We start from the raw sequence: 115343 nt of genomic DNA on the forward strand, positions 1-115343 counted from the left end.
CTATCTATTCACTACCTTACCATAACGGAGTTAAGATGAATCGCAGCAATGCACCTATCGACAGGAAATTACAGGAACAGGACCAGCAACAATGCAATGATCGCAGGCAATCCTTGTTTGATGATGATTGACCGTGAGGAAGTTGCTCCTCCATACAGAGCCGCGATAATCACACACGCCAGGAAGAAAATCTGAATATGCTGTCCAACGGCAGCATCCGGATATACGAGTCCCCAGATCAGACCTGCCGCAAGAAATCCATTGTAAAGGCCTTGATTGGCCGCGAGCGATTTGGTGGATTTGGCGAATTCCGGCGTGAGATTGAAGGTTTTCATTGTGCGTGGTCGAGTCCACATGAACATCTCCATCACCATGATATAGAAGTGTTCGACAGCTACAAGAGCTACAAAAATGATGCTAATCAATGGAAACACCTTGCTTTCTATATGTAATTTATTTACTTGTCCATCCTAGTATAAATGTTTGCAACGAGAACGGAAAGAGTAAAATTAATTTATAACAATTTAATTGTGTATTATTTAAAATGCGTATCATTTTCCAATTGAGTTATAATGTTAAAAATAAAGATTTGTACAAAGGTAAGCATACGCCGATTGTCGGCAATCCATTCACTGGGTAATAATGAACAATAAAGAAGTGATATTTCTGAGGAAAGGGAGGAGATTACTATGGGAACGGTTCAATTTGTCTTGCTGGCTGATGATCCATCCACATTTTTGACCCGAGTTGTCCCCTTTATCGATATTGAGCTTGCGGGAATTCCGGGTGACCGTCATTATGGTCTGCTTCGTCCAGCGGACTCACGTCAGAAAATATACAAGCGCGGTACACCCATTGCGAATCGCCGCCAGATCAGTATTGTGTCCGAAGAAGAATGTGCTCTTATTGCAGAGAAAATGAATATTCCTGAAGTGCGGCCAGAGTGGCTGGGTGCCAACATACTGGTCCGTGGCATTGATCGATTGACGGAACTGCCTGCTGGGACGCGGCTTTTATTTCCGAACGGGACAGGGTTAATATGTGAAGGGGAGAACCTCCCCTGTGTACATCCGGGGAAAATGATTGAACAATTCTATAAACAGGACGGTTTGCGCAAAAAATTCGTGCCTGCGGCTCGCAAAAAACGTGGGATTGTGTGCTCGGTTGAGCGGGAAGGTGTAATCCATACGGGGGACACCATAGAGGTCATTCGCCTGTCCTGATGTTCAGGACAGGTTCTATTTGATCAGCCCCCGGCGCTCACCATTCGGATGTCTAGAGTGGTAGTACTCCTCTGGTGTACTGCCAATAATAGATTTGAAATCTCGGATAAAATGGGATTGGTCATGATATCCAAGGTCCTGGGATAGCTTAATCAGGTCACAGTGAAGACCGCGGTCCATCAATTCCGCAGCATTTTGCAGACGATACAACTTAATTACGGTTTTGGGTCCGATGCCCACATACTGACTGAACAGGCGTTGAAGCTTTCGGGTATGCATATTCCAATAGGAAGAGAGGTCATCTACTCTCAGCATCTCCCGGTTCTGTTCAATCTGTTGCACAATATCGTTAACCATTCTTGCTTGGGCATCTTCAGCAGGAAGGTGTGCACATAATAGCTGGTCAATGTAACTGGTTTTATCCGCATCATCCCCCGCCCCAAGAAGCCGGTCTTCCAAGGATTCCGCTGTGACGTCAAGAATATTGGATACATTCATCGGCTGTCCGTACAAGGATGAGACAGGAACCCGGAGGAAGGGATAAAAGCCTCCTGGCTTGAATTTCACGCCAAATACACGACCTTTCCCACTCACAAGATAGGAGAATTTACGTCCGGATGGACCGAAGAAAAACGTATGGTTCCGTTCCACAACCAGATTGACACAGGGGTTAGGCACGACATGTTGGGGATACGGTTCAAGTCCCGTCAGATCCCAGGATACGATCCAGTAATGTTTAACAAAAGGGCGAAGTGCTTCGGAAGGAGCATGGCGTGTCAGTTGATACTTATGATCACCTTCATTCAGATTCAGCAGGCCCATACTTGGTCTGTCTCCTTGTTCTACCTGTTTCATCCGAATCATTCCTCCTGCTCATCTCACATTATTTAGGTTCTCGGAACAACAATGCCCGCACTGCAAAACGGGGTAAAATGAGTTGCCTGCGCCATCTTGAAGGTTGACTGAGGAGGCGATAGAGCCATTCCAGGTTAAGCTTCTGCCATATCGCAGGGGCACGTTTGGTTTTACCAGCGAGGATATCGAGACTACCTCCAACACCTATGGCTACACGAGCGTTCAATTGATGGCGATACTTGTTAATCCAGTTTTCTGCATGGGGGGCGCCAAGAGCAACGATAAGAAAGTCTGGTTGAGCAGTACGAATCTCTTCCACAATCTGTTGTTCCTCATCTGCCTGGAAAAAACCATGGTGTCTGCCTTTTACGACAACTCCCGGATAACGCTGAGCAATGACTTTCACGGCCTGTTCACTTACGCTTTCCTCTGCTCCTAGCATATAGAATGACCAGCATTTTTGATCACCTTCCTCCAATAAACGAAACAGCAGATCACAACCGGTTACCCGTTCAGTCAATTGTCCGCCCCGCAAACGGGATACCATCACAATGCCAGCATTGTCAGCTGTAACCAACCCGGCTTGATCGACGACTTGGCGAAGATAGGCATTTTTCTGACAGGACATCACAATCTCGGGATTGCCTGTTATTTCATTCCAGTTTAGTATATCTGATCTTCTGGAAAAGGACTATATATGGGCGAAACCCGTTTTAGTAATGATATAAAAATTCCATGAGTGATAAATATCTTTATCGATATGACCTGTTGTCGCGTTTTTACAATACGGCCTTTGGGGTATAACGGTAGGATAGGAGTGCGAGGTGGGTAGATCGCGTGTCCAATACTTAAAGGGAGTGAGTCCATGGAACTGAAATATGAATTCTATATCAATGCAGGACTTGAAGATGTGTGGAATGCTCTAATATCACCAGACGGCACACGGAACAGCTTTTTCGGTAGTGAACTTCGCACTAATTTCCAACCAGGTCAGCCATTTGCTTATGTAGGGCCGGGTAATGATGGTGCGGAGACTGTACATGTGTACGGAGATATCTTGGAATTTGAACCACTGTCCAGACTTAGTTATCAAGAGCATCCTGGACCGTCGTACCATGCCAATCATGCCGAGCTTCAATCCAGGGTGGTCTTCCAGTTGGAGACTGTGGGGGAGTGTACGAAGCTGACACTGATTAATGATCAATTTACAGATAACCATCCTTCCTTTGCGAATGCACAGAGCAGCTGGTGGATGATTCTAAGCAGCATCAAAACATGGGTGGAAACGGGGAAAACATTGAATTTTGGCTGGTAGCTGGTATGAGACATCATGTGAGATTAATTATCATAAAAAAATAAAAGCAATCTAATATAAGAACCGGTGCTGATTCAGCATTGGTTCTTGTTTTTTTATACAAATTTAAGACTATTGCTCTACATTTAATGTCTGATAATGTCGAAATATATATCATATGACCTAAGAGGAGAAATGAACATGTTTCGTAAACGTACTGAATCTACCAAACCAATTCGTATAGATGCACATCAAAAGTTACTGGAGTATAGTCGTAAACTCGTAGCAAATGCAGAAAAGGGCGATTATAACGCATGGATTGAAGATGGCATTGAATTTCCGGAAAATGATGAAATAGCTAGTAACATCAAAAAAGCAGTACATATGATGAAAGCACAAAACGATGCCGTGGAAATGCGTCTTAGAATGCTGAATCAGGCAATGAATGTAGGATTATGGGAATCTGACATTGTTGCAGGTGATCCGCTGGATAACAATAATGTCGTGGCATTTTCGAATGAATTCCGCCAAATGTTAGGATTCAATAATTCCAAGGATTTCCCTGATGCATTTGCAAGCTGGGCCAAATCGATATATCCGGATGACAGAACCCAACTGGTGCAGGAGATTATGGAGCATGTAAATGACACAAGAGCAACAACTGCCTATAATGTCATCAGCCGTATGATTACAAAAAGTGGAGAAGTTCGCTGGTTCCGATGCCTTGGACAAGTCATCCGAAATCAGGCTGGGGTTCCAGTCAAACTTCTGGGCATTATGTTTGACATTCATGAGGAGAAGAGCAAGTCTGATGAGCTGGAAGCACTCGTCACCCGATATGATCTTGTTAACCGCGCCTTGGTGGAGGCACCGTGGGATATGACCGTTGTGGCTGGAGATGTGGTGAATCCGAATAATGAATTTTGGTGGTCACCCCAGTTCCGTAGAGAATTAGGGTTTAAAGACGAGCAGGATTTCCCGAATGTGTTCAGCAGCTGGAGCAGCAGACTTCATCCGGAAGACCATGATCGGACGATCAACGAATTCGCCAGACATATGAACGATTATAGTGGTCGTACACCGTACGATCTGGATTATCGTTTGCAGCGCAAGGACGGGGAGTACCGATGGTATCACGCAGGTGGGGAGACCATTAGGGATCAGGATGGAGTACCGCTCCGTGTAGCTGGAACCATTCGAGATGTAACCCATGAGAAGAATAAGGAACAGATCGTGGAAGCCATGAATCTGAAAACCAAACAATTATCCGAATCCATTGGCGAGATGGTACGTGGAATCAACTCAATCACCGATCAGGCACAGGATCTGGTTACTGCACAGGAGTTATCTGCCGATGCAGCCATTCAAGTGAAAAGCAGTGCAGATGATACGAAGAATATCACGGTGTTTATACGAGAGATTGCCAGTCAGACCAATCTCCTGGGATTGAATGCAGCGATTGAAGCTGCACGTGCGGGAGAGCTGGGACTGGGATTTGGCGTCGTTGCGGGGGAAGTCCGGAAACTGGCTGATCACAGTTCTGAGGCCACAGTCAATATCGAAGACAGCATGCAGAAGATGAAAACACTGATTGATCAGATTCTTGAGCATATCGGTAATATGTCTACGTTAACGCAAAATCAGGCTGCCCTGACACAGCAGGTGAATGCTTCAATGGATGAGATCAACACCATGTCACAGGATCTGGTTGATTACTCGCGGAATCTATAATTTCGAAGCCGTTTGTTGTAACATCACGATCATTGGCACACATCATCAACAAAAAATCCACCGGGATGCATTTCTGCCCTGGTGGATTTTTTGCATATCTATATATAGCTAAGATGTATAGCTTCAGTTTCAGTTAGTGAATTAGACTTGTTGAACTTTGATCAGGTTTGTATTACCGGATTGACCGATTGGAACACCAGCGGACAATACAATGATGTCGCCTTTTTCGATGTAACCTGTTTTGATTGCGTTACGTGTAGCGGACTCGAACATTTCATCCGTAGTGGTTACTTTGTCGCCCATAACCGGAATGACACCGGAGAGCAGGCAGATTTTCGCCAGTACTTCTTCATGTTGTGTAACTGCGATGATTGGCGCTTTTGGACGATATTTGGAGATCATACGTGCTGTGAATCCACTCTCAGTCGAAGTGATGATTGCTTTTGCATTCAGTACGAGGGAAGAACTTACTGCGCCCTGACTGATAACTTCAGTAATATCAGCGATCTGTTGAGCCGATTTTTGTGCGAATTGCTCTTTGTAATCGATCATTGTTTCAGCACGGCGTGCAACTGCAGCCATCGTGCGCACGGATTGTACCGGATATTTACCAGCAGCCGATTCACCGGACAACATCACAACGTCAGCACCTTGAAGTACAGCGTTAGCTACGTCACTTACCTCGGAACGAGTAGGGCGTGGGTTCACTTGCATGGACTCCAGCATGTGAGTAGCTACGATAACTGGTTTACCCGCACGGTTACATTTGTCGATCATTTCTTTTTGCATCATTGGCACATCTTCGATCGGTACTTCAACCCCGAGGTCTCCACGAGCAACCATGATACCGTCAGATGCTTCAATAATATCGTCCAGGTTCGTCATACCTTCCTGGTTTTCGATTTTGGAGATGATCTGTACGTGCTCTACACCGCGTTCTTTCAAAATGCTGCGGATTTCACGGATGTCGTCGCCTTTACGAACAAAGGATGCTGCGATAATTTCGATATCGTTTTCAATCCCAAATCCGATGTGCATAATGTCACGCTCGGTTACACCTGGCAATGTCGTTTTGATTCCTGGCAAGTTAACTCCTTTGCGTGGTTTGAGAATGCCGCCACTGATGATTTTACAATGGATGTCGGATCCTTCCACAGACAGTACAGTAAGATCTACGAGACCATCATCGATGAGGATACGATCGCCAGGTTTCACAACGAGGTTCAGTTCTGGATAGTTTACCGAGATACGCTCAGCGTCACCGAGGATTTCTTCGGTAGTCAGGATCAGCTCTTTACCTGCTTGCAGATGGCAAGATGCTTCTTTCAGTTTGCCAATACGAACTTCAGGCCCTTTGATGTCCATCATGATCGGTACATAGGTGTTCAGTTCGGAAGCTGCTTTGCGGATATTGTTAATCCGTGTAACGTGATCTTCCAGTTCGCCATGAGCCATGTTCAGACGAGCAACAGTCATACCTTCCTGAATCATTACTTTCAGCAATTCGATTGAGTCACAAGCAGGTCCCATGGTACAAATAATTTTTGTTTTTAACATGCTAATTTCCTCCTCATATTTAAGCTTATATGTGTATTGTAGCGTTTTCTGTCGAATCAGGGTATGAACTATAGTACAATGATTAGAGTATAGTCCGATAATGAGGTGTGTTATGTTCACTCCACTTGAAGTACGACATATTAACGGTGTTGGTTGGTACGAAGAAGCTGTGCAATCTCAACAAACCTGGCGACTTAGCTTGGTTACTTATGGAAAATGTGTATATTGGGTGAACGGTGATAAACAGATCATGGAAAAGGGGGAATTGCTCCTCATTCCAGGTGGTGTCCCATATTACGGCAAGAGTATTCCAACAGTAACGCACACACAGATTGTAATTCAATTGCAACGAAATCATACAGAAACTCTGCCTGCGCTCGAACGGTATGAGGCTTTGCGCCATAAACCTGGATGTTACGAATTGATCCATCAACGCATGAGCGCTATTCATCAACAATGGCAGGAGCGTCCGTCTTATTATGTCATGATGAGCCAAGCCTTATTGATGGAAGTGTTGATTTATATTAACAGGGAGTTAGATCGGGGAGTCATTCCGCCGGAGAGACATAATCATGTTGAACGGATGAAGCGGTATATTGAGCGGCATTATCGGGAGAAAGTGACAAAGGAAGAACTCGGGGACGAGATCAACAAGACTCCCAATTATGCTGCTGCATTATTCAAAAGCATGACGAATCAGACCATCAGTCAGTATGTCCATGATCAACGGATGAAACGAGCCATATACCTGCTCACGGAGTCACAACTCTCCATCCAGGAAATTGCCGAATTTCTAGGCTACCGGGACCTGTCTTATTTTTACCGCATATTTAAGCGTATAACGGGAAGTCCACCATCCGATCTGCTCCATGAACGCCCGCCTATAATATGAAACGTGTAGCCCAACCCTAATAAGTTCTTCTATATAAGTAGGTTAATTAAATGAGTACAAAAAAAGAGGGCTCAGGCCCTCTTTTGCTGTATAACAGGATTATCATCCCACCTGCTACATATATAGATGCTGTTAAACATGACTGCTTGAATTAGATGCTGTGATTGCTTGCTTGCCCTTTTTTCGTGCCTGCCCAAGACGAAGAGCAAAGACATGTACAGTCCAATACGCGGCCTCCGCAAACAAAATGCCTCCGGCAATGTCCAGCAAGGAATGCTGTTTGACAAACACCGTTGAAGCAATAATCAACCATAGCCACACTGACCAAGAGATGCGTGCCAAAGGTTTGAAGTTCAAGTGTCTGTTAATCATAATAAACAGCAAGTAGCTGGTCAGAACGTGAACACTTGGGAAACAATTGAAAGGCGCATCGTTGGTATAGATAAACTGTACTAACACGCTGCTTAGATCGGTTCCGCCGATCACCGGGCGTGGCACATGAGTGGGGAACACCGCAAAACAGACATTGGCAGCCATCACCCCAATATTATAGGTAATTAACGTGCGCCAGAATAGCGACTTGTTTGTCAGACCCAGATAGAGAAATCCGAGATACAGAATGGGCATCCAGCTAATGTATGGATAAATAAATTCTTTGATAAAAGGAATCTGTGTGTCAATCCAAGCATAATTGTAGAATACATCACTACCCGTGTTGCTACCTAAAAAAACGTAAATTGAGCCTTGGAGCGGTATGCACAGAATAGCCAGTAAATGCCCCCAACGCTGAAAGAATGCTCTCATAGTATCCCCCTGATTTCATTATGCATTGTGAAACTATCGGTTAATGGATGCTTCATAGATATATGACGTTGAAGAGTCGCCGCACCCCTGCAGCTTTAAACTCTTGTAATACTATAATGGACAGATGAAGGTATAAGCCATACCTGATTTTAGGGGAAATGCAGTCAGGATAAGTCTCTTTTTTGTTACTTTTATATTTTTATCCATGATAGGAATATTCATTGTGCTCGTGATATGTTACAACTACATTGGCATATATGTTCATATAAAGACGAAAAAAAGCAAATGAAATGAGGTAGGCAAATGTATGGTTAACCCGCAATCCGAGCCAAAACATTCCTTTTCTGAGCGAAAACCTGTGCTCACCGTCGTGATTATTGAGCTACTTCTCCTGTTAGCCGTATTTGCTGCAGGGGCCATTGCCACGATAAAACAACTCGACTACACTTCTCCCGTGCTCATTTCCTTTACACCTATCGCAATTGTGCTGATCATCTATCTGACGTTAAGACGCAAGTGGGGAGAGACCGGATTTCGATCTTTGAGAATTATCCCAGCTGGGCACGCAAAGTATTATATTCCACTACTCCTTGTACTGGGTACAATTTCTCTGAAAGGATTTGGAGAGCTTAGCTTGTCACGGGTGGTCTTTTTTATCTATTTTACCTTGCTCGTGGCCTTTGTTGAAGAAACGATCTATCGGGGGCTTATTTTCAAAACATTGCTTCAAAAAAGTGCAGTGGCCGCAGTCGTCACCTCCAGCATCTTGTTTTCAATTACGCATTTGCTGAATGCATTGTCTGGTCAAAATATGACGGATACGATCATGCAATTGGTCTATGCGCTGCTTCTGGGAGCTGCACTGGCATTATTAATGCTGAAGAACGGAAATATCGTACCGCTTATTTTGTTTCATTTCATACATAATCTGATTCAATTCCTCGGGAATGATCTGGAGGACACAGGAACACTTCCCTATGATCTGTTTATACTTGCAGTACTGATTGCATATTGTGCCTGGTTAGTATGGAGCAATCGAACCCATTCGACGATTCCTTCCAATACAAGTGAGCAGGACAATACGGTTGTTCACTAAAGGTATTGCTTGGAAGTAGTATCTTAACGTTTCCCGTCAGCAGTGAGATCATGGTATACTTCAGTCTGGCGGGAAGACAGTTATGTTCGTGATACGAGGTCTGCCTATCCGTACATTAGATTCAAACAGTAGGTGATATAGTGGAGAAGACAGCACAAGGCGTAGCAGAATGGATGGTACAGGAGATTAAATTCACAGGAACACTTCATCAGGAAGCTGCCATAGAATATGTGAAGACCCATTTTGGCGAAGAGTTTGTTTTTGTGAACGAGAACGGCAATGCATCCTTGTCCAAGGAAGTGAAGAAGGCCTTCCGTAAGCTTCATCGTGGGCAGATCGCCTGGGATCGGGATGCATTTATGTGGGCATGGACCTAATGTGTTAAACTGTAATGATATGAATCATTGAATGTGTTGGATATGCATGTCAGAATATTATATAAAAAATGTATAAGATGGATTAGATCTGCATATCCTTTCATAAGACCGTACACAAGTGACCAGTCACATAAACGTGATAAACCCTGTTGCCACGCGAGTTAATAACATGTATTTCCAAAGCTGTTTGAAAAGAAAATACAAAGATTTGCTTTTTGGCTGAAATGGAGTTATAATAAAAACAAGTTGTAGAGAGTGGAAAACCTAATTCATATATTGTAAAGGGCGATCACTTATAGGTTTATGACTGGTACCTTTTTCAATGTGTGAATTTTTATTTGCTTGCTGCAAAGAACAAAGGAACATGTTAATCTTTATTTGGAGGTGTAATTCACATGCAAAACGGAACAGTAAAATGGTTCAACGCTGATAAAGGCTTCGGTTTCATCGAAGTTGAAGGCGGAGAAGATGTATTCGTACACTTCAGCGCTATTACAGGCGAAGGCTTCAAAACGCTGGACGAAGGTCAACGCGTGCAATTTAAAATTGTACAAGGAAACCGTGGTCCTCAAGCAGAAGAAGTTGTAAAACTGTAATTAAAGCATAGCTGCCTTTAACATGTTATAATGGTAAAGGCAGCTTCTTTTTTTTGATTAGTTATATAAAAGTCGACCCAATAGTTGTCGAGGCAGAAGTTCGGTGGTACGTAAAACTTCCGCTAAGTGTACGCTTCTGTGAAATAACGTCGGTTAGATGTTTTTCCATAACAAAGGGGGTAGAAGTCATGTATAATCGCAAAAAACCGTTGGAAGAGATTCCACAAGCTGATGCGGCAATCTGGGAATGTACGAGTGATACGTGCAAAGGATGGATGCGGGACAATTTTGCGTTTGATAACGTACCTACTTGTCCGATATGTGCTTCTGAGATGGTCAGCACGACTAGGATGCTACCATTGCTTGAGAATTCGAATAGTAATCTAAAAACGATGCCTAAAGGAAATCGGATTTAACATAGCTTACCCGCCTCTAACGAGGTGTTTTTTTTTAAGATCAAATAGACACCCTCTGCGAAGGTAAGGGTATTAAATATGAAGTTCCCGGCATTCGTTTTAGCGAATGCCTTTTTTTGTCTCTTCATTTACAGAAAGTATACTGTAATTGACGTGTATCGTATGAAAAAGATAAAGACCCTTTTCGCTATAAGCAAAAAGGGTCTTTGTTATGCTACAAATTTACCATGATCAGATTTGAGTTTAGATGAATAGGAATGGCAGCAGGAACAGTGTTGCTACCAGAGCCAGTTCGATCCCTGCTCCATAGCCATAACCCCGACCGTATCCATATGGACCGTATGCCGAGGATTTAACATTCTTTGATGCAACAGCGTTTTTCTTGCTACCTTTTACCAACTGCTGTTTGGACTTGACTGAACATAGCCGTGGTCCCTCGAAACATCCGTTCAAATAAACTTTGCCATCACGACATTGGCTGAGTGTACCATACATATGCTTACCGTCTTTCATAACAAGACAAACGGAACGTCCAACGTGCGGAGAAACCGTTTCTTCACATACCCGATTAATTCTGTACATGCAAATCCTCCTCATTAGATGCGGTTGCCGCTTGAATTCAACGGTTTTTATATCATAGTAGAGCGAAGAGGAATTGGTATGGACGAGTACCCGGAAAATCGAATAGGGAGGAGCCGTTTTTAAGTCTGTTCCATACACTGGGAGAAGTGAGGAGGGGATGTTGCGTGGATTATCATGACATGCTGGCTCGTTTAGGGGAAGGGAGTGCCCATCCTGGAGGATTTTTGGCAACACTGAAGTTGCTTGATAGCTTATCTCTGCCATTGGGTAGTCATATTCTTGAGATAGGATGTGGCACTGGGAGGACTGCGTGTTACCTGGCTAAAAGTGGATATCAAGTAACAGCCATTGATCTTCATCGCAATATGTTGGATAAGGCAGTTCGGCGAGCAAGACGAGAGCGAGTGGATGTTCGATTTATTCAGGCTGATGTAACATCGTTGCCTTTCCCGGAAAACCATTTTGATATGGTATTTGTGGAGTCGGTTACGATCTTTACCCCATGGCGGAGTGCACTTAATGAGTATAGAAGAGTGTTGAAGCCCGTTGGACTTTTGGTAGATCGGGAGATGGTTCTATCCGGCCAGAAGACCGAATTGATGTTTCGCAGACTAAAGCAATTTTACGGTATACGAACCTTGGTAACGGCGACAACATGGAGAAAACGCCTAAAACAGTGTGGCTTCACTAAGGTAGAGGTCAAAGAACATTCACGTTCTATGGGAAAATGGGGCGTAGATCATGATCCACATCGTGAGATCGATATGAATTGGTTCGAGGATGAACAAATGCAGCGAATGAGCCAGACCAATGATCGGTTGCTCGCGAAATACGGCAAAAAGTTGGGGTATGCCGTTTTTCAGGCCAGAGCACCGTTGGAGATCGAAAAGGAAAAATAGGAAAAAGGCAACTCCACAATAGTTGTGGGTTGCCTTTGGTTTGTTACAGACAGAACGTACTACAGCATATCATTATCGATAATGCGCCAGTGGTGTTTGAGCAGGGCTTCCAGTTGGTTCTTATCTTTGGCTCGAAAAGCACTTAAAATTTGTCGGTGCTCTTCATTAACTTCGAGCAGTACCTCAGATAGCTTTGGTTTATTATCACTAACATACGACTGCCGGATGAAGCTGTTCTTCAATGTGTTTAACATCTCGATGACTGTGGCGTTACCACATCGCTGAATGTACAGGTTATGAAACTGATATTGGTTCTTGTTGTAGGCAGCAAGATCGAGCTGGCTGATATCTTCATCCATTCGGACAACGAGAGTTTCCATTTCCAAAAGTTCAGAGGGTCTGAGATGGTCTGCTGCAAGTGTGGCAGCAAGTGCCTCCAGCACACCAATCGCTTGGGAAAACTCCAGTTTTTTGCCTGCATCAAAAGGAGTGACAATAAATCCCCTGCGTGGGATGTATTGCAGCAGATTGTCTGAAGCCAGCTGGAAGAGGGCCTCCCGAGTAGGTGTCCGACTGATGTCCAGCTTTTTGCATATTTCAGCCTCGTTGATCTTCTGGTTGGGAAGCAGCGTTCCGTCCTGAATCTTCTGGGCAATGTAATCGTATACGTGATCTTTCAAGGACCGGTATTTGGGTACCTCCATACCGAATCCTCCTTTCTATGTAAAGTTAATAATTAGATGGGTGTAAGGCCGTGCTGGGTGCGCCGTTCAGGAGTTTCAAGTTTTAATCATCTTAACACCGAGGGGGAAGTTGGGCAAGCAAACTTCATATTTCAGGGGATGTAAGTGCCGTGTTATATATAGCACATTTTATGGAATTAGAGCGTATAAATGTTTAAATAATGATTGTGATAACTTAGAATGTTTGTTAGTATTACTTACATATAAGTCCATATATTGTCTTATGTATATTGTATACAAATTGATCTTTATGCTACTAATTCCAAAAAATGAATAGGGGTATGACTTGTGAAAAAAGTACTATTGCCATTGATGCTGCTGTTACTGGTTGTAATCATGTCCGCATGTGGTCAGGAAAAAACGACAGGGAACGGATCAGATGCTACATCGTCTTCTGGAAGTAGTTCTGCGGAAAAAAAAGTAATTGTACTTGGGACCAGTGCGGACTATGCACCCTATGAGTTTCATAAGAACATTGATGGTAAAGATACTATCGTAGGTTTTGACATCGAGATTGCCAAGGCAATTGCGGCTGATCTCGGGGCTGAGCTGAAGATTGAGGATATGGACTTTGATGGCCTTCTTATGGCCCTGGGTACAGATAAGGTTGATTTTGTAATATCGGGCTTAACCCCTACCGAAGAACGAAAGAAAAATGTTGATTTTACGGATATCTACTATTACGCAGAGCAGGCTGTACTTGTTAGAGAAGGAGACGATGCGGCATTAAAGTCAGTGGATGATCTATCGGGTAAACAGGTTGGTGTACAGAAGAGTTCCATTCAGGAAGGGATTGCTCAGGAAATAGAAGGAGCAAAGCTAACATCTCTGGCCAAAATACCTGAACTGATCTTGGAGCTGCAGACGGGGCGCGTAGATGCGCTCATTTTGGAGAAACCGGTAGCTGAACAGTATGTGAAGAACCAGGAGGGGCTTGTTGTTGCGGGTGTGGAGATTGAACAGGCAGAAGATGAGGGTGGTTCGGCCATCGCAGTGAAGAAGGGTAACCAGAAGCTGCTGGATCAGATCAACACTACATTGGAAAAGCTCAAAACGAATGGAGATATTGAACGTTTCGTCGTCGAAGCTAATGAGATGCTGGGTGAATAAACCGGACGAGTGAGGGATATGCCGTGAATTTAGATTTTTCCTTTCTATTAGATCATTGGCAGGATTATGCACGAAGCGCGTGGGTTACGCTTGAGCTTTCCTTCTTCGGTGTTCTGTTTGGGACGTTGCTTGGTGTGATCATGGCTTTAATGCGATTATCCCGAATATGGCCAATTAAATTGGTGGCTTCGGCGTATATTGAACTCATCCGAGGCACGCCGATGCTGGTACAGATTCTTATTATCCATTATGGGCTGACAGTTGTAGGTGTGAACTTGCCGGCATTTATGTCGGGGGTGGTAGCTCTAACGATGAATAGTTCGGCTTATATGGCGGAGGTATTCAGGGCCGGGATTCAAGCGATTGATAAAGGGCAGACAGAGGCTTCGCGCTCCCTTGGCATGACTCATGGTATGACACTTCGCTATATTATACTTCCACAGGCCTTTCGTAACATGCTTCCAGCTATCGGTAATGAATTCATTATTATCATTAAAGATTCTTCGCTTGTCTCCATGATCGGCATAGCTGAAATTATATACACATCCAGAACGATTCAGGGTGTTACGTTCCAGCCGCTTGCTCCGCTGCTTGTTGCCGCTGGCCTCTACTTTATAATCACATTTACACTGGCCAACTTGCTCTCTTGGTTGGAACGTAGACTGTCTGCTTCCCGATAACTATTGATGGAGGATTCGGTTCGAAGAAATGCTGGGAGTAGGCTACTGTGGAAATAGTGGGATATAGTCGTAAATGGTGGTGGTATCGCATACATTGATATTGTATTTTGTATACAATATTTTGGAAAGGTGTTGGGTATGTATGTCAGATTCCAAAATGTTAATAGATTGGTCGGAGCGTTATGCTGCACCTAATTATCATCCACTCCCTATTGTGATTGAACAGGCGGAAGGGGTATGGGTGGAAGACCCAGAAGGCCGCCGTTATATGGATATGTTAAGTGCATACTCTGCATTAAATCATGGTCACAGACACCCTGTAATCATACAGGCGCTCAAGGATCAGGCGGATCGGGTTACGCTGACATCACGGGCATTCCACAGCAGCTCAGCTTCTCTATTTTATCAGAAACTCTCACAATTCACGGGAAAATCCAAGATTCTCGCCATGAATACAGGAGCGGAAGCGGTGGAGACTGCGGTAAAGGCGGTACGTAGATGGGCTTATCGTTGCAAAGGTGTACCGGAGAATCAAGCCGAAATTATCGTATGCTCTGGTAACTTTCATGGAAGAACTCTGACGGTTACGTCATTTTCTTCTTCAGTGGAGTATAAAAAAGATTTTGGACCGTTCACACCTGGATTCCGGATTATTCCCTATGGAGATATTGAGGCGCTGAATAAGGCCTTTATGCCAAATACGGCTGGTTTTCTTGTAGAGCCTATTCAGGGCGAAGCTGGAATCGTTATCCCGCCTGATGGATATTTGGCTGAAGCCTTTGCTCTGTGTAAGAACCAGAAGGTGTTGACTGTGGCTGATGAGATCCAGACCGGATTTGGAAGAACGGGTCGCCGTTTTGCTTCCGACTGGGAAGGGGTTGAGCCGGACATCTGGATTATGGGCAAAGCGCTGGGGGGAGGGGTCATGCCAATCTCGGCTATCGCTGCTGATGCGAAGATACTGGATTTGTTTGAGCCGGGCTCTCATGGCTCTACGTTTGGAGGGAACCCACTCGCCTGCGCCGTGGCTATTGCGGCTCTGAATGTTCTTGAAGATGAGAAGCTTGCGGAGCGATCGGAACGTCTGGGGAACTATTTTATGAAAAAGCTTCGTGATATTCGCAGTTCGGCCATCCGGGACATCCGGGGTAAGGGTTTATTTATTGGTGTTGAACTGCATGAATCAGCACGACCTTATTGTGAGCGATTGATGTCTGCGGGTCTACTGTGTAAAGAAACCCATGAAACAACCATTCGTTTTGCTCCACCGCTGACAATTGAAGAGTCCGAGATTAATTGGGCGCTGGAGAGAATTGAGCAGGTTCTGATCGATAATGAAGGAGCTGACCTACATGAAAAATGATGATGATGTCTATGGTGGAATAAAAGATACTTCTATTGTTGCGGATACTACGGATCAGAGAACTTCGCGGCGTAATGTAACAATCATTAAGGTTCCTTTTGGACTCGGGGGAGCAAGAGGCGGCGCGGAGTTGGGGCCGGATGAATTGATTACAGCTGGACTGAAGAGGGAGATCACGAGTCTTGGGCTAGTTCTTTCCAAAGAAGTACGAGTAGATTGTCCTTCCGAACCGGCTGCCCCTACTGAGCGGAATCGTGTAAAACACTTGAATGAGGTACGTCAGGTTAGTGAGAAGGTGTGTCATGAAGTATCGACTGCGGTAGAAGAGGGGGTCTTTCCCCTTATACTTGGAGGAGATCATAGTGTGGCGATTGGCACTTTGGCCGGATTAACAGCCCACTATTCCAATTTGGGTGTGATCTGGTTTGATGCACATGCAGACTTGAATACGGAAGAACGCAGCTTGTCCGGTAATATGCATGGGATGAGTGTGGCTGCTTCCTTAGGGCATACTGCATACAATCTGTCGCACATTGTTGGAGCAGGCGCGTTTATTGATCCGTCCAACTTGGTCTATATTGGTCTACGTGATCTGGATGAGTATGAGAAAGAGCAGATTAAAGGATTGGGAATCCAAGCATTTACGATGCATGATATTGACCGTATGGGAATACAACAGGTTATTGAACAAGCGATAGCTACAGTGGGGAAAGGGACAGATGGTATTCATGTCAGCTTTGACATGGATTGTCTGGACCCGCGGGAAGCTCCAGGTGTAGGCACCCCAGTACCGGGTGGCTTGAATTACCGAGAGGCACATTACGCATTGGAGATACTTGCTTCCACCAATCAAGTTACGTCAATGGAGCTGGTTGAAGTGAATCCGTTGTTTGACCACAATAGACATACGGCAAGACTTGGTGTGGAACTAATCGCTTCTCTGCTGGGTAAGCGCATATTATAGGTACTAAGAAGCGAAGCGGAGTGTGTAAGCAGTGCCTAAGAAATGAGTTTCTTATTTATATAGAAGGAAAAGAAAGCTGGGATCTCCGAAAACCAGGGCTATCCACAATCAATTGTTCACTGCATCGCAGTGGAAGTGGCTTCCCTGGTTATGTTTAATGGGTGATTATATAAGAAGCTGCTTAATGAGGAGGCTTAGAATCATTTCTATAGTTCGGGAGCGCTTCAGATTACACATTGTGTCGATAGGGTAGGTGATTATCAATTTTCAAAAAAAGCTTGCAATGTAAAACTGTACATGATATATTCTAATTCCGGCCAAGAAAACACGAGATACACGGTGCGGCAAGCGAATGAAATAAGCTTCGAAAGAAACTTAAAAAAAGAGCTTGCAAAGTTGGTTCGGACATGATATTATATAAGAGTTGCTGAAGAGAACGACATTCGGTAACGAAACAAGTTTGATCTTTGAAAACTGAACAACGAGTGAGTAAACATTCTGCTTGCAGAATGAACGCGAAAGTTTGAGACAAGCCTTGGCTTGGATCGACTGGAGCACAAATGAGATGTTTAATCTCGTCAGATTCAAAATGAGCTTATCGCTCTTTTCAATACTTTATTGGAGAGTTTGATCCTGGCTCAGGACGAACGCTGGCGGCATGCCTAATACATGCAAGTCGAGCGGAGTTGATAAGAAGCTTGCTTCTTTGAGACTTAGCGGCGGACGGGTGAGTAACACGTAGGCAACCTGCCCTCAAGTTTGGGACAACTACCGGAAACGGTAGCTAATACCGAATAGTTGTTTTCTTCGCCTGAAGGAAACTGGAAAGACGGAGCAATCTGTCACTTGGGGATGGGCCTGCGGCGCATTAGCTAGTTGGTGGGGTAACGGCTCACCAAGGCGACGATGCGTAGCCGACCTGAGAGGGTGATCGGCCACACTGGGACTGAGACACGGCCCAGACTCCTACGGGAGGCAGCAGTAGGGAATCTTCCGCAATGGGCGAAAGCCTGACGGAGCAATGCCGCGTGAGTGATGAAGGTTTTCGGATCGTAAAGCTCTGTTGCCAGGGAAGAACGCTTGGGAGAGTAACTGCTCTCAAGGTGACGGTACCTGAGAAGAAAGCCCCGGCTAACTACGTGCCAGCAGCCGCGGTAATACGTAGGGGGCAAGCGTTGTCCGGAATTATTGGGCGTAAAGCGCGCGCAGGCGGTCATTTAAGTCTGGTGTTTAATCCCGGGGCTCAACCCCGGATCGCACTGGAAACTGGGTGACTTGAGTGCAGAAGAGGAGAGTGGAATTCCACGTGTAGCGGTGAAATGCGTAGATATGTGGAGGAACACCAGTGGCGAAGGCGACTCTCTGGGCTGTAACTGACGCTGAGGCGCGAAAGCGTGGGGAGCAAACAGGATTAGATACCCTGGTAGTCCACGCCGTAAACGATGAGTGCTAGGTGTTAGGGGTTTCGATACCCTTGGTGCCGAAGTTAACACATTAAGCACTCCGCCTGGGGAGTACGGTCGCAAGACTGAAACTCAAAGGAATTGACGGGGACCCGCACAAGCAGTGGAGTATGTGGTTTAATTCGAAGCAACGCGAAGAACCTTACCAGGTCTTGACATCAGCATGACCGGGCTAGAGATAGTCCTTTCCTTCGGGACATGCTAGACAGGTGGTGCATGGTTGTCGTCAGCTCGTGTCGTGAGATGTTGGGTTAAGTCCCGCAACGAGCGCAACCCTTGATCTTAGTTGCCAGCATTTCGGATGGGCACTCTAAGGTGACTGCCGGTGACAAACCGGAGGAAGGTGGGGATGACGTCAAATCATCATGCCCCTTATGACCTGGGCTACACACGTACTACAATGGCCGGTACAACGGGCTGTGAAGCCGCGAGGTGGAACGAATCCTAAAAAGCCGGTCTCAGTTCGGATTGCAGGCTGCAACTCGCCTGCATGAAGTCGGAATTGCTAGTAATCGCGGATCAGCATGCCGCGGTGAATACGTTCCCGGGTCTTGTACACACCGCCCGTCACACCACGAGAGTTTATAACACCCGAAGTCGGTGGGGTAACCGCAAGGAGCCAGCCGCCGAAGGTGGGATAGATGATTGGGGTGAAGTCGTAACAAGGTAGCCGTATCGGAAGGTGCGGCTGGATCACCTCCTTTCTATGGAGAATCGTTTCCTGTAACGGAAACATTCAAATAGCAGACTAGATCTGCACAAACTAGCCAGGTCGGCTAGTTACTCACTCGTTGCTCAGTTTTGAGAGCTCAAACTCTCAAACAGCTTGCTTTTGCATGGAGCTTGTTCTTTGAAAACTAGATATCGAAACGAAAGTAAATGCGAATTAGAACATTCCTTTTTAGCTGAACTTGTGTAAACAAGTTTCAATAAAAACGGTAGATTGCACGTACGATGGTTTTGGGTGGGAGCGACTTTTGGCTTTGCGTAAGCAAAACAAGGGAAGCGAGCAGCCAATACCGGAGCACGAGGTTAAGCTACTAAGAGCACACGGAGGATGCCTAGGCGCTAGGAGCCGATGAAGGACGTGGCGAACAACGAAACTGCCTCGGGGAGCTGTAAGCAAGCTTTGATCCGGGGGTGTCCGAATGGGGAAACCCAGCTGGGGTAATTTCCAGTTACTCACAACTGAATACATAGGTTGTGTAGAGGCATACCAGGGGAACTGAAACATCTAAGTACCCTGAGGAAGAGAAAACAATAGTGATTCCGTCAGTAGCGGCGAGCGAACGCGGAGAAGCCCAAACCAGAGAGCTTGCTCTTTGGGGTTGTGGGACGTCTCACATGGAGTTACAAAGGAACCGGTTAAGCGAAGAGGTCTGGAAAGGCCCGCCAAAGAAGGTAAAAGCCCTGTAATTGAAAGTCTGTTCCCTCCGAGACGGATCCCGAGTAGTGCGGGGCACGTGAAACCCCGTATGAATCCGGCAGGACCATCTGCCAAGGCTAAATACTTCCTAGCGACCGATAGTGAAGCAGTACCGTGAGGGAAAGGTGAAAAGCACCCCGGAAGGGGAGTGAAATAGAACCTGAAACCGTGTGCTTACAAAAAGTCAGAGCCCGTTTTAGGGGTGATGGCGTGCCTTTTGTAGAATGAACCGGCGAGTTACGTTCCCGTGCAAGGTTAAGGTGAAGAGCCGGAGCCGCAGCGAAAGCGAGTCTGAATAGGGCGACATAGTACGTGGACGTAGACCCGAAACCGGGTGATCTACCCCTGTCCAGGGTGAAGGTGCGGTAACACGCACTGGAGGCCCGAACCCACGCACGTTGAAAAGTGCGGGGATGAGGTGGGGGTAGCGGAGAAATTCCAATCGAACTCGGAGATAGCTGGTTCTCCCCGAAATAGCTTTAGGGCTAGCCTCGGAAAACAGAGTCGTGGAGGTAGAGCACTGATTGGGTGCGGGGCCCGCAAGGGTTACCAAGCTCAGTCAAACTCCGAATGCCATAGACTTACTTCCGGGAGTCAGACAGTGAGTGCTAAGATCCATTGTCAAAAGGGAAACAGCCCAGACCATCAGCTAAGGTCCCCAAGTGTGTGTTAAGTGGGAAAGGATGTGGAGTTGCACAGACAACCAGGATGTTGGCTTAGAAGCAGCCACCATTGAAAGAGTGCGTAATAGCTCACTGGTCGAGTGACTCTGCGCCGAAAATGTAACGGGGCTAAACACACCACCGAAGCTATGGCTTGATGCTTGCATCAGGGGTAGGGGAGCGTTGTATAAGGGTTGAAGGTGTACCGTAAGGAGCGCTGGACATTATACAAGTGAGAATGCCGGTATGAGTAACGAAAAGATCAGTGAGAATCTGATCCGCCGAAAGCCTAAGGGTTCCTGAGGAAGGCTCGTCCGCTCAGGGTAAGTCGGGACCTAAGGCGAGGCCGAAAGGCGTAGTCGAAGGACAACAGGTCGAAATTCCTGTACCACCGTAAGCCGTTATGAGCAATGGGGGGACGCAGTAGGGTAGTGACGCGGACTGATGGATGTCCGTCTAAGCAGTAAGGCTGATGTGTAGGCAAATCCGCACATCATAAGGCTGAGCTGTGATGGGGAGCGAAAATTGTAGTAGCGAAGGTCATGATCTCACACTGCCAAGAAAAGCCTCTAGCCAGGTGAAGGTGCCCGTACCGCAAACCGACACAGGTAGGCGAGAAGAGTATTCTAAGGCGCGCGGAAGAACTCTCGTTAAGGAACTCGGCAAAATGACCCCGTAACTTCGGGAGAAGGGGTGCCCCGGTAGTGTGAATAGCACGAGGGGGCCGCAGTGAAAAGGCCCAAGCGACTGTTTAGCAAAAACACAGGTCTGTGCGAAGCCGTAAGGCGAAGTATACGGGCTGACGCCTGCCCGGTGCTGGAAGGTTAAGGGGAGTGGTTAGGAGCAATCCGAAGCTGTGAACCGAAGCCCCAGTAAACGGCGGCCGTAACTATAACGGTCCTAAGGTAGCGAAATTCCTTGTCAGGTAAATTCTGACCCGCACGAATGGCGTAACGACTTGGGCGCTGTCTCAACGAGAGATCCGGTGAAATTTTAATACCTGTGAAGATGCAGGTTACCCGCGACAAGACGGAAAGACCCCATGGAGCTTTACTGCAGCTTGATATTGAATTTGGGTACGATCTGTACAGGATAGGTGGGAGCCTTTGAAGTGGGAGCGCAAGCTTCCATGGAGGCAACGTTGGGATACCACCCTGATCGTATCTAGGTTCTAACCTGGTACCGTAATCCGGTGCGGGGACAGTGTCAGGTGGGCAGTTTGACTGGGGCGGTCGCCTCCTAAAGAGTAACGGAGGCGCCCAAAGGTTCCCTCAGAATGGTTGGAAATCATTCGAAGAGTGCAAAGGCATAAGGGAGCTTGACTGCGAGACCTACAAGTCGAGCAGGGACGAAAGTCGGGCTTAGTGATCCGGTGGTACCGCATGGAAGGGCCATCGCTCAACGGATAAAAGCTACCCTGGGGATAACAGGCTTATCTCCCCCAAGAGTCCACATCGACGGGGAGGTTTGGCACCTCGATGTCGGCTCATCGCATCCTGGGGCTGAAGTAGGTCCCAAGGGTTGGGCTGTTCGCCCATTAAAGCGGTACGCGAGCTGGGTTCAGAACGTCGTGAGACAGTTCGGTCCCTATCTGTCGTGGGCGTAGGAAATTTGAGAGGAGCTGTCCTTAGTACGAGAGGACCGGGATGGACGTACCGCTGGTGTACCAGTTGTTCCGCCAGGAGCACCGCTGGGTAGCTATGTACGGACGGGATAAACGCTGAAAGCATCTAAGCGTGAAGCCCCCCTCAAGATGAGATTTCCCAGTATGTAAGACCCCTTGAAGACGACGAGGTAGATAGGCTGGGGGTGGAAGTGCAGCAATGCATGGAGCTGACCAGTACTAATCGGTCGAGGGCTTATCCAATAGCAAGTTGTAGTTCGCATGTTTCGTTTCGAATCTAGTTTTCAGAGAACGATCTCTGAAATGTAAGCTATGCGTTTGGTGGCGATGGCGGAGGGGTTCCACACGTACCCATCCCGAACACGACCGTTAAGCCCTCTAGCGCCGATGGTACTTGGACCGCAGGGTCCTGGGAGAGTAGGACGCCGCCAAGCGATTTCCCTTTGGGGTATTTTTTTTGCCCCCCTTGTCAAGGAATAAGGGATATATATTAGGGCCCTTAGCTCAGTTGGTTAGAGCGCACCTCTGATAAGGGTGAGGCCGGTGGTTCGAGTCCACCAGGGCCCATAGCAAGACCACAACAAAAAAAACCAGAGTATGGGGCCATAGCTCAGCTGGGAGAGCGCCTGCCTTGCAAGCAGGAGGTCAGCGGTTCGATCCCGCTTGGCTCCACCATTCCCTGATAGCTCAGTTGGTAGAGCACTCGACTGTTAATCGAGTTGTCACAGGTTCGAGCCCTGTTCGGGGAGCCATATGGAGAGGTGTCCGAGCTGGCCGAAGGAGCACGATTGGAAATCGTGTAGGCGTCACAAGCGTCTCGAGGGTTCGAATCCCTCTCTCTCCGCCAGATAATTTTTTAGCAAGGCCCGTTGGTCAAGGGGTTAAGACACCTCCCTTTCACGGAGGTAACAGGGGTTCGAATCCCCTACGGGTCATAGCAATACCTATTGCTTTAACAAGGGATGAGAATCCCAAAGGTTCGTCGGAGGATATACCTCGTGAGCAGCTGCTTCGCAGTCTCGAACGAAGTGAGAGTATCCCCTACGGGTCATATTACGGAGGCTTAGCTCAGCTGGGAGAGCATCTGCCTTACAAGCAGAGGGTCGGGGGTTCGATCCCCTCAGCCTCCACCATATTATCTTTTAACGACGCGGGGTGGAGCAGCCCGGTAGCTCGTCGGGCTCATAACCCGAAGGCCGCAGGTTCAAATCCTGCCCCCGCAATTAACTTTCCTTGAGAAAGTATTATGGAACCGTGGTGTAGTTGGCCTAACATGCCTGCCTGTCACGCAGGAGATCGCGGGTTCGAATCCCGTCGGTTCCGCCATTTTTAATTAAATATACACCATGCCGGTGTAGCTCAACTGGTAGAGCAACTGACTTGTAATCAGTAGGTTGGGGGTTCAAGTCCTCTCGCCGGCACCATTTTTAGTATTTACATCTGAATTTGTAATTGAATGTATATTATAGATGCAGTTGTTAATACTAAGATACTCTTAGTGGATGAATGGCTTACTCTATGGCGATCGTGGCGAAGTGGTTAACGCACCGGTTTGTGGATCCGGCATTCGGGGGTTCAATTCCCCTCGATCGCCCCATGATTTTTTTAATGGGGATTAGCCAAGCGGTAAGGCAACGGACTTTGACTCCGTCATGCATAGGTTCAAATCCTATATCCCCAGCCATTTCATTATTTTGAGTCATTAGCTCAGTTGGTAGAGCACCTGACTTTTAATCAGGGTGTCGAAGGTTCGAGCCCTTCATGACTCACCATTATATTTTGCGGTCGTGGCGGAATTGGCAGACGCGCACGGTTCAGGTCCGTGTGGGCTAACCCCCCGTGGAGGTTCGAGTCCTCTCGACCGCACCATATGTTTTGCGGAAGTGGCTCAGCGGTAGAGCATCGCCTTGCCAAGGCGAGGGTCGCGGGTTCGATTCCCGTCTTCCGCTCCATATTTGCGCCCTTAGCTCAGCTGGATAGAGCGTTTGACTACGAATCAAAAGGCCGGGAGTTCGAATCTCTCAGGGCGCGCCATTATTTTCATAAGTATCGGGATGTAGCTCAGCTTGGTAGAGCACCTGGTTTGGGACCAGGGGGTCGCATGTTCAAATCGTGTCATCCCGATTTTTTTTATTATGCGGGTGTAGTTCAATGGTAGAACTTTAGCCTTCCAAGCTAATAGCGTGGGTTCGATTCCCATCACCCGCTTCCTAGATATATTGAAAGAGCTCTTGCTTATTGCAGGGGCTCTTTTTGTATTAGTCATTTAAACTCTTAATTAGTGAACTCTAAATTAGCTTACTGTATAAGTATCTTAATTCACTTAATTCAAGGAACGACAAAAGCTCCGCTTTCTACGATGCACGCAGGAAGAGGAGCTTGCGATGTTTCATTAGTACGATGACGAATAATTAGTATCTTTCAAGAATCGTCTGTGTCTTCAAGCCATCGGCAGGAATTAGCCAGTTGTTGTTCTCCAGCAATTGCAGCAGTTGGGTACGCAGGCCCGATACGGCTACAGCATCATCGGTTTTGAAAGAGACCTCTACGATATTTTCAGTACCTGTACCTGCTGCATTACGGATCGGCCATACTTCGAGTGTAAGTTCTTGACCATTCCATGTACCTTCATAACGTTGGAATGTGATCGGGCCATATGCACGGGATTGCGTCAGCTGCTGCTTGCCCCAGTTGGAGGCAGACCAGTTTTTCAATTTGCCAGGGAGCTTGTCCAGTAACATGTTCAAGGCTTCTTGCTCTGTAGGAAGATGAACACCTGTTGCATTGGTATCGACCTTTTTCGTGTTGGAGAAGCTTAGTGTTTGTTTGCCATATCCCCAATCGATCTCAGCCTCGTAATTATCATCCGATTTATCGAACCCTTCTTGGTTAGCCAGTGTCAGCGCTGCGTTGATATCCCCATTGATGACAGGGTACCGTTTTTTATAGGTTAGCTCATAGTTGTTTTTATCATCCTTCTTGCGAAAACGAACATTCCATCCTTGCTCATCCAGTCCGAGCGCATTGGTGTCAAAGTACTCTACGTTAATGTTTCTTGGCGTGGAACTCAGGTCGAGGGTCTGAATGACTTCACTGCGTGGTGTCCCATCTGTATTCAATACGAGTTCCGGCTTGGCCAGAAACTTCACTTCATAAGCAGGAACAGCATTGGCAGCAGCTGAAGCCTGGGGCGCTCCCAGAAACGTCAGTCCACTTCCCAATGTGACGATGCTCAGCATAAATGAGGCGGTTACCTTTTTCCACTTTTTCAAAACCAATCACTCTCCTAATCTGGATTAACGTACAGATCCCACTTTATCGTCCGAGTATCTGAACGCGATTAACGGGGAGCGCACATTGCGTTAACCCTGCATAGATTTGATGAATGGTAAACGATAGTTTATAGAGGATCAGGGGAATTCGCTATGGAAACAGGGAAGCCGTAGCTCACCTCTCGCAGCACTTCTTTGAAGCGATTTACTTGAACTGAAGGATGGCGGTCCTTGTTATGTACGGTATATATCTGGCGCGGTGCCTGCTCTCCCGGAATGGGAAGAACCTGAATGAGCCCGTGCTGCTCCTCCCACTGTACTGCCATTCGTGACATGAACGAGACATGCCCCCCAATTAACACAAGCTGTTTGATGGCTTCCAGGGAATCCATCTCCACCGTACTCCTCAAACGAATGTCATGTTGCGCGAGCCATTGGTTGGTTAGTCGCCGAGTACTGGATTCGCTGCCATGTAGGGCAAATGGGATCTGAGCAATATGCTCAGGCGTCAATGGTTCCTTCTGAGCCAACCCATGCTGTGGAGAGCAGATTAATACCAAGTCATCCTCACATAACGTCTCAGCTTGCAGCGCGGGTCCGACAAACGGCTCCGAAGAGATCACCCCCAGATCAATCTGATGCCGAATTAACATCTCGCGAATAACGGGTGATGGTTTGACGGATAAGACGATACGAATGCCAGGGAATTCTTGAGAAAAGGTATTGAGTATAGCGGGCAGCAGATATGTAGCTGGTACATAGCTTGCCCCAATGTGCAGAGTGCCCCGATATAGACTGTCATATTCTTTTACTATCCGCCTTGCCTCTTGGGTCAGGGCATTGATTTTGACGGAATAGTGGAGCAGGGCCTGTCCGGCCTCCGTTAGAAAGGTCTTCCCACTGCGCGATTCGAATAATCGCACGCCCATCTCTTCCTCCAATGATTTCATATGAAATGTAACGGTTGGTTGTTTGATCCCCAGTAACTCTGCCACGCTTGTCATATGATGATGCTTATCGATCAGCTCAACAATTTGCAGTTTGATCAGATTCAATGTCCCAACACTCCTCTCACTTCTACTAACCCCAATATATAAGATGATCTAATGTTTTTCATAAAGACGGAGAGTACAGAACCAATCTGAAGAAGCGAAGCCAAAAGCTTTCTGGAAGAAAGCTACTTCGGAAGCATATGCTTCGCCTTTATCCCCGGATTTCTCCCTTTAAAAAGGGAGTATAAGAAATCTGGGGATAACAGCGATCGGAAGATGGTGCTGTAATCGAAGCGAAAACATGAAAATTAATTTAGTTCACCTACTATAGATTTAATCTATGAACATCAACAGAATTCATCTAAAAAGTTAATTCCAATTTTACATACAAGACATACAACTCGCGAAAGCGGACGTTAGACTGAGAACAGTGCAAGAGAGGAAGTAACAAAAGAGATCAAGTAACAGAAGACAGGCAGGGATGCTTATGAAATTAGAGATAACGGGAATTCAAAAATCATTTAATCAAACACCCGCACTGCTGCCGACAGATCTAACGCTTGAACATGGCAAGTTCACGACACTGCTTGGCCCATCAGGCTGTGGCAAAACAACACTACTCCGCATGTTGGCCGGGCTGGAACAGCCGGATGCGGGGGAGATTCGTGCAGATGGTGAGTATATCTACTCTGCGGCGAAGCGGATTGATATACCGACACACAAGCGTAATCTGGGCATGGTGTTTCAGGATTTTGCATTATGGCCACATATGACCGTCTATGAAAACGTAGCGTTTGGCCTAAAGGCCGGAAAACAGAAATCCGATCTGCGGCAAAAGGTGAACGAAGCCCTTGGTATGGTTCGCCTGCAAGGCATGGAAGATCGATATCCTCATCAGCTGTCTGGTGGACAGCAGCAACGGGTTGCTTTTGCCAGAGCCGTAGCCGTCAGACCTGGTGTGATCCTGTTCGATGAGCCACTAAGTGCACTGGATGCTGTACTTCGGGAAGAGATGCGGATTGAGATGATGTCCCTGGTACGGGATATGGGACTGACTGCGCTGTACGTCACACATGATCAGATTGAAGCGATGTCGATGTCGGATGAGATTGTGGTGATGCAGAAGGGGCGGATATTGCAAAAAGGAAGCCCGGAAACGATCTACTCGGCGCCAAGTGATCCGTATGTCGCTTCGTTTATCGGAAAGTCTAACTGGCTCACGCCTAATCAATCGATGGTGCGTCCAGAGCATGTCACCTGGAACAAAACAGATCATGACGATCTGTGTTATCCGGGAACTGTACTCAGCGTCAGCTATGTAGGTGAACGCTATGAAGTGCGGGTGCAGATGGAAGGGCTCGGCGTATGGACAGCCTATATGAACCAGAGAGTACGCGTAGGCGAGAAGGCTCAGCTCTATGTTGCTCCCGAGTGGATATGCCGCATGGATGGACAGGATGTCGAAACAGTGAATCACCGTGAAGTGATCGCAGCAGCTAATTAGGGATGAATTGATGTGTGAATGCAAACAAAAGCACTACAGGTTGAACAACTTAATCAGGAAACCAGGGGAGATGGATGAATATGTTGGGGATGAAAACACGGAAAAAGAGTGCAATGCTGTTATTAACTGCGGTAATGAGTATCAGTTTGTTCGGATGTAGTACGGGTAACACAACCACAGGCAATGCGGCACAACCCGCGGGTGAAGGAAACACAGCAGCGGCGGCGGAAACAACGAAACCGGCTGGCGGCAAGTTGGTATTGTACAGTGCTGGCCCACAGAAACTGGCCGATAACATCGTGAGTGGATTTACAGACAAAACAGGGATCGAAGTTGAAATGTTCCAGGGAACAACAGGCAAAATTCTGGCTCGTATGGAAGCTGAGAAATCCAATCCGGTAGCAGACGTTGTAATCCTGGCCTCCTTGCCTTCAGCACAGGCTTTGAAAGCCGATGGTTTGACGATGCCTTACCCCGAAGCAGCCAATGCGGACAAGCTGAACAAGGACTGGTCGGATGCAGAAGGCAACTATTTTAGCAGCAGTGCTTCCGCACTGGGTATTGTGTATAACACCAAACTGGTATCTACCCCGCCAACAAGTTGGGCAGATCTTGCTACGCCTGCGTGGAAAGATGCCGTGAACATTCCCGACCCTACATTATCAGGCTCAGCACTCGACTTCATCACAGGATACCTGAGTGCGAATGGTGAAAAAGGATGGGACCTGCTCAGTGCCTATAAAGCCAATGGTGTAGCGATGGCGGGAGCCAATCAGGAGGCACTTGATCCCGTTATTACAGGTGCCAAAAGCATCGTAGCCGCAGGTGTGGACTACATGGCGTATTCCTCCAAGGCAAAAGGTGAACCACTGGATATCGTATATCCGGAAGAAGGCACGGTAATCAGCCCAAGACCGGCAGCAATTCTAAAATCCAGTCCGAATGTAGAGAATGCCAAAGCGTTCATTGACTACTTGTTGTCTGACGAAGCACAGAAGCTTGTTACAGATGCTTATCTAATCCCGGGCCGCGAAGATATTGAAGCGACTAACCGTGCCAATGTGAAGGATATCCCACAACTTAAAGTGGATTGGAACTGGATGAGCGAACATGGCGAAGAGACAGCAGCACGTTTTTCCGAGACGTTTAAATAAGAGTACTTTTGCATAAATCCAAAGAACGTCTTTCAATAAGTAAGGTATAGATCGAAATACTTCATTCTATTCGTCTAAATCATACCTGCTGTCTGTGGAAAGTCATGTGAGGTGAACATAGTGAAACTTGTTGGAATGGACAACAACCGTATTTTTCGGAGAGTGGGCGTGATTCTGGCCCTCTTTCTGCTGACCATAAGTATTGGCGTGCCGCTCTTGCTGATTTTCTGGCAAAGTGTCTATGTGGACGGACAATGGGACTGGATGGCACCGATTCGCACGATTACGGGACATCATCTGTCGGGTGTACTGCTGAATTCCGTCTGGCTTGGCATCTGCGTGGTGGCGGTAACTACATTGTTGGCACTGCCGCTCGCCTGGATGATGGCAAAGACCCGGATGGGAGAACATCGCTGGGTCGATGTCATCCTGATGATTCCATTCATGACTCCGCCGTATATCGGTTCCATGGGATGGATTCTGTTTATGCAAAAAGGGGGATACCTCCAGCAATGGATACCTTCATCTGCGAGTTGGAGTGAAATGTTCTTCAGCTTCTGGGGCATGGTGCTCATCATGAGCTTGCACCTGTTCCCATTCCTGTATCTGCTGCTTCGTGATGCACTGATCCGCATCGGCGGCAATCTGGAAGAAGCGGGGGCTGTGCACGGTGGACGTGCAGGTTACCGTTTCAGACGCATTATTTTACCCTTATTGTTGTCGTCCTACGGCATGGGGATCATGCTGGTCTTTGTCAAAACGATTGCGGAATTCGGTACACCAGCAACCTTCGGGCGCAAGATTGGCTATTATGTCATGACCTCTGAAATTCATAAGTACATCTCCAGTTGGCCGATTGATTTCGGCAAGGCGACTTCGCTGGCATCGGTGCTGCTGTCCGTCTGTCTGGTGATGTGGTATATGCAGTCTGCCATGAGCCGGAAGTTCACGTATCGTCTGGTGGGTGGCAAAGGGCAACGTTCGAAGCGATATTCTCTACGCGGCGGAGCCGGATGGATGTGCGGGGTGTATCTTGCGATCCTGTTGATCCTGTCGGTAGGTATTCCGTATTTCTCCATCATTGCCGCTTCGACCATGAAGCTGCGGGGATCGGGAATTGCTTTTGATAATCTCACCTTGGATCATTACAAAGAGCTCTTATCTTGGGGATCGGTGAGTATGAAGGCCATCGGGAACAGTCTCGGTCTATCCCTCGCGGCTTCAACCGTTGCTGTTGTTATTGGTACGGGTTTTGCGCTCGCGATCGGCAGATCATCTTCATTCATGCAGCGTGTGATTGACTTGTTCAGTCTGTTGCCTAATACGGTGCCGGGTATCGTGATGGTAGTGGGTCTGATTCTCTTCTGGAACTCACCCTGGATGCCTGTCACGTTGTATAACACCTATGGCATGGTTGTTCTCACGTACGTCGTTCTCTTCTTGCCTTACACCGTGCAGTATGTAAAATCGAGCTTTACCCAGATTGACGGAACATTGTTCCAGGCTGGGCAAGTGTTTGGCGGGAAGCCGCTGTATATTCTGCGGCGAATCCTGATCCCATTGATTCTGCCCGGCATGCTGGCGGGCTGGATGATGACCTTTACGATTGCTACCCGAGAGCTGGTAGGTTCGTTGTTGATTCTTCCGCCGTCCATGCAGACGTCGGCGACCTATATTTTTGCCCAGTTTGAACAAGGTCAGGTATCACTCGGAATGGCGATGGCCGTTGTGACTGTAGGCATGACGGTGCTCATGCTGCTTGGAATCGAAATGCTGAATTCAAAGAGAAAGTGGAATGCATCATGATCAAACTGAACGTATGGGGCGGTGCAGGCGAACATGGACGTTCCGCCTATCTCCTGAGCGGGAGCCGGTTCCACATTTTGCTGGATTGTGGTGTCAAAAAAGAAGGCACGGGCCAGTATCCGCTGATTGATCCGGAGATTGTACCACAACTGGACGCGGTCCTCTTGTCTCACGCCCATGAGGATCATTCCGTCGCTATCCCACTGCTGTATAAGATGGGCTACCAGGGTGAAGTGTGGACGACAAGGGAGACGATGGAGCAGCTGGGTACGTATTTTCGGGCATGGCGCAGCAACATGGAACGAGCAGGATATGTAATACCATATGATAAAACGGACGAGCAGCGTATTCGATACAGATTCTTGGAGAACGAAGCCGAGCGAGGTCATTGGTTTGAAATCATACCTGGGATGGCGGCAGTCTGGGGGCGCAGCGGGCATCTGGCTGGTTCGGTCTGGTTCGGTCTTGAGATGGAGGGCAAGCGGGTCCTGTACTCTGGTGATTATACGTCGGAGTCCATGCTTCTACAGGATGATGATGTGGCTGACGGATTCCGGTGGGCAGACCTGAATCGCCATAGCCGCGTAGGAGTTGTCCCTGCTCCAGTTCAAAGCCTTCAGGATATGTCCAACTTCAACGCGCCCAATGTAAAAACGGATGCGAACAGCGAACAGGTCAGCGAAATGGTACTTGGTCAAGCTATGGGACAGATACTGGTTGATCAATCAGCATATGCTCAGACCCTTGCTGCTACAGGATCTACCGGATCAGAGACAGCACTAGGCTCATCTGCATTGTTACACAGCAACATCCTTACCGAACAAATGCACAGGAGAGAAAGTATAGAAGCCATGGCATCCATGCCTGATTCATCCCAAATTAAGCTTGATCTGGCGATCGTGGATGCTGCCTATGGTACGGACCAGGATACGCAGGTCGATAAACTGCAACAACTGGAGAGCGCGATCAGCAGTACGCTTGCTCGGGGTGGCAAGGTTTTATTGCCTATGCCTGCGGTGGGCCGCGGCCAGGAGATTATTTTGTGGGCGCAGCAATGTTTTCAGGACATCCCCATGATTGTGGAACAGAAACTGGTGGATGGGATGACACAGTTACATCGTGTTCCCTATTGGCTCAGGACGGAAGAGCGGATTGGGGAAGTTTCGCCTGCGGACAGCATCGATCATTTTCTGAGCGGAGAAGGTTGGGCAAAGACATCTACCGAGGAAGAGCGTCTGCAGTTGCTGGAACAACATCATGTTTCCCTATGGTTTGTGCCGGACGGCATGATGCAGTCCTCGCTTGCACGTTGGTACTATGAGAAATGGGCATCGGATGAGAAAAATCTGATTCTGCTCACCGGGCATGTTGCCGCCGGAACTTTTGCCGATGAGTTATTGAGAAATCCAGAAGAGTATGGCAAATGTGAAGTTAGGAAATTGCGTTACAAAGTTCATCAGGGTTGGAGGGATGTGGAGCAGATGTTGGGCCGGATATCGGCACGGCATACCGTGCTTGTGCATACTGACCTTGCGGAGACGGAACGGTTGAGACAAGGTTTGCTTGATGAATATTCATCTGCGCAAGCTGATATCCATGCGTTGTCTCCAGGAGATGAGTTATCCTTTTAATAGTTGCACATCTGATTTTAGTACATCCGAGGCGCCTTTGTGCGCCTCTTTTTGTCTTTTCAATTGAAATGTATTGCAAGATAGACATGTCTTATTGAATCGATATATTACCTGATTTGGTGAGGATATGGACTTGATATTTTCCTTGCCCTGTAGTGCCTTTGGAGGTGTGTTTGTTATCACTAATCTGCTGCAAGTCGAGGGAGTGAGAACGTCTTCCACTTCGAGATTCCATGGTCCAGTTCACATTCGGATTTTCTTCCATTACGTTCAGTGTTATATTACCGCTCGTTGAAACAAGGTGAATGTTGGAGAGAATACGGTCCGCATTTATGTCAATCGAGCCACTAGTCCCGTCAACCCATATGTTGGATTGGATATGGTTGATCTGGACTTTTCCGGATGAACTGTTAATACGCAGATCACCTTCATAATGAAGTGGGACTCTAACCGTGATTACAGGTGTGTTCGCCAGATTAAAGATCCGAACCATATGTTTACTTGCAGAGATCCTTACGTCTCTGTGTCCGCGGACCATATTAAAAACGGGTTTATGATCATATGCGTTACTTGATACTTCCAGAGAGGTAATATCGGGTACAGTCTCCACGGTTATTGGAGTACTCCCATTATCTATTGAGATGAGGTCAATGGAATTCAGGGATGCCTTTTGTGTGTCGGTAATGGCGCTACTGGATAAGCTACAGGATGTTAAAACAAAGAGCAGACAGAAGCATAAGGAAATAACTTTTGTCATCAGATCACCTCCGGTATGAATTTGAATTTTGTATGACTTCATGTTATATGATGACGTAACGTCAGGATCAAGGTGTTTTCCGAAAAAATAGGGGTTGAAGTTGACGTAACGTCATTATGTATAATGGTCACGAATTCAGTTATATAGGGCAAAGGAGGGTAATAATCATGAAAACGGAAGATATTCTCATATATAGTTGCGTTATTATCGGGGCAGGTATAGGACTAATCATGAATCATGTATTTCCAGGTGTGTTAATTGGGCTGGGGGTAGGCTATCTGTTGAAATATACGATGATAGACGGGAAAAAGAAAAATGATATATGAGCTGTAGGAGGTGTATAACGCATTGTATATTCATATTCATGAACTCGCGCACAGAACGGGAATGACAGTGAGAACATTACGATATTACGACTCGATCGACCTCTTAAGTCCTTCCTCCAAAACGGAAGGGGGGCACAGATTATATGTAGAAGACGATTTAAAGAAGCTACAGCAGATTCAATTTTTCAAAAATATGGGCTACTCGCTAAAAGAAATTCGGGAGATGCTCACCGATGAGTCATGGAATTGGGAACAGTCTCTAAGGAATCAACTTTCCTATATTATAGAAGAACAACAGCGGTTGAATTCTATGGCCTCATCTCTGAGAGAAATGTTAAACAGCCTTATAATGGAGCAAGGTAATAAGCAAGACACGCTTGAGAAGCTGATTCAGCTCTCCAAGCCAAATATGGAGAGGCTACGATCATATAAAGAAAACAGCTTTAGCCATGATGAGCTGGAATTATGGGAGAAACTGCCCCGTATGCAAGGTAATGATCCCGATTCTCTGGAATGGATTGCACTGATTGGCCAGTTGAAAAGTCAGATGAATAATGCCCCTAATGACGATAAAGTCCAGAATGTAATTCGTCGTATGCTGGAGAAGCAGCAGGAACAATTTGGGGGAGAAGACGCTTTTTTGGATAAACTGTGGGATGCCAGAAAATCTACTCAAGCATCCAATGAGCTTGGATTTTATCCGTTGGAGCCAGAACTGCTCAATTATATGGAAGCGGCTTATGATATTTTTATGGAGAACAAGAGTGGACCTACTCATGAAGGCTGAATTACTGTTTTATATTGGGGGACTTGCACTACTGGATACATTAAGTCCTGCGCTGATCGGTGTAACGTTATATTTAATGATTCAAGAGAACCGGCGTTTTGGCTCACGGCTCATGATCTACGTAGTGACCGTCATGTTTTTATACTTGGTCCTGGGCTGTTTACTGATGGTAGGATTGGAGCTGTTACAAGCAATCTTAACGTCATTTTTTCAACATAAAGTTGTGAGCTGGGCCCTTTTGATCGTAGGAGGAATACTCTTTACAGGGAGTTTCTGGGTCAAACCGAAGGCAGGTGGAAGAAAGAAATATCAAGTTCCCCGTTCCACGGGGTTCAAGGGATTACTTGTCATGGGTATCTCTACATTTTTGTTGGAAGCAGGAACCGCTCTTCCCTATTATACTGCGGTAAGTCTGATGATCACGGAGGGACTTCCAATAACGGGATGGATACTCATTCTTATTGGATATAATCTAATCATGATTACGCCACCCCTTGTGATCTATGTGTTGCATACATGGCTGGGTTCCAGGATACAGGGGATCGTGGAAAAGCTGCAAAGAAAACTGGAGGAACAGTCCGGGTCAGTTCTCTCCTGGATGATGTGCATTGCAGGGCTGGTTCTGATCTTTAGTGTGCTCGATTATATATAGTGTCTACTGACGAATGAACAGGTTTTCGCTGAGGGCGAGAGCCTGTTTTGGCGTGCCGATCTGTCTACAAATCGGAAAACGTAGGAAAAGATACATAGAGAGTGGTTAACCTTTATCGTATGTAATTTAATTTCACATATAGTTTGACTTGTGAAATTTTATATCATATACTGGGTAAAATGTTGGCAGATGACGTGATCATCGGGTCTTGCAGGAGGTTGGAAATGGATGGATACAGGCAGCTATCCGATGTGGGAGAAGTATCGTTTGAAGCAGGAGCATCTGGTCATCGGACTAATGTCAGGGACATCTCTGGACGGAACGGATGCAGCGCTGGTGCGTATTCAAACCGATATGAGCGGTGCATTACAGGAGATCGAGCTGGTTGATTTCGTCTGTGTGCCGTATTCGAATGAATTAAGAGACGTACTGATCCGGTTATGTTCACCGGGGACTGCTCGTGTCGACGAGCTGACAGCCGCGCATTTTGGTGTATCGGAGTGGTATGCGCATAGTGTTACGGAATTGATGCAGTCCGCCGGTATCTCAACGCAGCAGGTGGATGTGATTAGCATGCATGGACAGACGGTATGGCATGCTCCTGTAGCATCTGCGTTTCCAGGTCCATCGGGAGCAAGTATTGATGTGGTATCGACATTGCAGATCGGTGAATGTGCGGTCGTTCGAGAACGGACAGGACTGCCAGTGATTGGCAATCTGCGAGCAAGGGATATGGCGGCTGGTGGGGAGGGTGCTCCGCTTACGCCTTATGCGGATGCTCTGATGTTCCGCAGTCCGACGGAAGGGCGGCTGGTGCAGAATATCGGCGGCATTGGAAATGTAACGGTGCTTCCATGCGAGTCATCTACCGAAGGTATTTCGGCTTTTGATACGGGACCGGGCAATATGGTGATGGATGCCATTGTGCGGCAGGCAACGGACGGGCGGCAGCATTATGATCCGAGTGGAAGCATTGCCGCCCAGGGGAAGGTCGATCAGGGTCTGGTAGACCTGTGTTTGGAGGATGAGTATTTCAAACGACTCCCGCCGAAAAGTACCGGGCGGGAAGTATATGGCGCCGCGTATGCAGTGAGACTGATGGAGATGGCCGCAGCACGTTCCTTAACGCTGGAAGATACGCTGGCTACTGCCACCTGTCTGACCGCGGAGACCATCGTACGTGCAGTGAAGGATTTTATCCTGCCCAAAGTGCACATATCGGCCATGCTCGCCTGCGGTGGTGGCACTTCAAATGCCACCTTAATGGAGATGATCCGTCATAGACTTCCAAAGGAGATCCGTTTGGAACGAACAGCAGATTACGGCATACCGGATGATGCTCGGGAAGCCATTGGATTTGCTTTACTTGGCCATGAGGCACTTATGGGCAGAACCAATACACTCCCGGCAGTAACTGGTGCGAGACACGCCGTAATCTCGGGCAACCTGACGCTCTAGTGAGACCTGACTTCGAATGGAGTTCAGTTAGGGAAAGACATGCAATTCAATTAGACGCGAGTGAAATTATAAGATAAAATGCTTGTACATGAATGCAGTATGGAAAGGAGGAGCGAATGGAGAGCATGAAAGGTGGACTTGTACGTTTACGCGCATTAATGGATGACCTGACCCCATCGGAGCGGAAGATCGGAGCTTATATTCTCGATCACCCACAAGAAACCGTCCAGTCCTCGGTGGCACAGTTATCCGAACGTAGCGGGGGCAGCCCGGCAGCTATTATTCGTCTCTGCAAATCGCTCGGGGTAGCGGGTTTCCAGGAACTGAAGCTTAAGATTGCTGGAGATTTACAGACGGATGAGCAATATAATTATACGGAGATTCGTCCCCAGGACTCCATGGAGAGCATTATTCAGCATGTGTCCGCAAATAATATTCAGTCAGTGAAGGATACGGTTCATATTCTGGACCCACGTCTGGTGGAAAAGGCTGTGGACGTGCTTCATCGGGCAAACCGGATTTTTTTCTATGGGGTAGGGGCCTCGAACCTGATTGCGCTGGATGCACATTACAAGTTCATGCGAATCAATCGCACAAGCTTTTCGTTTGCCGATCCACATATGCAGATTTCGTCCGCAACGACGCTCCGCGAAGATGACGCGGTGGTATGTATCTCGTATTCAGGAGAGACATCGAATGTAATCTCCTGTCTGAAGCATGCTCACGAAGGCGGTGCAGCGACAATCAGTATTACCAAGTGGGGCAGCAATACACTCAGCAGTATGGCGGATGTGCCTCTGATGATTACGTCCACCGAAAGTGATATTCGGAGTGGAGCAACATCGTCACGGATTGCCCAGTTGAACGTGATCGACATTTTGTATCTGGCGATTGCCAGTCGCGACTATAACCAGTCGGTGGAATATTTGGAGAAGAGCCGGCAGGCTATTCTGGAGCATAAATGAAGTAGAATCATATGAATCCCCTTTCTGTTTATCATACAGGAGGGGATTTTTTTGATGCCAATAATATCTGCTTTTCGTATAAAAAAAGCCCAAAAAGAGCCCAGACTGATGTCAGGCTCTTTCAACTTCAAGGACGATGCGCCCTGCTTGGTTCAGGAAGGACCGGCAATGGCGCTGCGGACAAATCCGTCAGCCAGATCCAGTCTTCGCTGTGCTTCCACCGCATCCACACCAGCCATCAGCATGACGATTGCCGTTTTTACATGACCGTCTGCACCGGCAAAGGCCTGTTCAATATCTGCCTCATTCGCTCCGGTTGCCAGATGGATCATGCGTTTGGCCCGATGGACAAGCTTTTCGTTCGAAGGATTCAGATCGACCATGAAATTACGGTAAACCTTGCCCAGACGAATCATGGCAGTAGTGGTGAGCATATTCAGTATCATTTTCTGGGCGCTGCCTGCCTTCATACGTGTTGATCCCATGACAACCTCTGGGCCGACAACGGCCTCGATGCTCACATCAGCCAAAAGGGTCATCGGCGTACCTGCGTTGTTACTCAGGCTGATCACCGTAGCTCCGATCTCCCTGGCGTGTCTCATCGCACCCAGCACATACGGCGTTCGCCCACTGGCTGCAATGCCAACCACGACATCGTTTTTGTCTAATCCATGTTCATCAAGGTCCGCCGCTCCCAATTCCTCACTATCTTCAGCACCTTCAACGGGGTCCTTCACTGCCCGGAATCCCCCTGCAATAATACCCTGCACCATGGAGGGAGGGGTTCCGTAGGTAGGCGGACATTCCGAAGCATCAAGTATCCCCAATCGTCCACTGGTGCCTGCACCTACATAGAATAGCCTGCCGCCAGACTGAAAGGCCTCCAAGATCCGATCCGCCGCTTGGGCAATGACCGGAATCAGGGGCTGAATAAGCTCTGCAATCCGTTGATCTTCCTTATTGATCAGTTCCATAATTTCTGCCGATGGCATCTCATCTATATGATCCGTTAGTGGATTGGGTTGTTCCGTTACTAATGAGTTCAGCATGTGATTCATCTGTACGGCCTCCTTCTCTCTTTTAGAATGATACATTCAGGGAACGGCATCTTCTTGCCAGTAGTGCTGCACCTACCGATGGAGCAGGGGCATCTTCACGATATACAAATTCCAACTCTCCATAATATCCCGATAACTTCTGGATAAATGTATTTCGGAAAAGGGCTGCATATCGAAACAGCGACCCGGACAGGACAACCTGAGTAGATGCAAATTCGGGATGACGGGCAATCAGCGCTTTGGCGGTATCCGCCAATTGTGCGGCCTCATCGATGATCAGTGCCTGGGCAGCCTCGTCTCCAGATTCAGCTGCCTCTACAGCAAGGCGGGCGATGGATGCTGTCTTGCTTTTGCCCCAATTCGTCTGATAGACCAGCGACTTTAGCTCCGATATATCCCGAAGGTTCAGTTTCTTTAGAAGAAGCGGGGTTAAACGGGTTGGAGGAAGAACACCATCATAGCTCTGCATGACCACTTGGAGTGCACGTTGTCCAATACGATAGCCGCTCCCTTCATCTCCTAGCAGATGACCCCAGCCTCCTGCACGGTATCGTTCTCCTTCTAGCGTGAATCCGTACACGATGGACCCTGTTCCAGAGATGCACAATACACCGTGAGTATGTCCGAGAGAGGCCATCAGGGCAATCTCTCCTTCGGATACAACCCAGACAGGGCAGCTTTCTGATCCCTGTCGGTTACGACTCTTCATATAGTTATTTACTGCGTCGGCTATAAGTTGCCGTTCTTGCACGGTATCTACACCTGACATACCGAGGCATATACCTTCACAATTTGTCGATAGATCACTTTTTAGATTGAATAGCTGTTCCAGCACTCGTTGCAGTTCGGAAAGGGCCTGTTCCAGGGGTACGCTGTGAGGATTCGTGGGACCTCCGCTGAGCCGGGCGAGAATCTCGCCAGATTCAGAAATGATTGCTGCATCAGTATTGGTACCGCCTCCATCTACGCCAACATATACTCGCAAAGTGGCTCACCTCGATTGCTTGAGTTTTCTTTTTACATAGTATAGAGGCATAAAATGAAAAAGTAAAATTAAATTTTATATTAAAAAATAATGTTGAATTTTTATTTCAGAGCTCATATAATGAACTCAATCTACAATTTTGGAAGGAATTAATACTGTTAATGTCAACTAAGTTGACGTTATATTGCATTTAAGAGATTAATCCTGCGTACGTTCAGGTCTAATCCATAAGGGAGGTGCATTTTCCTTACTGCCACGCTCAATAGTCTGTTAAGCCGTTTAAGGATGGATGATTTCAAAAGGGGTAGCACGGTTAGGCAATGCAATTATCGGGAGACGACACGCGAAGGAGATGAAGGGATGAAAAAGAAGGGTCTAGTGTGGGCAATGTTGTTGATGATGGTCATGGTTACTGCCTGCGGGAATAGCGGGGGCGCTGCTTCAGATGATCCCAATGCAGAAGATACGGTGACCGTATGGACGTATCCAGTACATGGAACATATGAAGATGAACTGAAGGATCTAATCGTTGATTTCAATAAGGAACACCCGAACATTACCGTGAAGACGGAAATGCTCTCCTGGGCGGAAGGGCCCAAAAAATTCGATGTCGCTCTGAATGCCGGGAACCCGCCGGATCTTTACTTTCATAGTGTAGACGGCACGTATGTGAATACAGGATTGGCACTTGAGCTGGACAGCTACCTGACACCTGAGATCAAGGACGATTATCTGCCAGGAACGCTTGAGTTAGGCCAGATTCAGGGGAAACAATATGGACTGCCTTTATATCAATTCCAATGGGCTTGGGGTGGTAACAAACGGATCCTGGAGGAAGCGGGCATTGACTGGAAATCGATTCAGCAAAATGGCTGGACCTGGTCCGAATTCAACGATGCCGCAGCCAAATTGACCAAAACGCTCGATGGCGGGGCTAAGCAGTATGCATTGGTTACGGATGGTACTTCGCTCGATTTCATTGAATTGTTATCCAGGAACAACGGCATGATCGATGTTCTTGATAAAGACGGCACGTTCCAGTGGAATGATGGTCGCATTCTGGATACTCTCTCTTTTATCAAAAACCTGATGGATCAAGGGTATATGCCGAAGGAAACGGCAGCTCTCGCTCCAGCGAAACGGACGGATATGTTCTACGCAGGGGAAACAGCGATCATCTCCAAAGCGATTCCTTATTATGATGTGATGATTCAGAACCGCAACAAGGATATCGATGATGGCAAGGTACAGGGGGAAAAGATTGATTTTGTCCTGTTGCCTGTACCGCATAACGATGATCAACCTGCGGCAACAACGATGGGCGGCGAAGGGTATGTAGCCTTCAAACAGAAGAAGGACAAAGGCGAGCAGCATGCCAAAAATACGTTCCTGGTGATGGAAGCGCTCAGTGGCGCCAAAGCAGGGAACTCCGCCAATGAATTGGCTCTCCCATTCGTAAGACAGTCCCAGGTGGATCTGTTTAAAGGAAAAGAACTTGGTCAAGCCGATAATCTGGCTGCTGCGAAAGTCATGGCAGAGGATATTGCGATGCCGGTTGTACTGGAACTGGATATCGACAAAGCATCACAGCAAAAACAATTTAAGGAACAAGTAGTGAAGCCTAACATTCAGGCGCTGTTCTCGGGTGAGAAAACACCTGAGCAGATCGCAGAAGACTTCAAGAACAAAGGCCAGCAGATGTTCGGACAATAACGTGGACAATCAAACATAATGTATAACCACACTGATTAGGAGAGGAGGATTCGCCATGCAGACCGCCCTTGCGCCAAAACCGTCTGCGCCCCGGACTTCCCGGGCTGCCCGGTTTTGGCGAGATTACGGGTGGGCGTATTTGTTCATTTTGGCGCCTGTCCTGCTGTTTCTCATTTTCACACTGTATCCCGTACTAACAGCTCTCGTGATGAGCTTCCAGAAATACAACATTATGAATTCGACGTGGGTTGGATTGGATAACTACGAGCGACTGGTGAAGGATGAGACGTTCTGGAAGTCGATTAAAAATACGGTGATCTTCACTGTAGGTACAGTCCCAGTCAATATTCTCATTACATTTGTACTGTCCTATTTCATCTATCAGATGAAAAGTAAATGGCAGACTTTTTTCAAAGCTACGATGTATCTGCCTGCGGTAGCCTCCGGGGTAACGATCTCCATTGTATGGCTGGCGATCTTTGATCCAACCGATTCGGGACTGCTGAACCGCTTCCTCAGCCTGTTCGGCCTTGACCCGGTGATCTGGCTGGGCCAGTCGGGAACGGCACTCTTTTCCCTCATTCTCATGAACTGGCTCGGATCGCACGGGGCGGGCATTATTCTGTATCTGGCAGCCATGGGCGGTATTCCGAAATCGCTGTACGAAGCGGCGGATATTGATCATGCCAGCGGCTGGACCCAGTTCAGCAAGATTACATGGCCGCTACTCAAACCAACAACGCTGTATCTGCTCGTTACAGGTGTGATCACGTCTTTCCAGGTGTTTATCTCGGTATATCTGATGACACAGGGTGGACCAAACTTTGCGACAACAACGATCGCTTATCTGATCTACGAGACGGCATTCAAATTCTATGAATTTGGATTGGCTTCGGCACAGTCGTTCGTATTGGCGATTATCATCATTGTCATTTCCGTCATACAGTTCAAATATTTCTCCAGCGATATTGAGTATTAGATGTAGTTCAACTGAAAACCGACCTTTTTGAACACGTACGATTAGAGCACGTTGCATTAAGCATCCGGGGGTGAATGAAATCCATGAAATCAACACAGAAAAAGACACTGCTCGTTGTTGCATCCATTCTGCTGGTCGTCTGGGCGCTGGTGACGGTCATTCCGATGTACTGGATGCTCGTCGGTTCGGTGCAGGATAGCGCGATGTCGGCGTCGTTTAAACCACAGATGATCCCGGAGCAGTTGTCGTTATCGCCATATGAGCGCTTTTTTGCCAAAACCGATGCCTGGCGCTGGCTGTACAATTCGCTGCTCATCTCGATCATACTGACCGTAACTAATGTATTCTTCGCCTCCCTGGCGGGATATGCATTTGCCAAACTGAAGTTTCCGGGTAGTCAGGCGGTGTTCTGGACTCTTCTGGGGACCATGATGATTCCAGCACAGGTGACGTTAATTCCTTTGTACATTCTGATGGTCAATGTGTTTGATCTGGGGGATACGTATACAGCTATTATTCTGCCTGCTGCCGTCAGCGTAGGGAACATATTCCTAATGAAACAGTTCATGTCCACGCTGCCCACATCACTGATTCATGCGGCGCGTATTGATGCATGCAGCGAGTTCGGCATCTTCTGGAAAGTGATCCTGCCGATGGCGAAGCCGGGGATCGCGGTGCTGGCGATTTTCACGTTTGTCGCTTCGTGGAACGAATTCTTCTGGCCGTTCCTGATTACCAATTCGAATGAGATGCGTACGATTCAAGTGGGACTGGCCTCGTTCGTGTTTGCCGAATCAACTGATTTCGGTGCGATGATGGCGGGAGCAACAATAGGTGCGCTGCCCATGATCATTCTGTTTTTCTCACTGCAACGTTACTTCCTTCAGGGCATTACGATCGGTGCGGTAAAAGGTTAATTCCTATATATGTTCAACTAGACATTTACACAATAACGGAGAGGACAGAAATAACCTGAAGAAGCGAAGGCGTTCGCCTTAAAGCTTTCTAAAAGAAAGCTACATCGGAAGCATAAGCTATCACCGGATTTCCCCTTTCTATAAAGGAATTAAAGAAATCTGGGGGTAACAGCGATCGGAAGGTTGTTCTGTCATCGGAGTGCCAGTGTAAATAATCGTTAGTTGAACTTATATAGTTCAGGACAAGCGACAACGTAAAGGGGGATCTACCTATGGCACGCGTGGAGTTTCGCCAAGTGCGCAAAGAATTCAAAGACGATCATAAAGGAACGTTCACGGCTGTGGCCGGCTCGGACTTTGTTATAGAAGATAAGGAATTCGTAGTGTTTGTGGGTCCTTCGGGCTGTGGCAAGACAACGTCACTGCGGATGATTGCCGGACTTGAAAAGCAAACAAGCGGTGATATTGTGATTGGTGACCGGCTCGTTAACGATCTGCATCCGAAGGATCGGGATATCGCGATGGTGTTTCAGGACTATGCACTCTATCCGCATATGACCATCCGTGAAAATCTATCCTTTGGCCTGAAAAATCTGAAAAAGCCAAAGTCCTATATTGATGAACAGGTACAGAATGCGGCCTCCATTCTGGGACTGGAAGCGATGCTGGAACGCAAACCACGTGAGCTGTCTGGTGGTCAGCGCCAACGTGTGGCAGTGGGGCGGGCGATTGTCCGTGATCCGCAGGTGTTTTTATTCGACGAGCCCCTGTCCAATCTGGATGCCAAGTTGCGGGTGCAGATGCGAGTGGAATTGGGAGAACTGCATAAACGTCTTGGTGCCACGATTGTGTATGTGACGCATGATCAGGTGGAGGCCATGACACTTGGAGAGCGCATCGTGGTTATGAATCATGGCGATATTCAGCAGGTGGCTTCACCGAAAGAACTGTATGCGAGTCCGCGGAATATGTTCGTTGCCGGATTTATCGGTTCCCCGGCAATGAACTTTATTGATGCACGGATTGACGGTACACAGGTTGTCATCGAGGGGGCCTCATTCACTTTGCCAGCGGATGTACTTGCTCGTCTTGAGAGTTATCAAGGCAAGCCGGTAATTATGGGGCTGCGCCCAGAGCATATTTTTGGTGATGATGTCGCTCCGAATATCCCGACAGACCATATGCTGCAGGCGCGGGTTCAGGTTGTAGAGCATCTGGGCTCCGAGAATTTGGTGTATTTCCATTCCGGTACCCGTACGGTTACGGCCAAGGTACACCCGGAAACACATGCTTATGTAGGAATGGACAAAAATTTTGTGCTGGACTTGCGTAAGGCACACTTTTTCGATCCAGAGACAGAGCTTGCGATTGGACGGGAGTAATAGACCGGGCCGGGTGAAGAGGAACGGTAAGAAAGGGGAGAACAAAGAATGCGTAAGCTGAGTGAAGTGTTGGTCAAGTCGGGCGCAGAAATCTATCGGGACATTATTTCAGTGGCTCTGTACAGTGTCGTTAGCTCCATCGTATTGGTTCCCATTCTGATGTTTGCTCCGCTGCCGATTGCGGTGATGCTTCTGGCCTTGATATATATGCCCCTCCTGTTCGGGGTCTGTTATGCCATGCATCACAGGCTGGAACGCAAGGAACGCCGCAATGGGCTTAAGGATATCTGGCTCGGAACGGTGAAGGGAATAATCCCGGGAGGATCAGTGGGCGTGCTTTTCGCAGTACTTGGTTTCATTCTATGGTCAACCTGGTGGTATTACGGTGGACAGGGTGGGATTACAGGTACAGCGGTAGGCGTATTCCAGACGTTCTTTGTTCTCATGGCTGTGATGTCACAGTTCTATACCTGGCAGCTTGTTTTACAAAAAAACATGGGCATCCTTCAGGCGATGGGGGAAAGTGTAAAGCTGTTCTTCCGTCACCCGGGGTACACGATGAGTGCCTGTTTTCAGGCCATGTGCCTGACTGCTTTGCTGATGCTGACTGTTGTTGGTTTCGGAGCACTGTTTGGAGGTATGTTTGCTATTTATCAGCATAAGGTGGCTCTCAATGTGCTGGAGCCTGAAGAGGAACCTGTCGTAACAGGCGGTAATGATCACCAGCATACAGGGTGGATCAGCCAGGGGAATGTGTAATGAGCCAGATGAATGGAACCGGGCAGATGCCGGCTGTAAAAACGGGAGTTGACCTTCTGTCGAGAGGGTTATCGCATCCATGGTTAACAGGTGCTCGAATCGGTCTAATTACGAATCCGACTGGAATTACAGCGGATTTTGTATCGACCATAGATGTGTGCGCGGGACTGGCTAATGCCGAGCTTACAGCGCTCTATGCCTGTGAGCACGGACTGGATGGAGAGCTTCAGGCGGGTGTCAGATTCGGAGACATGCATCATCCACGTCTGGACATTCCGGTGTTCAGTCTGTATGGGGATCACAAGAGACCGACGCCTGCAATGCTGGAAGGAGTCGATACGGTCCTGTTTGACATTCAGGATGTGGGCGTCCGTTATTACACGTATGCCTCAACCTTGTTCCATATGATGGAAGCCTGCGCTCGATCAGGCAAACGAATGCTGATTCTGGACCGTCCCAATCCATTGGGAGGGGACGTCGTGGAGGGCGGTGTGCTGAACGCTGGGTATGAATCACTCGTGGGTGCCTGGCGTGTACCTATACGTACCGGATTGACGGTAGGTGAACTCGCCCTGATGGTCAACAGCGAGATGGATGTACCTTGTGAATTGGACGTGGTTGCCATGGAAGGATGGCAGCGCGCTATGGAGTTTGCGGATTGTGGGCTTCCCTGGATGCTGCCCTCTCCCAATATGCCCACGTTGGACAGTGTGAGGGTATATGCGGGTACGTGCCTGTTCGAAGGCACGAATGTATCGGAGGGCAGGGGCACGACCCGCCCATTCGAGTGGATTGGGGCACCCTGGGTTGAGGGGGATCGTTTGGCGGAACGATTTCGGGAATACAAGCTGGAAGGTGTGCATGTGCATCCAGTGTACATGTCGCCAACATTCTCCAAACATACAGGTGAACTGTGTGGTGGCGTAAGGATCTTTGTAACGGACAGCAGGAAATTCCGGGCGGTAGAGACGGGGCTAGTGCTTTTGCATGAACTGGTGTCACTCTATCCGGAGCAATTCTGCTGGCTGGAGCCGCCTGAGCCGGGTTCGAGGTACTTTATCGACCTCCTGGCAGGGGGGAAGGTCCTCAGGGAGACCATTCATGACCGTACGGAATTCGTTTGTTTAATGGAAGCGTGGAATGTACAGGCAGCAGAATGGAAGGAGCGGCGAAAGCCGTTTTTGTTATATCCATAAACGGATGTTGGTTATCGGAGGGAGGCATGAAATGATTGGGCAAAAAAAGTTATACCAGTCTCGTCTGAAACAGATGACCTTGCGTGAGAAAGTTGGGCAAATGCTGCTTTGTGGCTTCCATGGCACTGAAGCTACTGGCGATGTGGAATCCTTTCTCAGAAAGTATCCAATCGGTGGCGTGATCTATTTTGCGCGCAACGTAGAGTCGCCAGAGCAGGTAGAACGGTTATCTTCGGGGCTACAACAGATTGTCAAAAGCAGCGGACATGTGCCGCTCTGGATATCCATTGATCAGGAAGGTGGCATGGTAGCTCGAATTACTGAAGGAATCGCTCTGATGCCTGGACAAATGGCCATCGCCGCTGCCGGTTCCATCGACGATGCGTATCAGGCGGCATATATCAGTGGGTTGGAGCTGAAATCCATGGGCATTAATATGAACTTTGCTCCAGTACTGGATGTGAACAATAATGCGGCCAATCCGGTCATTGGTGTACGATCATTTGGTGAATCTCCACAATCCGTTGCAGAATATGGGGCCAGAACCATTGCGGGAATACAGGACGCCGGGATTGCAGCGACAGCCAAGCACTTCCCGGGGCATGGGGATACGGACACCGATTCTCATCTGGACCTGCCGATCATCACTCATGATCGTGATCGGGTAGAGCGCCTGGAGTTGATTCCATTCCGCGCCGCCATCGCCGAAGGTGTCGATGCCATGATGTCAGCGCATATTTATTTCCCTGCATTGGAGCCAGAAGGTCTGCCCGTAACGCTATCCCAAACCGTATTAAGCGGTCTGCTTCGCCAGGAACTGGGTTATGAGGGCATGATCGTGACAGATTGTATGGAGATGGATGCCATTGCGGTGAACTATGGCACGGTCGATGCAGCTGTGATGGCGGTAGAGGCCGGAGCGGATATGGTATTAATTAGCCATACGGCCAAACTTCAGGCAGAGGCATTTGAAGCGTTGCTAGCAGCTGTGGAGAGCGGACGGATTAGCGAAAGTCGTATCGATGAATCAGTGACCCGCTTGCTGATGTACAAGGCGAAACATGGGTTGCTGGAGAATGAATTGCACGGTGCAGGCGATGAGGAAGTGATTAGTACATTCTCAAATATGTCCTCCCCGGATTCATCAAAGGATCTTTCACATTCCGGCGCGTCTGAGCGCAACAGTTCATTACACCAAGAGGTTGCCCGCCGAATTAGTGAGAACAGTATTACGCTGGTACGCGATCAGCTGAATATGCTGCCTTTGAAGCCGGAACGTACGCTGGTCATAACGGTTGCCACGTCCGTGACGACGATTGCAGACGAACAGCTGAGTCAGACGTTCACCTTGGGCTCAGCTTTATCCAAGTATGGTCTGGATGTTGTTGATCGGGTGGTTACGCCCGAGGAAGTTGCCATTCGTTCCGCACGTCTGCTTCAAGCAGCGGAAGAGGATGGGGTTCGACAGATTGTGGTAGGTACCTACAATGCGGGAAGTCCTTCCGGTGATCCACAGTGTCGACTGATCGGCTGGTTGCAGCAACTGGGCAAGCCATTGGCAGTGGTGGCATTGCGAAGTCCCTATGATCTGCTCGCGATTCCGGGTGCACAAGTCTATGTAGCGGCTTACGAGAGCCGGCCACTTGCCATGGATAGCGTTGCTCAGGCGCTGATGGGACACATTCCTTTTGCAGGGAAGCTTCCTGTGACGATAAAGTAGACGGATGTTGAACGAACGAACGGATGGATGGATTCCTGGCAATGATTAGAATACGAGTTGCTCTGCCTTTTGCAGGATGGGAAATAGATTGTTTGAGTGAAGTGGAAGTATGAGTCGTTGAAATGAAAACATATACAGCGCAAAGAGACGATCCTTTATAGGACCGTCTCTTTGTTATGTGTATACAAATAATTATACATTATTGCAATTGCAGTGCTTGGGCTGTCTTGGTTTCAACTTCATCCAAAAGTGAAGTCATGTCCATACCTGCTTGGTTACCAAGCAGGATAATCGTGATATCATCGGACAGATTACGTGAAAAGGCTGTAGCGAACCCGCCGCCACTACCGTTGTGGAAGACGGTACGGTTGTTGCCGTTCTCTTTGAGAATCCAGGCGTAACCATAGTTTTTATCGGAGTATGGCTCATACATCTGTTCAATCGTATCCTGGCTTAGAATCTTGTCCGTATACAGTGCACGGTCCCATTTCAGCATATCGTCTACTGTGGAATAGATGGTGCCCGATCCGGATTGAGAAACATAATAAGGAGCAGTTACCCAGGCGTTATCTTGTTGAACAAAACCACTAATTGTATGCACTTTACGGGAAGCCTCTCCCGAATTTTTCATGCCAAGTGGCTTCAGTATCGTCTGCTGCACATAATCGGCGTAACTCATGCCGGATACCTGTTCTACGACGTATGCAAGCAGAACATACCCGCTGTTGCTGTATAGATATGCACTGCCTGGTTCAAACTTCAGCGTTTTGTGGCGAATCTCTTCTACAGTCTCTTCCATGGAAGTTCCTTCACCCCGACCAAATGCGGATGGCAGACCTGAAGTCTGGGATAGCAGCATATGCAGTGTGATCTGATCTCCCTTAGGAATGCCGGAGATATACTTGGAGATTGGATCTTGCACATTAATCTTACCTTCCTCCACGAGACTCAGAATGGACGCGGCCGTGAAGGATTTGCTCAGCGATGCGATTCGGGTCTTCTGATCCGGACGATTCAGCGTCTGTTCATCGGCAAGGCCGTAGCCTTGTCTTAACAGGACTTCACCATCGCGGGCAATCAGCGCCATACCTGGATAGTTGATCTCGCGCAGATACGTATCTACGCTGGCAACTTCGCTGTTCAGCAGGCTGACTTGATCCGTGACCATATTCACGCTCATCTGACCCGTGGCTGTTCGTTGGACCTTAATGTCTGCCTTGATTGCATTGGCCATGGCCCGAACAGGCACCATCAACGTACCGTTAATGGTACGTGAATTCACACCTGTAGCAAGTTCAACCTGATTTACCCTAATGGAATTACTGCCAGCCTGATGCACCAGCTTGTCTCTGCCAACGGTAATGGTAGCTGTCTTGGTGTGATTATCCCATTTCAAGGTGCCTTTAACGGATGTGACGACATCCCGCAATGGAACAAACGTTGAGCCTTTGATGATAAGTGGTGCGTTCCTCCAGGATTGCTGCTCACCATTCACTTCAATGTGAACTGCTTGCGTTGTCTGGGCTGCGGCTGCCGTGATACCGGCTTGTCCCAGAATCGGGCCTGCGCACAGGATGAACGCTAACAGGATACGAAACATGGATGAATATACTGTGGAAACAGGTTGTTGCATGTGTGACTTACGTAAGATGTGAATCCTCCCCTTCCAATCGTTTCATGAATAGACAACTTATGAGCATTGTAAACGATCTCGCCTGGAGGGTCAAAACGATTAACGGATATAATTCATATCATCTGATCAGATTATTTAGATTAAATTTGTACCAATTTAGTATATATACATAATATTTTTACAGCGATTGTCCGATAAAAGGATGGGTGAAGATTATGATGGGGGATAGTTAAATGAAGAAAAGGATTCGAAACTGGTTTACTTTAACCGTAAAAAAACGTCTGATCGCTGCATTACTCCTGTTCCTGATTGTACCGAGCATTACCGTCGGTTGGTTGTCTTATCAAAAGGCTGCTGACCAGGTTAAGCAGGAAATTATTCGTTCCGCTCAGGCCAAAACGGAAATGCTTAGTCTACAGATAAATCAAATGTTGGAAATGGAGAAGGATAACGCGGCACAGATGGCGGCGGGTATGACTTCAAACGATATTATTAATCAATCCCCTGCGCTGCAAAGGCAGATGGATCGGATGTCTCAGAGTCATAAGGAATTGGGGGTACTCACCGCAGGTGCGGAAGATGGCAGCTGGATGAAATCCCCACAATCCGAGGAACAGAATTATGATCCTCGTGAACGTTCATGGTATAAGATGGGCATGTCTCAGGATGTACCTGTAATCTCGGATACCTTCCAATCGGCTTCTACGGGTGAATGGGTTGTGACCGCAGCGGTCAAGCTGGCTGATGGCAAAGGGGTATTCGGGGCCAATGTCAGTCTCAATCATCTGAAAGAATCCGTTGATCAGATTCGCATCGGTAAAGAAGGAAAGTTGTACATGCTGGATAACGGGGGTAAGTTCCTGTTCCATTACAATATAGAATCCGGTACACAATCAGATGAAAGCTATATTAATGAGATGTATACGAAAGACAGTGGAACCGTGAAGTATACATATGAGGGTCATGAAGTGGAAGCAGTGTATTTCACCAATCCGGTGACAGGCTGGAAAATTGTTGGCGAGATGGTTCCTTCGGAAGCAACGGAAGCCGTCATGCCTATTCTAATTCGTGCAATTACGATTGTGGCATCTGCAATGGTTATTGGGTTGATTCTGCTTGTTTTTATTATCCGCAGCATTCATCGGCCATTACTACAACTAACACAGGCAGCATCGCAAGTAAGTGCAGGAGACCTAACCGTTTGTGTAGGCTTGCAGCGCAAGGATGAGTTCGGACAGCTTGGAGAGAGCTTCGATATGATGACGACTTCACTGCGTAGTGTACTTGGAGAGGTGCATGATACTTCAAGCCAGCTGGCGGCATCTTCTGAAGAGCTGATGGCAAGTTCCGAGCAGACATCCAAAGCTACAGAGCAGGTGGCTGAAATGATGCAGGATGCAGCTGCAGGAACAACTTTGCAGAACAATAGTCTCGCTGCTACAGGCCAACTCGTTGGCGAAATGTCCATTGGAGTCAAAGAGATCTCATCCAGTGCTGAGGACACCGCTCGTATCGCTCTTGATGCTTCCACCAAGTCGGAAGCGGGTATGGTTACCGTGGAAGAAGCGGTTACCCATATTCAGCAGGTGAATGACGAGAGCAAGGCCATGTCTGTGGTCATTGAGGATCTGCGCGCGAAAAATGAAGAGATTCTTGTGATTGTGGCCGAGATTACGGCTATTGCCAAGCAGACGAACATCCTCGCATTGAATGCGTCCATTGAAGCTTCAAGAGCTGGCGAGCAAGGACGAGGATTCGCTGTTGTAGCCAACGAAGTGAAAACATTGGCTCACAGTTCAGGCGCTTCAGCAGAGCGCATTAATGAGCTTATGCACGAGATGCAGGAGAAAACCAATGCAGTGCAATCGACCTTTGCCCGTACGGGAGAAGGTATGGTGAAGAGTTCGCAGATGGTTACCGAAGCGGGCGAAGCATTCCAGAACATTCGTACTGCGGTTCAGTTGGTGGCTGCACAAGCTGGAGAAGTATCCGCCGCTTCCCGTCAGATTGATGGCGGCATGAGTCATATCAACAAGGCGGTAAGTGATACAATGGTTCTGTCGGACAGAATTGCCTCTGGAACGGAAGATGGATCGGCGGCAGCTCAAGAGCAACTGGCCACCATGGAAGAGGTTGCAGCATCTTCGGCAGCATTGTCACGTATGGCTGAAGATCTACAAAGCATGATTGAACGGTTTAAGTTGTAACAGTGATGATACTGGAACAATAAGTGAAGATACATGTTTAGGGAAGGTGCTGAAATGCCCTTTCTGCGATGAGACTGCAGGGTTACGACCCTGCGGTCTTTTTTTGTTAAACAAGGGGTGACCGCGTGATGTCTTTAAACACAGATTCTTTTTCAAAAATGTTGACATATTACAAACGAAATAATAATATGTCTATAAATAAACAAACATAAATATATTAAGTTAAATATTATTCGGTTGAAATGACCATGACAATAAAAGGAGTTTTACCATGAAATCATCAGAAACCTGGTTGCAAACCGCTTCATTGGAAGAGATCAAGCATGGTTATCTGGAGGAAGGTCCCGTCTATGTATGCGTCTGCTGTGGATACAGGACGGAAGCGGGGATTATCTACCCCGAAGAAGGGGTGCTCTATGAGGCAGCCCGTTATATGCGTGTGCATATTGAAAAGGTGCATGGGTCAGTATTTGAGTACTTGCTGGAGCTGGATAAAAGCGTAACCGGATTGTCTGATGTCCAGCGTGGTTTGCTGGCTCAGTTTCATGAAGGCAAGAAGGATGCTGAAGTACAGAAGGCCCTGGGTATTGGGAGTGCCTCCACAATCCGGAATCATCGGTTTGTATTGAAGGAGAAGGAACGGCAGGCCAAGATATTCCTGGCATTAATGGAACTTCTCAAAAGCAAGGATACCCAGGCTCCAGCCGAATGGGTGTCACCGGTGACAAGACATGAGCATACGATCCATCCTGGCTCATTTGATATTACAGAACAGGATCGGCAGAAGGTGCTGAATAAATATTTTCCGGAGGGTACTGGCGGTCCACTGACGACGTTTCATATGCAGCAAAAGCATAAATATATCGTGCTCACCGAGATAGCCAAACGATTCGATCCAGAGCGCCAATATTCCGAAAAACAGGTCAATGAGTTGCTGAAGGAAGTTCATGAGGATTACGTGGAAATACGGAGGTATCTCATCGACTATGGTTTGCTCAAGCGTGAGTCAGACGGCAGTCAGTATTGGTTGGGAAGCCGCACAGATGAACAGAGTGCCGGAGATGGAAAACAGGAACGCAAAGAAAAGGGGGAGCAGGAGAAGATGAATCGTCGCAAAGAATTGCAGGAACAGGCGAAGGAAGTCAAAACGGAAGCAGGTGTCTACCAGATTCGGAATGAACGTAACAACAAAGTCTATATCGACAGCACGCTTAACTTGAAAACCATTAACGGACAACGGTTTATGCTACAGATGGGTAGCCATCTGAATCGGAGGTTGCAGGCTGAATGGAATGAATATGGAGAAAATGCGTTTGTGATCGAAGTCTTGGAGACATTGAAGCCAGATGATAACCCATATTACGATCCCAAAGATGCACTCGCCAAATGTCTGAACCGTTGGTTTGAACAGTTAGAGCCCTATGGAGATCAAGGGTACCACGGAGATAAAAAGCCATCTGCTGAATAAGCGGGACAGGTTCCTCTTTAAAATGCCTGACCTATTGTAACCCAAAGCCCCTTTGCCAATATGATGGCAAAGGGGCTTTGGGTGTTACAGACTACCTATTATATAAGTTGAACTAATCTTTTACACGATAACGATTACAGCTTGAATTGTTCCACCAGCTTCTGCAGCTTGTGAGCCAGATGAGCAAGGGAATCAGCAGAGGAAGATATCTCCTGCATGGAAGCCACTTGCTCCTCCGTAGCAGCGGAGATGTTCTCTGTTCCATCGGCATTGGTTTCAGATATCGCGTGGATCTGATCAATGGATTGCACTACTTCGGCTGTACTTGCAGACATCTGCTGTGAGGCGGCTGCAATGTTCTCAAGCTGATGATTGACGACCCCGACAGCCTGACTAATCTGGGCAAAAGCTTCATCTGCAAACTGAACAGCACGAATGCCATTGCTTACATCCTGTTGCCCGATCTGTACATTGTGATTGGCCAATGAAATCTCCTGTTGAATCGCTCCAACCATCTCTACAATCTTCTGGCCGGACAGGCTGGATTGTTCTGCGAGCTTGCGAACTTCGCTGGCAACAACGGAGAAGCCACGTCCATGCTCACCTGCACGTGCCGCTTCAATAGAAGCATTGAGAGCAAGCAAATTGGTTTGTGCAGCGATATCTGTAATGACAGATACCATCTCACCAATGGATGTGGAATGCTGTCCAAGTCGTCCAGCAGTATCCGCCATACCTTGTACAAAGCGACTAACGGAACTCATCTCGGATACGGCCGTCTGCATGGTTGCATTCCCTTTATCCGCGAGCTCACTTGCTTGCATGGCAGCTTCGGATACTTGCTGTGTGCTGTTCGTTACCTGCCCCACACCTCCAGCAAGCTCATTCATCTGCTGTGCCGTATGCTTCAGGCTGCTGGTTTGTTTCTCAAGTCCAGCTGCAGATTCTTCCGTGATCAGGGCAACTTGCTCTGTGGCTTTGGTTGTCTCGGATGAATTGACTGCCAACTGTGTGGAAGAGGTGGTTAACTCGTCAGCCGTGTGTCGCACGTCCTGAATAACGGTTCGCAAGGATTCACTCATCTTATTGAAACTGGTGCTCAGCTTGCCGAATTCATCCTGTCCCAATACAGCAACCTCGATGGTCAGGTTACCATTACTAATCTCGTCAGATGCCTTCACCAAGCGGTTCAGCGGTTTGGTGATGGATTGCACAATCCAGAAAATAATGATGGAACTTACAGCGATCGCAATTGCAATAACGATAAGTGTGGTGTACAAGATAGGCCGGACAGATGCCGTTACTTCACCACTATCAATGACACCGACCACGGTCCAGCCTGTCGTTTCATTAGTGGAGAAAAAGGCGTGTTCCTGGTTTCCGTTTAGCGTATAAGTCAGACTTCCGTTCTTCTGTGCAAAAATATCTTTATAGGGTTCCATGGTTCCTTCGGTTCCCGGTTTTTCGGTAGGATGTACAATGATTTTGTTGGCATTATCAATGATATAGACATAACCCTTCTCACCGATCTTTGTGGAATTAACCGTCTGGGAGAGGGCCTCAAGCGAAAGACTTACAGAGACGACACCGTGTCCATCTGCCGAGGTCTGAGCTACCGAAGCAACAACATTGCCGGTATTGCTTGATATGTAAGGGGTGATTACGGTAGGGACATCCTTGTTCTGCGTAGCAGCCTGATACCACGGGCGTTCGCGCGGGTCGTATCCTTCTTTGTTCACCGCAGTTACAGGGGAGTTAATATACACGCCTTGATCCGTGCCGATGGAGGCAAGTTCCACGTCATCATGGGTTTCCTTATACGCGTCAAGCAAGGTACGTATGGTATCCGTCTCGTCACCTTGGTTCGGTCCAACATTGCCTGCATCCAGCTGACTTGCCAAGAAATCAACATTCTTACGTGTTGCGCCAATGATCTGATCAATGGTCTGGTTGAGCACAGTAACATTGCTAATTGCGTTCTCATACATTTTCTCTTCGACCTTGGCCTCGGCGGTTTGGAACGAGATAATGCCCAGACTGATTGTGGGAATGAGTAGAACAATGGCAAATGACAGAATCAGTTTCTCTCTCATCTGCAGCGTTCTTCTGGCCCTTTGTTTATTAATCTTCTTCATACACATTCCCCCTCTGTGTAACCCATCCCTATGTCTGGTGGACAAGTCAATCTGGTAAAAGATAGTTCATTCCATCCTTTCCAGATGTTTCTGGTGCTATCGTATGACAAAATTCGAGTTTATTCAACATTATTTATGAGTTTTATGAAAATATTTTTCGATTTTATAGGTATTTAGGATTACATCTGTTCTATAAAAAAGAATCTGTCTCTCCCTTAATGCACATCTTGTGGTATATTTCTAAATTAATGTGAAATGAAATTTTGCAAATTGCGAAATCCACAAGGCATGTAACTGATCATGTTGAATACACAAAGAAGTTGTTTTCATGAAGAATGGACCTAGATGGATCTACATCCATATATATCGGTTGATGGAGACAAAAATTGGAGAGGGGTTGTACCGCAGTTGGACCAAAGTACATTACAGATATCTGGACAGGAGAGCATGAAAGAGGTCCAGGATCATGCTACATTCATGCAGGGGGTCAAAGATTGTATCCCAACCTTGCTTGGTTATTTGAGTATTGGTTTTGCAGCGGGTGTCATTGAAATGACCGCAGGTCTGAGTCTGGCGGAAACGGCGCTGCTCAGCCTGATTCTATATGCAGGATCGGCCCAGTTCATTGCGGCGGGCATGCTCGCATCGAATGGGTCAGCGGTAGCTATCATATTCACCATATTTTTTGTGAATCTTCGTCATTTGCTACTCAGCGCAGCTGTATCACCGTATTTTCGGCATCTGACCCCGCTTAAAAATATGTGGATCGGTTCATTGCTTACGGATGAGTCTTTCGGCGTGGCGATGACACGGGCGATTGGTAGGGAAAGGCTTAGCGAACGGTGGATGCACGGTCTGAATATTACCGCATATCTGAACTGGTTCGTGGCTAATATGGCGGGAGCGTACTTTGGACGCTGGATCACCAATCCGGAACGACTGGGTCTGGATTATGCCCTGCCTGCGATGTTTATTGGACTGGTTGTACTCCAATTGGTGCATCGTAAAAACAAAAAAATACATATCAATGTGGCGATCATCGCTGTGGTCTGTGTAATCTTCGCCAGCATGGCTTCACTAGGCAGCATGAGTGTCATTGTGGCTGCGGTCATTGCGGCAACGTTGGGAGTGTTCATGGAACGATGGAAGTAAGATGGGATGTATTCTGGATTATTATGGGGTCGGCGCTATTAACATTTATCCCGCGTGTACTGCCACTGATGCTGTTCAGCAAGATACAGATTCCCATGTGGTTGTTGCGTTGGCTAGAGTATGTACCCGTAGCGGTCATGGCAGCATTGATTGGTCAGGAACTGTTCATGTCGGACAACCAGTTGGTGCCGATTACGCATAATGCAGCTCTGTGGGCTTCCCTGCCGACGATTGCAGTAGCGATCTGGACACGCAGTCTGCTTGGAACCGTACTGGTCGGTATTGTGGCTATGATGATCTTGCGATACTGGATCGGATAATAGCTTGGTTGTATTATAACATCCGGTAATTCCTTCGCCTGATCGGTTAATACTGTTCTATAAAGGATAGATAGTCTATCTGAGCGAAGGGAGCTGGATTCATGAGTAAACTGAAGCGCAAGCTGTTAATTACGGGAGCTGCCGGAGTCATTGGTCGCAGTCTGTTGGAGGGGCTGAAAGCCAAGGGTACGTATGATATCGTTGCAGCGGATCTGCGTGAGGATGAGGAAGCTGGCATTGTAGCCATGGATGTGACAGATGGAGAACACCTGAAAGAACTGATGAAAGGGGTTCACACGGTTCTGCACATTGCATGGGCTAAGGATGAGGAAGATTTTCTGGGCAAAGTTCTACCGATCAACGTAACCGGGGCCTACCATGTGTATGAAGCAGCACGGTTGAACGGTGTTCAGCGAGTGATCTTTGCAAGTTCCAATCATGCGACAGGATTCTATCCTACAGGTGAGGATATTGAAGTGGATGATCCGTACCGACCGGACAGCTTCTACGGACTTAGCAAATGTTATATTGAACTGCTGGGACGTTATTATGTCGACAAATATGATCTGTCCTCCTTCAATATTCGGATTGGAAACTTCTCTGGTGATACATACCCGCACTCGCAGCGATCGGCTCACATCTGGATCTCGCCAAAGGACATGGTTCAGCTCGCTGAATGTTGTATTGAAGCGGATTCGGATATGAAGTATTTGAATCTGTATGGGACCTCGGCGAATACGGATAACTATTATGATATTGATTATCTGGCGGAGAAGATTGGATACATTCCACAGGATGATGCGGCCGAGCTGTGGGAAGAGGCAAAACTTAGGGGTGTACCCGATAAACAGGATGAGACCGCCTTTCAGGGCGGAGGCCATGTGGAGAAAGAACCGAAGGATTCTTAAGAAGACCACACTTTGTGATGAAAACGCTATTTTCTATTATAGCCGAAAGGGATAAAATGGAGACTGAGGTGTTTAGTGTTTCCATTTTGCACAAGAGGAAGGAACGATTTCAATCATGAGTACAAGTCCATCCGTTATATTGTTTCAGGGAGACTCGATTACAGATGGGGGAAGATCACGCAATGATGATCCGAATCATTTTCTCGGACACGGATATGCGTATCTGATCTCCAGCAAACTGGGTATGGAACTGGCGGGCAAACATAAGATCTTCTATAACAGAGGCATCAGCGGGAATCGGGCATCTGATCTGTACGCACGCTGGAATGAGGATACCATTAGTCTAAAACCGGACCTGATCAGCATCCTGATTGGGGTGAATGATGCTTGGCGCACGATGAATGGTGAACCTAGCGGGGTAACGGATCGTTTCGGACGAGCATATCGCCATTTGCTTGAAGAAACACGGGAAGTGATGCCGGATACGGGGCTGGTTTTGATGGAACCGTTTATCCTGAATACCGGAGCGACTGCTGAGAAATGGGATGCCTGGGAAGCGTATATCGATCAATATCAGAAACTGGCTCAAGGTCTTGCTGAAGAATTCGGAGCGGTGTGGGTGCCATTGCAGCAGACGTTTAATGATGCTCTGAAGCATGCGGATGCAGCGTATTGGTTATGGGATGGCGTCCATCCAACCGCGGCAGGTCATGAGCTGATTGCACGCCAATGGTTGTCTGTTGTACAGAATTCTCCGCTTGCAATTGTGTAACAAACAACGGACAGTTGCGATATGGACAGCAGCATTAAAGGGTTTCAAAATTCTTTGATGATATAAGATAGCTAAGAACATGAGATAGCCATCAAAAGCCTGTGTTGACAGGCAGAATGCAACGGAGAACCTGACGAGGGTTCTCCTTTTTTTGGTTTTGGAAGGAGAAGGGCATAACGCGGTGGAATGGATTCTAATGGATAATTCTTCAAAAGTGCTATCATATCCGGTAAAATGAAATCGATTACATTATAATATATAGGTATGTCAATCCATTAACGAAGAGTGGTGAATCCAGTGGAAGATTCCATTCACGAAGTCGAAAATGAAAATATAAACCAACGTGGAAATGAGAGCAAAGCAGCAGGCTCCCTACGTGCCGACAGACTTCGAGAGCAGTTGCTCCGACCTGAATTGGCTACGTTATACACGGACTTGAAGGCTTATGGTGAACGCGCCTTGTTGGAACCCTTGCCCTCCTTGTCGTTCGGTCTATACCGCCAGTTCGGGGATACGGGTGAGCGGAAAGCCTATGAGCAGGCTTATTTCGATCGAAGGGGCAGGCTGGCTGCTGTGGCAATGCTCGCATTGGATTCGGCTAGGCCGGATGCACTGCAAGGGCTGGAGGAAATGTTGTGGAACGTGTGTGGTGAGTATACGTGGTGCTTGCCCGCACATCTCGGGACGGGAGAGGTCGATCAGGTGAATGGGAACATCGATCTGTTCGCCGCAGAGACGGTACATATGCTGGCAGAGATGGTGACGATTCACGCCGAACGACTGGACCCCCTTGTCATAGAGCGAATCAGGTTCGAAGCAGAACAGCGAATCTTCACTCCGCTTTACCGGGATCAACGGAAGTTCCACTGGCAGACAGCGGATCACAATTGGTCGGCGGTCTGTGGTGGCTGCTGCGGCATGGCCGCATTGTTGCTGCTCGAGGATGAGTCCGCAATACGGGAATCAATCTCCCATACGGTCAGCTGTATGAACGCATTCCTAAGTGGTTATGGCGAGGATGGCGGCTGTGCTGAAGGCATCGGATATTGGGTATATGGATTTGGTTATTTCACCTATTATGCCGAGATGCTTCGTGAGTACAGTGAGGGCGAACTGGATCTGCTGACAGGTTTCAAAATAGCAGCCATCGCAGCCTTCCCGCTGCGAGTTCATCTGTCGGGCGGCATATTCGTGAATTATTCGGACAGTGCCGAGCAGGAAAAGATTCCTTCCGGATTACTCTCGCTGCTCGCGTCCCGGGTGGGGTTGCAGGTAGGTCTGCCGCTTCATATTCCACTGCTTACCGATGATCCCTGTCATCGCTGGGCACATCTAGTGCGGAACGTAATGTGGAGCAATCCGGCAGTATATGGTGATGAAGGAGCCTCTGGACAGGTTGAACGAGGATTTATTTTTCAAAATCTGGGCTGGATGGTTGCGAAGGGTGTGCTTGATTCTCCAGGTAACCAACGTTCCAGCGGCGCGCCCCTTCATGTGGCTGTTTCCGTTAAAGGCGGGCATAATGATGAACCTCACAACCATAATGATCTGGGTCAGTTCATTATCCATTGCGGGGGTGAGAATATCCTGTGTGATCCAGGAGCAGGGTTGTATACCCAAGCGTATTTTGCACCAGGCAGAGAGCACCTGTTCCACATCTCGTCATCCGGGCATAACGTTCCGCTCATTGAAGGCCAGGAGCAAAGCTCGGGCCGGCAAGCGCAAGCCCATGTGTTAGAGGCAAGACTGGCAGCGGATAGCGGTGAGCTGAATACAACATTGGATCTGACATCCGCATACCCTGGAGCTGCTTCATTGGCTCGTTATACACGTCAATTTCATTGGAAGATGGCTTCTGAAGGTAGCGGGAGTGGGGCGGAATTGCGTCTAATTGACCGTTTTCAATGGAAGAGCAGGATGGTGCTTTCGACAGAACGATTCTCTTCGGTGGACGATTCAGATGCAGGATGTTCGAGCGTAGTGGAGCGCTGGATGAGCAGAGTACAACCTGAGGTGGTGAAGAGCGGTAACCTTCGCTGGCAAGGTGTGCATGGAACGGTCCATATGACGTATGATGCGAACCAGTGGCAGGTTTTTTCGGAGGTTATGAACACAGTTGATCATGACAATGATCCCGTCACATTCTATCGGACGTCACTATCATGGATAGGGGCAGTGGGCGACAGCGATCATGGGATCGAAGGTGATGCCCCACTTGAAACGGTATGTGAGGTACGCTTCATCATTGAACCGAAAAAGGGAGAAAACGAGGTGAGCATGCATGAGTGAATATACATCTGTGTCCACGTATCCATGGAAAGATGAACTCAAACGTTACCGGACGTTGGCAGAACAAGCGGGCCCCGCTCCGGCAGACGGCTGGAATCAGGATCGCAAACTGGAACTTGTGGAGAGTATTGTGCGCGCTTACACCCCGTATCAGGACAGCGATGGTGCAATCATCGATCCGTTCTCGGGTGTGGAGAGATATTACTCTACTCCAGCTTATGCGATGGCTGCGGCAGTCCTGGTTAATGCGGGACGTACGGATCTGCTTGATTCTGCCGCGGCGGCCCTGTCACAGAGCATTGATGCCGTGGTCAAACGTAGCGCACCTGACAATCACCCTGATTTTTTCCCGGTACTCATGATGAGAGCTTACATGTTGTTGAAGTCACATCTGCCTGAACAAGCCAAGATCTGGGCAGAGGCGCTCAAGACGATCCATCCTGAACAAGATTATGTATTTACGATGAGCAACATGAATAATCCCAATCGCATGATTAACTGGAACGCCATTATGATCTCTGGCGAATATCTGCGGTGGCATGAACAGCTGGCAAGTGAAGATACAACGTGGATGGATCGTTATCTGGAAGCTTATCATCTGCCCCGATTTACGGCACTTGGTTTGTATCAGGATGGACCGCTGGACCGTCCGAACTGTCCATTTTCCTATGATATTGCCACCCGTTATCATCTGGGCGTGATGCTTGAGGCGGGTTATGAGGGAGCCACTGCCGATAGGTTACGTGAGCAGCTGCACCATGGTGCCTTCAGCTCGCTACTGACGCTCTCGCCATTAGGTGAGATTCCACCGCGTGGTCGCAGCTCTCAGCACCAATGGAATGAAGCGGCCGCCGCTTATGTATGTTCTACACATGCAACTCAGGCTCTGGAGGCGGGAGATCCGGTGATGGCTGGTGCTTTTGCACGTGCGGCTAATCAATGTTTTGCTGCTGTGGAGCGCTGGAAAATGGATGATGGGCGCCTGAAAATCGTGCGCAATGAATACGCACCAGAAGATCGGCACGGGTATGAGATCTATACCAACCACACGTGTTACAACCTGTGGACAGCAGCAGCACTGGCCCACGCCTGTCTCAGTGATCCGGGAGACCAAGTGAGCCAAGTGTACCTTCCTTCCGAGGTGGGCAGCCGAGTGTTGCAGACCGATGGGTGGTTCGAAACCGTGATTGCATCCGTACCTGGTCAGCAACTGGTAGTACACACAGCGATGAATGATCCGTATACGATCCCTGGTTTGGTACGAATTCAGCAGACGGGGTTACCTGGTCTGATTGGTCCGTCCGCTGCCAGCCATGTGCAGGCCGGATTCACGGAATTTGCCGAAGGGGTGGTCCGTCCGCTCAGCTATTGTCCTGCCTGGAAGACACCAGATGGGGTATGGCATAGCCTTGCAGAGGGTATTCCATCGGGTGGTGCGTATGATCGGGATGTTGGATTAGACCCTGCTCAGGGAGGTGGGTCAATCGTGTATGAAAAAGTGGGCCAGGATACGTCGAATCAAGTAGAGGGACATTTGGCGGAAAGAGCTGCGGAAGAGGGGATAAACGCCTCAGAGAATTCTTTTGCTGTGACATGGGTTGGTCCCTTGCCTGGTGTTGAAACCTTGCGCACTCATTATGTGCAGCAGGCAGACTTGCTGACCATAACGTATGAATTCCAAGGTGAGATTGTGGCGGCAGGTGCACTCATCCCGTTGATGTTCCATGATGGTCGTGAACAGGCGGTGATTACCCATACGGATCAAAGTGTGCGCACTACGTATCGGGGGGCATATGTCGAATCTACAGCGCTGGATCAGGAAGCCATTATTCATCTGGAGGATCAGGTCGTGGCTTCCCGTAATGGGTTGCTGAAAGAAGCGCGGATTGAAGTGAACGGAGCACGTAGTCTGACCTTTACGGTCCGATTGGGTGAGGTTACACAGGAAGGCGTTTAGGTCGAGGATCATTAGATCTGAAACATCGCAAAACACTCGAAGCATAGTTAAACGTGTTATTCGTGGATGATTGGTGATATTTAGCTGATCGATATTGTAGTGACGGCATAAGACACTAGAGATAAGTTGAGATCGATCTGGAGCATCGAGCAGAGATGTCCGGTATTGAATCGGGGAGGGATATGTTTATGAACACATCAACGTCGGTAAAATGGCTGGAGGAAGCGTGGCAACAGGGAGCTGCCAAAACGATTCGGAATGCAAAGCGGATCAAGGATACATTTCCGCACATTGCCCCGCAAGGGACGTATGACCAGAATGATCCGGAATGGTGGACAGCAGGTTTCTGGCCTGGCCTGTTAAGGTTGGTCTATGGGGATGCACCGGAAAGTGAAGCGGTCGCTCCGCTGCATCGCATTGCCGAAAGTTGTGAGCGGCAGCTGGAAGGTTGTCTGCGTGATCCCGAATCGGTGGATCACGATCTGGGGTTCATCTGGCTGCTTAGTGGCGTAGCCAACTACCGCCAGACGGGCAGCATGGATGGACGGCGGCGCGGCATGCTCGCCGCCAACCTGCTCGCTGCCCGGTTCCATGTGCGCGGTGAGTTCATCCGCGCCTGGAACTTCAGCTCGTCAGCAATGGATACGCGCGGCGTAGCCATCATTGACAGCATGATGAACCTGCCGCTGCTCTACTGGGCATCCGAGCAGAGCGGCGATCCTCGCTTCCGCTGGCTGGCGGAAGCACATGCGGACACCGTGGCGCGCGAATTCATCCGCGCTGACGGGTCCATCTGCCACGTGGTGGAGTTCGATCCACACACGGGGCAGAAGCTGCGTGAGCATGGCGGACAGGGCCATGCTCCAGGTTCCGCCTGGGCGCGGGGCACCGCCTGGGCGCTGCACGGGTTTGCGCTGTCTTTCCGGTATACGGGCGAAGCCCGATATCTGGAGACAGCGGAGCATGCGGCCGATTTCTTCCTCGCCATGCTTGGCGAAGAGATCGTGCCGGTGTGGGATTTCCGCGCACCTGCGGAGCATCGGGTGGCGTGGGACTCGTCCGCTGCGGCGATTGCCGCAAGCGGGCTTATAGAGCTGGCGAAGCTGTCGCCACGCGGGGAAACCTATGCCGCCGCGGGAGAGCGAATCGTCCGCGGCTTGCATGAGCACTACAGCTCCGGTGACTCGGCAGCGGAAGAAGGGCTGATCATGCAGGGAACGGTGCATTACCCGGAAGGGCGAGGGCTGAATGTGCCGATTATATACGGCGATTATTTCTATATGGAAGCGCTGGCGAAGCTGCGTGGGCGTGAGGGGTTATTTTAAAAAGAGGAATGGAGAACTGAGAATGTTGTAATCCATCATCACCTGTCCGCATAAGGCTGTCTCCAGTACCAGGAACGCTATCCCTTCTATTGGAGACGGAGTATACCCAAGCTTGAGCTTTGAATGGACAATCGAGGTGAGCGGACAGGCGGATGGTGTACATAATTGAAGGAAAACAAATGAATATCTGGCGTATGAATATCTCATTCATACGGGTCCGGTTGGGGTGCAGAATTGCTATGCTCTACTGAAAGAATCACTTTTCACTTCGAAGATGTGCGTCTCAGGATAACAAAGTCGGCAGATGATTGATCCGGATATCGCTGCGGAATAATCTCATGCACCTTGAAATCCGGGTAGTCGTAGAGATAATGGAACAGATTACGATCCTGGATGGTATCGACCCCGGGGGTGTCGTTTTCTTTCAAACGGGTGTAAAGCACCACCCATGCCGTTGAAGAGTGCAGAATATCATACAGGGTATTACGAAAATCGGTTTCATCCGTGATGTGATATAACACATCCAGACAGACCGTGAGATCGGCTTGCAGAAAACCACGGTTAATCCACAGGCCTGGTGTATACAGCATGAAGCTCTTGGACGGATCTTTGGCAAACTGGGAAGCACAGCGTTTTATCGAAGAAGCGGCGACATCAACGCCCAGGTAGTCCTCATAATTCATGTATTGCAACTGGTTGCCATCCCCGCATCCAAACTCAATGACTCGATGAATACCTTCACGTTGAATCAGTCCATTCACGACTTCGGCCTTGAATTCAGCCAATACTCCGTATGAACCTCTCCCGGAAGTTTCACCTGAGCGATATGTTTTCTCCCAATACCCGATGTAATCAAAAGGTTGAGGCATAGGTTTCCTCCAATTCTGTTAAAAGAAGTTCAAGACAGTCGATATACATAGGTTATGCACGTTAATCGCAGGTATGAACGGTTGAAACCGGAATAGAAGAAGAATTAATTTCCATAGAATTTCCTGAAAATTCCCTGAAAGTCTAAACATCTGGAAAGGACTTGCCGACATTATACATAAGGAAAAAAATGATGATAATCGGGGGGAAATGATGTTAAAGCCAAGATTGACCAAGTACATGGTGATGATGCTGGTGTTGATACTGAGTATAACCAACGTAGGCTTGGCCGCTGCGGCAGACAAAGAACTGTCCAAAATTGTGGTTTCCAAGAATGAGATGTCGCTCGAAGTTGGTGATTCCAGTTCCGTTACGGTGACAGGTGTATATTCTGATAATACGTCGGCAAACGTAACGATCAGTTCATCCTGGAGTACCAGTGATACTTCGATAGCAACTGTATATAATGGCGCAATTACAGCCAAAAAAGAAGGTACAGCAACGATTACGGTAGCGTACCAGGGTCAGAGTCAGACCGTTCAAGTGAAAGTGACAAAGAAGGTCAAAGCCCTTTCGAAAAACGTGCAAAGTTTGGATTTGCGCACAGGAGATTCGAAGGATATCGTTTTGACAGCAATCTATAGTGACAATACACCGAACGATAAGGCTTCTGAGATAGCAGAATGGTCTACCAGTGATGAGAAGGTTGCTACCGTTGTGAATGGTAAAGTAACTGGACAAAGCGCGGGTACAGCTGTGATTACAGCCAAAGTTGGCAGCCAAAGCGTGACGGTGGATGTTAACGTTGAAGTGGTTAAGCGTGTAGATGTGGATAAACAGCAGGTTAACCTGTTGTTGAACAAAAGTGAAAGTGTGAAAGTGACGGCTACGTATCCAGATGGTACAACCAAAGATGTAACCGATCTGGCGGAGTGGACATCCAGCAATGAAAAAGTTGCAGATGTTCTCAAAGGCGAAATTACAGGATACTCGGCAGGTTCTGCCAAGATCACAGCCAAATACGGTACGAAATCCGTATCCGTTGACGTGGATGTGGATCTGACCAGCAAACTGAGTGTGGAGAAACAAAGTATTTTCTTCCGTTTGGGTGGGGACAAGAATACAGCCAATATCGTATTAACGGCTTCTTATCCAACTAGCAGTGATGTGAATGTAACGGATCAAGCGACTTGGACATCCAGCAACGAGAAGGTTGCAACGGTGTTTAAGGGACAAATCACAGCCATTAGTGCAGGTTCAACAACGATCAAGGCAACCTATAGTGGCAAAACTGTAGAAATTGCTGTGGATGTAGATACGGCAAGATATTTGGATATCAAAGATGTGAATGACAAGCTCGCCATGAGTGTTACGGGTGATAACAAGTCCAAAACATTGGTAGCCAATGCTGAGTATATTGATGGAAGCACAGAAGTGGTAACGTCCAAAGCAACATGGACTTCAAGCAATGCAGATGTTGTCTATGTATCCAACGGAGATCTGATTGCTTACAAATCCGGTACAGCTACGATCACTGTAACTTATGGCGGTAAAACAGCCAAGTTTACCGTAAATGTTGACGTTCCGGACAAGTATGAAATGGATAAGAAAAAAGCTTCAGTAGCTGTTGGTGGAACGACCAATGCCAAAGTACTGGCGATTTACGGTGAGACATCCAAGGATGTATCCGAAGATGCAACCTGGAGCAGCAGCAGCGACAAAATCGCTGAGGTAGATAGCAAAGGGGTTATCACAGGTGTTGCCACAGGTAAAGTAACGATTACTGCAAAAATTGAGGGCAAAACGCTGACTCTGCCTGTTGAAGTAGGTATGGCTAGTGGTCTGGAAGCCGATGTGAACTTCGTCGTATTGTCTGCCAAAGAAACACAGACCATCCTTCTAACAGGTACGGATGAGGACGGCAACACACTGGATGTTACATCCGAAGCAACCTGGAAATCCAGCAATGCTCGTGTAGCAGATGTGAAAAAAGGCGTGATCACAGGTAACAGCAGTGGTAAAGCCAACATCACAGCAGAATACGGCTCCAAAAAAGTAACGATCCAGGTTGAAGTGGATGTCATCTCACGTATTGAAGCATCAGAGCCAGTTCTTTCCCTGAAATCAGGCGATACAGCTGATCTGACAGTAACTGCTTTCTTGAGCGACGGTAGCGAGCGCGATGTTACGGACAAAGCGGAGTGGAAAACGAATAAGTACACTGTTGCTCAGGTGACTAAAGGTAAAGTCAAAGCTGCAGGTTCAGGTAAAGCTAAAATCACAGCCAAATACGGCAGTAAGTCTGTCACAATTGCCGTAGATGTGGATACACTGAAATATTTGCAGACGGATAAAGTAACGTTGACCATGAAACCTGGTGAAAAGGTAACTGTGGCGGCAACTGCAACGTATGCTGATGGCAGTGAAGCTAATGTGTCCAAACCGGCTCTCTGGAAATCTTCCCGTATTGCAACAGCATCGGTGAAAGATGGTGTCATTCAGGCGAATGGTAAAGGTAAAGCAACGATTACGGTGACATTTGCAGGTGTGAAAACGAAAGTAACCGTAGTGGTTGAAGCGAAGTAATTGTTTTTCCTAATGGGAGTATGAAACGCGCAATATAAAAAACGGTGACCCTGGCTTGATCGCTGGGGTCACCGTTTTTTGTCTATAAACTAGAGAGCTTGTCTTCAACTGGCTGAAAGCCGAAGTATACCTTATCGTGTCCCGAGCGGGCATGTGCCCTGCGTCCTGAATATGCGAGCAAGCGATGAAGACGCCGCAAAAGATGGACATGCCAAAACAGAGTTTTTTCACGTTTCACTAGGATTTTATCGATTCCAACATGATCCAGTGTGTCGTCATATCGCGTACGAATGAAACAGGGGATATCTGCGTTAACGAATCTGAGACATCTTATTCAAGGAGTTGGAGCATTTGCAGAAATCTAAGGAATCTGAGACACGCTATATCGGAAAATGCAGTCTTTTATAGCCCTTTTCTCAAGTGATTTTGGTATATAGCGTGTCTGATGTTCCTTACAATTTAAAAAGAGGATTATAAGAATAAATAAGATGTCCTCGGTTCCTTAGAAAATGAAAATGGAAATAAACATAGTCTTGCTATTCGCCAAAGTTACCCACTATGTTTCTATAAATACATCGTATGGGACAGCACCAGTGCACCATAGGCAAAAGCGATCACGATTAGAATGGCTGGATGCAGCTTGGTCTTGGTCATGACCCAGAGCGAGATGCCGGCAATGATTAATGTCTGCCAGATGCCGATGGAATCAGTGGATAGCTGCCCGAATTCCCATGTGAGCAGAATCATGAGTACAGCGATAACAGGCTGCACGAGTAAAGTCATACCTTTGACTTTCGGTGACGTGCGGTGTTTGTTCAATAGACGAAGTAATAAAATCAATGCGGTTGCGGAAGGCACGATTGTGGCAAACGTTGCGATAAACGCCCCAAACCAGCCCGCCACGTGATACCCGACGAATGCAGCAATTTTGGTTGCGATCGGGCCGGGAAGGGCATTACCGATCGCCAACACATCCCCGAATTGCTCTGTGGTCATCCAATGGTAATGGTTCACAATCTCTTCCTGCATTAGCGGAATGGAAGCCGGGCCGCCCCCATATCCCAATATGTTTGCTACGAAAAATCCCCAAAATAATTCCCACCATGTCTGGAGCATCCTCAGGACACCCCCTTATCGGAATTGCCTTTGGATTTGAAGCGTTGGACCAGATCCAGATGGAAGACACCATATCCAAGGAAAACCGCGATCACAATCCCTGGATGGATGTTCAGCAGCTGTAACGATACAAAGGCAATCACCCCGAATAGGGCGGCAAAAACTTTGCCGAGCCCCTTCCAGGCCTTCATGGCAAATTCATAAGCCATCATGCCCAGCATGACAAAAATAACCGGTCGAACAGCGGCTACCATACCTGCAACCACTTTTGACTCGCGCAGCGCGTACATGGAACCGAGCAGAGCAATAATGGCAATGCTTGTCGGCAAAATATGAGCGAGTACGGACACAATCGCGCCCAGTACACCTTTGGTTTTATAGCCGAGATATGCGGCCATCTTGGTCGCGATGGGACCCGGCAAGGCGTTGGCGATAGCCAAAATCTCGCCGAACTCCTCATCACTGACCCATTTGTAACGTGTAACGGCTTCGTAACGGATCAACGGAATAACCGAAGGACCGCCGCCGTATCCGAGAATTCCGGTTCGTACCATTCCGATGACGAGACCGTTGTAATCTTTCCAACCCATGCTGATTTCCTCCTAGAGTCTCATGCCCATCCGGCTTTTATAGCGTTTCAACAATAACTGTGATTCCACTTTGACGATACCTGGCATCTTATAGAGCTTCTCCAGCAAGAACTGCTCCATCTCTTCCATATCTGCAAAAATACCATGCATATGTAGGGTACTAGGCCCTGTCATATGATAAAGGCTGGTAACGGCAGGCTCTTCGTCCAGTTTCTCCGCGACTTCATCCAGGAAGGGCGGTTCCACATCGACATTGAAAAAGGCGGAGACCTGGAGCCCAACCTTGCCAGGGTTGATCACCACGGTGAAGCGTTCGATGATTCCTTTTTCGGATAACGCATTAATGCGTGCCTGAACAGCTACACGCGACAACCCGATCTGTGTACCCAAGTCCGTATAGGATATCCGGCTATTCTTGTGAAGTGCGGCAATAATTTTGCGATCCATCTCGTCCAGATTGTACATTTGCGGAATTTCTCCCCCTTTGGAGGAGCGTTTCTCTGACATGTTGACCATCCTTTTCTTTCGCTATATGAAATGAACAATGAAATTTTACTGAACATACAATGTGTATGTGGCATTCATAGTTTAATGACGAATCGTAACTGGAGTCAATCTATTTATTATCATTATTGAATTTAACCGATTTTAAGCCTTCATTTTGTCATTTTGACCAATCGGAAAGAAAAAGGCCACTCGCATAATCTAAGGGCGAGCAGCCGGTTAAATAGATAGAGTTGGAATGTAGCGCCAGGCACGATACGAATCAGGTCCGGTTATCGCTGAGCTGTCTTGGGCAGGAAAAGGGTAACAGTTGTGCCCTCACCAGGCTCGGAAGAAACTCTCAACGTTCCACCTGCACCACGGGCACGCTCTTCCATGCTGAACAACCCAACACCATTGCCAGCGGTTGCTTCGCTGAATCCAGCACCCTGGTCCTCAATAATAACCATCGTCATGTCCTCAGCGTCTTCTACAGTAACACGTGCCTCGGCAACATCGGCATACTTCGCGACATTGGTTAAGGCTTCCTGAATAATCCGGTATATGGCGATCTCCCGGTTCATCTCCAGCCGTTTGCGCAGATTACATTCCAGATCAACTTCAATTCCGTAGTGACGGGTGTAATTCTCAATATACGTACGAATTGCCGGAACAACACCCAGGTCATCCAAAACGGATGGTCTCAGTTCCCATGCCATCCCGCGTACATCTTCCATAATACCCGTGACCTGCTTACGCAGTGCTTCAACTCCGGCGTGAGGCTGGTCTGCCAGCAATCGGTCCATCTGAATCACCAGAGAGAAGAGACTCTGTCCAATCCCGTCATGCAGTTCACGCGAGATCCGGCGTCTTTCCTCTTCCTGAATGTTCATGACCTGGGACATCATCTTCTGCAATTCACCTTCGACGGATTTCAGCTTGGTGACCTCGCTACGTACAGCCAGGTATTGATACGGCTCGCCGTCATTATCGAGGAAAGGCACGATGGTGGTGTTGACCCAATAGTAACTGCCATCTCTGGCACGGTTGCGAATCTCCCCGTTCCATACCTTGCCTGAGGATATCGTGTCCCACAGGTTTTTCATAAAGGCTTTGCCATGGTATCCGGAATTAATGATTCGATGATCCTTACCGATGAGTTCTTCGCGCTCATACTGCGAGATCTCACAGAATTTATCATTCACATACTGGATCTTCCCCTTGCGGTCTGTTAAGGCCACAATGGAGGACTCATCCAGAGCAAACTTCAGATCACTCAGTTGATGCAGGGAGCCCTTCAACCTGCTGCGAAATTCATTATCGGTAATGTGATTATCGATTTCGTTCAGCAGAAGGCGTACGGGCTGGTCTGCGAGTCCACTTAGTCTGTTCTTGCGTGCACTACTCAAAGTTCAGCAACCCCTTTTTCATGGCGAACTTCACCAGTTCCGGTCGTGTACGCAGGCCAAGTTTCTCCATCAGATTGCTTTTGTGGGATTCGACCGTTTTGACACTGATGATCAGATGTTCGGCGATTTCCTTGTTGGCGTAACCTTTGGCAATCCAGGACAAAATCTCTTTCTCCCGCTCGGATAACGTGTCATATGGGCCGGCGTTTTCCTGTTTGGCTTTGTCCAGGTATTCACTCATCAGCCGTTTGGTCGCACTGGGGTACAGATAGGCGCTACCCTCTGCTACGGAACGAATCGCGGCAAGCAATTCTTCATGCGGCGCACTTTTGAGTATATATCCCGATGCTCCCGCATGGATGGCTCGGAATAGATATTCTTCATCGTCATGCATGGTCAGTATTAGAATGGAGACATCCGGCATCAATTTCTTCAATTCAGCCGTAGCGGTCAGACCGTCTTTGCCTGGCGGCATGCTGAAATCCATCAAGACCACATCCGGTTTTAACTCTTGAGCTTTGGCAATGGCTTCATCACCATCTGCGGCATCCCCAACGATATGTATATCATTCTTTCCTTCAAGTAAAGCAATCAGCCCGGATCGCACGACAACATGGTCGTCTACAACTAATAGTTGAATCACATGATTTCCCCCTGTCCGCTTCCTCAGTTCTATCTATATCATAACAAAAAAAGAAGCCATTCAGAGCTTTAATCTCCGAATAGCTTCTCTCACTCAACGTGTGGGACAGAAACATGAAACCTTAATGTTCTGTTTGGCCGAAACGTTCCTGAATCATATTGGCAATTTCCTCGACCTGTGCCTCCACGGCAAGAGGATCATATGGCCAGAACCGTTCCCCATCCAGCTTGAACACTCGATTGTTCTTCACGGCGTCTAGGGATGACCAGATCGGTGATGTTTCATCGAGCGAACCACCATTGGATAAATCCAGGAAAATATAATCACCGGCATAATCCGCCAGTTTCTCCTCGGATACAGTTACAGTATCTTTATCCTGATCAATCAGTTCCTTTTGTACAATGTCTGGTGCTTTCAGTCCGAGCTGTTGGTAGATGGCTTGCCCACCGCGGTTGACACCATCTCCGTTAACATACCAATCCTTACCAAAAAGACTGAAGTTGGAGAAAGTTGTACCTTCTTTGACCAGCCCTTGAATGGAGTCCTTGGCTGACTTCACTTTTACTTCGAATTGGGACAACCAGTCTGCGGCTTCCTTTTGTTTGTTTAAGATTTCTCCAAAAGCAGTGATTTCCTCGTGCACATTGTCGTATGTACCATAAGGGATGATGAGGGTCGGTGCAATTTTGCGATATTGCTCATTCAGCTTCTCATCTCCACCTACAGTGACGATCAGGTCGGGCTCAAGTGAAAGAATTTTTTCCACTGAACCACCGTCAATACGACCAATGTCTGCTACGCCTTCAACCAAATCAAGCACATAAGGGCTTTCTAGCTCATAATCAGGTGCGCCTACTGGTTTGACGCCAAGTGCGAGAAAATCAGCGAGGTAGCCCTGCGTCACAATCCGCTGCGGGTTCGCTGGGATTTCAACGTCTCCATTAGCGGTGGATATGACCTGCATTTCTGAGGCGCTGTCTGCCGGTTGCTCTTCTGTAGCTGCAGTCGAGGAAGGTTTGTTTTCTGTCGTTTCTGCGGCTTGGCCTGAGCAGCCAATAATTCCAATCACCAGTACCAGGAACATAAGCCCAGTCCACCATTTTGATTTAACCCCTGTCATTCTGCTTCTCCCCAATCAATAATGATTATCTTTCTCAATAAAACCTCCTTAGTATCGTAGCTTTTGGATACAAGTATCGTCCATCTCAAAATGTGACCTCTTGAGCATGGACAATGGTTACCTATTCTTTTCACCATTCTCCCGAATCAGGATATCTACCATAAGCTGAAGTTGCTTTTCCAGAGCCAGCGCATCATTACACCAGAATTGTTCCAGCTTGAGAGGATATATCCGGCTCTTTCCGTTATTCATAATCTTGTTCCAGTGTGGTCGTTCCCTGAGTTTGACTTCTGCATCATGATAGAGACCGCCTTCATGTGAGGAAAGCACGAGAAACATATGGTTTGCTGCATATTCCGTCAATTGATCTTCCTGAATAAACTGATGATTGTTAGGTACCAGAACGTCATGCAGGATACTGGGAGGAGGTGTAAGATTGAGTCCGTAATATACGTTGTATGCCGCTCTGGCGGTTGCATTCCAGATACAGATTGTGCCATCTTCCCAGAGTTCATATAATCCAAACGTTTCATCAGGCCCGATCACAGCCTCAAGTCGTTCAGCTTCACTGCTGACCAGTGAGGTGTAGTGCTCTATCCAGTCTGCGGTAGCCTGCTCCCGACCTATGATTCGCCCGATGAGTTGAACGGTCTCCAGTCGATTTAACTTGTCCCATGGCAGGACCATAACTGGAGCAATCTGTTCCAGTTGTTCGAGCTTATGGGGCAAATAGTATAGATAATCCGGCGCAATGATCAGATCAGGCGGTTCATTTCGGAGGATTTCTTCCACAACATATTCATCCAAATCCAGTACATCATGCAACTCGTCTTGGATTAACGGTGACATAGCCCAGGGTAGGAATGAAGCGGCAATGGGTTGAACGCCTAAGGCTAACAGATCTCCTGTGTACTGTACGGTAGCTATTCGTCTTGCGCGGGGCTGTAGTCGGTATTCACTTGGACTCATCCCGGTAAACTGCTTAAATTTTCGACTTAAGTATAAACCGTCGGAGTATCCCACAAGCAGCGCAATTTCATTTAAGGTGGCCTGCGTGGACAAGAGGTATTGCTTCGTCTTGTCCATACGAACTCGGGTCAAGTGAGCCTGAAAGCTGCGTCCAACCTGTTTTTGAAAGAACCTGGAGAAGTAGCTCGCATTAAACCCGGTTAATCTGGCGAGTTCTTCACGGGTGAGATGACTGTCATAGTGATGATTCATGTAGCGAAGTGCTTCACGAATTATACTGTCTACCATTTCTGTAGAAGGTTTAATCGCCAGCTTGAATAATTCAAGCAATTCACTCAGTAGGTAATGGGATCTGGCTTCTTCGGTCTGGACACTTCCTGTCCTTTTTTCGGAAAGTTCCTGGATGATTGCCAGCATTCGCAGAACCTGTGGACTTGCTCCGGTCTTCGAACCATGTGAGGGCAAGTTCGCTGATGAAAGCTGATAAACACGCTTGTCAGGACTCTCTTCCGTTAATTCATAATCCTGGAAACCGATATGATACAGGGTGAGGGCAGAAGGCGGGGGATGTATCAGCTCCAGGGAGCACTGGGAATGTAGAAAAAGTAACTGTCCTTTATGTAAAACACCGTGCTCATTACCATATCTATAGTCCACCGTCGCTGTGCAGGTAACCAAGGAAGGCGTTTTTATGGAAATGGTACTGTTGTGCTGTGTGGGTTCCCATGGCATAACACTGGCATTTGTCAGTACAAACATATCTGTGGCCTCCTTAGCTGTATATTCTATCTATGAATATATGGATGTATGGACTCGATTATATCAATCTGTGTAAGTGACGTCGATGTATACAGATGAGCGAAGACAGGTGAACAGACTAAGGCTTGCTCCGCTGTGAATAACTATAATAAAAAAAGCCTTGATACTCCCCTAAGGAAATAACAAGACTTCTTCTATATTAAAGACAGATGTTGTTATCCAAACACCTTCGGCTGAAGACGCAGAGCGACCTGCTCAGTCTGCAGGACCATATTTGGTGAAAAGGTGCAAGGCAGTCTGCTGCCAACGAGCAGCACGGCACCAGGCACGCTTCCTTCCTGGAACACGGGGACTGCTATGGCACTTACCAGTCGCTCAGCAAGCATTAACGGGCAACGACCGGGTGTATGCTCCCCGGGGGACTGTGCATCAGATCGGGCTGTGCGTCCAGTTCGCAGGGCTGTGCCTACCAGATCTTGTCCGGGGCGCATCTCCATGCGTTTCACCCGTTCATTACTGGACCCAGATGTAACCTTCCAGCGTAGCATCGTCCCGTTCAGACAGGCAAGTCCACAGAAGTCACTGGATGTGCTCAGGCGCAGGCCATCGATCATCTCCTGAATACCAGATGGCAGTTCATCATGCATGAGGGGACACTTCCTTTTTTTTCGGAATATAACGTACATAACGGTGTAATTATTATCATTAACCTTCGAACAGGATCATCTTAAATTAAGGGTATTACGATGGTAGTTCTATTGTAGACCCATTCTCGGTCATTGTAATTCAGGGAAAACCCCTATTTCCGTTCCGTAATCTACTGAACTTGGGCAGTGGAGGGCTCCTGATCCAGGTACATCAAGGGATTGGAAGAATGCGAAGGATGAGGCATATCGGTGAAATGTGACTTTTCTCACAGCAAATTCAGGGAGTTTCTTGTCAATGATCAGGTAATCCCCCGATAACCCTGAGGCTACTTTCGCGATATGATGTATACATAAGGAATCACCGAGGGGGACGAAGGTTATGGGTACAGTATTTGTAGAAAGAACAACCCAGAGAACAGCGCAGAAACAAACGGAGGCGGGCAAAATGACACGAGAAACAGGCGGAATCCTTTCGTTCGTTACATCTGAGCAATGGGACCTGATTGAAGCAAAAATGCAACCCAAACGGGTGAAGTCGGGGTATAGTCTCTTTCTCGAAGGCGATGAAGCCGGATATCTGTACTACATTCGTTCGGGACGAGTAAAAATGACCAAGTCGACGGAGGATGGCAAGGAAATTATTTTATCCATTCAGCAAAGCGGCGATCTCATCGGTGAATTTGGCGGTATCGGTGGATTGAATCATAGCTATAGTGCAGAGATGGCGGAAAAAGGGGAACTGGCCATTATCTCGCTTAGCGATCTGGAAAGTATACTCAGCAAACATGGCGACCTTGCCTTGAAATTTTTGCAATGGATGGCATTGTCGCAGCGGATCACCCAGTCGAGATTCCGTGATCTGCTGCTCTACGGCAAGGCGGGGGCGCTCGCTTCGACACTGATCCGTGCCAGCAATTCGTATGGCCGGATTACACCGGACGGTATAGTGCTCGACATGAAGCTGAACCATACCGATCTTGCCGAGATGATTGGAGCAACCCGGGAGAGCGTAACGCGGATGCTTGGGGCATGGAAGGAACAAGGTACGCTAGATATGATGGACGGCAAACTGATGATTCGGGATCTGGCAGCCCTGCGCTGCATGTGCGGATGTCCCACATTTCCAAGCTGCCCTGTAGAGCTGTGCCGATTGTAAGGTAGATCGTTCCGGGGGAATCCGAGGTAAGGAAAGATCATCGGTTGCATCCTAGAGGAACAATTGTGATTTGGTTCAAATGAAGCTTCACCTCCACTGGCGATTGGGGTCGTTACGGAGAAAAAAAAGAAAAGCTGGCGTCCCATATATGGGAGTCAGCTTTTTGTGTTTCCGTGAAATTGTTCATGTGCCATATTCACTGGAGAGTATTGAATAGATCACCGAGTCATGAAAGCAACCTTTGTAGAACCAGTGCTCCCGTAATAGCCCCTCACGCTGCATACCGATTTTCTTCATAACATTCTCCGAAGCCGTGTTGTGTGGGCGACACTTGGCGTAAATCCGGTGGATGCCGAGTTCGTTGAAACCGAAGCCTAGTATAGCGCTGGCTGCTTCGGTCGCATAACCTTTCCCTTGGTAAGTGGGATTAAGGACGTAACCAATCTCTGCATTGGTTTTCTCCATCACGTGAATACCTACTCCGCCAAGAAGAGTCCCATCACTTTTTAAGCAGATCGCCAGCTCATAACCTTCTCGTGGTTGTGTCTGCTGCATGTCCAACACAAACTGCACGTACTCTCGCGTATCTTCTTCCGTATTCGGTCCCCACGCCGTATGCTGAGTGACTTCTGTCATGGATGTGTAGCTATGTATACTTTCCCAGTCTGTCTCCAGAATATCCCTGATGATGAGTCGTTCGGTCTCCAATTGCATCGTTGTCCACTTCCTTCATATTTGAATAACTTACTGTACATTGTACAACAAAAAATAGCCCGTAACAGATTCAACGAATGAATCGGTCATGAGCCATAATGTAGATCTATGATATATGGAATGCTATTGTGGTTGTTTACATTGAACTGCGGGATAAGTATAAGCCAGCTTGCGGATAATTTCCTTTTGCCATCTCGTATCACCCAGATTGGTTGCCAGGTTCAGAAGATCCAAATAATCGTCAAGCTGCAGATCAGCCTTTTGCAGAGTTGTATTCATTCGATGTTCGTTCCCCTTTATCTATAAAATCGTAAAATCATATGCAGTAGAAAGTTACATGGAGACAAGTTCAAGAATGATAATCATTATCACGTTTATATATTCATTATGCAATGAACGCTGGCAAAATGCAATATCAAGTCCGTCACGAATTTAACTTTTTTCTGAAAATAGGCTCCTCCACATCACATAGGGAATGTACACACCGAGATATGCAGACGGATACAGGAACCAGCCATTCATCAGGAATTGATGAATTTCGGTGGTGAACGTGGTCATATGAGCATTCGTTGCATACACATCACCAGCGATGACAGTTGCGGCACTGTAGAAGCATAGCAGCGCAAGGATATGAAATAGCCTCGTAACCATTCGGGAACGAAGAGCAACATAAGCCATAATTAGCGGGATAACTAACAAGAGCACCAAAAATATCAACTTCATCATTGTTTTACTCCTTTGGAAAGTGGAATTCTAATGCTAATCAGTATGGGCAAATGGATGCCATCTCAAAACTTTTTCAATAATTTTACAAAAAGATAGAGGAATTCAGCATATGAACAATTAAATTAAAGGAGGATAACCCATTATCAGGTAATTTGGAGGAGGAGAAAGGGAATATGAAGAAGGCGTTATGGCAGCATTGGATCGGGGCATTCCTGGTCTTTATCATGATGGCAACCGCACTGCTGGGGCCGGGTTCGCAAAGTCCGGTACAAGCTGCAGCACCCCTTACGGTATCTCAGGCCATCGCTGCCCAGAGCGGTGGAGGAACAGCGACGGTTGAAGGAATCATTGTTGGACATGCTACCGGGTCACTTACCGCAAAGTTTACATCTCCGTATGCCAATGATTTTAATGTTCTGATTGCCGATTCAGCGTCAGAGCGAACCAACGCCAGATTATTGGATGTGCAGATTCCCGCTTCTTTCCGTTCGCAATATGGACTGGCTACCAATCCTAATCTTGTAGGCAAAAAGATCATTGTCACCGGAACCCTCGGAGCCTACAACAGCTATGCAGGAGTCAAAAACCCAACGTCCATTGCATTTTCCTCCGGAACAACGAACCCTGATCCAGAACCGAACCCAGGCACAACATTACCGGATGGTACCGGCAAAAAAGTATTGTTCGATAATACCCATGCCCAGACAGCAGGTGCTGCCGACTGGATTATTGACGGGGCATTTTCGGATTTTGCCAATGGTTTGCGCAACGCAGGCTTTGTCGTGAATCAGCTGGAACGCAGCATTCCGTATACATTCGGTGAGCAAGCCATCACCTATAATAAATTGAAAGATTACGACGTCTTTGTCATTGGCGAAGCCAACGTGCCGTTCAAAGCGACAGAGCAGGCTGCGCTGGTGCAGTATGTGCAGAACGGAGGAAGTGTTTTCTTCATCTCCGACCACTATAATGCAGACCGTAACAAAAACCGCTGGGATTCTTCCGAAGTATTCAACGGCTATCGCCGCGGTGCCTTCCTGAATCCGGCCAAAGGCATGTCTTCGGCTGAAGCAGAATCACCAGCGATGCAGAGTGTGACGAGTTCAGACTGGCTGGCGACGAATTTTGGTGTACGTTTCCGCTACAATGCCCTTGGAGATGTAAATGCATCGGATATCGTTGCACCTGCTCAATCCTTCGGTATTACGGCTGGTGTTAATGCTGTAGCCATGCATGCGGGATCCACCGTTGCAATTATCGACCCTAACAAGGCCAAAGGTTTGGTGTATGTACCAAGTGGTGTGTCCAAGTGGGGCAATGCTGTCGATCAGGGCGTATATAATGGTGGTGGACGAGCTGAAGGGGCCTATGCCGCCATTGCCAAGGTTGGTGCGGGCAAAGCTGCATTTATTGGCGACTCTTCACCTGTGGAAGACGCTACGCCGAAATATTTGCGTGAAGAGACCGGTGCGACCAAAAAGACCTATGATGGATTCAAAGAAGTGGACGATGCAACGTTCCTTGTGAATACCGTAAAATGGCTGGCGGTCAAAGAGAGTTATACCAGTCTGGCACAAGTGCCAGGACTGACATTGGATACGGCCACAAGCCTGCTCTCCATGGAAGCTCCGGCTGCATCAACCGAGCCGCAACTTGAGCCATGGGCTGCACCTGCGGCGGGATACAAATGGTATGATCCGACTACATTTAAGACAGGTTCATACGGAAAAGCACAATAAGTCATATAGACTTCAAATCATCATGCCGAATAGGGCCTGACCGTGAAAGTTTGTTCGCGGACAGGCTCTTTTTTGCTTGTTATGCCAGATGCATTCACGACCATGATCAGCCCTTACTGCCCTGTCATTGTATATATACTTGCTCCTGGGGGGAAGGTATGGGTATTCAGGATGTGTGCGAGGCATTAATCGAATTAAAGGAGGAGGCGACGTATGATGAAACGGCAAGCAGACTGTGACAGTTCCTCGATGAGACAGAAGCTCAAAGCGGATCTCCATCGTGTAGCAGAACGGATGAATCTGACGTTATCCCGGTTTGACAATGACAGTGCCTGTCTGCTGGGGCAATTTGCAGAGATTCGAGCGGAAATCAAGCAGATTGAGGTGCTCGCCTCTTCGTTTTATCTGGATTGTTATCTGTCGCCCTTTACCGAGAAGTTTGCCGAATTAACTTCGAGCGTACAACATCTATCTGATCGGAGATATGGGGCGTTGATTGTGATCGAACGTGAGATTCCGTTGGAGTCGATCATTCATTCAGGCGTGGCCGTGGATGCCAGAGTGACACATGCGCTGTTGGAATCCTTGTTCATTCCCGGTGCACCATTGCATGACGGGGCCGTATTGATTCGTGGCAATCAGATTGTATCCGCTGGTAATGTGCTGCCGTTGTCGCAAGCGGAAGTGCATGAACGAAAAATAGGCACTCGACATCGGGCTGCACTGGGACTCAGTGAATTGACGGATGCGGTTGTACTGGTTGTCTCTGAGGAGACGGGACAGGCTTCATTCGCGGTGGATGGAGATCTGCATCCGATAAATGTGGTTGAGACGTTATCCTAAATTTGAACGATCAAGTGGCCTACTTGGGGCGATTAAGATGATGCTGTTGAGGGAAGTGTGCCTTTCTCCTGTAAGAGAGAGAGGTTTTTCTATTAATAGACGATAAAATATAATCTGAAATTCGACAGCTTTGCCCTCGCCATATGAGAAAGATCGATCGATGCTTCTCTAACATTGCGATGTGATTTTGCACAAACTGGGTATTCATGGGTACAATAGAGGATGGTCGATGAATAGAGAACAATGCGAATGAATCGCAAAAATGGTTGGAGGAGACGGTTAGCACATGAGTTGGTTTGAAGCAATGGAGCATCACGATTATGAGGAACTGGTTCTGTGCCAGGATCGAAATTCAGGGTTAAAAGCAATTATCGCCATACACGACACAACACTCGGCCCTGCGTTGGGAGGCACACGGATGTGGACTTACGCTTCGGAAGAAGCAGCCATTGAAGATGCGCTGCGCCTTGCCCGTGGTATGACATACAAGAATGCAGTATCCGGCCTGAATCTGGGCGGCGGCAAAACCGTTATTATCGGAGATCCAAGGCGTGACAAAAACGAAGCGATGTTTCGTGCGTTTGGACGATATATTCAAGGGTTGAACGGACGTTATATCACGGCCGAAGATGTGGGAACAACGGAAGAGGACATGAACCTGATCTATCAGGAAACCGATTATGTGACAGGCATCTCGGCAAGTTATGGTTCATCCGGTAACCCATCACCTGCAACGGCTTGGGGTGTATATCGAGGGATCAAGGCAGCAGCCAAAGAAGCATTTGGCACCGATCTGCTGGAGGGTAAGACGATAGCGGTTCAAGGTGTCGGCAATGTGGCGATGCATCTGTGCAAATATCTGTATGAGGAAGGTGCACATCTGATCGTTACGGATATCCATAAAGACGCGGTGAAACAGGCTGTGGATCGCTTCGGCGCAACAGCTGTTGATCCCGCGGATATCACGAGTGTGGATTGCGATATCTATGCACCATGTGCACTGGGCGGCACGATTAATGACGATACGCTTAAGACGCTCAAGGCGAAGGTTGTAGCGGGATGCGCCAACAATCAGCTTCTGGAGACCCGTCATGGGGATCAGTTGTATGACATGGGCATCGTATACGCGCCTGACTATGTTATCAATGCAGGTGGCGTAATTAACATTGCAGATGAGCTGAATGGTTATAATGCGGATCGGGCGTGGAGCAAGATCGGAGAGATCTATGCCACTCTGGAGAAAATATTCGAAAGCTCACGTACCGAGGGCATCGCTACCTATGTTGCTGCAGATCGTCTGGCTGAGCGACGGATCGAACAGATGAAGAATACACGCAGTACATTTTTGCAGAATGGCCACCACGCGCTGAGTTCCCGGAGATTGCGCAAGTAAACGGTATTGAATCTTTATTAAATCTGTAAACGGTCTGTTAGATAACGGCAACGTCCATTTCTAAGATGGATCGTGTCGTTCTAACAGGCCATTTTTTATGTTGTTATCAGATATAAAAAAATGAAAAACAGTGGCAATATCTCCCTAATAGATCAATTCCACTATGCATTTTTCCGATAATGTATATACATCGTTTAGATGCAGATGGTTCAGGGAAGTGGGGAGAAGTGAAAATGGGGAAAAGACAAGGGGTAGCGCACAGGCTTAGAAATGTGTCGCTTAAAATCAAGCTGCCGATCATGATCAGTGTATTGGTCGTTTTGGTACTGCTCGGTGCAACGACCACAAGTTATATGATTTCATCTGATGTTGTGGTCAGGAAGAGCAAGGATGAGATTAATGTAATGGCTGACCGCCTTGGGGAAGGGCTTTGGACAGCGATGCAGCTTCAGCAACAGATGAGTCATGCGATGTCCGTACATAGTACGTTTAAAGAACTCTTGAAGTTGCGTGATACAAACGAAATGACAGATGAGACCTTTTTTACAGATGAGAATCCATATTTCAACAGAGCGAATACAATTCTCACCGAGAGTATATCTGACACAATAGGCACCAAGCCGGATCTGTTCGTGTTTGACAAGGAAGGAACCATTGTGGCAGGAACCATGCCGGATGTCATTGGACAGCCACGAGGAGACCGTGAATATTTCAAGGAGTCCATACAGGGGAAATCCTTCATCAGTGATGCCATCGTGTCGAAGAATAGCAAGAAGCTGATAATTGCATTCTCGGAGCCTGTCATGGATGAAGAGGGTAATATTCTGGGTGTGTTCGCCATGTCGGTGGACAGCAACTTTTTCCTGGGGCAACTGGGGGACATCCAGATCAATGGTCAAGGCAGAGTTGAAGTATTGAGCCGAAGCGGCATCATTATGTATGATTCACTGGACCCTTCCATTGTGGGACAAACGTTGGAAGAGGACAAGGAAGCCACTGAACTTATGGAGGCCAGAGCCACCGACAAAGTGAAGATCACTTCGATGGATCGAGATGATATCTATTATCGTATCAATCAGATCCCTGGTGCAGATCTCTCCGTTGTCATTATTGATGATTATGATGATATCAAACGCCCATTAGAGGATATGCAGCGCCAGATGATTATCGTGACATTGATCGGAGTTGCACTGGCGATTGGCGTAGGATTGCTAATTTCTCGCAGTATTACGAGACCCATCATTCGTCTGATCGGGCTGTTCAAACAGCTTGCTCAAGGGAATCTCACTGTTAAGGCCAATGGCAGATATAACAGCGAATTCAAGGATCTCGCGGAGAGTTTTAATGGCATGGTGGAGCAGAACAGGAACCTGATTACCGATATGAATAATTCGATTCATGTGCTCCAGGCCAGCACTCAGGAATTGGAGGAGACATCCAAACAGACATCCAGATCCATTGATGAGACATCGGCGACGTCCATGGGCATTGCGAAGGCGATGGAGGCTCAATCGGAAGATACCGAGCAGATTGCAGGCAAATTCAACAGCTTTGGCGATAAAGTGGCTGCCATGAACAGCAGTGCGCAGGATGTGAAGGCAAGAGCGGATGAGATCGAATCGGTTTTCCACAACGGGAATGAAGTCGTCAATGAATTGATGCGTATTAATGAGGTCAACGAGCGGGAAGTGGAGAAAATCTCGGAGATTACGGTCAAACTTCAAACGAGTTCGGGCAGTATTAGTCAGATCACGGAAGCGATCAGCCAGATCGCGAAGCAGACCAATCTGCTTGCATTGAATGCTTCAATTGAAGCATCACGGGCTGGGGAGCATGGCAGAGGATTTGCGGTTGTGGCCGAGGAGATCCGCAATCTGGCAGAGCAGAGTTCCCGCCAGTCCAAGGAAATCTCCAGCATTATCGAGCAGAATCTGGCCGATGTCGCCGAGAACAACCATAGTGTTGCCGAAATCCACACCATCTCGTCCAGACAGGATGAGCTTGTTTTGCAGACTCGTCAGGCGTTTGATGTGATTCTGGAGAAAGTAATGGTCATTAATCAACAGATCGCCACGATGGCAGGACAGATGCAGGAGATGTTGCAGAATAAGGATGACGTACTGGAGTCAGCACATAGCTTGTCGGCTTCAGGAGAGCAGGTATCTGCTTCGGTTGAAGAGGTAACAGCAACCATGATGGAGCAGTCTTCCACGGTGCAGCAGTTGGCAAACATGGTCGATACGATCGATCAATTGACGCAAAAACTGGCCGAATCGGCTGCAAGATTCAAGGTGGAGTAAGCGTTAATTGTAGATGGTATAGAGGGGAAAAGTAACGACGAGGATGTCCCATAAGTCATGAATATGACGAGGGACATCCTCATTTAGTTTGATTTTGTTTTAATGAACCTGACACACGCTATTCGCTCCCATTTGCCCAGATCTGAGAACTAACGAATCACAGAGACGCTATTTCGTCGATTCACTGTTTTTTTTAGGTTTGGAAGCCCTAGTATGACGAAATAGCGTTAGTGAGGTTCGTTAAATCTTGCAATCGTTGATGATTTGCCTTTTAAGGTGCGGTAGGTTCGTTAGCACTTGGAGCGAGACGGTATTCCTTCTGGGACAGCCCCTTTTGCAACCAGTCCCCTGTCTCCTGCCCCCATCTAAGTTATGCATGATAAGGGCATTTTTCCGTGTGATGTGTTGGGGTATAGTCCGCATCTATCAAAACGTAATGCACTTCTGATTGAGTAGCTTCATGAATTGATCCAGCGCACTGCTGACATAACGATCCTCCCCGCGGACAAAGGTTGTTGTGGTATGAGTATAACGATCTGCGAGATCAAATACGGAAAAATCATCCGGTTTCTTGTGAATAACGCTGCACGGCATAATGGTAAAAGCAATGCCAGATTCCACACAGCTGAGCAGGTTTTCCATCGTACTCACTTCGATGATATTGCGTGCGGACAACCCTTCTTCCTGCAGGAATTCTTCGGTCATTTCACGATACGGACAGCCTTCGGGGAAAACGACCCACGATACCTGGCACAGGCTCTCAGGTGGTGCGTCTGTCTTTTTGGAGATGATATGAACCGTGTCCTGCATCTCGTATTCCACCTTCAGACCTTCCTTCACACAAGCCCCGCTGATAAAAGCACCATCAATCTCATAGTCCTGTATTTTCTTGCGCAGTACTTTGGGTGAAGTGGCGTTAACGAGTGAGATGGATACCTCCGGGTAGGTTATCTGATATTCATTCAGAATCTCCATAAAGCGGCTGGATGCCGCAGTTTCCACAATGCCGATTTTTAGCGTGCCAGAAGGTTCTCCGGGATCGGTCATATCCTGCTTCAGATCGTGCAAAAGGTTATGAATGCGTGAGGCGTATTCAACGAACTGTTCTCCTTTGGAGGTCAGTACAACACCTTTGGGAAATCGGTTGAACAACTGGATTTGATATTCCTGCTCCAATTTTTTGATGCGTGTCGTGACATTGGATTGCGCGTAATTCAGTTCTTTGGCGGCCTGTGAGATTTTGCCTGAACGTGCCACCGCGAGAACAATATCGATATCAGAAAGTTCCATGCTGTATCCTCCCGAGTGTGGATTAACTTACATTGCTTCCGTAGATATTCATGTTAGGTATCTCTCTGAGAGATACAACTATATATTACAATCATTTTACGATATATCAGAGCAGCCGTACAATATCCCTAATGACAAAGAGAGTAGGGATATGACATGGATAAGATGAATACACGTACAACACTATTAAGCCCGGTGACAATTCATCAATGGAAGTTAAGAAACCGAATGGTGATGGCACCGTTGACCCGGGGATTTGCGGATGACCATAAGGGGACGGCGACGGATGAGATGGTGGCGTATTATGAGCAGCGTGCACAAGATGGCGTGGGACTGATCATTACCGAGGGCATTAACCCCAACCTGGCAGGCAAAGGCACTTATGGCATCCCCGGCTTATATACAGATGAACAGACGACTTCTTGGAAAAGGGTAACGGATGCTGTTCACAGACATGGCGGCACCATTATTGCTCAGCTGTGGCATGTCGGCAGATTGTCCCATTCTGATCTGATCGGAACCGCTCCACTGGCGCCTTCCAGCCTTGCGGCAGAGGGAAGAGTGCATAAGCTGCATAAGCCGTATCAGATTCCCCAAGCGATGAGTGCACAGGATATAGCGGATACGATTCAGCATTTTCAGACGGCAGCACGCCATGCGGTTCTTGCAGGGTTTGACGGAATCGAGCTGCATGCTGCGCATGGGTATCTGATCGACCAGTTTATCAATGAGAAGACCAACCACAGAACAGACGAATATGGAGGCGACGCTGCGGGCAGATTACGGTTCCTTCGAGATATTATTTTGGCTGTAAAAAAAGAGATCAGTGTGGATCGCATATCGGTTCGATTCTCCGAGAAAAAGGATGATGATGCATCCTATGCATGGGCGGACAAAGCTGGAATGATCGATGCATACCTGAAGTTGTTCCGCGAGACGGGAATTACGATTTTGCATCCCTCAACAGATCATTATGCGAAAGCGTGGGAAGGGGAGAAGTCCTTTCACGAGCGGATTCGAAGTCAGTGGGATGGAATTATTATTGGTGTGGGGAATCTGGATGTTCAGACCGCAGAGCACGCGATTGCTAAGGGAAGCGTAGATTTGGCTGCGTTCGGCAGACTATTTATCTCCAACCCTGATCTGGTGCAGAAATTGAATGCTGGTGAGCCATTGGTGGAGTATGATGCAGCTAAGCATCTGCCCATGTTGGTGTAAAAGGGAAAAACCGATTCAAAGAAAATCAAAAAAAGAATGAACGCTACTGACATACTGTTGGCAAGAACGTCCTTGTATGATCAAGGTATACAAATACTAAGGAGGACATTACATTATGTCAGCAATTGGACCCGATTTCATTTCACTTCAAGTGAGCAATCTTGAGAGCTCTGCCGAATTCTATCAAAACTATCTCGGACTGGTACGCTCACAGGCGGGACCACCTCATGCGGTGGTCTTTGATACCAAGCCTATTACATTTGCTCTTCGTGACCTATTGCCAGGAACCGAACTCCGTTCAGGTACTCAGCCAGGACTTGGTATCGCCCTGTGGCTTCATGCCCCGGATACGCAAGACATTCACGACAAGCTTGCTGCGGCAGGCGTTAAGATTACATCTGCACCCATAGATGGACCATTCGGGCGAACTTTTACATTTGCCGACCCAGACGGGTACCAAGTTACCCTTCACAGTAAAGCCTAATACGCAGATGTATCCATCTTAATCACAGTGATACCTTGCTCTGTCACAGAGAGCCAAGTGTTGATTACCAAATAAAGGGCAGCACTGATCCTTAGGATCAGTCTGCCCTTATTTGGTCGTTCGAATTAAACGATACATTCATTTCTATTCGTTGCTGACGACTACAGCTTTCTTTTCCGTAAAGTAATACACCAAAGCGAGCAGCGGCATGATCAGGCCAATCAGCGTTGTGAGACTCCAGCCTCCGTTAGCATAAGACCAGCTTCCAAGAGATGAACCAATCGCACCGCCAACAAAAAAGATCGACATGAATATGCCATTCACACGCCCTCTCGCTTCACTTCCTAAGGAGTAGATAATGCGTTGACCCAGCACCAGATTTCCCGAGACAGCCATATCCAATGTAATTGCCACGATCACAAGCAGGATCAATGCAAACGTGGAGTGGCTCTGGAATACATAAGCCAGACCAAACGAAGCTGCAGCGATGATCATGGCAGCCCCCGTGAGAATACGCGTTAGTCCGCGATCTGCCAATCTCCCGGCAATGGGAGCGGCAATAGCACCTCCGACACCAGCCAGGGCGAACCAGGCAATGCCTTGCTGTGACATGCCGAAATCGTTCGCGAGTCTGAGTGGAACCGTCGTCCAGAATAAGCTGAAAGCACCAAACAGACTGGCTTGATAGAACGCCCGACGGCGTAACAGAGGCATCGTTCTGAACAGTGTGCCCAACGACACGATTAATTGACCGTATTTCAAGGTGGGTTCAGGTTGGCGAGCAGGAAGAGCACGGGATAGGAGCAACATGAGAAGTGTTATGACAATGGCGGAGAATACAAAGACCGTCTGCCATCCGAAGAGGCTGGTGATAAAGCTTGCGACAGGACGGGCCAGCATGATGCCCAGCAGCAGACCGCTCATGACATTGCCGACAACCCGTCCGCGTTGTTCCTCGGAAGTAAGATATGTCGCATAGGGTACCAGAATCTGAGCGACCACAGAACCTATACCAATGAACAGAGAGGCAGTGAGAAATACAACAGCAGTGGGCGAGAAAGCCGCAGCAATCAGGGCAACAACCAGTACGATGAGGAAAAGCACGACCAGGCGTCGGTTCTCAATAATGTCACTGAGCGGCACGATGAATAACAAACCAATAACATAACCAATCTGAGTCAACGTTACGATCAATCCGGCAGCGGCAGAAGAAAGGCCCGTGGTCATGCTAATCGGTCCGATAACGGTCTGAGCATAATACAGGTTTGCCACGATCAATCCACAAGCGGATGCCAGCAAAAAAATAATCCAGGCAGGTACAGGTGCCTTCTTCACTTGTTGTCTCATATCCATCTTAATCATCCTCCACAGATTTCATATTCGTATTGAAAATTCGATATTCCAGATAGATCAACGGGTGCTGTTTAAAATGTTAATTACTAAACGTTGTGTTCACTAATTAAAACATATAATAAACTAAACGTTTAGTATTGTAAATAGACTAAACATATTTTAATGAAAATTTAAATGAGGATATAAAAATGAGCGAAGAGTGAATTGTGTGTACGCAATGCATTTTAGTATAATGAACGTATCGTATTTATGAATATTACTGATGATAAAATATATTTTTTGCATCCAGGAGGGCTCAAGATGACTGCCAAAAGAGGACGTCCACGTAATATGGAAACCCAGAATGCCATTCTTAACGCATCCTATGAGTTGTTGTTGGAGCACGGATTCGGGGCTGTTACGATTGAGAAGATTGCTGAGCGCGCACAAGTGAGCAAAGCCACGATCTACAAATGGTGGCCGAGCAAAGGCGCTGTCATCATGGACGGATATATGTCTGCCGCAACGGCAAGATTACCCGTACCGGATACAGGCTCGGTATTGGAAGATATACGCATACATGCGAGTAATCTGGTTCGTTTTTTGACCAGTCGGGAAGGAAAAGTGATTACACAGATTATCGGAGAAGGGCAATCGGATGAAGGGCTTGCCGAAGAATACCGCACAAGATACATCCAGCCACGTCGGCGTGAAGCTCGAGGAATCTTGGAGAAGGGCGTGGAGCGCGGCGAATTGAAGAGTGGGATAGACATTGGAATGTATATTGATCTGATCTATGGGCCGGTGTTCTATCGCATGTTAGTGACCGGTGAAGCGATGGATGATGCGTTTGTAGATGTACTGCTCCGTTCATTGTTTGAAGGTATTCAGTCCAATAAGTAGAAGAAGAGCGGTGATACAACTGGGAGGATGAGGGAAGAGGGTGATTCTTAGGAATCACCCTGGAAGGGATCACATGTGGGATATTGTACGTGGGAGAGTATTTAAACTTGGAATATAGGTGAGATGGCTGTGGGCCATGAGTCTGTAGCATTAGAGGATAGGAAGGATGCGTGCTGGGTTAACACCGGGGGTTCATTCCATACTGAACTAGGCAGTTCACGGCGTAATACAGGGGCCACTTCCTTGGCAAAACGCTCCACTTGCTCCAACTGCTCGCTATGCGTCAATCCATCTACGCTGATACTCAGCACCTGATGTCCGTAAGCGGCATGATAGTCCAGAATTTTCTCAATAACCTGTTCTGGACTGCCGATTAACGCAGGGCCACGTGCAATGTTATCCTCCAGATCGGTGAAGGGCGACTGGTTATGCTGTGCGGCGGCGGTGGCATGGAACGCTTCATAGTACGGCTTATAGCGACGAATGGCTTCTTCACCTGTATCGGCAAGGTAGAGACTGCCGGCACCAGAGCCAATCACTGCCTGCTGCGGATCATGACCATAATAATCGAGGCGCTCTCGATAATGATCGATTAACGCTTTGTATTTGGCCTGAGGGTGAAAAGAATTTGACGTGAAGAGCGGCTCGCCATATTTGGCAGCGAGTTCGGTTGAGACTGTGCTCGACGCGCTACCATGCCAGATTGGGATGGACTGCTGAAGCGGCCTAGGCCACGTGGTCACGCCCTCAAGCGGAGGGCGATACGTTCCCTGCCAGGTGACATTCTCTTCAGACCACAGCCGTTTTAGCAAATGATACCGTTCATCGAGTGAGTCCCATTGTTCCTCTTCGCTTATGCCAAACAGCGGATAGTGTCGAGGGTCATTGCCTTTCCCGATGATCATCTCCAGCCGTCCGCCTGATAATTGATCCAGTGTGGCATAATCCTCGGCAACGCGGACTGGATCAAGTATACTGAGAACAGTGACGGTGGTTAGTAACCGAATGCGTGTGGTTGCTGCGGCTATTGCGGTTAATACGACAGGTGGCGAAGAAGATAGAAAAGGTGCACCGTGTCGTTCACCGATTCCATAGGCGTCAAATCCCAGTCGTTCAGCCAGCTTCGCTTGCTCCAATATATTATGGAATTTCTGCTGAGTCGTCAGAGCCTCCCCGGTTACGGCATTAGGCAGATTCATCATGAGACTAAACAAGGCAAATTTCATCTGACCTTCTCCTTGAACTGAATTAATCGTATCTGTGTCGTATAATCCTATTGAAATAGTAGGATATGTAAGTTGCATTAAATGTATCATGTTCTCACGGATTCTTCTAATGGATTTTTTCTATAAGCAAAAATTCAGTTCAGGCCCCCTTGCACAGATGTGAAGGAAATTGCCACGATTTTTATTGACCGCTGTAAAATTTAGGATTAAAATTGTGCTTATCATATAAATTCAAAATTATGGATTTTCATTGTGGAGGTGGGATACATGGAACCTACAACTACGATACGCTCATATATTGAGGACTACATCAGGAAACAGGGGTACACCCTGCAGTATTTTGCCGATATATCAGGAGTTAACGCCGGAACGCTTAGTGCAATTATTAAGGGGACTCGGCCCATTGCTATGGCGCAATTGGATCTGATTACCCAAGGCATGAAGCTGGAAGAGGGGTACTTCTACGAGATCTATGGGGCTGAATGTTTCGTGGAATCGGCACCCCATTGGAGAAGACTGGAACCATTCCTGCAGCGCTGTGCCGAATTGGACAAGCTGGAATGTATTCAGAGGGTTATCCAGGAAGTGACCGATGATCGCTCGTATATCTCGGAGTTGTTTGAGATGGCTGAAGGCATGCTTGAGCGTGGACAGACGAAGGCTGCACGGATGTTGTACGAATGTGTGGCGGAGTGTGAGAAATATCAGCATTCGGAACGTCTCGCTCTCTGTCAGTATCGCATCTTCACGTTATCTCTCGGTCAGGACCAACACGAAAATCTGCGTGCAGCCGTACATTTTGAACCGTATATTAATCGGTTGGATGAGGAGAGGCAGCTGGATGCGATTAAAGACCTGGCGAATACATACTTGGCTCTAAGATACTGGGACAAGGTATTCACTTTGGCTGAAGATCTGGAGCAGAAAACTAACTTTCTTAACTCTTATAAAAAAAGAAAATCAGAAACTCAAAGAATTACCGTTTACCCTACCTTCGTATACTCCGCGTATTCTAATTTGCTGAGGGCAGCAGCATGTGACGGACGAGCAGAATATCCTGAAGCTCTTCAATATACAGAAGCATATTCAAAATTAATTCGTATTGATAATCCTAGTGAAGAGGATATTGTATTTATTAATAGATTCAATGGATGGGCACAGGTCAACAATTATCTATATCGCCTTATGATGGGGGATATAGATGTAATCTATTCGTATGTTCAGTACATTGAGAAAGATGAAGCTGAAATTTTGCCTGCGTTGGTAAAAATAATGGAAGCAGCTAATAATCACAATATGGATGTTGATTTTGTTCTCGATAAATTTGATCCATATATAATGATGTATTTTAATACTTATGGTTATATTGGTAGTTATAATGAACTTATAACCAACGGCAGATACATTGAACTTCTTAAAGAATTAACTATCTATCAACTAGATAAAGGCAGGTATGAACAAGGGTTTCAGCATTTGTTACACTGTATAGCTTCAGCTAAACATATGAAAAGCGAATCTGTGATTATACAATGTGTAGGCTTATTTGAGAGATTTAGAGACAGAGCTTCAACTGAATTGAAGAACAAGTATAGAAACTTAATCGAGGAGGTTTATAGTAATTATGAGAAAAAAAGCAGCTGTAATAGTAGTTTTGTTTAGTGCTGTTTTATTGTTTACACTGTATCCTCAGCCTGGCGCAGGCACGCCAGTGTTATATAGTACACATACACATGGCGGCGGCGGAGTGTAGTCGGTTCAGAGTGAAGTATAAGAGTTTGAAATGGTTTATTTCCTATTGGGAAGTAAGCCTTTTTATATTGATAACGTAGTTGGGAATTCTATCATTCATAACGAAAAGAGGATTTATCATTGCAGATTGATATTCAGAAGCTTTACGACAAATATATAACATTGGACATTCCTAATCCATTCAGTTTGGAGCAGATTCATGATCGACTAACTCAGAAATTTTACGCTGAGAAGGTAGATTTAGAGGCGTTTTCCGACTTGCGCAACGATCCTCATGCGGGATTTGATCAGGCGATTGCAGCTTATGTATTCAAGGATGAGAGGGGAACCAAGCAATTAATTAGCCTGAACAAGGATGAGGATATCCATGAGCCACTGGAGTTTGCATGGATCATCAATTCCACTGTAAGAGGGTTTTCTCTTCTATTAATTCTCGAAATCGAAGTATTTTATGGAATGCAAGAGAGTGAGATGACTCTTGGCAATCCACGTTTTGAGGAATATCTGATCCTACTTTATTTAACAGGTTACATTGAGTTTGAGAATGACTCTTTCATTCATCTGTTGCGTGCTCGTTATCGAGAGGGCTACAGACTTCGTTATTTTGGCATGCAGAATGGTGATGATAATTATCTATACGAATAAATTTGCTGTCGGATAAGGTTATTAACTTCTTTCTGGAGAAAGGTGCAAAAAGTACTAGGGTAAAATGCATAATATGTCCATGAATCAGTTTAACGTTAAGGATTCGAAAATCCTCGAATACGATATGTAGATATGCTCTCCATATATTTGCGCTACATCTTGTATTGATTAGAAGGTTTCATATCTCTATGCAAAATGCTTGATGTTGAAAGTATCTCTATGGAAATAAGCATTTTACCTTGCAAAGGAATATAATGTTAATTTTTTGGCAATGTATCCTAAAATATTTAAAAAAGAGGGGGTGCATGCTGTGAGTGAACCGAAACAGATCAGAGACCAAATCGAACAGAACAGGCATGAATTGAGTCGTTTGGCGGAGAATCATGGCATGCAAGACAACAAAGTCCTCCGACAGTCCATGGTGCTGGACGAGCTTATTAATGAATATAATCGATTCAAATATAAAAGCCATCTCGGCAACAGACAACCGATTGCATAATGCAGTCGGTTTTTTGGTCTAATTCAACCGAATTGTTTTGCTAGATTAACTCAGCGGATGTGTTCTATAGAAATAGCGTAGTCGACTGTAGCGATACAGTCGGCTTTTTTGCGTTCACCCTGATACCAATGCGCATAACTTGAAATTCCGTACCAATTCCAGGGTTGGCAGGATAGCGAATGATCATTAAAACTGGATATGATGACCCCAGTTATATCCAGATTGATCTGTGAAGGGGGCTCATACAATGATCGGGAGAGGGAGGGATGAACGGAAATGATGGACAAGGTACGCACTTTTTTCGGAAAAAACGTAAACCTGCGCACCAAGTTGCTCCTGTTGTTCCTGGCGCTGACGTTGCTGCCGCTAAGCTTGCAGGGAGTGATGAACTACAAGCATTTCTCACAGACGATGGATCGCAAGACCGAGCAGTTCACCATTGAACTGGTTCGCCAGATTAACGCCAATCTGAATCGGCTGCTGAAGGACTTTGAGCGGTTGTCGCTCTTGCCGCTATACGATCAGATGGTGCTTGGCATTCTGGGCAAATACAACGGTTCAATGGGGTCGGGTACATGGGCGAGGTCTGAGGATTATCTGAAAATGAAGCTCTATACCTCTGGTCAAGCTTATGACCGACCCGAGATTCGGGGAATTCATCTGATCAGCAACAGCGGCATCCTGTTCTCCAATCTCGATTCACTGGCAGTCAAGCCGGTGTGGGACAGCAGACAGGATGCCTGGTTTGCAGAGCTTGAACACTCGGAAGGGACGTGGCGCCTGATTCCTCCGCATGACCCCGGCTACTACACGGGCGTTCAGCAAGAATCGTATATATCGGTGGGCAGAGTGCTTCGAGATCCGGGTACGCTCCAGCAATTGGGGTACATTCTGATTGACATCCGTCTGGAGGCCTTCAGTCAACTGTTATCCAATTTGAATGTTGAGCAAGAGGCAAGCCTGATGATTGTAGACAGCAAACAGCGTCTGCTGTTCGAGCGAGCCTCGACCGGAGGAATGTCTGCGTACGACCAGTTGTTAATGCATGGACAGCTTCTAAGCTATGCAGGAAACCAAGAAGTTGTTCTGGATGGGCAGTCCTATCTCTACGTACAACACCATTCCAGCTATTCCGGACTTTCGGTGATCAGCCTTACACCTATTGCCGTGATTCATAAGGAGTCGGGTGAGATACTCACCTTCACCCTATGGTTCGCTGTATTGTGTATGGCGGCTATATCGATTCTGGCGGTGCTGTTATCCTATCGTATCACCCGGCCACTGATTCGACTGAAGCACCACATGATTCGGGTCGAGCAGGGAGATTTCAGCCAGCGGGTAGCACACTTCAGCAATGATGAATTCGGACAGATGAGCCGGGGCTTTAACCGAATGATGGAAGAGATTCATCGACTGTTCAATGAGGTGTTCCTGCTGGGCATTCAAGAGCGGGAGGCAGAGTTGTCGGCGTTGCAGAGCCAGATGAATCCTCATTTTATATACAACACACTGGAGTCCATTAATATGATGGCCATTCGCGAGAAGCATGCTGCGGTGTCGGACATGGTGACGGCGCTTGGCAAGCTGCTGCGCTATACGATTGATAAGGTGGACCGGATGGTTCCACTTGGAGAGGAACTGGCTTTTGTACAGTCCTACGTACGCATTCAGCAGGTACGTTACAACGGTAAGCTGGAGGTTAACTATGACATCGAAGAAGAGATAACGGAATGTGTGATTCCGAAGCTGATCCTGCAACCGCTGGTGGAAAATGCAGTCTACCATGGCATTGAAGGGCAGGAAAATGGAGGAGAACTCTGGATAACTGCCTTGAAATTCGACCATGAGCTGCTGATTAGCGTACGAGACAACGGTAAGGGTATGACTCAGGCGAAGATGGACGAGTTAAACGAATCCATAACAAAACAGCTTTCCAGTCAGGCATTACGTTGCCATGCCGGAGACAGTCTGGGGCTTAACAATATCGCCCAGAGGCTTCGCCTTATCTATGGAGAAGGTGGCAGCCTAAGCATTGATGGAAGTCCCGGGCAGGGCCTGGTGGTCACCATATCCATTCAACTTCTACCGAAAGGGGATTGAAGCGCATGTATAAAGTATTGCTTGTAGAGGATGAGACGGTTATCCGTCAGGGACTGAGGGAGCTGATCGTACAAGCGTCTTCTCAGTTTCAGGTAACGGGCGAAGCATCGAGCGGCACGGAGGCGCTGGATTTTCTGAGATGTGAAGTGCCGGATGTGTTAATCACGGATATCCGCATGCGTGAAATGGATGGATTAACTTTGGCAAGCAAAGCCAGAGACATGTACCCTGAATTGCTCATGCTCATCATTAGCGGTTATGGCGAGTTTGAATATGCGCGCAGAGCGATGGAGTTCGGGGTGTTGAACTATCTGTTGAAGCCAATCGATCGCTATGAACTGGCATTATGCATACAGAAGATTCAATTGTTGCTGGACCGCAGATATGGTATTTCAACCCTTTCGATCCCGGAGCCATCTGGGAAAGCAGAACATGCTAGTGGAGATACGCGCAAAATTATCCGAGATGTGAAGGAGCACATCAAGCAGCATCCTGATGGAGATTTACGGCTTCAGACGATCGCAGATCTCGTTCACTTAAACCCTACTTATTTGAGCCAGTTGTTCAAGAACGAAATAGGCATTAATTATTCCGAATACATCACGGAGGCACGCATGGAGCGGGCCAAGTGGTTGCTGATCAACACGGGTCTCAAAATCTATGATGTGGCACGGTTATCCGGGCATCAAAGCCCCAAACATTTCATGCTGGTGTTCAAGCAGCAGGTGGGATGGACTGCGGGAGAATACCGAGACCGATTCAGTATTTCTTGAAAAACCATACCATTTCTGAAGTTGACGTGATTTATAAGGGAACGAAGCTTTCGTTATACTTTGGTTGCACCTGTATACCACAACGTCCATAAGGGGGATTTCCATGAAAAAAGGAGGACTGATACTGATGCTTGTACTCATGATGGTGGCTTCAATCGCGTGCACAAGCTCCAATTCTGGCAGTGAACCTGGCAGTGCAGGCGGGGAGAATGGAGAGGTGGAGCTGAAGTTCATGATGTGGGGAAATCAGGCGCACATGGATGTATACAACAAGCTGATCAATGGCTTCACCAAGGAAAATCCAGGCATCAAAGTCACGATGGAATCCGTACCTTTCGCAGAATACCAGCAAAAAATTTCGGTGCTTGCTGCTGGAGGCTCTCTTCCCGATCTCGCCTGGGTATCGGAGCGAATGGTACCACAATTCAAATCCAACCACATTCTGGCCGATGTATCCGAGTTCAAGGATGATGCACAGTTTAAGCTGGATGATTACATTCCAAGTACGCTTGATCTATTCCGTGACGGCGACCAGCTGCTGGGGCTACCTTTCTCAACACCTCCGGTGGTCATGTTTTATAATAAAACGTTGTTCGACAAGGCCGGTCTGACGGATCCAAACACACTTGCCACCCAAGGACAATGGACATGGGAACAGTTCGAAGAGTCAGCCAAGGCGATTACAAGCAAGGAGGCGACCAACCGAATCTATGGCGCCAACTTTTTTCGCGACTGGAAGACCTGGGCGGTTCTCTCCTCCTATTCCTGGTCCAATGGAAGCGGTCCATTCGACGAAGGTATGACGAAGTTCACCTGGAACGATGCCTATGGTGTGCAGACTTTTGAATTACTGGAGCGCATGATGTTCACCGATGAATCACATCCGAAGGCAGGTGAGCAGGTCAGCTTCGATGCGGGTAATGTGGGCATGTTCTTCGATAACTACAGCTATGTTTCCAAGGCAAGGGAGATTACGGATTTTGAGTGGAGCATCGCGCCTATGCCTTCCGGTTCACAAGGCAGTGTACCGATGCTGGGGCAGGCAGGATATGCCATGTTCAACGACAGCAAACATCCCGAGGAAACGAAGAAGCTGTTGAAATATTTTGCCAGTGAGCAGGGGATTCAGGCGACAGCCACTTATTTTGTGCCTCCTCGTACTTCTGTTCTGAACTCGGACGCATTCATTCTTCAGCCGAATAACCCGAGCAAAGAGCATATTGTGCAGGCCGTCATTGATGAAATGCCGAAAGCGCGCTTAATTCCCGGCCATATCCGTTGGCAGGATATCGACAATGCGGTATTGCAGGGATTCGACCGATTGTTTGCCAAGACAGCGACAGCTGAGGATAATCTGAAACAAATGCAGGAAGAGATCCAAAGCATGCTGCAACCCTAAGTAAGTCGATCGAAACCGGAGGTGAGAATGATGGGCAAATTCAAAGAATTACTTGAGCGGAAACCGCTGTCCCTGGTGGTCAGTCTGCCTGAAAATGAACTTGCTTTGGCTCGGGCAGCCATGGAAGAGGGGGCTGATGCACTCAAGGTGCACTATAATGTCGGTCATCGCGCCAGCGGGAATCATTTTGGCCCATTGGACAGGTATGCCGAGGTATTTCGGGCGATTCGCAGTGAATTTGATGGTCCGCTTGGGGTCGTACCTTCCGGCAGTATAGATGGAGCACGACGGGAGGATGTGGAGCGCCTTGCTGGACTGGGTTTTGATTTCTATTCCATCTATGCACATCACTTGCCCTCCTTCATGCTGAGTGACTTGGGGCTGGACCCAACGTTTGCGATCAATGAAGAATATGATGCTTCCCTCGTAACATCGGCAGCTCACTTCGGCTTCACTGCTCTGGAGGCATCCATTGTACCTGGCAAAGAGTATGGTACACCGCTCAGCTTCGCGGATGTGCTCAAGTATCGCCGTCTGGTCTTGCAAGCCCAGGTTCCGGTATTGGTTCCTTCCCAGCGAAAGCTGGTACTGGAGGATGTTCGGGTGCTACGCGATACCGGGGTCAAAGCGATTATGCTTGGAGCGGTTGTGACAGGCAACACGAAGGAAGAGCTACGCAGGGCTGTGAACGGGTTCCGCAATGCGGTGGACAGTCTGAACCGTCCAGACTATATAAGTTGAACTAAAGGATTTTTACACTTGTACTCCGATGCCAGAACAACCTTCCGATTGCTGTTATCCCCAGATTTTTTTTGAATCCCTTATATAGAGGGAGAAATCCGGGGATAAGCATATGCTTCCGATGCAGCTTTCTTCCAGAAAGCTTTTAGGCGACCACTTCGCTTCTTCAGGTTTTTTCTGTCCTCTACGTTCTTGTGTAAATGTATAGTTCACCTTATATAGAATAGTCACAGAGTTCAGCTTCGGAGGAAATTTGATTAAAAAGGGGGTGGCTAATTGTGACCCATCCACACAAGCGCAAAAGAAGGGGGCCGCTCGCCAGAGAGGCCCAAATCGCAGGGTGGCTGTTTGTATCGCCGATGGTGCTTGGGTTTACCCTGCTGCTGTTGTTTCCCATGGGTCTAGCGTTATACATGAGCCTGACCGATTGGCCGCTGCTGGGGGACCATCATTTTATTGGACTGGAGAATTACCAGAATATTATGACAGACGCGATGTTCTGGAAAGTGCTCGCCAATACGGTTTATTTCACAGTGGGACTGGTACCGCTTAATATTGTGCTCGCCCTGCTGCTTGCTTTGTTATTATCCAGAAATCTGCGGGGGATCGGATTTTTTCGAACAGCAATCTTTGTTCCGGTCATGACTTCGCTGATCGTATGGGCCATCGTATGGAAGCTGATGTATGCAACAGAATCAGGATTGATTAATCAGCTTCTATTGATGACGGGCATCAAGGGTCCGGCGTGGCTATACAATGAAGATTTGGCAATGCCGGCAGTGATTGTGACCAGTGTGCTGAAAAATGTAGGTCTGAATATGGTGCTGTTCATTGCAGCTATTCAGCAGGTACCGCGTTCACTGTACGAAGCAGCAACATTGGACGGTGCGGGCAGAAGGGGAACTTTCTTTCACGTTACACTGCCTATGATCACACCAACGGTGTTTCTGACTGTGGTCATGACCGTGATTGGTTCACTCAAAGTATTCGGACAGATCTATGTGATGACACAGGGCGGGCCGAGTAACAGCACAAAGGTATTGGTTTATTATATCTGGGAAAAAGCATTCAAACTATTTCAGTTCGGCTATGCTTCTGCTCTCGCATATGTACTGTTCTTCATCGTACTGATCCTGACGCTGCTGCAATGGCAGCTCCGAAAGAGGTGGGTTTTCAATGAAGGCGATGCCTAATTCTTCGGGGGGGAAGATAGGAAGTACCCTTGGGACGTATTTGTTGCTGACACTGATTTCACTAATCATGATTGTGCCATTTATCTGGATGATATCGACATCATTCAAGGAGCCTCAGAGCATATTCACCTATCCGCCACAGTGGATACCGGAATCCTTCCGATTTCAGAACTACATCGATGTGTTCCGATTGATTCCGTTTCACCGTTTCTATTGGAACAGTATCTATATTTCTGCGTTGGTTGTGCTGGGAACCGTTTTTTTTGCTTCTCTCGCCGGTTATGCATTCGCCAAAATTCCGTTTAAAGGACGTAATGTGGTATTTCTCATCCTGCTGAGTGCCATGATGATTCCTCATGAGGTGACGGCGATTCCGATGTTCCTGTTCATGCGGCAGCTGGGGTGGATTGATACCCATCTTCCGCTGATACTACTGCCAATCTTTGGCGCGGGCGGTGTGTTTGGCATCTTTGTGATGAGGCAGTTCTTCATTACGGTGCCAACGGAACTGGAGGAAGCGGCGATGATCGACGGCTGCAACCGATTCCGAATATATGCGCGAATTATGCTGCCTATTGCCAAGCCAGGTATGGCTACGCTGACGATCTTCACGTTTGTGACGATCTGGAATGAGTTCTTCGATCCGTTGATTTTCATTAACTCGCGTGATCTAATGACGCTGCCGCTTGGATTATCTTTGTTTACAGATGAGGTCGGCACAGCCTGGCAATATCTGATGAGCGCCACAGTCATGGCGACCTTGCCACTTTTAATTGTCTTTTTCCTGGCACAACGGCGCTTCATTGAGGGGGTTGCCATGACGGGACTGAAAGAGTAAGCCATGAAATACGTGCAAAGGCGAGCAATACGTGCAATAGAACGGAAGGAGGGAAAACATTTGAGTGAACGGATGAGCATGGAAAAGGAAGAAGCAGATGTCGTTATTGTGGGCGGAGGTCCAGCGGGTATAGCGGCAGCCATTGCGGCTGGAAGACAGGGTGTCCGCACAGTGCTGGTGGAGCGATATGGATTCGTTGGTGGGATGTCCACTGCCGCTATGGTCTATCCCTGGATGACTTTCCATACGGAACGTGGGGAGCAGGTCATTCAAGGTATTGCGCAGGAGATTGTGGATCGTTTGCAGGCGTGTGGCGGCTCCCCCGGGCATTTGCGCGATACGGTTGGATTTGTGCATACTGTCACGCCGTACCATCCAGCGATCTTTCAGGTGGTTGCGGCAGAGATGTTGCAGGAGGCTGGTGTCCGGCTGTTATTGCACAGCTTCGTGGATGAAGTGGTTGTTGGGGATGATCGGGTGGAAGCGGTGCGAGTGACCAACAAGTCTGGACGAAAGGAGTTCCGAGCGAACATATTCGTGGATGCAAGCGGTGATGCGGATCTGGCTTATCTTGCAGGGGCTTCGGTGGCGAAGGGGAGAGATGGCGATAACCAGTCTCAGCCGATGACCATGAAATTCCGCATGCGTGGTGTGGATCTTGGACGCGTGAAGCAATACATTCAGGAGCACCCGGAAGATTTCTATGCCAAGACCCCCTTCTCGGAGCTGGACAGCATTCCGTTAACCGGGGTGAGCGGCTTCTATTCCCAGTGGAAAAAAGCGGGGGTACCGATTAATCGCGACCAGGTGTTGTTTTTTACCGGACCGGCTGACGATGAAGTGCTGATTAATTGTACCCGGGTGCAGGGACTCGATGCGACGGATGCCGAGGATCTGACCTCTGCTGAACAGGAAGGGCGGAAGCAGGTGCTGATGATTGCTGAGTTTTTGCAGCGTGATGTGCCTGGATTCGAACGGGCTTCCATCTCAGCGGTAGCACCTCAGATTGGCATTCGTGAATCCAGACGGATTATCGGTCATTATGCGTTGACCCAAGCGGATGTGGTCGCAGGACGGAAGTTCGAGGATGTGATTGCCAGAAGCGGTTATCCTATCGATATTCATGACCCTTCGGGTCAAGGTGTTGTAGCTGCCTTTATCAAAGGGGATGGGGCATACGATATTCCGTATCGTTGTCTGATCTCTCGCAATATCCGCAATCTGCTGGCGGCAGGACGCTGCATCTCCACCACACATGAGGCGCATGCAACGACAAGGTTGACGCCAAGCTGTATGGCTACCGGGGAGGCGGCAGGGACAGCCGCTGCACTAACCGTGAAGATGAAGCTTGATCCGATGGGACTGCCAATTGAGCTACTACAGGCGGAATTACGTCACAACGGAGCGGCGATCTAACGAATGAGCTGATTGTGGGCAAAACTGGGCGGATTGGACGAAGGATTAGTCGTGGGAGCGGCATGAATCATTAATAGTGGGCGTAACGTGGATGTTTATTTATTTAATTCACTGTGGTGTAAGTTTAACGAACCTGAGACGTCTAATATGGGGCTATAAGCTGAGATGAAAAATGTAACGAATCTCAGTGAAGTTATTTTACTCAAAAACCTGAAATACGGCGTAAAGGCGGGGTGAATCGGAAAAATAGAGCGTCTACGATTCGTTAGGTTAGAAACTTTCCCCAAAATGGCTAAATAAGCTTCCCCCGGTTCGTTAGAACATCGGTGGGAAGCTCATTTCATTTATTCAGTCGTTTAATTCATGCGTGCCTCAAGTCGCCTTGCGACAATGGACAGCGTGTAGTTGATGACAAAATACAATACCGCAGCGAGCAGGAGGGCGGGGATAATATAATCGAAACTTTGGCCGCCGAGGATCTGCACGTTGTGCATCAGTTCCGGCAAAGAGATGATGATTGCCAGTGAAGTATCCTTCAGGAGTGAGATGAACTGGCTGACCATCGGCGGAGACATGCGGCGTAGCGCCTGTGGCATGATGATGCCACCGAGGGTCTGCATGTAGCTCAGGCCGGAAGAACGGGCAGCTTCCACCTGACCGCGCTCAACAGACTTCAGACCGCTACGTACGATCTCGGCGATCATCGCGCCTTCAAATAGACTCAGTCCAACGACCGTGGACCAAAAGACGGACATTTTGATCCCGAGCTGCGGAAGTACGATGTGGATGAAGAAAATGATGAGCAGTAGTGGCAGATTCCGAATCGTATCCACGATGACCGCTACGATCTGTGACAGAATGGGGATGCGAGTAAACCGGACGGTACCCAGCACGGTGCCAAGTATGAAGCTGAATACAATGGATAGCCCTGCGACCTGTAGGGTAATCAAGAATCCTTGAAGCAGAAAACGAAGGTTGGGCCACGCATAGGCCCCGCTAAAGTCCATATTTTATTAGCCTCCTTCTGTATGCAGGAATGGAATATCTAAGATCAATAGATGGGGCATGGACTAGCCAAAATAACGGACCAAAATTATCGAAAGGTCTGAAATAGGCAATATATCTCCCTAAAAATCTGCGCATGTATATGTCAATCTGTTACATGGTAACCTGACCGGCTGGTTTGTTCTTCTTCGGTTTTCCCTTGGTGCTGCGCGCCTCTGCATCGCTCTGTCCGAACCTGCGCTCCATATAATGCACCAGAAAGCTGAGTGGTAGTGTCAGCACCAGATAGAACAGCGCAACAACAGTGTATACACTTAGCGGTTGGAACGTATCCGAGTTAACCAGGTCGGCAAAATACATGAGATCCATACCGGCGACGACGGCCAGAATGGATGAGTTCTTGACCAGATTAATAAACTGGTTGCCGATGGACGGCAAGACAATCTTGATCGCTTGAGGCAGAATGATCAGATTCATGGCCTGTACATAGGACAAGCCGGAGGATCTTGCGGCTTCCAGTTGTCCACGCGGCACCGTCTGAATGCCCGCTCGGATCGCTTCGGCAATGAAAGCGGCGGTATAGATGGTCAGACCCAGAGTACCGGAGACAAATCCGTCGAGCGAAATGCCTAGTGCCGGCAGTCCGAGATAGAAGAAGAACACAACCAACAGCAGGGGAATGTTTCGGATAAACTCCACAAAAGCCGTGCCAATCCAGTTTAGCGGTTTCACAGGGGATATCCGAAAGATCGCCAGAATCGCGCCCAGGATAAAGCTGCCAACGAGAGCTATAATACTCACTTGAATGGTATTCAGGAATCCTTCCAGAAAACGATCCGAGTGTCGCATCAGTACGCTGAAATCCAATGTGCCCATATAGGCAAAGCCTCCGTTCTCCAGATGTAGAAACGGCGATTACGTCTGCTTATGCATCGCATCCAGCAGACGAATTCGCCGCGTGCTCATCATTAATCGGGGTTACTCGGGCTTGGAGCCCAGCCATTTCTCATGTAATGTGTCATATTCCCCGCTGTCTTTCATGCTTTTGAGCAGCTTGTTGACTTCTTCCACGAAGGCGGTGTCGCCTTTGCGAATGGCCATACCATAAGGTTCACTTGTGAAATTGCCACCAACCAATTGGAAGCTGTTATCTGTCTGTTGCATGCCGATAAGGATGATATTATCTGTGGTCAGCGCTTCGCCTTTACCGGCTTTGAGAGCAGTGAATGCATCCTGATAGTTATCGAATTCGAGCACTTCAGCATCAGGAGCTTTCTCGCGAATATTCTGAGCCGATGTGGAGCCTTTCACGGCGAGTACTTTTACCCCGCTGAGGCTTTCTAGGCCGGTAATCGGACTATCATTTTTCACCAGCAGGGATTGGCCTGCCTCGAAATAAACATCACTGAAATCCACCTGTTCCTTACGTTCATCCGTAATCGTCATCGTGGCGATGATGATGTCAATGTCTCCATTCTGCAACATAGGAATACGTGTCTTGGAAGTGACTTCTTTCAGTTCGACCTTTGTCTCATCTCCAAGGATCTGTTTGGCGAGTGCCTTGGCGATATCAATATCGAACCCCTCAACGTTGCCGCTTGCGGGATCTTTCAGTCCGAATAGCTTCGTATCATATTTCACGCCGGCAATAAGTTTGCCGCGCTCTTTAATCTGCTCAATCGTTCCTTTGGCTACGGCATCTCCGCCAGAACCGCTACTACTGCTATTCTCCTCACCTGTACTACAACCGGACAATACCAGCGAGAGAATAAGGACAAGTATAAATGACGGCCACATCAACAATTTTTTCATGAATAAGACCCCTTTCAAAATGGAATATTGGATTATTCTCAATGATGAATCAGACGGCTCAGGAATTGCTGTGCTCGTTCTTCTCTGGGGTTGTCAAAAAATTCAGCGGCGGTGGCCTCTTCTACAATTCGGCCTTCGTCCATGAAGATGACCCGGTCCGCAACTTCGCGGGCGAATCCCATCTCATGGGTAACAACGACCATGGTCATGCCATTATGGGCAAGGGAACGCATCACATCGAGGACTTCCCCGATCATCTCGGGATCGAGTGCAGAGGTCGGTTCGTCAAAAAGCATGATTTTGGGCTCCATGGCGAGTCCTCTGGCGATGGCTACCCGTTGTTGCTGTCCACCGGACAACTGGGAGGGATAACTGTCTGCTTTGTCGGCAATGCCTACCCGGGTCAGATACTTCATGGCCGTTGAGGCAGCTTGTTCTTTGGGTTGTTTGCGCACCTTCATGGGTGCAAGGGTAATGTTATCAATGACTTTTTTGTGAGGATAAAGATTGAAGTGTTGAAATACCATACCGATGTCACGGCGGAAGAGGTTAATATCCACCTTTTTCTGATGTAGAGGGACCCCACTGACAACAAGTTCGCCTTCGGTAATGGTCTCCAGGCGGTTAATACAGCGGAGTAACGTACTTTTGCCGGAGCCGGAAGGTCCGATGATGACGACAACCTCTCCTTCTTCGATGTGAAGATGGATATCCTTGAGGACATGAAAATGACCGAAATGCTTTTGGACACCCCTAAATTCAATCAAGAGTAGACCCCATCCTTTCTGCAACGAATGTTTGTAAAAGGAATAATAAGGAATTAATTGAAACTAGTTATTTAATCATACATACTCATCCTGCTAATGGCAATTGGTTTGTGATAAAACATGACATAAGTAATAGACTTTCTAGGGCTATGGGCAGTAATTGTGTTATATATCTGTTATGTTATCAAATCTCCTGTGACGAATCCTGACAGAAAATTGAATCTATTCTCCTAGTTGTTTACCAACCATTGGAATAGATGTATAGAGTATACTAGAAATGATGTTTCATTTATGACTCTGATCATAAAAACAAATTCCATCAAGTTCTAACTGTACATGGCAAAAAAGCTCAACCTAGTGCATCAGGCCATTGATATGATGGGGCGAGAAAGTATCTGTCTGAAAGTAAACTAAAGAAAGTAGAAACGAAAAGTTGATCTCATAACGGTTCCATTTCCATTACAGGTAGAGAGGATGATTCTGCACGATGAATACATATCACTCCCCAATGTCGACGGGTACAGGTGCCCAGTCTGATGTCCGAGCTTATGAAGCCAATTTGCCTGTCATTCCGGCTCAGGATTTTCGAATTACAGACTATGGAGCTGTTGGAGATGGGGTAACAGATAATACGGAGATGTTCCGCCTTGCAATCGCGTCATGTGCTGAAGCGGGAGGAGGCAGAATCATTATCCCTGCCGGGGTATGGCTCACAGGTCCGATTGTAATGCGCAGCCGGATCGAACTACATGTGGAAGCAGGGGCGCTGGTTACGTTTAGCCGAGATTTCGATCAATATCCATTGATCGCATCAAGCTTCGAAGGCTGGCAGGTGGTACGCTGTCAATCCCCGATCGATGGTGATCAACTGGAGGATATTGCGATTACCGGTGAGGGGATATGGGATGGTGGCGGTGAAGCGTGGCGTCCGGTAAAACGCTCCAAAATGACGACTTCACAATGGAACCAATTGGTCGCTTCGGGTGGTGTTGTAGAGCAATCGGGTGGGGAGGAAGAAATCTGGTGGCCTTCCGCATCTGCACTTGAAGGTGGTATCATTGCAAATCGTTTGCATAAGGAGCAGGTACGTGATGTTGCGGCCTATGAACAAGCCAGAGACTTTTTGCGTCCTAATATGGTCAGCTTGCGCAGATGTACACGGGTACTGCTGGACGGTCCAACGTTCCAGAACTCGCCTGCATGGAGTCTGCACCCCTGGGCATCTGAGCATGTAACCATTCGTAACGTGAGTGTGCGTAATCCGTGGTTTTCACAGAATGGGGATGGGCTGGACATTGAATCCTGCCGTCATGTGGTGGTGGAGAAGAGTGTATTCGATGTGGGTGATGATGCGATCTGTCTGAAATCAGGCAAGGATGAAGAAGGCCGTGAACTGGGTCTTGCTTCGGAGTACATTACCATTCGGGAGTGCACCGTGTATCATGGTCATGGCGGTTTCGTCATTGGTAGCGAAATGTCTGGTGGTGTGCGGCATGTGAGAGTGTCGGATTGTACGTTTATCGGCACGGATATTGGACTTCGCTTCAAAAGCGCACGGGGACGCGGTGGGGTAGTTGAGGATATTCAGATCGAGCGTATATATATGAAAGATATTATTATGGAAGCCATCTCGTTTTCCTTTTTCTATGCGAATCAGGAAGGGTCTGCCCGGGGCAGTGACTTGTCTCAGGAGATTAGCGCGGAGACGCCGGTGTTCCGGGATATTCGAATATCGGATGTGGTCTGTGCCGGTGCGGACACTGCGTTGCTCATAAGTGGGTTGCCGGAATTGCCTTTGGATGGCGTAGTCATTGAACGATACCATGTAGAAGCCCGCACAGGTATTCAATGTGCCCAAGCGAAGCATCTGCGGATTACAGAACTGAACGCCCGGATTACCGAAGGTCCGTTAATTCATTTGCACCAGTGCAAAGGGGCGGAGTTGGAGCGCATTCAGGGCAAGGGGGCGGATGGTCGACTTCTGATGGTGACAGGACACGAATCCGCAGGCATTGTGTGCCGAGAAAGTGATGCCGACACAGACGGTCGCCAGATCTCTGTGGGTCCTGAAGTACGAAGTGGTGTGATCATCCGCAGGTAAAAAGTGTATGTAAAAGGGGCTATACAAGGGGCTCCAATTCAGCCGCAGTGGCGTAGCCATGGATCCAATGATCGTGATGCCTTTCGGGTATAAGTAATATGTGATCTCTGGAGCAAGGCTACCCACTCGGTTTTATATGATGTGATCTGAAGATCTACCGGTGTTCCTTGCGATAGCGTAGCGGTGTTGTACCGGTGACTTGTTTGAATGTTTTGTTAAAATGAGCCGTATGCTCAAACCCTACCTTCTCTGCAATCATCTGGACACGCTCTTGTGTCGACAGCAATCTTCGTTGTGCCTCTCGGACACGAACAACACGCAGATATTCGCTAAACCGAAACCCGGTAAAACGGCTGAACATTCGGCTCAGATAGGATGGACTGATATAAAAACGATTGGCTGCACCCTCCAGCGTAAGTGGTTGGGTGTAGTTGCTGTTCACATATGTAACGATTTCACTGATTTTGTCCTGCATCGGATGCAAAGGACCGGGGCATGACTGCCGAATATCCTCCTCCACCCGATGAATACGGATCAAAAGTTGGGCAAGCAGACTTCTGACCGCAATCTCATAGTGAGGGCGTCGCTCTTTGCATTCTTGCAGCATCTGCCACAATATACGCTCCATCTCGGGCTGTTCCGCTTCAGGCAGGCGAAGAAGTCTTGAACAATTAAAAGGCAGCAAACCACATATGCCAAGCTCCATCCCCGTTGCAAAAGCAGGCGAAAAACCGATTAAAATCCGTTCGAAGCCAGGAATACTTCCTTTGGAGGTGCTATGTACATCGTTTGGGTTAATCAGAATAAAATCACCCTTGCGGGCAGACAGAATCTGACCATTCATGGAGTAAACGCGTTCACCTTCAAGCAGGTAATACAGTTCGTAGAATGGATGAGCGTGAGGCTGAGGCATACCGTTCCCATCATGTCTGCGCATATGTTCAATGGTAAATGAATGTTCACCGATTCGATATTTGGGTCCAATCCGATCTTCTATGAGACTCATGGTACAGCTCCCCTCTGCTTCACGGATTAACAACGATATCCATATCATAACGGAAAATCCATCTTTTTGTAAACGCTATCATTGGAAATGAAATATTTCTTTAATCATATGTAAAATACCGTGAGAACGAATTTGGCATGGACCATGGGAGCTGTCAAGGTGACAAAACTTGAATGATGTTTTAGAGTAGGGGGAGAGAGGCGAAACTCTGGTTAAGGAGTGTCTCCAATATGATGTAGAAGGAAGGAAACAGGTTATGACGACACATGAATTATCGCCATTGGTTGCTGCGCTCAATATGCAGCCTCACGTTGAAGGCGGTTGGTATAAGGAAGAATGGAAGGCCTCTTATCAGATTCCACAGTCGGTTCTGCCGGATACTTATTCCGGCCCAAGATTCTCGGCAAGTTCCACGTATTTCCTGCTGCACGCACATGAAATCTCCGAGTGGCATACCGTTCTGTCCGATGAACTTTGGCTGTGGCATAGTGGCAGTCCGGTTGAACTGAAGCTGGGCGGCAACGGAGAGAACCCGGAGAACGAGGAAGTTCTTGTTCTGGGTATGGATATTGCTGCAGGTCAATCACCACAGGTGCTCGTTCCAGCGGGCGTATGGCAGACAGCACGCCCGTTGGGTGATGAGCCTGTACTGGTCACTTGTGTAGTCGCGCCAGGTTTCCACTTTGATGATTTCAAGCTGGTATCCAAAAGCGAATAGGGTTTGATATGTGAAAATCCCGATTGGAGATGCTCAGAGCATCCGAATCGGGATTTTTTGGGATTGAGCGTATTAAGTATGCTGAGGTCTATGCCTAGTTCAGGGATAGATCATTCCCTTTGGGTTCAGCATCACTTTTAGCGATGACGGATCATTTGGGATTTTCGTTACTCATCCAGCTGTCCACATAAAACTCCTCATGATAATCTGGTTGTCCGGCGAGTTCTTTGAGCTTCTGTTCAGCTTCTTCAGCGGTAGAATATTCTCCAATAACTGCTGTAAACTGCCCAGTGGACGTTTTGAGGAAAGAGATGTCCTCACCCGGATAGGATTCTTTAATTATTCCCATCGATTCTCCAAAAGGCATTGATTCTGTGCGAAGCGAGTATACCTTCCGAGGGGTGACTGGATTGCCGTCGGAAGTCAATTTCACTTCCAGGTAGCCGGGGTTCTTGAATTCCGTTACGGCGTACTGTACCCCTTCTTTTAAAACAACGACGAATCCGACGGAGGAGTCGTCTAAAATCATGGAGCCATATACATCTTTCACCAAAGGTTGGGTCATAAAGTCGGCTTTGACTTTCTCTACATCCATGTAACGTGCACCGCTAAATGTGAAGAGGACACGATTCGGTGCTTCTTTGTGTTCGACATTATAAGAAGGCGCATCATTGGCCTGATCCTGTTCGTCGGTGCTGAAATTAATTTTAAGGGTATTTTCAGTTGCTTCTGAACCCACGGTTATCCCATCCGTAATCTTGCCGCCATCGCCGAATTGAAGCACCTGAACAATCGTTCCGACCACAGGTATTTTGACCATGGCGTTGGCGACAGTAGGAATGTTGATAATGAGCAGTAAAGCGGCACATGCTGCTAGACTTGAAGCGTAGCGAATGATACGGGATGAGTTTTTGCGAGCGGCGGCCTTTTGCTGGGCACGACGAATAACATCTGGAAGTTGAGCTGGAATTTCAATGTTTTCATAACGTTCTTTGCTAGTCATAGATCTCCAACCTCTCCTTCGATTAAATCCATTTTTAATTTGTTGATAATCCGATAGAATTTTGACTTCACGGTATTCTCCGACAGGGAGAGCACTTCTGCGATTTCTCGAAAACGCATATTACCAAAAAATTTTAATATAATATAGGCCCTATCTTCAGGCACGAGTCGATCCAGTGCATCGTACAGATCCATTTTCTCTTCCACGGATGCCCCTCGTTCTGGAGCCACAAATTCCTGTACATGATCCTCCATATAGGTCACTCGTTGATTCCGTCGAATATGATCTATCGCTGTGTTAATCACGATTCGTGACATCCAGGAATCGAAATAAGTCATGGATTCCATTTTTCCATAAGCGATGAACCCTTTATAGACCGCTTCGGATACGATATCCAGCGCTTCTTGTTCATTTTTAACATAGCAGTACGCCAATCGATATAATTTATTCTGAATTGCTGTTATTTTTTCGCTGAACTGTTCTTCCTTTGTCTTTCTATGGTTCAGTCTAATCACTCCTGATCCCCCCATGATAAACCTAAATATTCAAGTCACTGCTCGTTCCAGGCCTGGATTCCATATAAGTGCTTGAGTTCGCTTGACACTCGTTAGACTGATGAGGAGATCAAATAGTTTTAAATGGTCAAAAAACTTTTTTTGGGGCACAAAAACGGCACTGAGTAGGATAGCGGGCCTCGCCTCCATTCTTAACTACGAATAGATTGTCTATAACATCACATGACAAAACACCCGCTCCTCTAAGGTCGAGGGCGGGTGTTATCGAATTAAGATGTTTATATTAAAAATTAAAGTTGTCGGGATCAGAACCAAAGCGTTTGTTCTCGTTCAGTCCGTTAATCTGCTCTACTTCTTCTGAAGTTAACTCAAAATCGTAGAGATCGGCGTTCGCGCGAATACGCTCAGGCGTGACGGATTTGGGTATGGTCACGATGCCGTTCTGCAGATCCCAGCGCAGAATGACTTGTGCAGGGGATTTGCTGTATTTGGCAGCGATGTCCTGAAGCAACGGATGATCCATCAGATGACCTTGTCCGAGCGGAGACCAGGCTTCGATCTGAATCTGATGTTTGTTGCAATATTCCCGAAGCTCCGATTGAATCAGTAGTGGATGAAGCTCGACCTGATTAACCGCTGGTTTGACCGTGGCATCAATCATGAGGTCTTCCAGATGATGAATCTGGAAATTGCTCACACCGATTGCGCGGATGCGTCCTTCCTTGTGGAGTTTCTCCAGCGCTCGCCATGTATCTTTGTACTTGCCTTTGACCGGCCAGTGGATGAGATAGAGATCCAGATACTCCAGTTCGAGTCGTTCCATACTTGATTCGAAGGCGGCCAGTGTGGATTCGTATCCCTGATCGCTATTCCACACTTTCGTAGTAATGAACAGATCTTCACGGGCTACTCCAGATTCACGAATACCCTGAGCGACACCTGTTTCGTTGTTATACGCTTTGGCTGTATCGATGCTGCGATACCCGGCTTGAATGGCCGTTTTGACAGCATGAACGACTTCGTCCCCGTCTTTAACTTTGAATACTCCAAAACCCAGCCATGGCATTTTGACTCCGTTATAGAGCGTGGTTGTGTCCTGCACGTGTTTCATGGTCCGAAATTCCTCCTCTGATTGATTCATTGTTCCACTATGTAATTACCCTGCTGTTCAGCAGCCAATCCATATAGGAGGGCCGTTATGATGAATTATACTAAATTATTCCTGGTATAGGAAAAGGGAGCGAACCGTTTTACGAGGTAAACACCATAAATGTCCTTTTTTGGCCAAGCACAGGTTTGGTTTTGACGCTTGTGGGTGATAAGATGAAGTATACGATATATGGAAGTCAAGACTTTTGCTATTGGAGAGTTTACATAAGAAACGATGGAGTACGGAATCCGGTACAGGCCGGGCCGTGCGATTTAATGATAAAGGAGCAAGAATACAATGGCTAAACCTAAACAAACCAAAAAAGCAGCAGCCTGGTCTCTCGTGGTGATGGGAGCGGGATTTGCAGCATCCTTGCCGTTCCAGGGCGTTCCCGTGGGCAAGTTGCTTGTAGGATCATTTGAAGCGGGACTTGTAGGGGGACTTGCGGACTGGTTCGCAGTGACCGCCCTATTCCGTCACCCGCTCGGCATTCCCATTCCGCATACGGCATTGCTGCCAAAAAATCGGGATAAAATGACCGAAGGTCTGGTCTCCGCAGTAGAGAATAACTTACTTAACAAAGACAGCATTACCGAGAAAATTGCAGATTTCAAAGCAGCAGAGACGGTGCTCGATACGTTGACACGTGAGCTTCACAATGACGGGATCAAGACCATGATTGATACACTCTGCAAACGAATTCTGGCGGGTCTGCCGTTAGAGCAGATTGCTCCACTCGTAGCGTCTGAGATCAAGTCACAGGCGGGCGCTTTTGATCTGGGTCCGATTCTGGAACGGGCTGCTCATCAGATGACAGAGCGGGGTTACGATGCTAAAGCACTGGACTATGGACTGAAGCAAGCCGAAGAGTGGCTGGTTAAACCCGAGAATGTGATGTTTTTGGGTGAAAGCGGAATGAAAGCGATCAGCGGCATTCAAATGAACGGATTGATGCAGTTTGCGATGAATGCGTTCCTTGGTTATATGAACGAGGAGCGTTTGGGTGGCATTTTGCAAGGATATCTCTTCGATCGGGTAGAGGATATGAAACGTGAAGGCAGCGCTCTAAGGTACAAAGTGCTTGATATGGTACGTACCCAGGCGGTGCGATTGGCCATGAGCGAGGCTATGCAAGATGGAATCAACGGCTGGAAGAACAATATGCTGGAGGGCTGGAACGCAGAGGAAACGGTGCTGAACAAACTCATTGAATTGAGAGACAAGGCACTCGCCGCGATGGAAGATGGACAGTATGTAGATACATATGCTCTGCCTGCCATTGAACGGGTATTGGTTGATCTGCGGTCGGATCACGAGTTGATGACAAGCATAAATGCCAAGATCGTAGATGGCGTCACAACACTGCTGGAGAAAAATCATTCCAAAATCGGTAACCTCGTGCGTGAAAATGTAGACAAAATGGATAACGCCTCCTTGATCTCAATGATTGAAGATAAGGTGGGGCAGGATCTGCAGTGGATTCGGATCAACGGAGCCGTTACCGGATTTATTATCGGGATTGCGCTGACCGCTCTGCGGATGGTGCTTGAGTAGGAACGTTAAGTACGGCAAAAAGGAGGGCTGCTCTTACAAAGAGCAGGCTCTTTTTGTCGTGCGTGGGAAAAATCTCATGTATCTGTTGCAAGAATTAGGAAACGGGGTAATGTACACCAAAGTACCCTGAATGAATCATATAGGAAGAAAGTTACATGAAAACGATTCTGTTAGCCGATATGGCTCATGTTGATTTTGTACTATGATGCAGGTAACAGATGAATAGGGTGTGCTTCACATATGGTGGAACACCCTGATTCTACCCAGAGGAGGAATCCGTATTAAACGTGCAGGATGGTTGAAGGGTTTATTCACACTAATGATGGTGTTGACTATATTTCTGGGAGGTTGTCAGAACATGAATGCAAGTGAGAAGGAAGCGCTATACAAGGAAGCTGAAGCAACCGTAATTCAGCACTTCAAGCAGAAGTTCGAGCTGGATGTTGTGATTACAAGCAAAGAGTTGTTGCCGGAGATGGCAGTGTCCCAGATTGGGCTGAAAGGCCATGTGAAAGATCACGAAGATCAGAGTTTTGGCATTTCGTATGACTACAAAAAGAAGGTAACCAAGAACCTGGTCATTAGCCCTGAGATTGAAGAAGTGATGATGGCCAAGGGACATGATCCATACGCTAAATAAAGGGAGGTGTAGTTATTGAGTAACGGGTCCAACATTGATGATGAAACGTATAAAACGATGTCTGATCTGGCCTATCAGGATCAAAAGGCTGGAGACAAATTAACGGAACTTCCCGGATGGGAGGTCCTTGAAGGGACGGAAAGTAACAAACTTTCCGGTTTTGATGCCGTAACATTTTATAATCCCGAGACCAAGGAAGCCGTCATTGCTTATCGTGGTACAGAAGGAAGTGCGTCTCTGGATCGTTCGGTACCAGACTTCGTCATGGATGGTCGTATTGGGGGCGGAGAGTTGATTCGCAAGGGTCAGCAGGAGGCCGGGAATTTTGTTGATAATCTTACACCGGATTGGCTCGACAAAGGGGTGCAAGGCGTCAAGGATTTTACGGGCATATCCAAAGTGGAGAATTGGGCTGGTGACAGGGTAAGAGACGTGGAGAACTGGACCGGTGATCGCGTAAAAGATATTGAAAAAACCGTTTCCCCGACAGGCTGGGCCAATCAGATGTATCAATCAGAAGACTACGCAAGTCACATGCAGAACAAGCATAAGGATCTGAATTTCTCGATGACTGGACATTCCTTGGGTGGGGGAAATGCACAATATGCTTCTGCTTATACCGGAATTCCAGCCGTAACGTTTAGTGCACCATCGGTAATGGGCAATTTGA

At 47.7% G+C, this 115343-nt stretch carries 99 protein-coding genes, 17 tRNA genes and 3 rRNA genes (1 of these 119 cut by a window edge); 82 read left to right on the forward strand and 37 right to left on the reverse strand.

Annotation, left to right across the window (positions count from 1 at the left end; all coding sequences use genetic code 11):
- Positions 1-68 precede the first annotated feature (68 nt).
- The gene (locus MKY85_RS01605; protein WP_036608019.1) at positions 69-425 is read right to left on the reverse strand and encodes a DUF1304 domain-containing protein; all 357 of its coding nucleotides are present in this window, start codon (positions 423-425) and stop codon (positions 69-71) included.
- A 264-nt stretch (positions 426-689) separates the two neighbouring features.
- Here MKY85_RS01605 and MKY85_RS01610 point away from each other — a divergent pair, with 264 nt between their 5' ends.
- Complete coding sequence (locus MKY85_RS01610) at positions 690-1223, forward strand: MOSC domain-containing protein (RefSeq protein WP_339239136.1); 534 nt, start codon at positions 690-692, stop codon at positions 1221-1223.
- Positions 1224-1238: 15 nt separating this feature from the next.
- Here MKY85_RS01610 and MKY85_RS01615 read toward each other — a convergent pair whose 3' ends face one another.
- Together MKY85_RS01615 and MKY85_RS01620 are read right to left on the reverse strand one after the other, a co-directional pair.
- The gene (locus MKY85_RS01615; RefSeq protein WP_342571615.1) at positions 1239-2078 is read right to left on the reverse strand and encodes a helix-turn-helix transcriptional regulator; all 840 of its coding nucleotides are present in this window, start codon (positions 2076-2078) and stop codon (positions 1239-1241) included.
- Between the two features lie 28 nt (positions 2079-2106).
- Positions 2107-2706: a WecB/TagA/CpsF family glycosyltransferase gene (locus MKY85_RS01620; RefSeq protein ID WP_342571616.1), complete on the reverse strand. Its 600-nt coding sequence runs from the start codon at positions 2704-2706 to the stop codon at positions 2107-2109.
- Between the two features lie 237 nt (positions 2707-2943).
- Here MKY85_RS01620 and MKY85_RS01625 point away from each other — a divergent pair, with 237 nt between their 5' ends.
- Complete coding sequence (locus tag MKY85_RS01625; RefSeq protein ID WP_253429235.1) at positions 2944-3393, forward strand: SRPBCC family protein; 450 nt, start codon at positions 2944-2946, stop codon at positions 3391-3393.
- Between the two features lie 180 nt (positions 3394-3573).
- Positions 3574-5103 carry a PAS domain-containing protein gene (locus MKY85_RS01630; protein ID WP_342571617.1) on the forward strand — a complete coding sequence of 510 codons (1530 nt, stop codon included), beginning with the start codon at positions 3574-3576 and terminating at the stop codon, positions 5101-5103.
- Between the two features lie 141 nt (positions 5104-5244).
- On the opposite strand, the gene pyk is transcribed toward MKY85_RS01630, so the two are convergent.
- Positions 5245-6660 carry a pyruvate kinase gene (gene pyk / locus MKY85_RS01635; RefSeq protein WP_342571618.1) on the reverse strand — a complete coding sequence of 472 codons (1416 nt, stop codon included), beginning with the start codon at positions 6658-6660 and terminating at the stop codon, positions 5245-5247.
- Between the two features lie 112 nt (positions 6661-6772).
- Between pyk and MKY85_RS01640 the strand changes: the two genes are divergently transcribed.
- Positions 6773-7552, forward strand: a complete 780-nt coding sequence (locus MKY85_RS01640; protein WP_342571619.1) for an AraC family transcriptional regulator — start codon at positions 6773-6775, stop codon at positions 7550-7552.
- A gap of 132 nt (positions 7553-7684) precedes the next feature.
- Here MKY85_RS01640 and MKY85_RS01645 read toward each other — a convergent pair whose 3' ends face one another.
- Positions 7685-8356 carry a phosphatase PAP2 family protein gene (locus MKY85_RS01645; protein WP_342571620.1) on the reverse strand — a complete coding sequence of 224 codons (672 nt, stop codon included), beginning with the start codon at positions 8354-8356 and terminating at the stop codon, positions 7685-7687.
- A 307-nt stretch (positions 8357-8663) separates the two neighbouring features.
- On the opposite strand from MKY85_RS01645, the gene MKY85_RS01650 reads away from it, so the two are divergent.
- The 4 genes from MKY85_RS01650 to MKY85_RS01665 all read left to right on the forward strand — a co-directional run bounded on the left by MKY85_RS01650 (position 8664) and on the right by MKY85_RS01665 (position 10841).
- Positions 8664-9452: a CPBP family intramembrane glutamic endopeptidase gene (locus tag MKY85_RS01650; protein ID WP_342571621.1), complete on the forward strand. Its 789-nt coding sequence runs from the start codon at positions 8664-8666 to the stop codon at positions 9450-9452.
- A 140-nt stretch (positions 9453-9592) separates the two neighbouring features.
- Positions 9593-9829: a hypothetical protein gene (locus MKY85_RS01655; protein WP_339258395.1), complete on the forward strand. Its 237-nt coding sequence runs from the start codon at positions 9593-9595 to the stop codon at positions 9827-9829.
- A gap of 395 nt (positions 9830-10224) precedes the next feature.
- Positions 10225-10425, forward strand: a complete 201-nt coding sequence (locus tag MKY85_RS01660) for a cold-shock protein (protein ID WP_024633772.1) — start codon at positions 10225-10227, stop codon at positions 10423-10425.
- Between the two features lie 188 nt (positions 10426-10613).
- Positions 10614-10841, forward strand: a complete 228-nt coding sequence (locus tag MKY85_RS01665; protein ID WP_017691121.1) for a cold-shock protein — start codon at positions 10614-10616, stop codon at positions 10839-10841.
- 243 nt (positions 10842-11084) lie between these two features.
- Here the strand turns inward: MKY85_RS01665 and MKY85_RS01670 are convergent, their stop codons facing one another.
- Entirely contained in the window at positions 11085-11423 is a 339-nt protein-coding gene (locus MKY85_RS01670; RefSeq protein ID WP_342571622.1) for a hypothetical protein, read from the reverse strand.
- 164 nt (positions 11424-11587) lie between these two features.
- Between MKY85_RS01670 and MKY85_RS01675 the strand changes: the two genes are divergently transcribed.
- A complete protein-coding gene (locus MKY85_RS01675) occupies positions 11588-12322 on the forward strand; it encodes a methyltransferase domain-containing protein (protein WP_342571623.1) in 735 nt (244 codons plus the stop codon).
- A gap of 59 nt (positions 12323-12381) precedes the next feature.
- Here MKY85_RS01675 and MKY85_RS01680 read toward each other — a convergent pair whose 3' ends face one another.
- Positions 12382-13026 (reverse strand): GntR family transcriptional regulator, encoded by a 645-nt coding sequence (locus MKY85_RS01680; RefSeq protein ID WP_036671927.1) that lies wholly within the window; start codon positions 13024-13026, stop codon positions 12382-12384.
- Between the two features lie 327 nt (positions 13027-13353).
- Between MKY85_RS01680 and MKY85_RS01685 the strand changes: the two genes are divergently transcribed.
- The 24 genes from MKY85_RS01685 to MKY85_RS01800 all read left to right on the forward strand — a co-directional run bounded on the left by MKY85_RS01685 (position 13354) and on the right by MKY85_RS01800 (position 24565).
- Positions 13354-14175, forward strand: coding sequence for a transporter substrate-binding domain-containing protein (locus MKY85_RS01685; protein WP_342571624.1), 822 nt, complete (start codon positions 13354-13356; stop codon positions 14173-14175).
- Positions 14176-14198: 23 nt separating this feature from the next.
- On the forward strand, positions 14199-14855 hold the full coding sequence (locus MKY85_RS01690) for an amino acid ABC transporter permease (protein WP_342571625.1): 657 nt from the start codon (positions 14199-14201) through the stop codon (positions 14853-14855).
- A gap of 142 nt (positions 14856-14997) precedes the next feature.
- Positions 14998-16218, forward strand: coding sequence for an ornithine--oxo-acid transaminase (locus MKY85_RS01695; RefSeq protein ID WP_342571626.1), 1221 nt, complete (start codon positions 14998-15000; stop codon positions 16216-16218).
- Positions 16208-17182, forward strand: coding sequence for an arginase (gene rocF / locus MKY85_RS01700; protein ID WP_342571627.1), 975 nt, complete (start codon positions 16208-16210; stop codon positions 17180-17182). The genes MKY85_RS01695 and rocF overlap by 11 nt, the downstream gene beginning before the upstream one ends.
- Positions 17183-17797: 615 nt before the next feature.
- Positions 17798-19349: ribosomal RNA gene (locus tag MKY85_RS01705) — 16S ribosomal RNA — on the forward strand.
- A 326-nt stretch (positions 19350-19675) separates the two neighbouring features.
- Positions 19676-22600, forward strand: a 23S ribosomal RNA gene (locus MKY85_RS01710).
- 74 nt (positions 22601-22674) lie between these two features.
- Positions 22675-22791: ribosomal RNA gene (gene rrf / locus MKY85_RS01715) — 5S ribosomal RNA — on the forward strand.
- Together the 16S, 23S and 5S rRNA genes with 17 tRNA genes alongside form the textbook arrangement of a ribosomal RNA operon.
- A gap of 59 nt (positions 22792-22850) precedes the next feature.
- Positions 22851-22924: transfer RNA gene (locus MKY85_RS01720), tRNA-Ile, on the forward strand.
- A 32-nt stretch (positions 22925-22956) separates the two neighbouring features.
- Positions 22957-23032, forward strand: a tRNA-Ala gene (locus tag MKY85_RS01725).
- 1 nt (position 23033) lies between these two features.
- A tRNA-Asn gene (locus MKY85_RS01730) sits at positions 23034-23109 on the forward strand.
- Positions 23110-23112: 3 nt separating this feature from the next.
- A tRNA-Ser gene (locus MKY85_RS01735) sits at positions 23113-23204 on the forward strand.
- A 16-nt stretch (positions 23205-23220) separates the two neighbouring features.
- Positions 23221-23292, forward strand: a tRNA-Glu gene (locus MKY85_RS01740).
- 122 nt (positions 23293-23414) lie between these two features.
- Positions 23415-23490, forward strand: a tRNA-Val gene (locus tag MKY85_RS01745).
- Between the two features lie 16 nt (positions 23491-23506).
- A tRNA-Met gene (locus tag MKY85_RS01750) sits at positions 23507-23580 on the forward strand.
- A gap of 25 nt (positions 23581-23605) precedes the next feature.
- Positions 23606-23683 (forward strand) — tRNA-Asp (locus MKY85_RS01755).
- Positions 23684-23705: 22 nt separating this feature from the next.
- Positions 23706-23781 (forward strand) — tRNA-Thr (locus tag MKY85_RS01760).
- Positions 23782-23878: 97 nt separating this feature from the next.
- Positions 23879-23954: transfer RNA gene (locus MKY85_RS01765), tRNA-His, on the forward strand.
- A 12-nt stretch (positions 23955-23966) separates the two neighbouring features.
- Positions 23967-24041: transfer RNA gene (locus MKY85_RS01770), tRNA-Gln, on the forward strand.
- 12 nt (positions 24042-24053) lie between these two features.
- A tRNA-Lys gene (locus MKY85_RS01775) sits at positions 24054-24129 on the forward strand.
- A 9-nt stretch (positions 24130-24138) separates the two neighbouring features.
- Positions 24139-24226: transfer RNA gene (locus MKY85_RS01780), tRNA-Leu, on the forward strand.
- A gap of 8 nt (positions 24227-24234) precedes the next feature.
- A tRNA-Gly gene (locus tag MKY85_RS01785) sits at positions 24235-24309 on the forward strand.
- 5 nt (positions 24310-24314) lie between these two features.
- Positions 24315-24391 (forward strand) — tRNA-Arg (locus MKY85_RS01790).
- A 16-nt stretch (positions 24392-24407) separates the two neighbouring features.
- Positions 24408-24481, forward strand: a tRNA-Pro gene (locus tag MKY85_RS01795).
- Positions 24482-24494: 13 nt separating this feature from the next.
- Positions 24495-24565, forward strand: a tRNA-Gly gene (locus tag MKY85_RS01800).
- Positions 24566-24768: 203 nt separating this feature from the next.
- On the opposite strand, the gene MKY85_RS01805 is transcribed toward MKY85_RS01800, so the two are convergent.
- Both MKY85_RS01805 and MKY85_RS01810 read right to left on the reverse strand, forming a co-directional pair.
- Entirely contained in the window at positions 24769-25629 is an 861-nt protein-coding gene (locus MKY85_RS01805; protein ID WP_342571628.1) for a hypothetical protein, read from the reverse strand.
- Positions 25630-25757: 128 nt separating this feature from the next.
- A complete protein-coding gene (locus MKY85_RS01810) occupies positions 25758-26684 on the reverse strand; it encodes a LysR family transcriptional regulator (RefSeq protein ID WP_342571629.1) in 927 nt (308 codons plus the stop codon).
- Between the two features lie 424 nt (positions 26685-27108).
- Here MKY85_RS01810 and MKY85_RS01815 point away from each other — a divergent pair, with 424 nt between their 5' ends.
- The 4 genes from MKY85_RS01815 (at position 27109) to MKY85_RS01830 (ending at position 32716) form a co-directional block, all read left to right on the forward strand.
- The gene (locus MKY85_RS01815; protein ID WP_342571630.1) at positions 27109-28125 is read left to right on the forward strand and encodes an ABC transporter ATP-binding protein; all 1017 of its coding nucleotides are present in this window, start codon (positions 27109-27111) and stop codon (positions 28123-28125) included.
- A gap of 80 nt (positions 28126-28205) precedes the next feature.
- Complete coding sequence (locus MKY85_RS01820) at positions 28206-29279, forward strand: ABC transporter substrate-binding protein (RefSeq protein WP_339239156.1); 1074 nt, start codon at positions 28206-28208, stop codon at positions 29277-29279.
- 135 nt (positions 29280-29414) lie between these two features.
- Positions 29415-31085 (forward strand): iron ABC transporter permease, encoded by a 1671-nt coding sequence (locus tag MKY85_RS01825; protein WP_342573244.1) that lies wholly within the window; start codon positions 29415-29417, stop codon positions 31083-31085.
- A complete protein-coding gene (locus MKY85_RS01830; RefSeq protein WP_342571631.1) occupies positions 31082-32716 on the forward strand; it encodes an MBL fold metallo-hydrolase in 1635 nt (544 codons plus the stop codon). Before MKY85_RS01825 ends, MKY85_RS01830 begins: the two co-directional genes overlap by 4 nt.
- A 91-nt stretch (positions 32717-32807) precedes the next feature.
- Here MKY85_RS01830 and MKY85_RS01835 read toward each other — a convergent pair whose 3' ends face one another.
- Entirely contained in the window at positions 32808-33473 is a 666-nt protein-coding gene (locus MKY85_RS01835; RefSeq protein ID WP_339239159.1) for a DUF4097 family beta strand repeat-containing protein, read from the reverse strand.
- 167 nt (positions 33474-33640) lie between these two features.
- Between MKY85_RS01835 and MKY85_RS01840 the strand changes: the two genes are divergently transcribed.
- From MKY85_RS01840 to MKY85_RS01860, 5 genes are all read left to right on the forward strand, one after another.
- The gene (locus MKY85_RS01840; RefSeq protein ID WP_339239160.1) at positions 33641-33799 is read left to right on the forward strand and encodes a hypothetical protein; all 159 of its coding nucleotides are present in this window, start codon (positions 33641-33643) and stop codon (positions 33797-33799) included.
- Positions 33800-33821: 22 nt separating this feature from the next.
- Positions 33822-34586, forward strand: a complete 765-nt coding sequence (locus MKY85_RS01845) for a MerR family transcriptional regulator (protein WP_342571632.1) — start codon at positions 33822-33824, stop codon at positions 34584-34586.
- Positions 34576-35238, forward strand: coding sequence for a GAP family protein (locus MKY85_RS01850; protein WP_342571633.1), 663 nt, complete (start codon positions 34576-34578; stop codon positions 35236-35238). The genes MKY85_RS01845 and MKY85_RS01850 overlap by 11 nt, the downstream gene beginning before the upstream one ends.
- A 228-nt stretch (positions 35239-35466) precedes the next feature.
- Positions 35467-36696, forward strand: a complete 1230-nt coding sequence (locus MKY85_RS01855; RefSeq protein ID WP_339258422.1) for an anhydro-N-acetylmuramic acid kinase — start codon at positions 35467-35469, stop codon at positions 36694-36696.
- Positions 36697-36821: 125 nt separating this feature from the next.
- The gene (locus tag MKY85_RS01860) at positions 36822-37661 is read left to right on the forward strand and encodes a MurR/RpiR family transcriptional regulator (protein WP_339242872.1); all 840 of its coding nucleotides are present in this window, start codon (positions 36822-36824) and stop codon (positions 37659-37661) included.
- Between the two features lie 152 nt (positions 37662-37813).
- Here the strand turns inward: MKY85_RS01860 and murQ are convergent, their stop codons facing one another.
- Both murQ and MKY85_RS01870 read right to left on the reverse strand, forming a co-directional pair.
- The gene (murQ, locus tag MKY85_RS01865) at positions 37814-38719 is read right to left on the reverse strand and encodes an N-acetylmuramic acid 6-phosphate etherase (RefSeq protein ID WP_342571634.1); all 906 of its coding nucleotides are present in this window, start codon (positions 38717-38719) and stop codon (positions 37814-37816) included.
- Between the two features lie 22 nt (positions 38720-38741).
- Complete coding sequence (locus MKY85_RS01870; protein ID WP_342571635.1) at positions 38742-39704, reverse strand: BadF/BadG/BcrA/BcrD ATPase family protein; 963 nt, start codon at positions 39702-39704, stop codon at positions 38742-38744.
- Between the two features lie 360 nt (positions 39705-40064).
- Between MKY85_RS01870 and MKY85_RS01875 the strand changes: the two genes are divergently transcribed.
- The 7 genes from MKY85_RS01875 (at position 40065) to nagZ (ending at position 48370) form a co-directional block, all read left to right on the forward strand.
- Positions 40065-41417 carry an extracellular solute-binding protein gene (locus MKY85_RS01875; RefSeq protein WP_339258427.1) on the forward strand — a complete coding sequence of 451 codons (1353 nt, stop codon included), beginning with the start codon at positions 40065-40067 and terminating at the stop codon, positions 41415-41417.
- Positions 41418-41472: 55 nt separating this feature from the next.
- Positions 41473-42396, forward strand: a complete 924-nt coding sequence (locus MKY85_RS01880) for a sugar ABC transporter permease (protein ID WP_339239167.1) — start codon at positions 41473-41475, stop codon at positions 42394-42396.
- Positions 42397-42479: 83 nt separating this feature from the next.
- On the forward strand, positions 42480-43313 hold the full coding sequence (locus MKY85_RS01885; protein WP_105601619.1) for a carbohydrate ABC transporter permease: 834 nt from the start codon (positions 42480-42482) through the stop codon (positions 43311-43313).
- Between the two features lie 272 nt (positions 43314-43585).
- Positions 43586-44695, forward strand: a complete 1110-nt coding sequence (ugpC, locus tag MKY85_RS01890) for a sn-glycerol-3-phosphate ABC transporter ATP-binding protein UgpC (protein WP_339239168.1) — start codon at positions 43586-43588, stop codon at positions 44693-44695.
- A gap of 48 nt (positions 44696-44743) precedes the next feature.
- Positions 44744-45454 carry a hypothetical protein gene (locus tag MKY85_RS01895; RefSeq protein ID WP_342571636.1) on the forward strand — a complete coding sequence of 237 codons (711 nt, stop codon included), beginning with the start codon at positions 44744-44746 and terminating at the stop codon, positions 45452-45454.
- Complete coding sequence (locus MKY85_RS01900; protein WP_342571637.1) at positions 45454-46650, forward strand: DUF1343 domain-containing protein; 1197 nt, start codon at positions 45454-45456, stop codon at positions 46648-46650. Before MKY85_RS01895 ends, MKY85_RS01900 begins: the two co-directional genes overlap by 1 nt.
- A 31-nt stretch (positions 46651-46681) precedes the next feature.
- Positions 46682-48370: a beta-N-acetylhexosaminidase gene (nagZ, locus tag MKY85_RS01905; RefSeq protein WP_342571638.1), complete on the forward strand. Its 1689-nt coding sequence runs from the start codon at positions 46682-46684 to the stop codon at positions 48368-48370.
- A gap of 199 nt (positions 48371-48569) precedes the next feature.
- Here the strand turns inward: nagZ and MKY85_RS01910 are convergent, their stop codons facing one another.
- The gene (locus MKY85_RS01910; RefSeq protein ID WP_342571639.1) at positions 48570-50003 is read right to left on the reverse strand and encodes a serine hydrolase; all 1434 of its coding nucleotides are present in this window, start codon (positions 50001-50003) and stop codon (positions 48570-48572) included.
- Positions 50004-50236: 233 nt separating this feature from the next.
- Here MKY85_RS01910 and MKY85_RS01915 point away from each other — a divergent pair, with 233 nt between their 5' ends.
- The gene (locus tag MKY85_RS01915) at positions 50237-52210 is read left to right on the forward strand and encodes a methyl-accepting chemotaxis protein (protein WP_342571640.1); all 1974 of its coding nucleotides are present in this window, start codon (positions 50237-50239) and stop codon (positions 52208-52210) included.
- Positions 52211-52481: 271 nt separating this feature from the next.
- On the forward strand, positions 52482-53678 hold the full coding sequence (locus MKY85_RS01920) for a DUF2087 domain-containing protein (protein ID WP_342571641.1): 1197 nt from the start codon (positions 52482-52484) through the stop codon (positions 53676-53678).
- A gap of 134 nt (positions 53679-53812) precedes the next feature.
- Here MKY85_RS01920 and MKY85_RS01925 read toward each other — a convergent pair whose 3' ends face one another.
- Positions 53813-55813, reverse strand: a complete 2001-nt coding sequence (locus MKY85_RS01925) for a methyl-accepting chemotaxis protein (RefSeq protein ID WP_342571642.1) — start codon at positions 55811-55813, stop codon at positions 53813-53815.
- A gap of 447 nt (positions 55814-56260) precedes the next feature.
- On the opposite strand from MKY85_RS01925, the gene MKY85_RS01930 reads away from it, so the two are divergent.
- From MKY85_RS01930 to MKY85_RS01960, 7 genes are all read left to right on the forward strand, one after another.
- Entirely contained in the window at positions 56261-56965 is a 705-nt protein-coding gene (locus MKY85_RS01930) for an AzlC family ABC transporter permease (protein ID WP_339242875.1), read from the forward strand.
- Entirely contained in the window at positions 56956-57285 is a 330-nt protein-coding gene (locus MKY85_RS01935; RefSeq protein ID WP_062837141.1) for an AzlD domain-containing protein, read from the forward strand. Before MKY85_RS01930 ends, MKY85_RS01935 begins: the two co-directional genes overlap by 10 nt.
- A gap of 110 nt (positions 57286-57395) precedes the next feature.
- A complete protein-coding gene (locus MKY85_RS01940) occupies positions 57396-58193 on the forward strand; it encodes an NAD(P)-dependent oxidoreductase (RefSeq protein ID WP_342573247.1) in 798 nt (265 codons plus the stop codon).
- A gap of 115 nt (positions 58194-58308) precedes the next feature.
- On the forward strand, positions 58309-58965 hold the full coding sequence (locus MKY85_RS01945; protein WP_342571643.1) for an SGNH/GDSL hydrolase family protein: 657 nt from the start codon (positions 58309-58311) through the stop codon (positions 58963-58965).
- A 297-nt stretch (positions 58966-59262) separates the two neighbouring features.
- Positions 59263-61254 carry a heparinase II/III family protein gene (locus MKY85_RS01950; protein ID WP_342571644.1) on the forward strand — a complete coding sequence of 664 codons (1992 nt, stop codon included), beginning with the start codon at positions 59263-59265 and terminating at the stop codon, positions 61252-61254.
- Positions 61247-63211, forward strand: a complete 1965-nt coding sequence (locus MKY85_RS01955) for a glycosyl hydrolase (RefSeq protein ID WP_342571645.1) — start codon at positions 61247-61249, stop codon at positions 63209-63211. Before MKY85_RS01950 ends, MKY85_RS01955 begins: the two co-directional genes overlap by 8 nt.
- Before the next feature lie 188 nt (positions 63212-63399).
- Entirely contained in the window at positions 63400-64536 is a 1137-nt protein-coding gene (locus MKY85_RS01960; RefSeq protein WP_342571646.1) for a glycosyl hydrolase, read from the forward strand.
- 263 nt (positions 64537-64799) lie between these two features.
- Here the strand turns inward: MKY85_RS01960 and MKY85_RS01965 are convergent, their stop codons facing one another.
- The gene (locus MKY85_RS01965; RefSeq protein ID WP_342571647.1) at positions 64800-65405 is read right to left on the reverse strand and encodes a class I SAM-dependent methyltransferase; all 606 of its coding nucleotides are present in this window, start codon (positions 65403-65405) and stop codon (positions 64800-64802) included.
- A 208-nt stretch (positions 65406-65613) separates the two neighbouring features.
- On the opposite strand from MKY85_RS01965, the gene MKY85_RS01970 reads away from it, so the two are divergent.
- Complete coding sequence (locus MKY85_RS01970; protein WP_342571648.1) at positions 65614-67989, forward strand: Ig-like domain-containing protein; 2376 nt, start codon at positions 65614-65616, stop codon at positions 67987-67989.
- 564 nt (positions 67990-68553) lie between these two features.
- On the opposite strand, the gene MKY85_RS01975 is transcribed toward MKY85_RS01970, so the two are convergent.
- From MKY85_RS01975 to MKY85_RS02010, 8 genes are all read right to left on the reverse strand, one after another.
- Positions 68554-69105: a chromate transporter gene (locus MKY85_RS01975; protein ID WP_342571649.1), complete on the reverse strand. Its 552-nt coding sequence runs from the start codon at positions 69103-69105 to the stop codon at positions 68554-68556.
- Between the two features lie 2 nt (positions 69106-69107).
- A complete protein-coding gene (locus tag MKY85_RS01980) occupies positions 69108-69695 on the reverse strand; it encodes a chromate transporter (RefSeq protein WP_307540492.1) in 588 nt (195 codons plus the stop codon).
- A gap of 12 nt (positions 69696-69707) precedes the next feature.
- Entirely contained in the window at positions 69708-70202 is a 495-nt protein-coding gene (locus MKY85_RS01985; protein WP_062837151.1) for an Lrp/AsnC family transcriptional regulator, read from the reverse strand.
- Between the two features lie 269 nt (positions 70203-70471).
- Positions 70472-71587, reverse strand: a complete 1116-nt coding sequence (locus MKY85_RS01990) for a PAS domain-containing protein (protein WP_339239187.1) — start codon at positions 71585-71587, stop codon at positions 70472-70474.
- Positions 71580-72230 (reverse strand): response regulator transcription factor, encoded by a 651-nt coding sequence (locus MKY85_RS01995; protein ID WP_017691068.1) that lies wholly within the window; start codon positions 72228-72230, stop codon positions 71580-71582. Before MKY85_RS01995 ends, MKY85_RS01990 begins: the two co-directional genes overlap by 8 nt.
- A gap of 121 nt (positions 72231-72351) precedes the next feature.
- Positions 72352-73350 (reverse strand): ABC transporter substrate-binding protein, encoded by a 999-nt coding sequence (locus MKY85_RS02000; protein ID WP_342571650.1) that lies wholly within the window; start codon positions 73348-73350, stop codon positions 72352-72354.
- A gap of 117 nt (positions 73351-73467) precedes the next feature.
- Positions 73468-75078: an AraC family transcriptional regulator gene (locus tag MKY85_RS02005; protein WP_342571651.1), complete on the reverse strand. Its 1611-nt coding sequence runs from the start codon at positions 75076-75078 to the stop codon at positions 73468-73470.
- 215 nt (positions 75079-75293) lie between these two features.
- Complete coding sequence (locus MKY85_RS02010) at positions 75294-75725, reverse strand: GAF domain-containing protein (protein WP_339258454.1); 432 nt, start codon at positions 75723-75725, stop codon at positions 75294-75296.
- 379 nt (positions 75726-76104) lie between these two features.
- Here MKY85_RS02010 and MKY85_RS02015 point away from each other — a divergent pair, with 379 nt between their 5' ends.
- Positions 76105-76881 (forward strand): Crp/Fnr family transcriptional regulator, encoded by a 777-nt coding sequence (locus MKY85_RS02015; RefSeq protein WP_339239189.1) that lies wholly within the window; start codon positions 76105-76107, stop codon positions 76879-76881.
- A 183-nt stretch (positions 76882-77064) separates the two neighbouring features.
- Here MKY85_RS02015 and MKY85_RS02020 read toward each other — a convergent pair whose 3' ends face one another.
- The 3 genes from MKY85_RS02020 to MKY85_RS02030 form a co-directional block, all read right to left on the reverse strand.
- Positions 77065-77595, reverse strand: a complete 531-nt coding sequence (locus MKY85_RS02020; protein WP_339258458.1) for a GNAT family protein — start codon at positions 77593-77595, stop codon at positions 77065-77067.
- 123 nt (positions 77596-77718) lie between these two features.
- A complete protein-coding gene (locus tag MKY85_RS02025; RefSeq protein ID WP_017691064.1) occupies positions 77719-77874 on the reverse strand; it encodes a hypothetical protein in 156 nt (51 codons plus the stop codon).
- Positions 77875-78027: 153 nt separating this feature from the next.
- The gene (locus MKY85_RS02030) at positions 78028-78321 is read right to left on the reverse strand and encodes a hypothetical protein (RefSeq protein ID WP_339239191.1); all 294 of its coding nucleotides are present in this window, start codon (positions 78319-78321) and stop codon (positions 78028-78030) included.
- A 224-nt stretch (positions 78322-78545) separates the two neighbouring features.
- Here MKY85_RS02030 and MKY85_RS02035 point away from each other — a divergent pair, with 224 nt between their 5' ends.
- The 4 genes from MKY85_RS02035 to MKY85_RS02050 all read left to right on the forward strand — a co-directional run bounded on the left by MKY85_RS02035 (position 78546) and on the right by MKY85_RS02050 (position 84596).
- A complete protein-coding gene (locus MKY85_RS02035) occupies positions 78546-80060 on the forward strand; it encodes a DUF6359 domain-containing protein (protein ID WP_339308780.1) in 1515 nt (504 codons plus the stop codon).
- 213 nt (positions 80061-80273) lie between these two features.
- Positions 80274-80903: a sporulation-specific diadenylate cyclase CdaS gene (gene cdaS / locus MKY85_RS02040; RefSeq protein WP_339258459.1), complete on the forward strand. Its 630-nt coding sequence runs from the start codon at positions 80274-80276 to the stop codon at positions 80901-80903.
- A 286-nt stretch (positions 80904-81189) separates the two neighbouring features.
- On the forward strand, positions 81190-82296 hold the full coding sequence (locus tag MKY85_RS02045; protein ID WP_339258462.1) for a Glu/Leu/Phe/Val dehydrogenase: 1107 nt from the start codon (positions 81190-81192) through the stop codon (positions 82294-82296).
- Positions 82297-82529: 233 nt separating this feature from the next.
- On the forward strand, positions 82530-84596 hold the full coding sequence (locus tag MKY85_RS02050; RefSeq protein WP_342571652.1) for a methyl-accepting chemotaxis protein: 2067 nt from the start codon (positions 82530-82532) through the stop codon (positions 84594-84596).
- 426 nt (positions 84597-85022) lie between these two features.
- Here the strand turns inward: MKY85_RS02050 and MKY85_RS02055 are convergent, their stop codons facing one another.
- Positions 85023-85886, reverse strand: a complete 864-nt coding sequence (locus MKY85_RS02055; RefSeq protein ID WP_342571653.1) for a LysR family transcriptional regulator — start codon at positions 85884-85886, stop codon at positions 85023-85025.
- 156 nt (positions 85887-86042) lie between these two features.
- Between MKY85_RS02055 and MKY85_RS02060 the strand changes: the two genes are divergently transcribed.
- Together MKY85_RS02060 and MKY85_RS02065 are read left to right on the forward strand one after the other, a co-directional pair.
- The gene (locus MKY85_RS02060) at positions 86043-87104 is read left to right on the forward strand and encodes an alkene reductase (RefSeq protein WP_342571654.1); all 1062 of its coding nucleotides are present in this window, start codon (positions 86043-86045) and stop codon (positions 87102-87104) included.
- Positions 87105-87219: 115 nt separating this feature from the next.
- Positions 87220-87588 carry a VOC family protein gene (locus MKY85_RS02065; RefSeq protein WP_342571655.1) on the forward strand — a complete coding sequence of 123 codons (369 nt, stop codon included), beginning with the start codon at positions 87220-87222 and terminating at the stop codon, positions 87586-87588.
- 144 nt (positions 87589-87732) lie between these two features.
- Here the strand turns inward: MKY85_RS02065 and MKY85_RS02070 are convergent, their stop codons facing one another.
- Positions 87733-88941 (reverse strand): MFS transporter, encoded by a 1209-nt coding sequence (locus MKY85_RS02070; RefSeq protein WP_339239198.1) that lies wholly within the window; start codon positions 88939-88941, stop codon positions 87733-87735.
- 300 nt (positions 88942-89241) lie between these two features.
- On the opposite strand from MKY85_RS02070, the gene MKY85_RS02075 reads away from it, so the two are divergent.
- Positions 89242-89823, forward strand: coding sequence for a TetR/AcrR family transcriptional regulator (locus tag MKY85_RS02075; RefSeq protein WP_339258468.1), 582 nt, complete (start codon positions 89242-89244; stop codon positions 89821-89823).
- Between the two features lie 101 nt (positions 89824-89924).
- Here MKY85_RS02075 and MKY85_RS02080 read toward each other — a convergent pair whose 3' ends face one another.
- Positions 89925-91049 carry an LLM class flavin-dependent oxidoreductase gene (locus tag MKY85_RS02080; RefSeq protein WP_342571656.1) on the reverse strand — a complete coding sequence of 375 codons (1125 nt, stop codon included), beginning with the start codon at positions 91047-91049 and terminating at the stop codon, positions 89925-89927.
- 267 nt (positions 91050-91316) lie between these two features.
- Here MKY85_RS02080 and MKY85_RS02085 point away from each other — a divergent pair, with 267 nt between their 5' ends.
- The 10 genes from MKY85_RS02085 to MKY85_RS02130 all read left to right on the forward strand — a co-directional run bounded on the left by MKY85_RS02085 (position 91317) and on the right by MKY85_RS02130 (position 102402).
- On the forward strand, positions 91317-92708 hold the full coding sequence (locus tag MKY85_RS02085; protein ID WP_342571657.1) for a helix-turn-helix transcriptional regulator: 1392 nt from the start codon (positions 91317-91319) through the stop codon (positions 92706-92708).
- A 210-nt stretch (positions 92709-92918) separates the two neighbouring features.
- Positions 92919-93443: a pyruvate kinase gene (locus tag MKY85_RS02090; RefSeq protein ID WP_342571658.1), complete on the forward strand. Its 525-nt coding sequence runs from the start codon at positions 92919-92921 to the stop codon at positions 93441-93443.
- A gap of 310 nt (positions 93444-93753) precedes the next feature.
- On the forward strand, positions 93754-93942 hold the full coding sequence (locus MKY85_RS02095; protein ID WP_339239207.1) for an aspartyl-phosphate phosphatase Spo0E family protein: 189 nt from the start codon (positions 93754-93756) through the stop codon (positions 93940-93942).
- A 276-nt stretch (positions 93943-94218) separates the two neighbouring features.
- Entirely contained in the window at positions 94219-96042 is a 1824-nt protein-coding gene (locus tag MKY85_RS02100; protein ID WP_342571659.1) for a sensor histidine kinase, read from the forward strand.
- 5 nt (positions 96043-96047) lie between these two features.
- Entirely contained in the window at positions 96048-96815 is a 768-nt protein-coding gene (locus MKY85_RS02105) for a response regulator (protein ID WP_339258474.1), read from the forward strand.
- A gap of 103 nt (positions 96816-96918) precedes the next feature.
- The gene (locus MKY85_RS02110) at positions 96919-98214 is read left to right on the forward strand and encodes a sugar ABC transporter substrate-binding protein (RefSeq protein WP_342571660.1); all 1296 of its coding nucleotides are present in this window, start codon (positions 96919-96921) and stop codon (positions 98212-98214) included.
- Between the two features lie 27 nt (positions 98215-98241).
- Positions 98242-98955, forward strand: coding sequence for a hypothetical protein (locus MKY85_RS02115; RefSeq protein ID WP_342571661.1), 714 nt, complete (start codon positions 98242-98244; stop codon positions 98953-98955).
- A 278-nt stretch (positions 98956-99233) separates the two neighbouring features.
- Positions 99234-100148 carry a sugar ABC transporter permease gene (locus MKY85_RS02120; RefSeq protein ID WP_342571662.1) on the forward strand — a complete coding sequence of 305 codons (915 nt, stop codon included), beginning with the start codon at positions 99234-99236 and terminating at the stop codon, positions 100146-100148.
- Complete coding sequence (locus MKY85_RS02125) at positions 100132-100986, forward strand: carbohydrate ABC transporter permease (RefSeq protein WP_342571663.1); 855 nt, start codon at positions 100132-100134, stop codon at positions 100984-100986. The genes MKY85_RS02120 and MKY85_RS02125 overlap by 17 nt, the downstream gene beginning before the upstream one ends.
- A gap of 78 nt (positions 100987-101064) precedes the next feature.
- Positions 101065-102402 (forward strand): FAD-dependent oxidoreductase, encoded by a 1338-nt coding sequence (locus tag MKY85_RS02130; RefSeq protein ID WP_342573250.1) that lies wholly within the window; start codon positions 101065-101067, stop codon positions 102400-102402.
- Between the two features lie 356 nt (positions 102403-102758).
- Here MKY85_RS02130 and MKY85_RS02135 read toward each other — a convergent pair whose 3' ends face one another.
- The 4 genes from MKY85_RS02135 to MKY85_RS02150 all read right to left on the reverse strand — a co-directional run bounded on the left by MKY85_RS02135 (position 102759) and on the right by MKY85_RS02150 (position 106010).
- Positions 102759-103409, reverse strand: a complete 651-nt coding sequence (locus MKY85_RS02135) for an amino acid ABC transporter permease (RefSeq protein ID WP_339239216.1) — start codon at positions 103407-103409, stop codon at positions 102759-102761.
- A 151-nt stretch (positions 103410-103560) separates the two neighbouring features.
- A complete protein-coding gene (locus MKY85_RS02140) occupies positions 103561-104283 on the reverse strand; it encodes an amino acid ABC transporter permease (protein WP_339239217.1) in 723 nt (240 codons plus the stop codon).
- 102 nt (positions 104284-104385) lie between these two features.
- Positions 104386-105219, reverse strand: coding sequence for a transporter substrate-binding domain-containing protein (locus MKY85_RS02145; RefSeq protein ID WP_342571664.1), 834 nt, complete (start codon positions 105217-105219; stop codon positions 104386-104388).
- Positions 105220-105257: 38 nt separating this feature from the next.
- Positions 105258-106010 carry an amino acid ABC transporter ATP-binding protein gene (locus tag MKY85_RS02150; protein ID WP_301289677.1) on the reverse strand — a complete coding sequence of 251 codons (753 nt, stop codon included), beginning with the start codon at positions 106008-106010 and terminating at the stop codon, positions 105258-105260.
- Positions 106011-106473: 463 nt separating this feature from the next.
- On the opposite strand from MKY85_RS02150, the gene MKY85_RS02155 reads away from it, so the two are divergent.
- Complete coding sequence (locus MKY85_RS02155; RefSeq protein ID WP_342571665.1) at positions 106474-108087, forward strand: glycoside hydrolase family 28 protein; 1614 nt, start codon at positions 106474-106476, stop codon at positions 108085-108087.
- Positions 108088-108241: 154 nt separating this feature from the next.
- On the opposite strand, the gene MKY85_RS02160 is transcribed toward MKY85_RS02155, so the two are convergent.
- The gene (locus MKY85_RS02160) at positions 108242-109093 is read right to left on the reverse strand and encodes an AraC family transcriptional regulator (RefSeq protein WP_105601564.1); all 852 of its coding nucleotides are present in this window, start codon (positions 109091-109093) and stop codon (positions 108242-108244) included.
- Positions 109094-109349: 256 nt separating this feature from the next.
- On the opposite strand from MKY85_RS02160, the gene MKY85_RS02165 reads away from it, so the two are divergent.
- Entirely contained in the window at positions 109350-109811 is a 462-nt protein-coding gene (locus tag MKY85_RS02165; protein ID WP_017691032.1) for a cupin domain-containing protein, read from the forward strand.
- Positions 109812-109962: 151 nt separating this feature from the next.
- Here the strand turns inward: MKY85_RS02165 and MKY85_RS02170 are convergent, their stop codons facing one another.
- The 3 genes from MKY85_RS02170 to MKY85_RS02180 all read right to left on the reverse strand — a co-directional run bounded on the left by MKY85_RS02170 (position 109963) and on the right by MKY85_RS02180 (position 112440).
- The gene (locus MKY85_RS02170; RefSeq protein ID WP_342571666.1) at positions 109963-110814 is read right to left on the reverse strand and encodes a hypothetical protein; all 852 of its coding nucleotides are present in this window, start codon (positions 110812-110814) and stop codon (positions 109963-109965) included.
- A complete protein-coding gene (locus tag MKY85_RS02175) occupies positions 110811-111329 on the reverse strand; it encodes a sigma-70 family RNA polymerase sigma factor (RefSeq protein ID WP_339239221.1) in 519 nt (172 codons plus the stop codon). Before MKY85_RS02175 ends, MKY85_RS02170 begins: the two co-directional genes overlap by 4 nt.
- A gap of 283 nt (positions 111330-111612) precedes the next feature.
- A complete protein-coding gene (locus tag MKY85_RS02180; RefSeq protein WP_342571667.1) occupies positions 111613-112440 on the reverse strand; it encodes an aldo/keto reductase in 828 nt (275 codons plus the stop codon).
- Between the two features lie 336 nt (positions 112441-112776).
- On the opposite strand from MKY85_RS02180, the gene MKY85_RS02185 reads away from it, so the two are divergent.
- From MKY85_RS02185 to MKY85_RS02195, 3 genes are all read left to right on the forward strand, one after another.
- The gene (locus tag MKY85_RS02185) at positions 112777-114033 is read left to right on the forward strand and encodes a DUF445 domain-containing protein (RefSeq protein ID WP_342571668.1); all 1257 of its coding nucleotides are present in this window, start codon (positions 112777-112779) and stop codon (positions 114031-114033) included.
- A 358-nt stretch (positions 114034-114391) separates the two neighbouring features.
- Complete coding sequence (locus MKY85_RS02190) at positions 114392-114673, forward strand: hypothetical protein (RefSeq protein ID WP_143786547.1); 282 nt, start codon at positions 114392-114394, stop codon at positions 114671-114673.
- 15 nt (positions 114674-114688) lie between these two features.
- Positions 114689-115343: the 5' portion of a hypothetical protein gene (locus MKY85_RS02195; RefSeq protein ID WP_339258493.1), read on the forward strand. It continues 680 nt past the right edge of the window; the window shows 655 of its 1335 coding nt (coding positions 1-655); its start codon is at positions 114689-114691; the stop codon falls past the right edge of the window.

Origin of the sequence: Paenibacillus sp. FSL R5-0749, assembly GCF_038595085.1 — a bacterium.
Taxonomy (GTDB): domain Bacteria; phylum Bacillota; class Bacilli; order Paenibacillales; family Paenibacillaceae; genus Paenibacillus.

What these genes read in the sequence shown, in the direction of transcription:
- MKY85_RS01660 (WP_024633772.1), top strand. Translation starts at nt 10,225, where the DNA reads ATGCAAAACGGAACAGTAAAATGGTTCAACGCTGATAAAGGCTTCGGT.
- MKY85_RS01850 (WP_342571633.1), top strand. Translation starts at nt 34,576, where the DNA reads ATGAAGGCTGAATTACTGTTTTATATTGGGGGACTTGCACTACTGGAT.
- MKY85_RS01880 (WP_339239167.1), top strand. Translation starts at nt 41,473, where the DNA reads ATGCAGACCGCCCTTGCGCCAAAACCGTCTGCGCCCCGGACTTCCCGG.
- MKY85_RS01620 (WP_342571616.1), bottom strand. Translation starts at nt 2,706, where the DNA reads ATGTCCTGTCAGAAAAATGCCTATCTTCGCCAAGTCGTCGATCAAGCC.
- MKY85_RS01835 (WP_339239159.1), bottom strand. Translation starts at nt 33,473, where the DNA reads ATGACAAAAGTTATTTCCTTATGCTTCTGTCTGCTCTTTGTTTTAACA.
- MKY85_RS01965 (WP_342571647.1), bottom strand. Translation starts at nt 65,405, where the DNA reads ATGCCTCAACCTTTTGATTACATCGGGTATTGGGAGAAAACATATCGC.
- MKY85_RS01925 (WP_342571642.1), bottom strand. Translation starts at nt 55,813, where the DNA reads ATGAAGAAGATTAATAAACAAAGGGCCAGAAGAACGCTGCAGATGAGA.
- MKY85_RS02035 (WP_339308780.1), top strand. Translation starts at nt 78,546, where the DNA reads ATGATGGCAACCGCACTGCTGGGGCCGGGTTCGCAAAGTCCGGTACAA.
- MKY85_RS02130 (WP_342573250.1), top strand. Translation starts at nt 101,065, where the DNA reads ATGGAAAAGGAAGAAGCAGATGTCGTTATTGTGGGCGGAGGTCCAGCG.
- MKY85_RS02125 (WP_342571663.1), top strand. Translation starts at nt 100,132, where the DNA reads ATGAAGGCGATGCCTAATTCTTCGGGGGGGAAGATAGGAAGTACCCTT.
- MKY85_RS01930 (WP_339242875.1), top strand. Translation starts at nt 56,261, where the DNA reads ATGAAAGAGGTCCAGGATCATGCTACATTCATGCAGGGGGTCAAAGAT.
- MKY85_RS02030 (WP_339239191.1), bottom strand. Translation starts at nt 78,321, where the DNA reads ATGATGAAGTTGATATTTTTGGTGCTCTTGTTAGTTATCCCGCTAATT.
- MKY85_RS02100 (WP_342571659.1), top strand. Translation starts at nt 94,219, where the DNA reads ATGATGGACAAGGTACGCACTTTTTTCGGAAAAAACGTAAACCTGCGC.
- MKY85_RS01910 (WP_342571639.1), bottom strand. Translation starts at nt 50,003, where the DNA reads ATGCAACAACCTGTTTCCACAGTATATTCATCCATGTTTCGTATCCTG.
- MKY85_RS02000 (WP_342571650.1), bottom strand. Translation starts at nt 73,350, where the DNA reads ATGACAGGGGTTAAATCAAAATGGTGGACTGGGCTTATGTTCCTGGTA.
- MKY85_RS01985 (WP_062837151.1), bottom strand. Translation starts at nt 70,202, where the DNA reads ATGTCAGAGAAACGCTCCTCCAAAGGGGGAGAAATTCCGCAAATGTAC.
- MKY85_RS02055 (WP_342571653.1), bottom strand. Translation starts at nt 85,886, where the DNA reads ATGGAACTTTCTGATATCGATATTGTTCTCGCGGTGGCACGTTCAGGC.
- MKY85_RS01900 (WP_342571637.1), top strand. Translation starts at nt 45,454, where the DNA reads ATGAGCCAGATGAATGGAACCGGGCAGATGCCGGCTGTAAAAACGGGA.
- MKY85_RS01615 (WP_342571615.1), bottom strand. Translation starts at nt 2,078, where the DNA reads ATGAAACAGGTAGAACAAGGAGACAGACCAAGTATGGGCCTGCTGAAT.
- MKY85_RS02020 (WP_339258458.1), bottom strand. Translation starts at nt 77,595, where the DNA reads ATGCAATTGGAGACCGAACGACTCATCATCAGGGATATTCTGGAGACA.
- MKY85_RS02135 (WP_339239216.1), bottom strand. Translation starts at nt 103,409, where the DNA reads ATGGACTTTAGCGGGGCCTATGCGTGGCCCAACCTTCGTTTTCTGCTT.
- MKY85_RS01820 (WP_339239156.1), top strand. Translation starts at nt 28,206, where the DNA reads ATGTTGGGGATGAAAACACGGAAAAAGAGTGCAATGCTGTTATTAACT.
- MKY85_RS02110 (WP_342571660.1), top strand. Translation starts at nt 96,919, where the DNA reads ATGAAAAAAGGAGGACTGATACTGATGCTTGTACTCATGATGGTGGCT.
- MKY85_RS01935 (WP_062837141.1), top strand. Translation starts at nt 56,956, where the DNA reads ATGGAAGTAAGATGGGATGTATTCTGGATTATTATGGGGTCGGCGCTA.
- MKY85_RS01695 (WP_342571626.1), top strand. Translation starts at nt 14,998, where the DNA reads ATGTCAGATTCCAAAATGTTAATAGATTGGTCGGAGCGTTATGCTGCA.
- MKY85_RS02085 (WP_342571657.1), top strand. Translation starts at nt 91,317, where the DNA reads ATGGAACCTACAACTACGATACGCTCATATATTGAGGACTACATCAGG.
- MKY85_RS02075 (WP_339258468.1), top strand. Translation starts at nt 89,242, where the DNA reads ATGACTGCCAAAAGAGGACGTCCACGTAATATGGAAACCCAGAATGCC.
- MKY85_RS02010 (WP_339258454.1), bottom strand. Translation starts at nt 75,725, where the DNA reads ATGCATGATGAACTGCCATCTGGTATTCAGGAGATGATCGATGGCCTG.
- MKY85_RS01860 (WP_339242872.1), top strand. Translation starts at nt 36,822, where the DNA reads ATGAAAGGTGGACTTGTACGTTTACGCGCATTAATGGATGACCTGACC.
- MKY85_RS01875 (WP_339258427.1), top strand. Translation starts at nt 40,065, where the DNA reads ATGAAAAAGAAGGGTCTAGTGTGGGCAATGTTGTTGATGATGGTCATG.
- MKY85_RS01915 (WP_342571640.1), top strand. Translation starts at nt 50,237, where the DNA reads ATGAAGAAAAGGATTCGAAACTGGTTTACTTTAACCGTAAAAAAACGT.
- MKY85_RS01610 (WP_339239136.1), top strand. Translation starts at nt 690, where the DNA reads ATGGGAACGGTTCAATTTGTCTTGCTGGCTGATGATCCATCCACATTT.
- MKY85_RS01670 (WP_342571622.1), bottom strand. Translation starts at nt 11,423, where the DNA reads ATGTACAGAATTAATCGGGTATGTGAAGAAACGGTTTCTCCGCACGTT.
- MKY85_RS01640 (WP_342571619.1), top strand. Translation starts at nt 6,773, where the DNA reads ATGTTCACTCCACTTGAAGTACGACATATTAACGGTGTTGGTTGGTAC.
- MKY85_RS02155 (WP_342571665.1), top strand. Translation starts at nt 106,474, where the DNA reads ATGAATACATATCACTCCCCAATGTCGACGGGTACAGGTGCCCAGTCT.
- MKY85_RS01855 (WP_339258422.1), top strand. Translation starts at nt 35,467, where the DNA reads ATGGATACAGGCAGCTATCCGATGTGGGAGAAGTATCGTTTGAAGCAG.
- MKY85_RS01830 (WP_342571631.1), top strand. Translation starts at nt 31,082, where the DNA reads ATGATCAAACTGAACGTATGGGGCGGTGCAGGCGAACATGGACGTTCC.
- MKY85_RS01920 (WP_342571641.1), top strand. Translation starts at nt 52,482, where the DNA reads ATGAAATCATCAGAAACCTGGTTGCAAACCGCTTCATTGGAAGAGATC.
- MKY85_RS01945 (WP_342571643.1), top strand. Translation starts at nt 58,309, where the DNA reads ATGAGTACAAGTCCATCCGTTATATTGTTTCAGGGAGACTCGATTACA.
- nagZ (WP_342571638.1), top strand. Translation starts at nt 46,682, where the DNA reads ATGATTGGGCAAAAAAAGTTATACCAGTCTCGTCTGAAACAGATGACC.
- MKY85_RS01645 (WP_342571620.1), bottom strand. Translation starts at nt 8,356, where the DNA reads ATGAGAGCATTCTTTCAGCGTTGGGGGCATTTACTGGCTATTCTGTGC.
- MKY85_RS01980 (WP_307540492.1), bottom strand. Translation starts at nt 69,695, where the DNA reads ATGGGTTGGAAAGATTACAACGGTCTCGTCATCGGAATGGTACGAACC.
- MKY85_RS01680 (WP_036671927.1), bottom strand. Translation starts at nt 13,026, where the DNA reads ATGGAGGTACCCAAATACCGGTCCTTGAAAGATCACGTATACGATTAC.
- pyk (WP_342571618.1), bottom strand. Translation starts at nt 6,660, where the DNA reads ATGTTAAAAACAAAAATTATTTGTACCATGGGACCTGCTTGTGACTCA.
- MKY85_RS02180 (WP_342571667.1), bottom strand. Translation starts at nt 112,440, where the DNA reads ATGAAACACGTGCAGGACACAACCACGCTCTATAACGGAGTCAAAATG.
- MKY85_RS01885 (WP_105601619.1), top strand. Translation starts at nt 42,480, where the DNA reads ATGAAATCAACACAGAAAAAGACACTGCTCGTTGTTGCATCCATTCTG.
- MKY85_RS02005 (WP_342571651.1), bottom strand. Translation starts at nt 75,078, where the DNA reads ATGTTTGTACTGACAAATGCCAGTGTTATGCCATGGGAACCCACACAG.
- MKY85_RS02105 (WP_339258474.1), top strand. Translation starts at nt 96,048, where the DNA reads ATGTATAAAGTATTGCTTGTAGAGGATGAGACGGTTATCCGTCAGGGA.
- MKY85_RS01955 (WP_342571645.1), top strand. Translation starts at nt 61,247, where the DNA reads ATGAGTGAATATACATCTGTGTCCACGTATCCATGGAAAGATGAACTC.
- MKY85_RS02060 (WP_342571654.1), top strand. Translation starts at nt 86,043, where the DNA reads ATGGATAAGATGAATACACGTACAACACTATTAAGCCCGGTGACAATT.
- MKY85_RS01625 (WP_253429235.1), top strand. Translation starts at nt 2,944, where the DNA reads ATGGAACTGAAATATGAATTCTATATCAATGCAGGACTTGAAGATGTG.
- MKY85_RS02185 (WP_342571668.1), top strand. Translation starts at nt 112,777, where the DNA reads ATGGCTAAACCTAAACAAACCAAAAAAGCAGCAGCCTGGTCTCTCGTG.
- MKY85_RS02190 (WP_143786547.1), top strand. Translation starts at nt 114,392, where the DNA reads ATGAATGCAAGTGAGAAGGAAGCGCTATACAAGGAAGCTGAAGCAACC.
- MKY85_RS02080 (WP_342571656.1), bottom strand. Translation starts at nt 91,049, where the DNA reads ATGAAATTTGCCTTGTTTAGTCTCATGATGAATCTGCCTAATGCCGTA.
- murQ (WP_342571634.1), bottom strand. Translation starts at nt 38,719, where the DNA reads ATGAATCACATGCTGAACTCATTAGTAACGGAACAACCCAATCCACTA.
- MKY85_RS02160 (WP_105601564.1), bottom strand. Translation starts at nt 109,093, where the DNA reads ATGAGTCTCATAGAAGATCGGATTGGACCCAAATATCGAATCGGTGAA.
- rocF (WP_342571627.1), top strand. Translation starts at nt 16,208, where the DNA reads ATGAAAAATGATGATGATGTCTATGGTGGAATAAAAGATACTTCTATT.
- MKY85_RS01815 (WP_342571630.1), top strand. Translation starts at nt 27,109, where the DNA reads ATGAAATTAGAGATAACGGGAATTCAAAAATCATTTAATCAAACACCC.
- cdaS (WP_339258459.1), top strand. Translation starts at nt 80,274, where the DNA reads ATGATGAAACGGCAAGCAGACTGTGACAGTTCCTCGATGAGACAGAAG.
- ugpC (WP_339239168.1), top strand. Translation starts at nt 43,586, where the DNA reads ATGGCACGCGTGGAGTTTCGCCAAGTGCGCAAAGAATTCAAAGACGAT.
- MKY85_RS02115 (WP_342571661.1), top strand. Translation starts at nt 98,242, where the DNA reads ATGATGGGCAAATTCAAAGAATTACTTGAGCGGAAACCGCTGTCCCTG.
- MKY85_RS01825 (WP_342573244.1), top strand. Translation starts at nt 29,415, where the DNA reads ATGGACAACAACCGTATTTTTCGGAGAGTGGGCGTGATTCTGGCCCTC.
- MKY85_RS02140 (WP_339239217.1), bottom strand. Translation starts at nt 104,283, where the DNA reads ATGGGCACATTGGATTTCAGCGTACTGATGCGACACTCGGATCGTTTT.
- MKY85_RS02025 (WP_017691064.1), bottom strand. Translation starts at nt 77,874, where the DNA reads ATGAATACAACTCTGCAAAAGGCTGATCTGCAGCTTGACGATTATTTG.
- MKY85_RS01970 (WP_342571648.1), top strand. Translation starts at nt 65,614, where the DNA reads ATGATGTTAAAGCCAAGATTGACCAAGTACATGGTGATGATGCTGGTG.
- MKY85_RS02170 (WP_342571666.1), bottom strand. Translation starts at nt 110,814, where the DNA reads ATGACTAGCAAAGAACGTTATGAAAACATTGAAATTCCAGCTCAACTT.
- MKY85_RS02165 (WP_017691032.1), top strand. Translation starts at nt 109,350, where the DNA reads ATGACGACACATGAATTATCGCCATTGGTTGCTGCGCTCAATATGCAG.
- MKY85_RS02145 (WP_342571664.1), bottom strand. Translation starts at nt 105,219, where the DNA reads ATGAAAAAATTGTTGATGTGGCCGTCATTTATACTTGTCCTTATTCTC.
- MKY85_RS01895 (WP_342571636.1), top strand. Translation starts at nt 44,744, where the DNA reads ATGCGTAAGCTGAGTGAAGTGTTGGTCAAGTCGGGCGCAGAAATCTAT.
- MKY85_RS02045 (WP_339258462.1), top strand. Translation starts at nt 81,190, where the DNA reads ATGAGTTGGTTTGAAGCAATGGAGCATCACGATTATGAGGAACTGGTT.
- MKY85_RS02065 (WP_342571655.1), top strand. Translation starts at nt 87,220, where the DNA reads ATGTCAGCAATTGGACCCGATTTCATTTCACTTCAAGTGAGCAATCTT.
- MKY85_RS01630 (WP_342571617.1), top strand. Translation starts at nt 3,574, where the DNA reads ATGTTTCGTAAACGTACTGAATCTACCAAACCAATTCGTATAGATGCA.
- MKY85_RS01665 (WP_017691121.1), top strand. Translation starts at nt 10,614, where the DNA reads ATGTATAATCGCAAAAAACCGTTGGAAGAGATTCCACAAGCTGATGCG.
- MKY85_RS02015 (WP_339239189.1), top strand. Translation starts at nt 76,105, where the DNA reads ATGGGTACAGTATTTGTAGAAAGAACAACCCAGAGAACAGCGCAGAAA.
- MKY85_RS02050 (WP_342571652.1), top strand. Translation starts at nt 82,530, where the DNA reads ATGGGGAAAAGACAAGGGGTAGCGCACAGGCTTAGAAATGTGTCGCTT.
- MKY85_RS01650 (WP_342571621.1), top strand. Translation starts at nt 8,664, where the DNA reads ATGGTTAACCCGCAATCCGAGCCAAAACATTCCTTTTCTGAGCGAAAA.
- MKY85_RS01975 (WP_342571649.1), bottom strand. Translation starts at nt 69,105, where the DNA reads ATGCTCCAGACATGGTGGGAATTATTTTGGGGATTTTTCGTAGCAAAC.
- MKY85_RS02070 (WP_339239198.1), bottom strand. Translation starts at nt 88,941, where the DNA reads ATGGATATGAGACAACAAGTGAAGAAGGCACCTGTACCTGCCTGGATT.
- MKY85_RS01960 (WP_342571646.1), top strand. Translation starts at nt 63,400, where the DNA reads ATGAACACATCAACGTCGGTAAAATGGCTGGAGGAAGCGTGGCAACAG.
- MKY85_RS01840 (WP_339239160.1), top strand. Translation starts at nt 33,641, where the DNA reads ATGAAAACGGAAGATATTCTCATATATAGTTGCGTTATTATCGGGGCA.